Origin of the sequence: Listeria farberi (assembly GCF_014229245.1) — a bacterium.
GTDB classification, from domain to species: domain Bacteria; phylum Bacillota; class Bacilli; order Lactobacillales; family Listeriaceae; genus Listeria; species Listeria farberi.
Window position 1 is genome coordinate 57,672 of sequence record NZ_JAARZJ010000003.1, and the last position, 115,343, is coordinate 173,014.

104 protein-coding genes, 1 other RNA gene and 5 other annotated features (1 of these 110 only partly in view) are annotated in these 115,343 nt (G+C 37.0%); of the genes, 93 read left to right on the plus strand and 12 right to left on the minus strand.

What is annotated here, in order from left to right; all coding sequences use genetic code 11:
• The first annotated feature begins 159 nt into the window (after positions 1–159).
• The 5 genes from HCB45_RS03435 to tyrS all read left to right on the plus strand — a co-directional run bounded on the left by HCB45_RS03435 (position 160) and on the right by tyrS (position 5,287).
• On the plus strand, positions 160–615 hold the full coding sequence (locus HCB45_RS03435) for a DUF948 domain-containing protein (protein ID WP_185318907.1): 456 nt from the start codon (positions 160–162) through the stop codon (positions 613–615).
• A gap of 21 nt (positions 616–636) precedes the next feature.
• On the plus strand, positions 637–1,161 hold the full coding sequence (locus HCB45_RS03440) for a YtxH domain-containing protein (protein WP_185318906.1): 525 nt from the start codon (positions 637–639) through the stop codon (positions 1,159–1,161).
• 217 nt (positions 1,162–1,378) lie between these two features.
• A complete protein-coding gene (locus HCB45_RS03445) occupies positions 1,379–2,464 on the plus strand; it encodes a bifunctional 3-deoxy-7-phosphoheptulonate synthase/chorismate mutase (protein ID WP_003767131.1) in 1,086 nt (361 codons plus the stop codon).
• Positions 2,465–2,698: 234 nt separating this feature from the next.
• Entirely contained in the window at positions 2,699–3,706 is a 1,008-nt protein-coding gene (gene ccpA / locus HCB45_RS03450; RefSeq protein ID WP_185318905.1) for a catabolite control protein A, read from the plus strand.
• A 53-nt stretch (positions 3,707–3,759) separates the two neighbouring features.
• Positions 3,760–3,968, plus strand: a binding site (T-box leader).
• Between the two features lie 59 nt (positions 3,969–4,027).
• Positions 4,028–5,287, plus strand: a complete 1,260-nt coding sequence (gene tyrS, locus HCB45_RS03455; protein WP_185319018.1) for a tyrosine--tRNA ligase — start codon at positions 4,028–4,030, stop codon at positions 5,285–5,287.
• Positions 5,288–5,384: 97 nt separating this feature from the next.
• Here the strand turns inward: tyrS and rpsD are convergent, their stop codons facing one another.
• Complete coding sequence (gene rpsD, locus HCB45_RS03460; RefSeq protein WP_003762477.1) at positions 5,385–5,987, minus strand: 30S ribosomal protein S4; 603 nt, start codon at positions 5,985–5,987, stop codon at positions 5,385–5,387.
• Between the two features lie 211 nt (positions 5,988–6,198).
• Entirely contained in the window at positions 6,199–6,687 is a 489-nt protein-coding gene (gene msrC / locus HCB45_RS03465; RefSeq protein ID WP_185607778.1) for a free L-methionine (R)-S-oxide reductase MsrC, read from the minus strand.
• A gap of 292 nt (positions 6,688–6,979) precedes the next feature.
• On the opposite strand from msrC, the gene ezrA reads away from it, so the two are divergent.
• The 10 genes from ezrA (at position 6,980) to HCB45_RS03515 (ending at position 17,482) form a co-directional block, all read left to right on the plus strand.
• On the plus strand, positions 6,980–8,695 hold the full coding sequence (gene ezrA, locus HCB45_RS03470) for a septation ring formation regulator EzrA (protein WP_185318903.1): 1,716 nt from the start codon (positions 6,980–6,982) through the stop codon (positions 8,693–8,695).
• A gap of 126 nt (positions 8,696–8,821) precedes the next feature.
• A complete protein-coding gene (locus HCB45_RS03475; RefSeq protein WP_185318902.1) occupies positions 8,822–9,961 on the plus strand; it encodes a cysteine desulfurase family protein in 1,140 nt (379 codons plus the stop codon).
• 1 nt (position 9,962) lies between these two features.
• Positions 9,963–11,174: a tRNA uracil 4-sulfurtransferase ThiI gene (thiI, locus tag HCB45_RS03480; RefSeq protein ID WP_185618828.1), complete on the plus strand. Its 1,212-nt coding sequence runs from the start codon at positions 9,963–9,965 to the stop codon at positions 11,172–11,174.
• A 172-nt stretch (positions 11,175–11,346) separates the two neighbouring features.
• Positions 11,347–12,378 carry an N-acetyl-gamma-glutamyl-phosphate reductase gene (gene argC / locus HCB45_RS03485; protein ID WP_185618832.1) on the plus strand — a complete coding sequence of 344 codons (1,032 nt, stop codon included), beginning with the start codon at positions 11,347–11,349 and terminating at the stop codon, positions 12,376–12,378.
• 14 nt (positions 12,379–12,392) lie between these two features.
• On the plus strand, positions 12,393–13,589 hold the full coding sequence (argJ, locus tag HCB45_RS03490) for a bifunctional glutamate N-acetyltransferase/amino-acid acetyltransferase ArgJ (protein ID WP_185318899.1): 1,197 nt from the start codon (positions 12,393–12,395) through the stop codon (positions 13,587–13,589).
• A gap of 13 nt (positions 13,590–13,602) precedes the next feature.
• The gene (gene argB, locus HCB45_RS03495) at positions 13,603–14,355 is read left to right on the plus strand and encodes an acetylglutamate kinase (RefSeq protein WP_185318898.1); all 753 of its coding nucleotides are present in this window, start codon (positions 13,603–13,605) and stop codon (positions 14,353–14,355) included.
• Positions 14,352–15,506 (plus strand): acetylornithine transaminase, encoded by a 1,155-nt coding sequence (argD, locus tag HCB45_RS03500; RefSeq protein ID WP_185607774.1) that lies wholly within the window; start codon positions 14,352–14,354, stop codon positions 15,504–15,506. The genes argB and argD overlap by 4 nt, the downstream gene beginning before the upstream one ends.
• Position 15,507: 1 nt before the next feature.
• Positions 15,508–16,458, plus strand: coding sequence for an ornithine carbamoyltransferase (gene argF / locus HCB45_RS03505; protein WP_185607773.1), 951 nt, complete (start codon positions 15,508–15,510; stop codon positions 16,456–16,458).
• A gap of 186 nt (positions 16,459–16,644) precedes the next feature.
• The gene (locus HCB45_RS03510; RefSeq protein ID WP_185318895.1) at positions 16,645–17,097 is read left to right on the plus strand and encodes a hypothetical protein; all 453 of its coding nucleotides are present in this window, start codon (positions 16,645–16,647) and stop codon (positions 17,095–17,097) included.
• Between the two features lie 85 nt (positions 17,098–17,182).
• Positions 17,183–17,482, plus strand: coding sequence for a hypothetical protein (locus tag HCB45_RS03515; RefSeq protein WP_260508436.1), 300 nt, complete (start codon positions 17,183–17,185; stop codon positions 17,480–17,482).
• A gap of 96 nt (positions 17,483–17,578) precedes the next feature.
• On the opposite strand, the gene HCB45_RS03520 is transcribed toward HCB45_RS03515, so the two are convergent.
• Complete coding sequence (locus HCB45_RS03520; protein ID WP_003723315.1) at positions 17,579–18,382, minus strand: NAD kinase; 804 nt, start codon at positions 18,380–18,382, stop codon at positions 17,579–17,581.
• A 178-nt stretch (positions 18,383–18,560) separates the two neighbouring features.
• Here HCB45_RS03520 and sppA point away from each other — a divergent pair, with 178 nt between their 5' ends.
• From sppA to HCB45_RS03550, 6 genes are all read left to right on the plus strand, one after another.
• Positions 18,561–19,574, plus strand: a complete 1,014-nt coding sequence (sppA, locus tag HCB45_RS03525; RefSeq protein ID WP_185318894.1) for a signal peptide peptidase SppA — start codon at positions 18,561–18,563, stop codon at positions 19,572–19,574.
• A gap of 19 nt (positions 19,575–19,593) precedes the next feature.
• Positions 19,594–20,130, plus strand: coding sequence for an RDD family protein (locus HCB45_RS03530; RefSeq protein ID WP_185318893.1), 537 nt, complete (start codon positions 19,594–19,596; stop codon positions 20,128–20,130).
• 59 nt (positions 20,131–20,189) lie between these two features.
• Positions 20,190–20,687 (plus strand): thiol peroxidase, encoded by a 498-nt coding sequence (tpx, locus tag HCB45_RS03535; protein ID WP_185318892.1) that lies wholly within the window; start codon positions 20,190–20,192, stop codon positions 20,685–20,687.
• A gap of 111 nt (positions 20,688–20,798) precedes the next feature.
• Positions 20,799–21,332, plus strand: coding sequence for a hypothetical protein (locus tag HCB45_RS03540; protein WP_185318891.1), 534 nt, complete (start codon positions 20,799–20,801; stop codon positions 21,330–21,332).
• A gap of 212 nt (positions 21,333–21,544) precedes the next feature.
• Entirely contained in the window at positions 21,545–22,555 is a 1,011-nt protein-coding gene (locus tag HCB45_RS03545) for a class I SAM-dependent methyltransferase (protein WP_185318890.1), read from the plus strand.
• 10 nt (positions 22,556–22,565) lie between these two features.
• Positions 22,566–23,759 carry an acetate kinase gene (locus HCB45_RS03550; protein ID WP_010989750.1) on the plus strand — a complete coding sequence of 398 codons (1,194 nt, stop codon included), beginning with the start codon at positions 22,566–22,568 and terminating at the stop codon, positions 23,757–23,759.
• Positions 23,760–23,809: 50 nt separating this feature from the next.
• Here HCB45_RS03550 and HCB45_RS03555 read toward each other — a convergent pair whose 3' ends face one another.
• On the minus strand, positions 23,810–24,274 hold the full coding sequence (locus HCB45_RS03555; protein ID WP_185318889.1) for a universal stress protein: 465 nt from the start codon (positions 24,272–24,274) through the stop codon (positions 23,810–23,812).
• 240 nt (positions 24,275–24,514) lie between these two features.
• Here HCB45_RS03555 and ald point away from each other — a divergent pair, with 240 nt between their 5' ends.
• Positions 24,515–25,627, plus strand: coding sequence for an alanine dehydrogenase (ald, locus tag HCB45_RS03560; RefSeq protein ID WP_185618835.1), 1,113 nt, complete (start codon positions 24,515–24,517; stop codon positions 25,625–25,627).
• A gap of 35 nt (positions 25,628–25,662) precedes the next feature.
• On the opposite strand, the gene HCB45_RS03565 is transcribed toward ald, so the two are convergent.
• Complete coding sequence (locus HCB45_RS03565; protein WP_185618837.1) at positions 25,663–26,760, minus strand: M24 family metallopeptidase; 1,098 nt, start codon at positions 26,758–26,760, stop codon at positions 25,663–25,665.
• Between the two features lie 163 nt (positions 26,761–26,923).
• Here HCB45_RS03565 and HCB45_RS03570 point away from each other — a divergent pair, with 163 nt between their 5' ends.
• From HCB45_RS03570 to dtd, 56 genes are all read left to right on the plus strand, one after another.
• A complete protein-coding gene (locus tag HCB45_RS03570) occupies positions 26,924–27,610 on the plus strand; it encodes a metal-dependent hydrolase (RefSeq protein ID WP_185618840.1) in 687 nt (228 codons plus the stop codon).
• Between the two features lie 25 nt (positions 27,611–27,635).
• Positions 27,636–28,949, plus strand: coding sequence for a CBS-HotDog domain-containing transcription factor YtoI (gene ytoI / locus HCB45_RS03575; protein ID WP_008947944.1), 1,314 nt, complete (start codon positions 27,636–27,638; stop codon positions 28,947–28,949).
• Positions 28,950–28,969: 20 nt separating this feature from the next.
• Positions 28,970–29,905, plus strand: coding sequence for a DHH family phosphoesterase (locus HCB45_RS03580; RefSeq protein ID WP_185618842.1), 936 nt, complete (start codon positions 28,970–28,972; stop codon positions 29,903–29,905).
• A 121-nt stretch (positions 29,906–30,026) separates the two neighbouring features.
• Positions 30,027–33,353 carry a DNA polymerase III subunit alpha gene (gene dnaE, locus HCB45_RS03585; protein ID WP_185618845.1) on the plus strand — a complete coding sequence of 1,109 codons (3,327 nt, stop codon included), beginning with the start codon at positions 30,027–30,029 and terminating at the stop codon, positions 33,351–33,353.
• A gap of 217 nt (positions 33,354–33,570) precedes the next feature.
• Positions 33,571–34,455, plus strand: coding sequence for an acetyl-CoA carboxylase, carboxyltransferase subunit beta (gene accD, locus HCB45_RS03590; protein ID WP_185618848.1), 885 nt, complete (start codon positions 33,571–33,573; stop codon positions 34,453–34,455).
• Positions 34,445–35,401, plus strand: a complete 957-nt coding sequence (locus HCB45_RS03595) for an acetyl-CoA carboxylase carboxyltransferase subunit alpha (protein ID WP_185618850.1) — start codon at positions 34,445–34,447, stop codon at positions 35,399–35,401. Before accD ends, HCB45_RS03595 begins: the two co-directional genes overlap by 11 nt.
• 283 nt (positions 35,402–35,684) lie before the next feature.
• A complete protein-coding gene (gene pfkA, locus HCB45_RS03600; RefSeq protein WP_003723299.1) occupies positions 35,685–36,644 on the plus strand; it encodes a 6-phosphofructokinase in 960 nt (319 codons plus the stop codon).
• A 283-nt stretch (positions 36,645–36,927) separates the two neighbouring features.
• Entirely contained in the window at positions 36,928–38,685 is a 1,758-nt protein-coding gene (gene pyk, locus HCB45_RS03605; RefSeq protein ID WP_185618853.1) for a pyruvate kinase, read from the plus strand.
• A gap of 118 nt (positions 38,686–38,803) precedes the next feature.
• Positions 38,804–39,181 (plus strand): FxsA family protein, encoded by a 378-nt coding sequence (locus tag HCB45_RS03610; protein ID WP_185618857.1) that lies wholly within the window; start codon positions 38,804–38,806, stop codon positions 39,179–39,181.
• A gap of 156 nt (positions 39,182–39,337) precedes the next feature.
• Positions 39,338–39,799, plus strand: coding sequence for a DUF441 domain-containing protein (locus HCB45_RS03615; RefSeq protein WP_069009767.1), 462 nt, complete (start codon positions 39,338–39,340; stop codon positions 39,797–39,799).
• A 36-nt stretch (positions 39,800–39,835) separates the two neighbouring features.
• A complete protein-coding gene (gene citZ / locus HCB45_RS03620; protein WP_185318879.1) occupies positions 39,836–40,957 on the plus strand; it encodes a citrate synthase in 1,122 nt (373 codons plus the stop codon).
• Between the two features lie 19 nt (positions 40,958–40,976).
• Positions 40,977–42,239 (plus strand): NADP-dependent isocitrate dehydrogenase, encoded by a 1,263-nt coding sequence (icd, locus tag HCB45_RS03625; RefSeq protein ID WP_185618860.1) that lies wholly within the window; start codon positions 40,977–40,979, stop codon positions 42,237–42,239.
• A 165-nt stretch (positions 42,240–42,404) separates the two neighbouring features.
• A complete protein-coding gene (gene polA / locus HCB45_RS03630) occupies positions 42,405–45,032 on the plus strand; it encodes a DNA polymerase I (protein ID WP_185618863.1) in 2,628 nt (875 codons plus the stop codon).
• Positions 45,033–45,055: 23 nt separating this feature from the next.
• Complete coding sequence (gene mutM, locus HCB45_RS03635) at positions 45,056–45,877, plus strand: DNA-formamidopyrimidine glycosylase (protein WP_185618866.1); 822 nt, start codon at positions 45,056–45,058, stop codon at positions 45,875–45,877.
• Between the two features lie 16 nt (positions 45,878–45,893).
• Complete coding sequence (coaE, locus tag HCB45_RS03640; protein WP_185618868.1) at positions 45,894–46,496, plus strand: dephospho-CoA kinase; 603 nt, start codon at positions 45,894–45,896, stop codon at positions 46,494–46,496.
• A gap of 77 nt (positions 46,497–46,573) precedes the next feature.
• Positions 46,574–47,038, plus strand: a complete 465-nt coding sequence (gene nrdR / locus HCB45_RS03645; protein WP_003723246.1) for a transcriptional regulator NrdR — start codon at positions 46,574–46,576, stop codon at positions 47,036–47,038.
• A gap of 5 nt (positions 47,039–47,043) precedes the next feature.
• Positions 47,044–48,420 carry a replication initiation and membrane attachment family protein gene (locus HCB45_RS03650; protein WP_185618871.1) on the plus strand — a complete coding sequence of 459 codons (1,377 nt, stop codon included), beginning with the start codon at positions 47,044–47,046 and terminating at the stop codon, positions 48,418–48,420.
• 9 nt (positions 48,421–48,429) lie between these two features.
• The gene (dnaI, locus tag HCB45_RS03655; protein WP_185318873.1) at positions 48,430–49,353 is read left to right on the plus strand and encodes a primosomal protein DnaI; all 924 of its coding nucleotides are present in this window, start codon (positions 48,430–48,432) and stop codon (positions 49,351–49,353) included.
• A 50-nt stretch (positions 49,354–49,403) separates the two neighbouring features.
• Positions 49,404–49,634, plus strand: a binding site (T-box leader).
• 70 nt (positions 49,635–49,704) lie between these two features.
• A complete protein-coding gene (gene thrS / locus HCB45_RS03660) occupies positions 49,705–51,627 on the plus strand; it encodes a threonine--tRNA ligase (RefSeq protein WP_185618873.1) in 1,923 nt (640 codons plus the stop codon).
• Positions 51,628–51,732: 105 nt separating this feature from the next.
• Complete coding sequence (gene yihA / locus HCB45_RS03665; protein WP_185618875.1) at positions 51,733–52,317, plus strand: ribosome biogenesis GTP-binding protein YihA/YsxC; 585 nt, start codon at positions 51,733–51,735, stop codon at positions 52,315–52,317.
• 127 nt (positions 52,318–52,444) lie between these two features.
• Positions 52,445–53,752, plus strand: coding sequence for a glutamyl-tRNA reductase (gene hemA, locus HCB45_RS03670; RefSeq protein WP_185618877.1), 1,308 nt, complete (start codon positions 52,445–52,447; stop codon positions 53,750–53,752).
• 3 nt (positions 53,753–53,755) lie between these two features.
• Complete coding sequence (gene hemC, locus HCB45_RS03675) at positions 53,756–54,685, plus strand: hydroxymethylbilane synthase (RefSeq protein WP_185618879.1); 930 nt, start codon at positions 53,756–53,758, stop codon at positions 54,683–54,685.
• Positions 54,682–55,404 (plus strand): uroporphyrinogen-III synthase, encoded by a 723-nt coding sequence (locus HCB45_RS03680; protein ID WP_185318869.1) that lies wholly within the window; start codon positions 54,682–54,684, stop codon positions 55,402–55,404. Before hemC ends, HCB45_RS03680 begins: the two co-directional genes overlap by 4 nt.
• Positions 55,401–56,375 carry a porphobilinogen synthase gene (hemB, locus tag HCB45_RS03685; RefSeq protein ID WP_185618881.1) on the plus strand — a complete coding sequence of 325 codons (975 nt, stop codon included), beginning with the start codon at positions 55,401–55,403 and terminating at the stop codon, positions 56,373–56,375. Before HCB45_RS03680 ends, hemB begins: the two co-directional genes overlap by 4 nt.
• A gap of 12 nt (positions 56,376–56,387) precedes the next feature.
• The gene (gene hemL, locus HCB45_RS03690) at positions 56,388–57,677 is read left to right on the plus strand and encodes a glutamate-1-semialdehyde 2,1-aminomutase (RefSeq protein WP_185318867.1); all 1,290 of its coding nucleotides are present in this window, start codon (positions 56,388–56,390) and stop codon (positions 57,675–57,677) included.
• A gap of 47 nt (positions 57,678–57,724) precedes the next feature.
• Positions 57,725–57,951 (plus strand) — a binding site (T-box leader).
• Between the two features lie 47 nt (positions 57,952–57,998).
• Positions 57,999–60,647: a valine--tRNA ligase gene (locus HCB45_RS03695; protein WP_185618883.1), complete on the plus strand. Its 2,649-nt coding sequence runs from the start codon at positions 57,999–58,001 to the stop codon at positions 60,645–60,647.
• A gap of 62 nt (positions 60,648–60,709) precedes the next feature.
• Positions 60,710–61,999, plus strand: coding sequence for a bifunctional folylpolyglutamate synthase/dihydrofolate synthase (locus tag HCB45_RS03700; protein ID WP_185618885.1), 1,290 nt, complete (start codon positions 60,710–60,712; stop codon positions 61,997–61,999).
• A gap of 213 nt (positions 62,000–62,212) precedes the next feature.
• Complete coding sequence (locus HCB45_RS03705; protein ID WP_185318864.1) at positions 62,213–62,923, plus strand: prepilin peptidase; 711 nt, start codon at positions 62,213–62,215, stop codon at positions 62,921–62,923.
• 12 nt (positions 62,924–62,935) lie between these two features.
• The gene (gene radC, locus HCB45_RS03710; protein ID WP_185318863.1) at positions 62,936–63,610 is read left to right on the plus strand and encodes a RadC family protein; all 675 of its coding nucleotides are present in this window, start codon (positions 62,936–62,938) and stop codon (positions 63,608–63,610) included.
• 451 nt (positions 63,611–64,061) lie between these two features.
• On the plus strand, positions 64,062–65,075 hold the full coding sequence (locus HCB45_RS03715) for a rod shape-determining protein (protein WP_185318862.1): 1,014 nt from the start codon (positions 64,062–64,064) through the stop codon (positions 65,073–65,075).
• An 85-nt stretch (positions 65,076–65,160) separates the two neighbouring features.
• Positions 65,161–66,048 (plus strand): rod shape-determining protein MreC, encoded by an 888-nt coding sequence (gene mreC / locus HCB45_RS03720; protein WP_185318861.1) that lies wholly within the window; start codon positions 65,161–65,163, stop codon positions 66,046–66,048.
• A gap of 2 nt (positions 66,049–66,050) precedes the next feature.
• On the plus strand, positions 66,051–66,569 hold the full coding sequence (mreD, locus tag HCB45_RS03725) for a rod shape-determining protein MreD (RefSeq protein WP_185318860.1): 519 nt from the start codon (positions 66,051–66,053) through the stop codon (positions 66,567–66,569).
• A gap of 178 nt (positions 66,570–66,747) precedes the next feature.
• Positions 66,748–67,425 carry a septum site-determining protein MinC gene (minC, locus tag HCB45_RS03730; RefSeq protein WP_185318859.1) on the plus strand — a complete coding sequence of 226 codons (678 nt, stop codon included), beginning with the start codon at positions 66,748–66,750 and terminating at the stop codon, positions 67,423–67,425.
• Positions 67,426–67,427: 2 nt separating this feature from the next.
• Positions 67,428–68,228, plus strand: a complete 801-nt coding sequence (minD, locus tag HCB45_RS03735) for a septum site-determining protein MinD (protein ID WP_185318858.1) — start codon at positions 67,428–67,430, stop codon at positions 68,226–68,228.
• Positions 68,229–68,281: 53 nt separating this feature from the next.
• Complete coding sequence (locus tag HCB45_RS03740; RefSeq protein ID WP_185318857.1) at positions 68,282–69,643, plus strand: ribonuclease E/G; 1,362 nt, start codon at positions 68,282–68,284, stop codon at positions 69,641–69,643.
• A gap of 65 nt (positions 69,644–69,708) precedes the next feature.
• Positions 69,709–69,787, plus strand: a sequence feature (ribosomal protein L21 leader region).
• Positions 69,788–69,799: 12 nt separating this feature from the next.
• Complete coding sequence (gene rplU / locus HCB45_RS03745) at positions 69,800–70,108, plus strand: 50S ribosomal protein L21 (protein WP_003719835.1); 309 nt, start codon at positions 69,800–69,802, stop codon at positions 70,106–70,108.
• A gap of 18 nt (positions 70,109–70,126) precedes the next feature.
• On the plus strand, positions 70,127–70,444 hold the full coding sequence (locus HCB45_RS03750; protein ID WP_185318855.1) for a ribosomal-processing cysteine protease Prp: 318 nt from the start codon (positions 70,127–70,129) through the stop codon (positions 70,442–70,444).
• Positions 70,445–70,457: 13 nt separating this feature from the next.
• A complete protein-coding gene (gene rpmA / locus HCB45_RS03755; protein WP_003726866.1) occupies positions 70,458–70,748 on the plus strand; it encodes a 50S ribosomal protein L27 in 291 nt (96 codons plus the stop codon).
• 366 nt (positions 70,749–71,114) lie between these two features.
• On the plus strand, positions 71,115–71,933 hold the full coding sequence (locus HCB45_RS03760) for an MIP/aquaporin family protein (protein WP_185318854.1): 819 nt from the start codon (positions 71,115–71,117) through the stop codon (positions 71,931–71,933).
• Between the two features lie 74 nt (positions 71,934–72,007).
• Positions 72,008–73,501, plus strand: coding sequence for a glycerol kinase GlpK (glpK, locus tag HCB45_RS03765; protein WP_185318853.1), 1,494 nt, complete (start codon positions 72,008–72,010; stop codon positions 73,499–73,501).
• Between the two features lie 159 nt (positions 73,502–73,660).
• The gene (obgE, locus tag HCB45_RS03770) at positions 73,661–74,950 is read left to right on the plus strand and encodes a GTPase ObgE (RefSeq protein ID WP_185618888.1); all 1,290 of its coding nucleotides are present in this window, start codon (positions 73,661–73,663) and stop codon (positions 74,948–74,950) included.
• Between the two features lie 67 nt (positions 74,951–75,017).
• Positions 75,018–75,866 carry a prephenate dehydratase gene (pheA, locus tag HCB45_RS03775; protein ID WP_185318851.1) on the plus strand — a complete coding sequence of 283 codons (849 nt, stop codon included), beginning with the start codon at positions 75,018–75,020 and terminating at the stop codon, positions 75,864–75,866.
• Between the two features lie 110 nt (positions 75,867–75,976).
• A complete protein-coding gene (locus tag HCB45_RS03780) occupies positions 75,977–76,702 on the plus strand; it encodes a YebC/PmpR family DNA-binding transcriptional regulator (RefSeq protein ID WP_003762405.1) in 726 nt (241 codons plus the stop codon).
• Positions 76,703–76,768: 66 nt separating this feature from the next.
• Positions 76,769–77,704 carry an L-lactate dehydrogenase gene (locus HCB45_RS03785; RefSeq protein WP_185607764.1) on the plus strand — a complete coding sequence of 312 codons (936 nt, stop codon included), beginning with the start codon at positions 76,769–76,771 and terminating at the stop codon, positions 77,702–77,704.
• Positions 77,705–77,828: 124 nt separating this feature from the next.
• Positions 77,829–78,434, plus strand: coding sequence for a Holliday junction branch migration protein RuvA (gene ruvA / locus HCB45_RS03790; protein WP_185607763.1), 606 nt, complete (start codon positions 77,829–77,831; stop codon positions 78,432–78,434).
• A gap of 15 nt (positions 78,435–78,449) precedes the next feature.
• Complete coding sequence (gene ruvB / locus HCB45_RS03795; protein WP_003762401.1) at positions 78,450–79,457, plus strand: Holliday junction branch migration DNA helicase RuvB; 1,008 nt, start codon at positions 78,450–78,452, stop codon at positions 79,455–79,457.
• 3 nt (positions 79,458–79,460) lie between these two features.
• Positions 79,461–80,489 (plus strand): tRNA preQ1(34) S-adenosylmethionine ribosyltransferase-isomerase QueA, encoded by a 1,029-nt coding sequence (gene queA, locus HCB45_RS03800; protein ID WP_185618891.1) that lies wholly within the window; start codon positions 79,461–79,463, stop codon positions 80,487–80,489.
• A gap of 86 nt (positions 80,490–80,575) precedes the next feature.
• Complete coding sequence (gene tgt, locus HCB45_RS03805) at positions 80,576–81,715, plus strand: tRNA guanosine(34) transglycosylase Tgt (protein ID WP_185618894.1); 1,140 nt, start codon at positions 80,576–80,578, stop codon at positions 81,713–81,715.
• 33 nt (positions 81,716–81,748) lie between these two features.
• Entirely contained in the window at positions 81,749–82,081 is a 333-nt protein-coding gene (gene yajC / locus HCB45_RS03810; protein WP_185318847.1) for a preprotein translocase subunit YajC, read from the plus strand.
• A 141-nt stretch (positions 82,082–82,222) separates the two neighbouring features.
• Positions 82,223–82,516 carry a post-transcriptional regulator gene (locus HCB45_RS03815; protein WP_185318846.1) on the plus strand — a complete coding sequence of 98 codons (294 nt, stop codon included), beginning with the start codon at positions 82,223–82,225 and terminating at the stop codon, positions 82,514–82,516.
• Between the two features lie 100 nt (positions 82,517–82,616).
• The gene (secDF, locus tag HCB45_RS03820; protein ID WP_185318845.1) at positions 82,617–84,881 is read left to right on the plus strand and encodes a protein translocase subunit SecDF; all 2,265 of its coding nucleotides are present in this window, start codon (positions 82,617–82,619) and stop codon (positions 84,879–84,881) included.
• 95 nt (positions 84,882–84,976) lie between these two features.
• Entirely contained in the window at positions 84,977–85,321 is a 345-nt protein-coding gene (locus HCB45_RS03825) for a LapA family protein (RefSeq protein ID WP_185318844.1), read from the plus strand.
• Positions 85,322–85,425: 104 nt separating this feature from the next.
• Positions 85,426–87,777, plus strand: a complete 2,352-nt coding sequence (gene recJ, locus HCB45_RS03830) for a single-stranded-DNA-specific exonuclease RecJ (RefSeq protein ID WP_185618898.1) — start codon at positions 85,426–85,428, stop codon at positions 87,775–87,777.
• Positions 87,767–88,288, plus strand: coding sequence for an adenine phosphoribosyltransferase (locus tag HCB45_RS03835; protein ID WP_003723528.1), 522 nt, complete (start codon positions 87,767–87,769; stop codon positions 88,286–88,288). Before recJ ends, HCB45_RS03835 begins: the two co-directional genes overlap by 11 nt.
• A gap of 208 nt (positions 88,289–88,496) precedes the next feature.
• Positions 88,497–90,713 (plus strand): RelA/SpoT family protein, encoded by a 2,217-nt coding sequence (locus HCB45_RS03840; protein WP_003762388.1) that lies wholly within the window; start codon positions 88,497–88,499, stop codon positions 90,711–90,713.
• A 15-nt stretch (positions 90,714–90,728) separates the two neighbouring features.
• Positions 90,729–91,181, plus strand: a complete 453-nt coding sequence (dtd, locus tag HCB45_RS03845) for a D-aminoacyl-tRNA deacylase (protein ID WP_185318842.1) — start codon at positions 90,729–90,731, stop codon at positions 91,179–91,181.
• A gap of 48 nt (positions 91,182–91,229) precedes the next feature.
• Here the strand turns inward: dtd and HCB45_RS03850 are convergent, their stop codons facing one another.
• A complete protein-coding gene (locus tag HCB45_RS03850; RefSeq protein WP_185318841.1) occupies positions 91,230–92,513 on the minus strand; it encodes an N-acetylmuramoyl-L-alanine amidase family protein in 1,284 nt (427 codons plus the stop codon).
• Between the two features lie 159 nt (positions 92,514–92,672).
• Positions 92,673–92,900: a binding site (T-box leader), on the plus strand.
• A gap of 54 nt (positions 92,901–92,954) precedes the next feature.
• Here HCB45_RS03850 and hisS point away from each other — a divergent pair.
• The gene (hisS, locus tag HCB45_RS03855; RefSeq protein ID WP_185318840.1) at positions 92,955–94,232 is read left to right on the plus strand and encodes a histidine--tRNA ligase; all 1,278 of its coding nucleotides are present in this window, start codon (positions 92,955–92,957) and stop codon (positions 94,230–94,232) included.
• A 1-nt stretch (position 94,233) separates the two neighbouring features.
• A complete protein-coding gene (gene aspS / locus HCB45_RS03860; protein ID WP_185318839.1) occupies positions 94,234–96,009 on the plus strand; it encodes an aspartate--tRNA ligase in 1,776 nt (591 codons plus the stop codon).
• 35 nt (positions 96,010–96,044) lie between these two features.
• Here the strand turns inward: aspS and HCB45_RS03865 are convergent, their stop codons facing one another.
• The 4 genes from HCB45_RS03865 to cymR form a co-directional block, all read right to left on the minus strand.
• Positions 96,045–96,425: a hypothetical protein gene (locus HCB45_RS03865; RefSeq protein WP_185318838.1), complete on the minus strand. Its 381-nt coding sequence runs from the start codon at positions 96,423–96,425 to the stop codon at positions 96,045–96,047.
• Between the two features lie 149 nt (positions 96,426–96,574).
• Positions 96,575–96,940, minus strand: coding sequence for a P-II family nitrogen regulator (locus tag HCB45_RS03870; RefSeq protein ID WP_185318837.1), 366 nt, complete (start codon positions 96,938–96,940; stop codon positions 96,575–96,577).
• Between the two features lie 13 nt (positions 96,941–96,953).
• Positions 96,954–98,159 (minus strand): ammonium transporter, encoded by a 1,206-nt coding sequence (locus HCB45_RS03875; protein WP_185318836.1) that lies wholly within the window; start codon positions 98,157–98,159, stop codon positions 96,954–96,956.
• A 243-nt stretch (positions 98,160–98,402) separates the two neighbouring features.
• Entirely contained in the window at positions 98,403–98,825 is a 423-nt protein-coding gene (gene cymR / locus HCB45_RS03880) for a cysteine metabolism transcriptional regulator CymR (protein WP_185318835.1), read from the minus strand.
• 149 nt (positions 98,826–98,974) lie between these two features.
• Here cymR and HCB45_RS03885 point away from each other — a divergent pair, with 149 nt between their 5' ends.
• From HCB45_RS03885 to recD2, 7 genes are all read left to right on the plus strand, one after another.
• Positions 98,975–100,258: a replication-associated recombination protein A gene (locus tag HCB45_RS03885; protein ID WP_003766983.1), complete on the plus strand. Its 1,284-nt coding sequence runs from the start codon at positions 98,975–98,977 to the stop codon at positions 100,256–100,258.
• Positions 100,259–100,328: 70 nt separating this feature from the next.
• A non-coding RNA gene (gene ssrS / locus HCB45_RS03890) (6S RNA) lies at positions 100,329–100,524 on the plus strand.
• A 116-nt stretch (positions 100,525–100,640) separates the two neighbouring features.
• Positions 100,641–101,789: a cysteine desulfurase family protein gene (locus HCB45_RS03895; RefSeq protein WP_185618901.1), complete on the plus strand. Its 1,149-nt coding sequence runs from the start codon at positions 100,641–100,643 to the stop codon at positions 101,787–101,789.
• An 18-nt stretch (positions 101,790–101,807) separates the two neighbouring features.
• Positions 101,808–102,923: a tRNA 2-thiouridine(34) synthase MnmA gene (gene mnmA / locus HCB45_RS03900; protein WP_185618904.1), complete on the plus strand. Its 1,116-nt coding sequence runs from the start codon at positions 101,808–101,810 to the stop codon at positions 102,921–102,923.
• A 117-nt stretch (positions 102,924–103,040) separates the two neighbouring features.
• Complete coding sequence (locus tag HCB45_RS03905) at positions 103,041–103,781, plus strand: alpha/beta hydrolase (RefSeq protein ID WP_185618907.1); 741 nt, start codon at positions 103,041–103,043, stop codon at positions 103,779–103,781.
• Between the two features lie 43 nt (positions 103,782–103,824).
• Positions 103,825–104,463 carry a tetratricopeptide repeat protein gene (locus HCB45_RS03910; protein ID WP_185618985.1) on the plus strand — a complete coding sequence of 213 codons (639 nt, stop codon included), beginning with the start codon at positions 103,825–103,827 and terminating at the stop codon, positions 104,461–104,463.
• A gap of 24 nt (positions 104,464–104,487) precedes the next feature.
• Complete coding sequence (recD2, locus tag HCB45_RS03915; RefSeq protein WP_185618912.1) at positions 104,488–106,884, plus strand: SF1B family DNA helicase RecD2; 2,397 nt, start codon at positions 104,488–104,490, stop codon at positions 106,882–106,884.
• A gap of 29 nt (positions 106,885–106,913) precedes the next feature.
• Here recD2 and pieS read toward each other — a convergent pair whose 3' ends face one another.
• Positions 106,914–108,353, minus strand: coding sequence for a two component system sensor histidine kinase PieS (pieS, locus tag HCB45_RS03920; protein WP_185318830.1), 1,440 nt, complete (start codon positions 108,351–108,353; stop codon positions 106,914–106,916).
• Entirely contained in the window at positions 108,350–109,036 is a 687-nt protein-coding gene (pieR, locus tag HCB45_RS03925; RefSeq protein WP_185318829.1) for a two component system response regulator PieR, read from the minus strand. The genes pieS and pieR overlap by 4 nt, the downstream gene beginning before the upstream one ends.
• A 167-nt stretch (positions 109,037–109,203) precedes the next feature.
• Between pieR and HCB45_RS03930 the strand changes: the two genes are divergently transcribed.
• The 6 genes from HCB45_RS03930 to HCB45_RS03955 all read left to right on the plus strand — a co-directional run.
• Positions 109,204–110,706, plus strand: coding sequence for an ABC transporter permease (locus HCB45_RS03930; RefSeq protein ID WP_185618914.1), 1,503 nt, complete (start codon positions 109,204–109,206; stop codon positions 110,704–110,706).
• Positions 110,707–110,714: 8 nt separating this feature from the next.
• Positions 110,715–111,410, plus strand: a complete 696-nt coding sequence (locus HCB45_RS03935; RefSeq protein WP_185318827.1) for an ABC transporter ATP-binding protein — start codon at positions 110,715–110,717, stop codon at positions 111,408–111,410.
• Positions 111,411–111,717: 307 nt separating this feature from the next.
• The gene (alaS, locus tag HCB45_RS03940; RefSeq protein WP_185618916.1) at positions 111,718–114,357 is read left to right on the plus strand and encodes an alanine--tRNA ligase; all 2,640 of its coding nucleotides are present in this window, start codon (positions 111,718–111,720) and stop codon (positions 114,355–114,357) included.
• Positions 114,358–114,449: 92 nt separating this feature from the next.
• The gene (gene reoM, locus HCB45_RS03945; protein ID WP_003719797.1) at positions 114,450–114,722 is read left to right on the plus strand and encodes an IreB family regulatory phosphoprotein ReoM; all 273 of its coding nucleotides are present in this window, start codon (positions 114,450–114,452) and stop codon (positions 114,720–114,722) included.
• Positions 114,719–115,135 carry a Holliday junction resolvase RuvX gene (gene ruvX / locus HCB45_RS03950; protein ID WP_003762351.1) on the plus strand — a complete coding sequence of 139 codons (417 nt, stop codon included), beginning with the start codon at positions 114,719–114,721 and terminating at the stop codon, positions 115,133–115,135. The genes reoM and ruvX overlap by 4 nt, the downstream gene beginning before the upstream one ends.
• Before the next feature lie 15 nt (positions 115,136–115,150).
• Positions 115,151–115,343 carry the 5' portion of a DUF1292 domain-containing protein gene (locus tag HCB45_RS03955; protein WP_003722010.1) on the plus strand. It continues 110 nt past the right edge of the window, so only the first 193 of its 303 coding nucleotides appear in the window; the start codon lies at positions 115,151–115,153; its stop codon lies off the right edge, out of view.

Sequence of the window (115,343 nt, forward strand, 5' to 3'; positions counted from 1 at the left end):
AGCAGGTTTCTTTCATATTAGTTTATTTTTCAGCAGTTACTTGCTAAAATGAAGCTAATACCTTTTCTTTTTTACATTTTGTACATAGATTCATTAGAGAAGAAAGTTTTAGAGGGGAATACTCAGGGTATAGAAAAAAGAATATGGAGGTGTGGATAGATGATAGTAATTTTGTATATTGCAGCACTCATTGCCGCAATTGCGCTTTTAGTTATTGCCATCTATTTGGGAAAAACATTAAAATCAACTTCCCAAACAATGGATGAGGTAGCTAAATCGTTAGAAAAAATAACCATAGAAGTACAAGGGATTACAGGCGAGTCACAAAAATTGCTTGATAAGACCAATACACTTCTAGAAGATGTAAATGGCAAAGTTGCGAAAGTTGATCCAGTTTTTGATGCAGTTGGTGATATTGGAACTTCTTTACTAGGATTAAGTCAATCTGTTCGCGAATTAGCAACACTCGCAACTAACAAAGTAGAACAAAATGAAGCAAAAATTTCTCAAGCTGTCTCAATTAGCAATTCAATTCTTTCTTTTAGAGAAAAGATGAAAGCGAATAAAGCAGCGAAAGAAGCCGCAAAAGAAGCTCGAGAGCAATCTAATTTCTAATATAATTTGGAGGGATTTAACATGGCAGAAAAAGAAGGTATTAATACAAAAGATTTTCTAATCGGTGGTTTAATTGGTGCAATCGTTGGTTCAGCCGCAGCACTTCTATTTGCACCTAAATCAGGTAAAGAACTACGTGAAGATTTAAATACACAAGTAGATACAATTAAAGAAAAAGGCAACCAATGGAAAGATGTTGCTTATGAAAAAGGTATCGAAATTAGTGGTGTAGCAAAAGGAACAAAAGATAAATTAGTTGATTCCGCTGGCGGATTTGTGGATGTTGTGAAAGACAAATCAGGAAAATTAGCTGATACAGTTTCTAAACAAAGTAAAGCCGTGAAAGAAGTTGTTTCACAAAATAAAGAAGAAAACCAAGAAGCTGCTAAAAAAGCGGCAGATGCTGTAAAAAGTGAAGCGAAAGATGCTGCAAGCGATGTAGAAAAAGCTGCAGATAAAGCAACAAAAGAAGCAAAAAAATCACTAGATGACGGTAAAGATGAAGCGAAAAAAATTGCTTCTGATGTGAAAAAAGAAGTAAAATAAAACTGAGTTAAAAAACAGCCTTACGAGGCTGTTTTTTTATATAAAAAAAGCAATATCCGCTTGTAATTTCTTTTAAAACATGTTAACATTAATTTTACATTATTTACTTTAATGCTTAAAAGCGATTAAGTATAAAAGTGGATTCGTGACAAATTATCTGTTTTCCTCTATAATGAGAAATAATCTTGGAGCAGATTTTTAGAAGGGTGGAAGTAAAATGGTTAATACAAATTTAGAGGAACTTAGAACAGAGGTGGATCAATTAAATATTGATTTGCTTGAATTAATTAGTAAACGTGCCAATTTAGTACAAGAAATCGGTAAAATCAAAGGAACACAAGGTTCTCTTCGTTTTGATCCATTACGTGAAAGAGAAATGCTTAATACGATTCTTGCAGCAAATAAAGGACCTTTTGAAGATAGCACGGTTCAAAAATTATTTAAAGAAATTTTTAAAGCGGGATTAGAGCTTCAAGAAGAGGATCATTCTAAAGCGTTACTTGTTTCTAGAAAAAATAAAAAAGAAGATACGATTGTTACAGTTAAAGGATTACCAATCGGAAACGGTGAGCCCGTATTTGTTTTTGGGCCTTGTTCGGTAGAATCTTACGAACAAGTTGCTGCGGTTGCTGAATCTATTAAAGCAAAAGGCCTAAAACTTATTCGTGGTGGCGCATTTAAACCTCGTACTAGCCCATATGACTTCCAAGGATTAGGTTTAGAAGGACTGAAAATTTTAAAACGTGTATCAGATGAGTATGGTTTGGCTGTTATTAGTGAAATCGTCACTCCAGCTGATATCGAAGTGGCACTTGACTATGTTGATGTTATTCAAATTGGTGCAAGAAACATGCAAAACTTCGAATTACTAAAAGCAGCTGGTCGTGTGGACAAACCAATCTTACTAAAACGTGGTTTATCTGCTACTATTGAAGAATTTATCGGTGCTGCAGAATATATTATGTCACAAGGAAATGGCAAAATCATTTTATGTGAACGTGGTATTCGCACATATGAAAAAGCGACAAGAAACACACTTGATATTTCTGCTGTTCCAATTTTGAAAAAAGAAACACATTTACCAGTTATGGTTGATGTAACCCATTCTACTGGTAGAAAAGATCTTTTACTTCCATGTGCGAAAGCTGCTCTAGCTATCGAGGCTGATGGTGTAATGGCGGAAGTTCACCCAGATCCAGCTGTTGCATTATCGGATTCTGCGCAACAAATGGATATTCCTGAATTTGAGGAATTTTGGAATGCAATCTTAGCTAGTAATTTAGTTCCTCATAAAATAAAATAATATTGAAAAACCTTGGTAAGCCAGGGTTTTTTATTTTGGTTAAAATTAATAATGCATAATTGGTATTTAATACTAACATTCAATGCCATTTCGGTATGAAAATAAATGAAAATAAAGAGTAAAAACAATTGCATATCGAAAAAAGTTATCGTATTATTAAGGGAAGGCAAGTTTGTTTCCGTTTACAATGGTATATAGAGCCATTAAAATAATGAATATGGAGAGTGAATAGGGATGAATGTAACAATTTATGATGTTGCTCGTGAAGCGAATGTTTCTATGGCGACGGTATCTCGGGTAGTTAACGGCAATCCGAATGTTAAACCAGTAACAAGAAAGAAAGTATTGGATGTTATTAATCAATTAGGTTATCGTCCTAATGCAGTAGCTAGAGGTCTTGCAAGTAAACGTACAACGACTGTCGGTGTAATTATTCCTGATATTTCTAACGTTTTTTATGCAGAGCTTGCGCGCGGAATTGAAGATATTGCGACAATGTATAAATACAATATTATCCTTAGTAATTCGGACGAAAATGAGGATAAAGAACTTCAAGTACTAAATACACTGCTTGGTAAACAAGTAGATGGTATTATTTATATGGGGGAACGAATTTCTGAACAATTACAAGAAGAATTTGACCGTTCTCCTGCACCAGTAGTTTTAGCTGGAGCGGTAGATATGGAAAATAAATTAGCTTCTGTTAATATCGATTACAAAGAAGCGACAAAAGAAGCAGTGAAACGTTTTGTAGATAATGGACATAAGCAAATCGCTTTTGTTAGTGGTTCCTTAAATGAGCCTGTAAACCGTGAAATGAAATTGGCTGGTTATAAAGAAGCGCTAGAAGAAGCTGGTATTACTTACCAAGAAGACTACATTATTGAAGCAAAATATAATTACAATGCTGGTGTAAAAGTTTGGGAAGAATTAAGTGCATTATCTAAGAAACCAAATGCTGTTGTTGTTGCGGATGACGAGCTAGCAATCGGAATTTTAAATGCGGCTTTAGATGCGGGCGTTAAAGTTCCTGGAGAATTAGAAGTCATGACAAGTAACAATACAAAATTAACATTAATGTCACGTCCGCAACTTTCTACAATCGTACAACCTTTATACGATATTGGTGCAGTAGCGATGCGTTTATTAACAAAGCTAATGACGAATGAAGAAGTAGACGAAAAGACAGTTATCCTTCCACATAGTGAAAAACTTCGTGGAACTACAAAAGAAAAAAAATAAGTTGACAGCATTTTTAGCGGTATGTTATAAATGTATGTATACTTTTCATAATGAAAATGACTATGAACGGACGAAGTAGTTGCTTATTCTTATTCCTAGAGAGCTAGTGGTTGGTGAAAACTAGTAGAGGTAAGTAGACGAATTACATCCCGGAGTCACGCTGCGTAGGATAATGGCGCGGCCGGTGTTGAGCCGTTATTTTTTGAAGTAGGATTTTTTCCTAAAAGTAGGGTGGTACCACGTTAATTAATACGTCCCTTCGCTAAAGTTTTTGGCGGAGGGGCGTTTTTTATGTCCAAAAATAAAAGGAGAATGATGAAAATGAATATTATTGATGAATTAGAGTGGCGCGGAGCTATTTACCAACAAACAGATGAAGAAGGTTTACGTAAATGGGTTGACGAAAAGCAAATTTCTTTATACTGCGGGATTGATCCATCTGGAGATTCGATGCATATTGGTCATTTAATTCCATTTATGATTTTACGCCGTTTCCAAAACGCTGGGCACCGTCCGATTATCTTGGTTGGTGGAGCGACAGGAACAATTGGTGATCCAAGTGGGAAAAAAGAAGAGCGTCAGTTGCAATCAATGGATCAAATTAGTAAAAACGTCGAGAGCTTACGTGTCCAACTTGGAAAGATTTTTGACTTTGAGGGTGATTCGGCTGCGAGCATGGTGAACAACTATGACTGGACGAAAGATGTGAGTATCCTTGATTTCTTGCGTGACTATGGAAAAGAATTCAACGTGAATACGATGCTTTCAAAAGATATCGTTGCTAGTCGTTTGGAAGTAGGGATTTCATTCACGGAGTTCGCTTACCAAATTTTACAAGCGATGGACTTTAATCACTTATATGAATTTAATGATTGTCGTTTGCAAATCGGTGGTAGTGACCAGTGGGGGAATATTACCGCTGGACTAGACTTAATTCGCAAAAAACAAGGTGAAAATGCCAAAGCTTTCGGTCTAACAATTCCACTTTTAACAAAAGCTGATGGAACGAAATTTGGGAAATCAGAAGGTGGCGCGATTTGGTTAAATCCGGAAAAAACAACGCCATACGAATTTTACCAATTTTGGATTAATACGGATGATCGCGATGTAGTGAAATACTTGAAGTACTTTACATTCTTGACTGAAGTTGAAATTGATGAGTTAGCGAAACAAGTGGAAGAAGAACCACATTTACGAGCTGCACAAAAAACGCTAGCTGCTGAAATGACTAAATTTGTGCATAGTGAAGAAGCGTTAGAACAAGCGCTTAAAATTTCAAAAGCATTATTCAGTGGAGATGTAACAGCTCTAACTGCGGATGAAATTGAACAAGGTTTCAAAGACGTTCCAACATTTGTGGCGGAAGACACGGAAGCGAACTTAGTAGATTGGTTAGTATCACTTGGGATTGAGCCTTCCAAACGTCAAGCGCGTGAAGATGTGACTAACGGAGCAATCTACATTAACGGTGAACGTCAGCAAAACGTAGAAAAAGTAATTGATGCAAGTGACCGGATTGAAAATAAATTTACAATTGTAAGACGCGGCAAGAAAAAATACTTCTTAGTTTCTTATAAATAAGAAGAGAAGCACTCATTTTAGAATGAGTGCTTTTTTGTACATAAAAAAACCTTACAAACACAACCGAAGTCATGAAGTGTAAGGTTTTTAGTTCTAATTAACGGCTGTAGAATTCTACGATAAATGCTTCGTTGATTTCAGCAGCAAGTTCAGAACGTTCTGGTAAACGGTTAAGAGAACCAGTTAGAGTTTCTGCATCGAAAGTTACGTATTCAGGCACGAAGCTTGAAACTTCTAAGCTTTCAGCGATTGCAGAGTTTTTAGCAGATTTTTCACGAACAGAAATCACTTGACCAACAGATACTTGGTAAGAAGGGATATCTACGCGTTTGCCATCTACAGTGATGTGGCCATGATTTACGAGTTGGCGAGCTGCACGACGAGTGCGAGCAAGACCAAGACGGTAAACGATGTTATCAAGGCGTTGTTCTAGTAAGATCATGAAGTTCTCACCATGTTTACCTTGTAATTTACCAGCTTTGTTGAACGTGTTTTTGAATTGACGTTCAGTTAATCCATACATATGACGCAATTTTTGCTTTTCAGCTTGTTGCAAACCATATTCTGAGATTTTTTTACGTTGAGTTGGGCCGTGTTGACCTGGAGCATACGGACGACGCTCTAATTCTTTACCTGTTCCAGAAAGTGAAATTCCTAAACGACGGGAAACTTTCCAGCTTGGACCTGTATAACGAGCCATAAGAGACTCCTCCTTTTATTTGTTTTTGGTATAAAACAAACGTGACGTAAAACCAAATCAGGGCAGTTTACCTTCATATACCATCACCATAGCAGCCGCCGGTTACGCGATATACCACAGAATTACATCTGGGGGTAAACAACACACTCATTCATTTTACTCAAGCTGCATTTTACACATCTTCCAGTATAGTATAGTTACTAGTAGCTTGTCAATTGATTTCTTGAACGATTGTATCACGGATTTTTTCTAGCCACAACTGGTCCACTTCATCAAAACGATTAAAGAGGGGACTGTCAATATCAAGCACGCCAAGCAACCGATTATTTTTTACAATGGGTAAAACGATTTCTGAATTAGAGGCAGCGTCACACGCGATATGTCCAGGAAAATCATGCACATTTTCTACTATATACGTTTTTTGGTCAGAGGCGGCAGAACCGCACACACCTTTACCTAGTGGAATACGAATGCATGCAGGCAAACCTTGGAAGGGGCCAAGTACTAATTGATTTGTTTCTTTTTCAAGTAAATAAAACCCAACCCAGTTAATATCGGAAAGTGCTTGATTTAATATAGAAGAAACATTACTTAGATTTGCAATTAGATTTGTTTCGCCAGCAATCATTGCTTGTACTTGTTTTAAGGCAAGCTCGTAATTCTCTTCTTTTGTTCCGGTCATTTTTTTAATTTCAATCATATTTTAACCCCACATTTCTTTTCAAATAATGTCTTTAGTATAGCATGAACGACAAGGCATTTAGGAAAATTTGTTTTGAGGGAGGGTAGATTTTACTTGCTTCAAAAATTTTTTCGCTAAACGCAAGTAATTCTAGGCAAATCGTGGTAAAATAAAAGATGTGTATAATGAACTGAAAATGAGGAATAAAATATACTACATATGGAAAGATGTACATAATTGAAAAGATGTATGAGCAGCACGATGGTGGCTGTTTTTCTTTCACAAGTTAACGTTGATGGGAGGATTTTGGATGTACTACATGTTAATCGGCTTTATTATCGTAGTTATTGCAGTCATTGGTGCAGGCTACATATTAAAAAGAAAACATTACCAAAGAATAAACGAGTTAGAAGAGAAAAAGATTAAACTCAGAGAGCGGCCGGTTATTGATGAACTTTCAAAAGTGAAAAAATTAAAACTAACAGGTCAGACAGAAGCGCTTTTTGAATCATGGCGTTCGTCCTGGGATGAAATTGAAACAAGATTATTTCCTGATTTAGAAGAAGTTTTATTAGAAGCAGAAATGAACACAGACCGTTACAAATTCCGTTCTGCGACACATGCTGAAAATGATATTGAGCAAATGCTTGTTGTAATTGAAAAACAAATGGACCAAATTCTTGGCGGACTAAAAGAACTACTTATTAGTGAAGAAAAAAATGCCAAAGAAAGTCGTGCAACAAAAGAAAAATTTGCGGAGCTGCGACGTGAAGTTTTGACAAGAGGATTCAAACTTGGAGAAACGTTACCATATATCGAGGCAAAACTAAGTGAACTGTCAGAAAGCTTAAATAGCTATGATTCATTAACTGACCAAGGTGATCATTTAGAAGCGCGCGAAATTGTTATAGTAGTTCAAAAAGAAATGCAAGTAATTGAAGCCCAAATGGAACGAATTCCGTCTTTATTGCATGAAACAGATACCATTTTGCCAGAAGAAATGAATAAACTTCGCGCTGGCTATGAAGAAATGGTTCGAAAAGGTTATTATTTAGCTCAAATGGAGTTAGATAAAGAAATTTCTCGCATGAAAACGCAAATTGATAAAATGAAACAAAATGTAATCAATCTTGATTTAGATGAGGCTGAAGAAGGAATTGAAGAATTACATAATGAAATCGAATTGTTTTACGATACACTTGAACACGAAGCAGAAGCACGGCATTTTGTAAAAGAAAATCACAGTCCTACTTCTGATAAATTACAACGACAAAATACTGTTTCTGATGCACTTGCTGAACAAATCACGGAAGTAAAACAAACATATCATGTGGCGGAAGATGATTTAGCTATTTACCTTAAGACAAGCGCCAAATTAAGTGAAGCTAAAGAAAACTTCGAGCAATTGACAGCATTGATTGCTAGCGGAGAAATTGCTTATTCTGCAGCACAAGATACACTAAAAGAAATAGATGTGGCTCTACTTTCCATTAGTTCTGAACAAGATAAATTTGCTGAGGAATTACGTTCGCTCCGTAAAGATGAATTAGAAGCTCGCGATGACGCGGAACGAATGAGACGTGCAATTATTACACTTGATCGTAAAATGGAACGAGAACGTTTGCCAGGACTTCCAGAGGAGTATTTATCACTTCGAGCACACATGGGAGAATCCATTGATGCGCTTGAAAAACGTTTAGAAGAAAAGCCACTAAATATGAAAGCAGTTAGTCAAGATTGGCGAATTGCGGAAGAAGATTTAACACATTTAACGGAAAAAGCAGAAGAAATGATGGAAAATGTGCGCTTAGTTGAACATGTCATCCAATACGCGAATCGCTACCGTTTACGCAATAAAGAATTGGCAGATGAACTAGTTCAAGCAGAGAATCATTTTTATAACGATTACCAATATAAAAAAGCACTTGAAATTGCTGTAACTGCACTCGAAAAAGTAGAAACAGGTGCATTTAAAAAAGTAGAAAAAGCTTATGAATCAAAAGTAAGCGTGGATGATATTGAATAAAGTTTAAAAAACAAGGATTTCTATTGTAATAATAGAAATCCTTGTTTTTTCTAAATTAGTAGTTGGAATGTGTTGGAATTATGATAAAATGAAGAGTGGAATATTTGGGAGGAGAGTCTATTTTTTATGATTTATTTCGATAATAGCGCGACAACTAAACCAAATGATGCCGTGCTTGAAACATATACGAAAGTAGCAAGTAATTACTTCGCTAATCCATCTTCACTTCATCGTTTTGGTGCAAAGTCTAAAGAATTACTAGACGCATCCAGAAAGCAAATCGCAACAATGTTAGGGGTTTTTCCAGAAGAAATTATCTTTACATCTGGTGGGACAGAAGGAAATAACTTAGCAATTAAAGGTATTGCCTACAACTACAAAAACCGCGGAAATCATATTATTACTTCCAGTATTGAACATCCTTCTGTACGCTTAGTAATGGAAGAGCTTGAGGAAAATGGCTTTAAAGTGACGTATTTAAAAGTTGATAAAAATGGCGTTATCCAGTTAGATGAATTAAAAGCAGCACTTACGGATGAAACCATTTTAGTATCTATTATGGGTGTGAATAATGAAGTAGGGAGTATTCAACCACTCCAAGAAATTGGCAAATTGCTTACTACTCGTGCAAATACTTTCTTTCATGTCGATTTTGTACAAGGTGTTGGAAAAATTCCGCTCGTAATAAATAAACATGCGATTGATTTACTAACTTTTTCAGGCCATAAATTTCATGCTTTACGCGGTACAGGAGCACTTGTAAAACGGAAAAAAGTTCATTTACATCCGGAAATTATTGGTGGCGGTCAGGAAATGGGCTACCGTAGTGGAACAGAAAATTTAGCGGGTGTTGTGGCGCTTGCCAAGGCATTAAGATTAACACTAGAAAATGAATCAAAGAGAGTAGAACTAATCGAAATCCGTGATTATTTATTAACAGAGATTGCTCTAATGCCCGATATGACAGTGCATACTAAGAAAAACATAGCGGCACCACATATTGTTTGTTTCTCGGCAAAAGGTCACCGGGGAGAAATTCTAGTTCATGCATTAGAAAAAGAAGATATTTACATCTCAACAACAAGCGCTTGCTCATCTAAACAAAAATTAGCAAGTAGTACGTTAAAAGCCATGGGTGTGACAGACGAAGAAGCCACTGGCGCGGTAAGAGTAAGCTTATCTTATGAAAACCGTTTATCGGAAGCGAAAATTTTTATTCAAAAGTTGCAAGAAATTATTGAAAATCTAAATAAAGTGGTGAAATAAATTGGAATTTGATCGTATGTTAATTAGATACGGAGAATTATCTACTAAAGGAAAAAACAGAAAACAGTTTGTGACTAGATTGGCACAAAATGTGAAGCGCGCAATGAAAGATTTACCGGAAGTCCGTATTCACGGGGAACGCGACCGGATGTATATTATTTTAAATGGGGCAGATTATCAGCTGGCAGAAGAACGTTTAAAACCGATTTTCGGAATTCAATCGTTTAGTCCAGCGGTTCGCGTTAATTTAGATTTAGAAGAAGTAAAAACTGCCGCACTTGCATTAGTCCAAGATGTGCACGAAAAAAATGGTACTTTTAAAGTAGCGGCAAGACGTAGTCATCGTGAGTTTCCTCTGGACTCCAATGAAATCAATCAGGAAATTGGCGCACATGTATTACAAAATATCGAGGACCTGACTGTCAATGTAAAAAATCCGGATGTAAAACTAACGATTGATGTTCGTAAAGAAGGCGTGTTTTTATCATGTCGCACGATTCTTGGAGCAGCTGGTCTTCCAGTCGGATCTTCTGGTCGCGCGATGCTAATGCTTTCTGGAGGTATCGACAGTCCAGTTGCTGGTTATTTAGCACAAAAACGCGGTGTGGAGATTGAAGCAGTTCATTTTCACAGCCCGCCATATACGAGCGAACAAGCTAAACAAAAAGCAATCGATTTAGCAGGAAAACTGGCTAAGTATAGCGGACAAGTTCAAATGCATATCGTTCCATTTACAGAAATTCAAGAAGTAATCAAACAACAAATTCCTGAGAGCGTGATTATGACTGTTACACGCCGAATGATGCTTCGAATTACAGATGAAATTCGCCGTAAGAGAAATGGTTTAGCAATTGTTAATGGTGAAAGTTTAGGTCAAGTTGCCAGCCAAACACTCGAAAGTATGCTAGCAATTAACGCTGTAACAGCTACACCGATTATTCGCCCAGTTGTTTCCATGGATAAAAATGAAATTATTCAAATCGCACAAAAAATCGATACGTATAATTTATCTGTGCAACCATTTGAAGATTGCTGTACGATTTTCACGCCGCCTTCTCCAAAAACAAAACCAAAACTTGATAAAATCGAGCATTACGAAAGCTTCACAGATTTTGATTCGTTAATTGCGAAAGCATTAGACAACATCGAAACCATTTCTGTGAATGTAACTGAAACTGCGCAAGTGAAAGATGAGTTTGCTGACTTATTTTAAGATAAACCGTTTATCCTTTTTAGGATAAACGGTTTTTTGTATATTATATACATAAAAAAATAACTAAAAATGCATAAAATAGTTTTAAATATTAATAAAAAACCATTTGACATTATAAATATACATCATTATAATGAAAAGTATCATTTAACAATTAACGGGAGGGGTTAGGATGAAAGTTTCTATTATTGGGGCGACAGGATACGGAGGGCTTGAGCTAATCCGCTTGTTGCACCAACATTCTTCGGTCGACATAGCGACGTTACATAGTTTTTCCGCACAATCAGAAACATTGGCAAACTTTTATCCGCATTTAAAAGGTTTAGAAGCTAGCCCCTTAGAGAAGATAAATCCAGCAGAAATCATCGAAAAAAGCGAAACGGTTTTTATTGCTACGCCATCGGGAATTGCGAAAGATGTGGCCTTACCGTACATTGATGCCGGGCTTAATGTCATTGATTTATCCGGAGACTTTCGGCTAAAAGATAACCAAATTTACGAGAAATGGTACGGGAAAAAAGCGGCACCTGAGGATTACTTAGCTAAAGCGGAATATGGTTTAGCAGAATTTCGCGACAATAAACTTGCGACTTTTATTGCTAATCCAGGATGTTACGCAACGGCGACTTTGTTAGGGTTAGCTCCACTCGTGAAAAAACAGCTAATTGATCCCACCTCCATTATTGTAGATGCCAAATCAGGTCTTTCCGGTGCTGGAAAAGTGCCATCAACAAGCACTCATTTCACAGAAACGAATGAAAACATGACACTTTATAAAATGAATTCTCATCAACATATTCCAGAAATCATGCAACAACTAACAAAATGGGACGTGAGTATCCCAGCCATTCAATTTTCCACTTCATTAATTCCCATCACACGAGGCATCTTCACAACTATCTACGTTAAACCAAAAAAACCAATTACCGAGCAAGAATTACATCAATTATACGAATCTACCTACGAACATGCTCCATTTGTCCGAATTCAAGAGGCGAATTTTTATCCAACTATAAAACAAGTAACAGCTTCTAATTACTGTGATATTGGCTTAGCTTATAATGAAAAAACGAATGTAATCACCATTGTTTCCGTGATTGATAATTTAGTCAAAGGAGCCGCTGGTCAAGCCGTTCAAAATTTAAATATAATGGCGAATTTTGCTGAAAGTGATGGATTGGGATTTATTCCGGTGTATCCGTGAAGGGAGAAAATAATATGGAACTTATTAAAGGAAATATCGCTTCACCAAAAGGTTTTTATGCTGATGGAAAACATGCTGGGCTTAAAAGAAAACGAAATGATATTGGCTGGATTTATTCAGAAGTTCCGGCAAATTCTGCGGCAGTCTACACGATGAACCAAATGCAAGCTGCACCAATTTTTGTAACGAAAGATTCTTTTAAAAATAACGCGAAGTTACAAGCAATTATCGTAAATAGCGGAAATGCTAATGCGTGTACAGGGAATCAAGGGATGTTAGATGCACTTGCAATGCGAGCTAAAACGTCAGAAAAACTAGAAATCCCGCTAGATTCTGTAGCAGTTGCTTCGACGGGGGTTATTGGCGAGATGCTCCCAATGAATAAAATAATGGCTGGAATTGATATGTTAGACAAACAAACGGGAAATGCCGCTGACTTTGAAGAAGCAATTTTAACGACGGATACGTTTCAAAAACAAATCAGTTTTCAAACAAAAATAGGTGGTAAAATAGTGACGATGTCAGGGGTAGCAAAAGGTTCAGGAATGATTCACCCTAATATGGCTACCATGCTCGCTTTTATTACAACAGATGCAAACATTCCAGCTAAATTATTGCAAAAATTACTAAAAATAAAAGTAGACAAAACTTTCAATCAAATAACGGTTGATGGCGATACTTCTACTAATGATATGGTCGTTGTTATGGCAAATGGATGCGCAGAAAACCCGCTGATTCAAGAAGGAACAGCTGATTTTGACAAATTTGCAGCTATGTTTCAAGCCGTAACAGAGCACCTTGCTAAAAGTATTGCTCGAGACGGTGAGGGCGCGACTAAATTAATTGAGGTTCAAGTAAAAGGCGCGACTAAAACAGAAGATGCCAGAATGATAGCTAAAAAAATCGTTTCTTCTAGTCTCGTGAAAACAGCAGCATTTGGTGGGGATGGTAACTGGGGACGTATTATTTGTGCAATTGGTTATTCAGGTGGCCGTTTTGCACCAGATAACATTACTATTAAAATTGGTGGCATGGAAATACTAAATCATAGTAGCCAAACAATTTTTAATCAACAAGCATTAGATGCCTATTTAGAAGAAGAACATATCGTTATTGAAGTCGATCTTCATATCGGTCTTGAGTCAGGAACAGCGTGGGGATGCGACTTAAGTTATGAATACGTCAAAATCAATGCATGTTACCGGACCTAAGGAGTGAATAGAATTGAAAAATACAATAGTAGTAAAATTAGGCGGCGTTGCAAGTGATAATTTGACAGACCATTTCTTCCAGCAAATTATCAAATGGCAAGCAGAGAAAAAGAAAATCGTACTAGTTCACGGCGGCGGTCATTATATAACGAAAATGATGAAAGCACTTGATATTCCTGTTGAGACGAAAAAAGGCCTACGCGTTACTAATAAACAAGCGCTTGAAGTCACAAAAATGGTTTTAATTGGCCAAGTCCAACCAGCCATCACTACAGCTTTTCAAAAAAGAAATATTTCTGTTATTGGATTAAACGCTGGCGACACTGGTTTGTTAGAAGCAGATCAAATTAATGATTCAGACCTTGGTTTTGTTGGGAAAATTACTAAAGTGAAAACAGCTTTAATTGAACAATTACTTGCTGAAAATATTATCACTGTGATTGCACCGCTTGGTATCAATAGCGCGCATGACTGGCTAAATGTCAATGCTGATACAGCGGCTTGTGAAGTAGCAAGTGCGCTAAATGCTGAAGCGCTTTACTTACTAACAGATGTCCCAGGCGTGAAAAATGGAGCAAAAATTATCGACGAAATAGCTACGGATGAAATAAACAAATTACAAACTACCGACATAATAAAAGGCGGAATGATTCCAAAATTAGCAAGTGCTGCTTTTGCTGCTGAAAATGGTGTCGGTCAAGTAATTATTACAGATTCACTTGAAAATGCTGGAACAAAAATTAAAAATAAGGTGGCGATTAGATGAAACATGTTTTTCCAACCTATGAAAGATTCCCAGTTGATATAGTTAAAGGTAACGGTACAATTGTCAAAGACGCAACAGGTAAAACGTATCTTGATTTTACTAGCGGGATTGCAGTTTGCAACTTAGGTCATTGCCCGGAGAATGTTACGGAAGCGATTCAATCCCAATTAGCAAATATTTGGCATACTTCGAATTTATATGAATGTGCACTGCAAGATAGCGTAGCGGAATTAATTACTAACGGGACAGATAAACTAGTATTTTTTTGCAATAGCGGGACAGAAGCTAATGAAGCTGCTCTTAAATTAGCGAGAAAATATACAGGCAAAGAAAAAATAATAACGTTTGAAAAATCTTTTCATGGTCGTACTTTCGGTTCGATGTCAGCTACCGGACAAGCTAAAATCCATCAAGGTTTCGGAAGTCTTGTTCCTGGCTTTACATACGTTCCCTATAACGATATAGAGTCTTTCAAAACTGAGCTTGACGAGAATACAGCGGCTGTCATGTTAGAGGTAATCCAAGGTGAAGGCGGCGTCATTCCAGGAAATGCAGTCTGGCTAATGGAAGTTCAAAGACTTTGTAAAAAAGCAGGCGTATTACTTATTATTGATGAAGTCCAAACAGGACTTGGCCGAACTGGAACCCTTTTTGGTTTTCAGCAGACGTTCTTAGATCCAGATATTTTTACTTTAGCAAAAGGGCTTGGTAACGGTTTGCCAATTGGAGCAATGGTCGGAAAAGAATACTTAAGCAGTGCTTTTGGACCGGGAAGTCATGGTTCTACTTTTGGCGGAAATAAACTAGCCCTCGCAGCTGCGAAAGAAATTTTATTATCAATGAAGCAACCAGGATTTTTAGAAGAAGTGAACGCAAAAGCAGCTTATTTTAGAAATTTATTAGAAGAACATTTCGAGCAGTTAGAAAATGTTGTAGAAATTCGCGGTGAAGGTTTTCTCATTGGCATAGAACTGGATAGTATCGCGGAGCCAGTTGTTACAGAATTACGTAATAAAGGTTTATTAATACTAACAGCCGGGCCCAATATATTACGAATTTTACCACCTTTAACTGTAAGCTATGCAGAAATAGATCAAGTAATTAGTATATTAAAAAGCGTTTTGGAAAAACAATTGATTGGAAGTGAGTGAGATGACGATGTACGTTAAAAGCAGTACGACAGGAAAAGATATGTTAGATTTGCTTGAGTGGAATAAAGAAGAGTTGATCGATATTATTAAGCTGGCTGTTGCAATGAAAACAAATCCAGCTCATTATAGTCATATTTTAAGTGGAAAAATTTTAGGAATGATTTTTGATAAACCTTCTACTAGAACGCGGGTGTCTTTTGAAGCGGGTATTTTGCAATTAGGTGGTCAGGCGATTGTAATGAGTTCTAAGGAACTTCAAATCGGTCGGGGTGAGCCAATTAAGGACACAGCGCATGTAATGTCAGAGTATATCGATGCAATTATGATTCGGACTTTTAGCCATGAAAAAGTAGAAGAATTGGCGTACCATGCAGCGATTCCTATTATTAATGGTTTAACCGATTTACATCATCCATGCCAGGCGTTAGCAGATTTAATGACTATTTATGAATGGAAAGATCAATTTGAAGGTGTCAAATTAGCCTATATTGGTGATGGAAATAATGTATGTCACTCTCTTGTTTTAGCAAGCGCAATGGTTGGGCTAGATATACGACTAGCAATGCCAAAAGGATATGAGGTTGACGAAGCGATTCTCCATACTGCGAAAGAATTAGCAGAAAAAAGTGGCGCGAAGATTTTCATAACCGAAGATCCAAAGCTTGCTGCAGCAGATGCGGATTTTATTTATACAGATGTTTGGACAAGCATGGGGCAGGAAGAAGAAAATGCAAAACGTTTAGCTGATTTTGGGGGGAAATATCAAGTGAACAGAGAGTTAGTTAGTGTTGCTAAGCCAGATTATCATTTCTTACATTGTTTACCAGCACACCGAGAAGAAGAAGTGACAGCAGAGATTATTGATGGGGCTCACTCGGTTATTTATCAACAAGCAGGAAATCGGCTGCACGCACAAAAAGCATTACTAGCAGCGATTTTGGAAGTAAAATAATTAATGGAATAGACAAGGTGAGAGAAATGTTTGAAATCCCTAGTTTCTAATATAATTCTCCTAACTAATTTGTTTGTAATCATGTATAATAGGAAAAGTGAAAGTCCTATTGTTAACAATATCACTATGCTGTATTGTTTGTGTAAAACATTAAGTGAAGCGATTTTATATTAGGAAGGGGTCAGCATGGACAAAAAAGAATTTTTACAGGAACTTGAAGAAATTGTATCTGACCCAATTTTTATTGGAAAAAATAAATCAGAACGACAGAAAGAAATAGACAACAATATGTGGTGTATTTCTATAAACGTAAAAGTAGTAGAAGGGATAACTTTAGAGGATTTGCTTATATTCATTAAACGAGTTATCTCAAATCGAAATGAACAAGTTCAAAAGTTAAAACTGTCTAAAACCATCCTCTTTTATTTATGGTTTGATGCTCAAGCTAGTCAAATTAGGTTTAATGTTATATCTAATTATGATATAGCATTGCCATTCGGTTGTAAAACTACTTTTGTGGATAATTATGATTGTATCATTAAGGAATTTTTGCAAACAGCTTATCATAATGACTGCTCTTATATTGACGAATATACAAGCCAAGATTTTTCATTGAAGGTGTACCTTACGAAATTATAATGTTACACCTCATTTTAAGAATATTTGTAGACGAATAATCGTATAAAATCAACCTTTTTATTATTAGAAAGTAGGTGGAATATATTTGAAAAAGGAATTTTTTCACAATTCTATAATGGAGAGCGCAGAACTGGGAAGGGACAAAGTAATACTCGTTTTTTTAAGTAATGATAATTTATCCAAAAATTTAGCTTATAAGATTGTTGCAAATTTAAAATCTGAAAGAGAAGCGAAAATGACCTTTAACCTGACACAATTGAATTTTGAATTTGAAACAAAGCAAGTAATAATTTCCTATTATATTCTTGACGAAGAGTATCCGGATAAAAAAGTAACTTTTCAGGAGTTATTAGATTTGTTAAAATACAATTATAAAGTAACGTAAGATAAAACAATTACTACTAAATAAAAAAAGCAATATAAATTGGAAAAACTCCAAAACATATTGCTTTTTTTATTCATTTATTTGATGCCCAGTTTTTTATAGGAAATTACGTTTCACTTTATCCCAGAAGGAATTTTTAGGCAGTTTAATAATATTGATAAAGCGATCGCCTACTTCTAAGTTAACCTCATGAACATGTTGGATACTAAGTGCTTCGCTATCCATTCCAATCATTGGGAATTCATTATTTCCTTCTTCAGATGCAATCTCAATCCGTAATTTGCGTTTTGGACTAAGAATGAAAGAAGAACCGAGTGTGCGGAATTTATTATTGTTAATAGAAGCGAGTTCACTTACTTGCATAGATGGAAGAAGTGGGTCCACGATAGAACCGTTCACTGATTTATTATAAGCGGTACTTCCTGTTGGTGTGGAAATAACCATGCCATCTCCGCGGAAAGTTTCGAAGTGAGAATCATTAATATAAAGATCCATCGTAAGTGTTCTAATAATGGAAGAACGAATATTAAATTCATTTAAGACATAAAATGCTTTGGTATTATTTACTGTTCCATAAATAGTGGGGTAACGACGTACTAACCAACGATCTTCTATTGCTGCCTTGATGATTTCATCCAATTGATTAATATGGAAGTCACAGTATTGACCTAATTGCTCTGTTAGTGCAATCCCTGCATATAAACAATCTTGACGGAAGCCGGTTTCTCTTACAGATTTAAGAAAAGCACCATCGCCACCAATACTGATAATAACGTTTGCTTTTTGATAGTCATCTGTCAATTCATATCCATAATCCGTCGTAATTTTCTTCAATTCTTTTGCTTTTGCATGTAATTCTTCTGTTTTTCGATAGGAAAAATAAAAAATAGTTTTTGCCATGTTAGTTGTCCCTCCAGAATCCAATTTTAATCAACAAACTTATTATAACATGACTTAAGAGCAATTTCTTTCTTCATCTTTAAAAAAGTGAAAAGGGACACAATTTAAGAGAAAGATTGTACAAAATAAAAGAGACTGGTATTATTACATTATCTAAGTAGAAAAAGGGGAGAAATAAATGAACGCTAAAAGATGGATTGCACTAGGAATTGTTTTCGCACTTTTGATAGTTAGTGCGTTAGCAAAATTTACATCAAGTCAAATTGCTTCAATGGAAGAGAGTAACCCGACATTTATCGAAAGTTTATTCGCAGATATGGATGAACTCACAGAAACGGTAATTGAAGAAGGTGGAGCCGATACAATTGCTGTATTATCTGTAGATGGTACTATTCAAGATACGGGAGATTCTGGTTCTTTATTTAGTGGAGCAGGCTACGACCATTCATTTTTCATGCAACAATTAGAACAAGTGAGAAACGATGATTATATTCAAGGTGTACTTTTGTATGTAAATTCACCAGGTGGCGGCGTCATGGAATCCGCACAAATTCGTGACAAAATTTTACAAATTCAAAAAGAACGTAATATACCGTTTTATGTTTCCATGGGGAGTATGGCAGCATCAGGAGGATATTATATTTCCGCACCAGCTGACAAAATTTTTGCAAGCAAAGAAACATTGACTGGTTCGCTTGGCGTTATTATGCAAGGGTATGATTATAGCGAATTAATGAAAAAACTAGGTGTTTCGGATAATACCATTAAAAGTGGCGAATATAAAGATATTATGAGCGGCACCAGACCAATGACAGAAGATGAGAAGAAAATTATGCAGTCAATGATTGATGATTCTTACAATGAGTTCGTTAATGTCGTTGCAAAAGGTCGTGGAATGTCTGTAGAAGAAGTGCGCAAAATTGCAGACGGCCGCATATATGATGGTCGCCAAGCAAAAGAAAATGGCTTAATTGATGAGTTTGGCTATCAAGAAGATGCTTTAGAAGCTTTGAAAAAAGAAAAAGGACTATCGGATGCAACAGTCATCCAATATGATGCACCGGAAGACTTTAGTTCACTGTTCTCTGTAGCAGCACAAAAAATCTCCGGTCAAAATGCGGATATTTCTCAACTAATTAAATTAACTGGCACACTCAAAGCGCCAAGAATGATGTATTTATATGGAGAATAATGTGAGAGGAGAGGCGCAAATGGCTAATGAAAATGCTGCTTTTGAAAGTAAACGCCAAGTCTATCATTATGAACCACCTATTCCGAAAGAAGAAGCTATTCCTAAACAGTATTTTGCTGGATTTTGGATCCGATTTTTAGCTTATTTAGTTGATTTAGTTGTCATCGCGGCTTTGAAGGGAATTATCGTTAACCCGATTTTCCGTGTTTCTGGGATGGAAATGGATGACGGTTTTTTCACATTTTATTGGGGGATGACCACGATTATTTTCCTAGTTTACTTTATTTTACTAACTAAGTTTTTTGGACAAACAATAGGAAAAATGCTGTTCGGACTTCGTGTAGTCAAATTAGATGGGAAAAAATTAACTTGGTTAACCGTATTATTCCGAGAAGGTGCGATGCGTTTTGTATTAAAAACAATTTGGCCTTTATACGTTGTTTGTGCTTTTACGCCAAATAAACAAGGAATTGCAGATTTCTTTGAATCTACCTCTGTTGTCCACATAGGTTATTTAGAATTAGATGAAAAGTGGGCAAATGGAGCAAAAAAATAGCTTATAGTTCACTTCTTCTTTAAAATGGAATAGAAGCGTCCATTAAAGGAGGAAGAAAAATGACTCAAGTAACATTTAAACATAATCCAGTTACACTCGTAGGTACCGAAAGAAAAGCAGGCGATAAAGCGCCAAACTTCACAGTGGTTAATAGAGATTTAGAAGAAGTAACCTTGCACGATTATGACGGTAAAGTGAGACTTATCAGCGTTGTTCCTTCCATTGATACAAGTGTTTGTTCCACACAAACACGTAAATTTAATGAAGAAGCAAGCAATTTAGATAATACGGTTGTCTTAACTATCTCCGTCGATTTACCATTTGCTCAAAAGAAATGGTGTGCAGCAGAAGGTTTGCCAAATGCAATTACTTTATCTGACCACCGCGATCTTTCTTTTGGGGAAGCATACGGTGTCGTTATGAAAGAACTTCGCTTACTAGCGCGTTCTGTTTTCGTTGTAAATGCAGCAGGAGAAATTGTCTACACCGAAGTAGTTTCAGAAGGCAGCGACCATCCGAATTATGGAGCGGCAATTGAAGCTGCGAAAAAAGCATAAATTATCTGTAAAACGTAATGGGTCAAGAAATACTGACCTATTACGTTTTTTATTTTTATGCTAAGATAGCTTTATTGGTAGTCATAATAGATGGGAAGGCAAGGTATTTATATGGATAAAAAAGTTTTTATGGTTTTGGAAGATTTAAACATATTATTATCCACTTTCTTAAATAATGAGAATTTAGGAGTATTTTTTTCTAAAGATTATAAGCATCAGTATATAGGAATCGATGACATTAGTGAAATGCATCTTACTAAAATGCATTCAATATTAGTAGGTAATCAGGATGTACAGCTAAAAATATTAGGGAAATATCAAAGTGAAGTGAATCGAGATGATAAGAGAGGCTTTGTAAGTATAAGGCTTGGTGATGAGGATCAATATGCTTTAGGAGCAACTCTCTTTCTTTCTGATCCATCTGAAAATGAGAGAAGGGTAGTAAATTTAATAAATCAATTCTTACGAAAAAACTGCCATAAAGGTGTTTATAACTCCCAGCGTACCAAAGTTGAAAATTATTATTGGACAAATAGTGCGCTTCTACGTGAAAAAAATTGGCACTTATTCTTAAGGGAAAGAAAATTTTCTGAAAAAAATAAAATAAATGGATACACACCCTTTATAATAGAGGAAGACCAATAAATATATTTTATAGAAAATAGTGATTATTAAGTAGAAATTTTATGAGTAAGAAGTTTTTTCTGTATTACTACAAAAAATAAACTGTACTAATTATAATTAACTATTTCCAATTGGAATTTCATCTTTTACTACAGAAAATCCTTTCACATTCTTTAGAAATACTGTATAATATTTGGTGGTGTTAGTAATGATGGAAATTCGAGGTGTTACTTTTGGCAAATGAAGCAACGCAAGAATTGTTTCAAGTGCTTGATAATACAGCTATTATCTTGCAAAATGAACTTGAAATAAGCTATTTGGAAGCGGTTTATGAAACAGGAGAAAACCTGTTTCAAAAAGAAGTTTTACAAAAAGAAGAGTTGTCTTCTGAAAAACAATTGAAATTACAAGAGTCTTACGAAAGTATCGAACTTGAGAATTTTTCAAATGAAGAAATACGCAAAGGTCTTCAATTAGCACTACTAAAAGGCATGAAACATGGTATTCAAGTCAATCACCAAATGACACCAGATTCCATTGGTTTTATTATGGCTTATTTACTTGAAAAAGTGATTCAAAAAAAGAAAAATATTTCTATTTTGGATCCAGCCTGTGGAACAGCGAACCTTTTAACTACCGTGATAAACCAACTAGAACTAAAAGGCGATGTAGACGTTCATGCGAGTGGTGTGGATGTAGATGATTTGCTTATTTCACTTGCATTAGTAGGCGCGGATTTACAGCGACAAAAAATGACGTTACTTCATCAAGATGGTCTGGCTAATTTGTTAGTAGATCCTGTAGATGTTGTAATGAGTGATTTGCCTGTGGGGTATTATCCAGATGATGAAAATGCAAAAACATTTGAACTTTGCCGTGAAGAAGGGCATTCATTTGCACATTTCTTATTTATTGAACAAGGAATGCGCTACACAAAGCCAGGAGGATATTTGTTCTTCTTGGTACCTGACGCAATGTTTGGGACTAGTGACTTTGCTAAGGTGGACAAGTTTATCAAGAAAAACGGTCATATTGAGGGAATTATTAAATTGCCTGAAACACTGTTTAAGTCTGAACAAGCACGAAAAAGCATCTTGATTTTACGAAAAGCGGACGTAAATGTAAAGCCGCCAAAAGAAGTTTTACTGGCCAATCTCTCTTCACTAACAGATCCGAGCGTAACTGCACCGATTTTAGCTGAAATAGAGAACTGGTTCAAGGGAAACAATAATGGAAGGAATTGACAAAAACAAAATGGAAAAAACGATTGCAATTAACGCCGGAAGTTCTTCACTGAAATTCCAATTATATGATATGCCATCTGAACGTGTTATTACAGCAGGTATTGTAGAAAGAATTGGCTTGAAAGATTCTATTTTCACAATTACTGTAGACGGAGAAAAAATCAAAGAAATTATTGATATTCCTGATCATGAAATTGCTGTTCAAATGCTACTTGAAAAATTAATTAATCACAAAGTTATCGGTTCTTACGATGAAATTACTGGAATTGGTCACCGTGTCGTTCACGGTGGAGAAAGATTCCCTGAATCCGTTTATATTGATGACCAAGTAATTAAAGATATTGAAGCTCTATCTGAACTTGCGCCACTTCATAATCCAGCAAACGTTACTGGAATTAAAGCTTTCCGTAAAATTTTACCTGACGTTGTTTCAGTGGCTGTTTTCGATACAGCGTTCCACCAAACAATGCCTCCAGCAAGTTACCTTTACAGCTTGCCTTACAGCTACTATGAAGATTATGGCATCCGTAAATACGGTTTCCATGGTACAAGTCACAAATATGTATCCGAACGCGCTGCAGAACTTCTAGGTCGTCCTGTAGAAGAGTTACGTTTACTAACATGTCACCTTGGAAATGGTGCTAGTATTGCTGCAATTGAAGGCGGAAAATCAATGGATACTTCCATGGGATTCACTCCACTAGCAGGTGTTTCTATGGGAACTCGTTCTGGTAACATTGACCCAGCGCTTATTCCTTTTATTATGGAAAAAACTGGCAAAACTGCTGAACAAGTGCTTGATGTATTAAATAAAGAATCTGGTATGCTTGGTGTTTCTGGTATTTCAAGCGACCTTCGTGATTTAGAAGATGAAGCTGCAAAAGGAAACGACCGTGCAGAACTTGCACTTCAAGTTTTCGTTGACCGTATTCATAAATACATTGGTTCTTATGCAGCTCGAATGAACGGCGTAGACGCAATTATCTTCACAGCTGGTATCGGTGAAAATAGTTCATACATTCGTGAAAAAGTACTTCGTGGGCTTGAATTCATGGGCGTATACTGGGATCCAGCACTTAACCAAGTGCGCGGAGAAGAAAGATTCCTTAACTACCCACATTCTCCGGTAAAAGTAATCATCATTCCTACAAACGAAGAATTAATGATTGCTCGTGATGTAGAGACAATTAAAAACAATCGCTAAAAACGATAAAAAAGGCTAGCTCTTTTTAAAGAGCTAGCCTTTTTCTATTATTATTTCTCATCTTTATAATCAGGCACATCATTACGAACTACAAGGACATCACAAGGGGAGTGGCGAATAATATATTCTGATACACTACCAATTAACAAACGTTCTACAGCGTTTAGGCCAGTAGCACCACACATAATTAAATCTGCTTGGAATGCTTTTGCTGCTTCTTTTGTAATGGCTGTTTTTGGTGAACCGTATTCAATATAGCTTTCTACTTTTGTTACACCGCCTTTTAAAGCATCTTCTTTATAGCCACTAAGTAATTCGTCTGCATATTCAGTAGCTTTGTCCGCCATGCTTGTATCATAATTGGCTACGGACGAGAACGCACGTGTATCAATAACATGTACAAGACCAAGCGCCGCATCATTACGGTTAGCCACTTGAATTGCTTTTTGGAAAGCTCTTTCTGCTTCTTTAGATCCATCAACTGCTACTAAAACTCTTTCATATTGTTGTAACATAATAATTCCTCCAATCAAAATATATGTATCTACTATACTTATATTTTACCCCTTTTTTTCCAAAAGAACCATAAAATGAAAAATAAATTATTATGAGGTAAATATTTCGTCTAATTTTGCTAAATCTTTTGTTTGAATTTCCGTTAGTTAATTTTTTACAATTTAGGTATATTGTGTTAGCATGGGGGTGTAGAAAATCTTTTATAGTCTATTATACCTATATCGAGGAGAGTGATTTAGATGTTAGTCGGCGTACCAAGAGAAATAAAAAATAATGAGAATAGGGTGGCAATGACCCCGGCAAGTGTTTTTTCTTATGTAAATGCAGGACACACTGTTTATGTGGAAAAAGATGCGGGGATTGGCTCTAATTATCAAGACGCTGATTTTGTGCAAGCGGGAGCAAAAATTGTCGAAACAGCTAAAGAGGCTTGGGATGTAGACATGGTTGTAAAAGTAAAAGAACCAATTGCTTCAGAATACCAATATTTTAAAGAAGGTTTATTACTTTTCACATATTTACATTTAGCGAATGAACCAAAGCTTGCCGAAGCTTTATTACAAAGTAAAGTAAATAGTGTAGCTTATGAAACAGTAGAACTCGCTGATCATACACTTCCACTACTTTCTCCAATGAGTGAGGTTGCAGGAAGAATGGCAGCTCAGATTGGCGCACAATTTTTACAAAGAACAAATGGTGGTATGGGTGTATTGCTTGGTGGTGTACCTGGTGTTGAGAAAAGTGAAGTAGTTATTATCGGTGGCGGAATTGCTGGAACAAATGCAGCAAAAATTGCTGTAGGACTTGGCGCTAATGTTACAATACTGGATATGAATTTGAAACGACTTCGCGAATTAGATGATATTTTTGGGAATCAAGTACAAACTTTAATGTCAAATGATTTTAACATCGAAATGGCTGTTAAAAAGGCCGATTTAGTCATAGGAGCTGTATTAATCAAAGGAGCAAAAGCACCAAAATTAGTTAAGGAGCATGTTATTAAACAAATGATTCCTGGTTCAGTTCTTGTGGATATTGCAATTGATCAGGGCGGGATTTTTGAAACTACCGATCATGTTTCTACACATGATAATCCAACATATGAAAAATATGGAGTTCTTCATTATGCAGTTGCTAATATGCCAGGAGCTGTTCCGCGGACATCTACCTTAGCGTTAACAAATGCTACCTTACCATTTGGATTAAAACTTGCGAATGATGGATTAGAAGAAGCTATAAAAAAAGATCCATACTTGCTTCGTGGTTTAAATACGTATCAAGGGCATATTACGTATAAAGCTGTTTCTGATTCTTTGAATTTACCTTATACAAATAGTGCAGAATTAATTTAATAAAAAGCAAACTTCCGCACGGAAGTTTGCTTTTTTTATTTGATAACTTGTAACGTTTTTGGAAACTCGGTTAGCACTTGAACACCGTCTTTTGTAACTACTAAGTCATCTTCAATACGAACGCCAGCCACTCCAGGAACATAAATACCTGGTTCAATCGTAAATACCATATTTTCCTGCAATTCCATTTTATTTGTTTCTGTGATGGAAGGGAATTCGTGAACACTAGCACCTAATCCGTGACCGAGGCGATGGGGGAAATAATCGCCATATCCAGCTTCACAAATAATATTCCTAGCAGTTAAATCGATATCACTTGCTTTTATACCAGCTTTTACTTTTTCAACAGCAGCTAGTTGTGCTTCTAAAACAGTATCGTAAATTTTTTTCTGTTCATCGGAAATGTCACCGAAAGCCACTGTACGTGTAATGTCAGAGCAATAGCCTTTATGGACAACCCCTAAATCAAATAAAACTAAATCGCCTTTTTGGATTTTAGTTTCGCCAGGAGTACCGTGTGGCAGGGCACCGTTTTTACCAGTAAGCACCATTGTATCGAAAGACATTGCGGTTACGCCTTTTTTCTTCATTTCATATTCGATTTTTGCCACAATTTCTGCTTCGGTTTTGCCTTCTGCGATTTCGTCTACGCCAACTTGTACCGCATAATCTGCTAATAAAGCTGCTTCTTTTAATATTTTTAGTTCGGCTTCTGTTTTTATAAGACGAATTTGCTCGATTTTGTGTTCAATCGGAATGAAAGAGCTGTCGGCGAATAAACCACCTAATTGTTCGTAGCGATCTACGCTCATATGTTTTTTCTCAATAGCAAATTTACTTGGATTTGCTATACGTTTTTTGATTTCGTCTGCAATGATTGTGAAAGGGTTCTCGGTATCGTTATATCCATACGCAGGGTGTGTCCAGTCGCCGCCACGAACATCTTCTACTTCAAGAGCCGGCGTAAATAGAAAAGGTTCGTTATCTGGGAAGACAGCTAAGCCAAGTACACGCTCATGTGGCTCACTATGATAACCTGAGAAATAGGCGATGTTCTCTGGATCTGTTAAAAATGCCACCTCGGCACCTTGGTCTTTTAACCAGTTTTGTAAGACATCGATATTTTTTTCCATAATTGTACCTTCTTTCCAATTGATTTCTATTTCATGATAACATGTGGAGGAAATATTTTGCTAATAAACGCCTCCTAGTTTACGAGGTGTTATATATTAGTTTATAATAAATAGTGGTACAATAATACACGTAAAATAATTAATCAGGAAGGAAGTTTTTACTATGAAGATTTCATTTCATGGTCAATCTTGTATTAAAATAATTACTGGAAATACAACTATTTTAGTTGATCCATTTATTTCTGGGAATGAAAAGTGTGATTTAAAAGCAGAAGAGCAAATGCCAGATTTTATTGTTCTGTCGCATGGGCATGATGATCATGTCGGTGATACAGTTGAAATTGCTAAGAATTCTGGAGCAACAGTCATTTGTAATGCAGATTTAGCTGCATTTTTAGCTGTAGAAGATGGTCTTGAGAATATTGCGGCAATGCATATTGGTGGGAAAAGACAGTTTAGTTTTGGGCAAATAAAGTTAACGCAAGCTTTTCACGGATCACAGACAGTTCGAGATGGTCGCATTGTTAACCTTGGTTTCCCAACCGGAATTGTATTTACGATAGAAGATAAAAATATTTATTTTGCAGGGGACACTGGTTTATTTTCTGATATGAAATTAATTGGTGAATTAACCCCGTTAGATGTTGCTTTTTTGCCAATTGGGGATAATTTTACAATGGGACCGGAAGATGCGGCGATTGCAGCACGATTTTTACAAGCGAAATTAGTTGTTCCAATACATTACAATACATTTCCTTTGATTGCGCAAGATCCGCACAAATTTGTTGCATCGCTTGATAAGGGGATAACTGGCAAAGTACTTGAAATTGGGGAAGGTATCGAAATCTAACAAAATAGGAATGGGTGAACGAGTCGTGGCCACAAAACATGAACAGATTTTAAAATACATTGAAAATCTTGCAGTTGGAGAAAAAATTTCTGTGCGAAAAATCGCAAAAAACTTATCTGTAAGTGAGGGTACCGCTTATCGGGCTATTAAAGACGCAGAAATAATCGGGTTTGTTTCCACCATTAAACGAGTGGGGACACTTCGAATTGAACGAAAACAAAAGGATAGTATCGAAAAATTAACTTTTGCTGAGATTGTGAACATGATTGATGGGCAAGTGTTAGGCGGTCGTGCTGGGCTTTACAAATCGCTTAATAAGTTTGTTATTGGTGCGATGACGGTGGAAGCGATGGAACGCTATACCGACGCTGGGAACTTATTAATTGTCGGAAATCGGGTGAGCGCTCATGAACTTGCTTTGAAACGTGGCGCGGCGGTACTGATTACTGGTGGATTTGATACGGACGACGAAGTAAAACAGTTGGCGGATGAGAAAGAATTGCCTATTTTATCGACTTCGTATGATACGTTTACGGTTGCAACGATGATTAACCGCGCGATTTATGACCAATTAATTAAAAAAGAAGTAGTATTTGTTGAGGATATTTTGACACCACTAGAAACAACTGCATTTTTATCTACGTCTGATAAAGTGGAAGATTGGCATAAAATGGAAGAGGCAACAGGCCACAGCCGTTTCCCTGTTGTTAACCGGGCGATGAGACTAACTGGGATGGTTACGAGTAAGGATATTCTAGAAAAAAATCCAAGTATTTCGATTGAACGAGTAATGACAAAAAATCCGTTAACCGTTGGACCGAAAATGAGCGTAGCCTCGGTGGCACACATGATGATTTGGGAGAGTATCGAAGTAATTCCGGTCGTTAAAGATGACTTAACTTTAATTGGTATCGTTAGCAGACAGGATATTCTAAAATCTATGCAAATGATTCAAAAACAACCGCAAGTCGGCGAAACAATTGATGATACGATTGCGAATCAGCTTTCCGAAAAAGCAGATACTGGCGAAGAGGCAGATTACGAATTTAAAGTAAGCCCCCAAATGACTAATTCGCTTGGAACATTATCGTACGGTGTATTTACCCAAGTGGTCTGCGAAGTCGTACAGCAAAAACTATTTTCTATGAAGAAACGGAATGTAGCGATTGAAAATGTAACAATGTATTTTCTAAAACCTGTTCAAATGGACGCGACGATTGTCATTAAGCCGCGAATTTTGGAAATGGGGCGTAAAGCCGGGAAGTTAGATGTAGAGCTTTATTTAGAAGGGATTTTGACCGGAAAAGCTATTGTCGCTTGTCAAATGATGGAACGTTAAAAAGAAATAGAGGCGAAACAATGAAAAGTGAGATTTTACAACAAATAAAACAATATGAAACGATTATTTTGCATAGGCATGTACGTCCTGACCCAGATGCATACGGTTCGCAAATGGGACTTGCAGAAATTATCCGAGCTAGTTTTCCAGAGAAAAAAGTTTACTCGGTTGGGAATGATGAAGTGTCGCTCCAATTTTTAGGTGCAGTAGATGAAATAGCCGATGAAGTATATAAAGATGCGCTTGTAATTGTGTGTGACACCGCAAACCAAGAGCGGATTTCAGACGGGCGGTTTAACCTCGGTAAAGCACTAATCAAAATTGACCACCATCCAAATGACGATGCTTATGGTGATTTACTTTGGGTTGATACGACTGCTTCTTCTTGTAGCGAAATGATTGCTGCTTTTTGGGAATCATTTTCAGAAGAGTTAATTCTAAATGAAAAAGCTGCAAGACTCCTCTATGCTGGAATTGTTGGTGATACTGGACGGTTCTTGTATCCAAGTACAACAGAAGAAACTTTACTTCTATCCTCGTATTTAGTAACATTTCCATTTAATCGTCCGGCGCTTTACCGTGAATTATATGAGCTACCAAAAAATACAGTGAAGCTTTCAGGGTATATTTTGCAAAACTTTGTTATGGATGAAAATGGCGCTGCAACCGTTTATTTAAGTGATACGCTTTTAAACGAGTTTGAAGTAGATCCGCGCGACGCTTCCGCACTTGTATCTTGCATCGAAAATGTGGAAGGAATTAAGGCGTGGATTATGTTCATTCAAGAAGGCCCGGTTTTCAGAGCGCGGTTACGTTCAAAAGGACCAGTTATTAATGAGCTAGCGAAAGAATACGGTGGAGGCGGACACCCACTCGCTTCTGGCGCGACCCTTCATAATGAAGAAGAAATAAAAGAAATGACAGCAAAACTTGCACGCATCTGTGCGGCTAAATAAACAAGAAATAAAGCCAGTTTAACTAGCTGGCTTTATTTTTATATAAAAACACGAACACACTTTCTTTTTTTTAGCTTAACCGATATAATGGAAAAAGAGAGTTTTGAAAGGAGAGAGGATAGTGGGGTTTGTTCATTTACAAGTTGCGAGTGCTTATGATTTGCTTTCTAGTACAGCATCAATCGATAAGCTAATCGCTAAAGCAAAAGAATACCATTATCCAGCCTTAGCAATTACGGATAAAAATGTACTTTACGGAGTAGTTGAATTTTATCAAAAGTGTTTAGCGGCGGATATAAAACCAATTATCGGGATGACGGTGACAATACAAGGTTACTTAAATCCAATTAATTCATATGAGTTGATATTAATTGCGGAATCAACCGCTGGATATCATGAGTTATTAAAAATCGCAAGTGCCATTCAAACACGGGAAGAAGGTCCCGAATTGCCACAGAGTTGGTTGCGTGCGTATAGCAGTCATTTAATTGCTATTTCACCCGGCGCCAAGGGAGAAGTAGAGCGTCTTCTTATGGAAGAAAATCGCGACGGGGCACTAGAAGTTTACGAGAACTTAGTCAGGATTTTTGGCAAAGAATCCGTTTATTTATCAGCCCAAAAAGAAAACCCACGCCTTTTTGCCAAAATAGAAGCTTTTTCAGCAGAAGAAAAGGCTCCTGTTGTTGCAACGAAAGATGTCCAATATATGGAGCCAAAAGATGCTCAGGCTAAAGAAGTTTTGACTGCAATCCGTGATAATCGTACAGTAGATTGGGAGACGCTGCCACTCGCTGGTCCCAATTATTTTACTTCACAGGCTGAAATGGAGCGTGACTGGCAGACTGATTTCGAAAAACAGGCATGTCTCGAAACAGAGAAATTAGCCGAACGTTGTCACGTTGAAATCGCCTTAGATCAGCATTTGTTGCCAAGATTTCCGTTAAACCAAGAACAAAATGCCTCAGATGTTTTAAGGCAAACGGCTTATGCTGGCTTGAAAGAACGGGATTTATTAGCAAAAGAATATCGCGAACGTTTAGATTATGAGCTAAACGTTATTACAGAGATGGGGTTTGCAGATTATTTCTTAATTGTTTGGGATGTTATCCGTTATTCTCGAGAAGCAGGAATTTTAACTGGACCAGGTAGGGGGTCTGCGGCAGGGTCGCTTGTTTCCTATGCGCTTAGAATTACCGATGTCAATCCAATTCGTTATAACTTGCTATTTGAACGATTTTTAAACCCAGAAAGAATAACAATGCCTGATATTGACTTAGATTTTCCAGATAATCGCAGGGATGAAGTAATTTCTTATGTCGTATCTAAATACGGAGAGGCGCACGTTGCCCAAATTGGTACATTCGGGACCTTAGCTGCTAAAGCGGCGATTCGTGATACTGCGAGAAGCTTTGGTTTAAATTCGGTCCTATTATCAGAATGGTCGAAGTTAATTCCAAGTCAATTAGGCATCACCTTACAAAAAGCCTTCCAAGAAAGTCCACGACTGGAAAATCATATTAAAAGCTCCAAAGAAAACGAAATGATATGGGAAGTAGCTTGCCAACTCGAAGGTTTACCGCGCCATATTTCGACGCATGCTGCCGGGATTGTTATTAGCGATAAGCCCCTCGTTGAACAAGTTGCGCTTCAATTAGGTAGCGGAGATGCTAGATTGACCCAGTTTGCTATGGGGGAATTAGAAAAAATCGGCTTACTTAAAATGGACTTTCTTGGGCTCAGAAATCTGAGTTTACTTGATCGTGTTTTAAAATCAATTAATTATACTCGAGAAACGCCGCTAACTTTAGCAGATATTTCTTTAGAAGATAAAAAAACATTAAAACTGTTTCAAACAGGCGATACGACAGGCGTATTCCAATTTGAGTCAGACGGGATTCGCCGAGTGCTCCGAAAATTAAAGCCGACTTCTTTTGAAGATGTTGTGGCTGTGGATGCACTTTACCGCCCAGGACCAATGGAACAAATTGATACGTTTATTGCTAGAAAGCACGGAAAAGAAAAAATTCAATATCCACATCCAGATTTAGCGCCTATTTTAGAAGTGACTTATGGCGTTATCGTCTATCAAGAACAAATTATTCAAGTAGCTAATCAGATGGCTGGTTTTTCACTAGGAGAAGCAGATTTATTAAGACGAGCTGTCAGCAAGAAAAAAGCGGATGTTTTAAACGAGCAAAGACTTCATTTTGTTGAAGGAGCTAAAAATAAAGGGTATTTAGAGAGTAGTGCTAATCAAGTTTACGACATGATTGTCCAATTCGCGAATTATGGGTTTAACCGGAGTCATGCAGCTGCTTACTCAAAAATCGCTTTTCAATTAGCCTATTTAAAAGCACATTTTCCAGCGGCATTTATGTCGTCGCTTCTTAGTTCTGTTTTTGGAAACGATGATAAAATTTCCCAATATATTACAGAAGCAAAGAACTATGGTATCAACATGTTAGCACCAAGTATTAATCATAGTAATTATTACTTCCAAATGGAAAACGAGACCTCAATCCGTTATAGTTTCCGGGTTATTCGAAAAGTACCAACAAAATTTATTTTAGAAATCATCAATGAACGGAAGAAAGCACCATTTAAAGACTTCTTTGACTTTTGTGAAAGAATGCCTCACAAAATGCTCTCAGAAACGGTTTTAGAAGCGCTTGTTTTTTCTGGTTGTTTTGATGAATTTGGTGAAGACCGGGCAACTATATTAGCAACAATAGATGCAGTACTGCAATACATTTCATTACTCGGAGAAGATTCAAAAGGTATGAATCTTTTTGCAGAAGATGATGAGTTTTTGAAAAAAATGAAACCTCGTTACCGGAAAACCTCGCCAATTTCGATTGACGAAAAATTAGAAAAAGAAAAATTATATACGGGTCAATACGTTTCGGCACATCCAGTATCATATTATCAAAACAAATTACAAAACCTTGCTATTACAAAGTTAGCGAGTGTTGTTTCTGGAAAAATCTATCAAGTTGCAGCCTATGTTCATGAAGTGAAGTCTATTCGAACTAAAAAAGGGGAAACGATGTGCTTTTTGACGATTAGTGATGAATCGAAAGAACTAAGTGCTGTGATGTTTCCTGAAAGCTACCGAAAATACGCCAATTTTGCTCAAAAAGGAGAAATTCTTTTTCTTAAAGTGAAAGCAGATACGAGGAATGGAGAACTTCAATTAATTATCAATGAAGCTTCAGATTTAAAAGAAATGAAAGCTCCAGTAAGGCTATTTCTAAAGGTTACGGAACCACTGCAAATGGAGCAAATAAAACCGATTTTAGCGCGACATAAAGGAGATAGCAAAGTTATTATTCACCAAGCAATAACCAAGCAAACAACGGAACTTAAAAATATTCAAGTTACACCATCAAATGAGCTGCAAGAAGCACTGTTGAAGTTGCTTGGTAAAGAGAATGTAGTGTTTAAGTAATCTTAGACTTTCTATATTTATAGAAAGTATGTTATAGTTTAACGTGGAAAACAATATTGCGCAGTCTGTCCAGTTGTAATTCGGATAGACTGGCATTTTGTCTTCTTGTGGAAAAATGCGATGGATTTATGTTTCATGTCTTTATTCATTTTTTATTTTTACAACATTAAGAATCGTTAATAACCACAATAGAAAGCGTAAATGGGGAGGGTTATCCTTGCTAGGAGACTTGTTTACAAAACCAAAAAAGAGAAAATATGCCACAATTCCTTCTGATGGGACGAAAGCAGATGTTCCAGAAGGTATTATGACAAAATGTCCAGAATGCAAAAAAATAATGTATACCAAAGAATTGCAAAAGAATCTTATGGTATGTAATTATTGTGGTTTTCACCATCCAATTGGTGCTACAGCTAGAATTGATATGTTAGTTGATGCAGGCTCTTTTGAAGAGATTGATGCTAATTTAACGACTGCGAATCCACTTGGTTTTGAAAATTATATGGATCGAATTGAGAAAGATAAGCAGAAGAGTGGTTTGAATGAAGCGATTGTTACTGGTCATGCTACGATTGATGGTAATCCGCTTGTGATTGCTGTTATGGACTCACGCTTTAGAATGGCGAGTATGGGTTCCGTTGTCGGCGAAAAAATTCTTCGTGCAGTAGAGGAAGCTGATAAATCAAGTAAACCATTTGTAATTTTCACTGCTTCTGGTGGTGCTCGTATGCAAGAGGGAATGCTTTCACTTATGCAAATGGCGAAAACTTCCGCCGCATTTAAACGATTTAGTAATCACGGTGGACTTGTCATTACGGTAATGACGCATCCGACTACTGGTGGCGTTTCTGCTAGTTTTGCATCACTTGGAGATTATAATTTTGCGGAACCCGGCGCACTTATCGGTTTTGCTGGTCGCCGAGTGATTGAGCAAACTGTTCGTGAAGAATTACCAGAAGACTTCCAAACAGCGGAATTCTTATTAAAGCATGGACAATTAGATGACTGTATTTCACGACTTGATTTACAAAATAAATTAAGCTTTATTTTAAAAATCCATGTGAAAACACCTGAAGTTGGAGGTGAATCTGATGGCGAATGAAATGGAATTTGAGAAGCCAATTTTAGAATTAAAAAGTAAAATCGCTGACTTAAAGGAATATAATGAGACTTCTGATGTTGATTTGACTAATGAAATTGAAAAGCTAGAAAAACGCTTAACTAAGTTAGAATCCAGCATCTATAGCAATATGACTGCTTGGGATAAATTTCAAGTAGCTCGCCATCCGGACAGACCTACTACACTTGATTATATTTCGCTTTTATTTGAAGACTTTATGGAACTTCACGGGGATCGTGCATTTGGTGACGATGCTGCAATTGTTGGTGGTATCGCCACTTTCAAAGGTATTCCTGTGACAGTTATTGGACACCAACGTGGTAAAGATACAAAAGATAATCTGCACCGTAATTTTGGTATGCCTCATCCTGAAGGTTTCCGTAAGGCACTACGTTTGATGAAACAAGCAGATAAATTTGGTCGACCAATTATTTGTTTCATCGATACAAAAGGCGCTTATCCTGGTCGAGCTGCAGAAGAACGGGGCCAAAGTGAAGCAATTGCTAGAAATCTTTATGAAATGAGCGATATGAAAGTACCGATTATTTCTATTGTTATCGGTGAAGGTGGAAGTGGTGGTGCACTTGCTCTTGGTGTTGGAAATCAAATTTTCATGCTTGAAAATGCGGTTTTCTCTGTTATTTCACCAGAAGGAGCTGCAGCCATTTTATGGAAAGATGCTAGTCAAGCAAAAAAAGCAGCCGAATCTATGCGGATTACAGCTGGTGATTTATTTGAACTTGGCATTACAGATGGAATCATTCCAGAAGTAAAAGGCGGTGCACACCGAGATTTAACAGCACAAGCCGAAGAAATTAACAAAACTATCACGAAGTCTTTACATGCTCTAATGGCATTTTCTGAGGAACAATTAATGGAACAACGTTATGAAAAATTCAAGAAAATCGGCGTATATGAGACTTTATAAATAAAGAAAGAAGCGGATTTCCTAAAATATGGAAATTCGCTTCTTTGGTATATGCCAAATGGGGAAAGAAAGTTTATTCGTTCACAAGTATAGACCAATTATATTTATTTAAGCTATAAAGCCGTTTTTTGGTCAAATCGGAATAGACCGATATAAGAAAGCGCATATGCAAGCGGTTACGCTTTAAAAAAGTGCTTTGTTGGAGCTTTTCATTTGACCTTTTTTCATGTAGAATAAACACATGTGATGAAAAACAATATCATTGTCTGAGGTGGTAAGTAAAATGAAACGAATTGCAATTTTAACAAGTGGAGGAGACGCTCCAGGAATGAATGCAGCCACTCGTGCTGTTGTACGGAAAGCAATCTATGAAGGACTCGAAGTTTACGGTATTAACTATGGCTTTTTAGGGCTAGTCAATGGCGATATTCGTAAATTAGAATTAGGTTCTGTTGGTGATTTACTTCACCGCGGAGGTACATTCCTTTATTCCGCAAGATATCCTGAATTTGCTACAGAAGAAGGACAACTTAAAGGAATTGAACAATTGAAAAAACATCAAATCGATGGTTTAGTTGTAATCGGTGGAGATGGTTCTTACCACGGAGCGGAAGCACTTACAAAACGTGGTTTCCCAACTATTGGTATCCCAGGAACTATTGATAATGATATTTCTGGAACTGATTTTACTATTGGTTTTGATACAGCTTTAAACACTGTTCTTGATGCACTTGATAAAATCCGTGATACAGCTACTAGTCATGAACGTACTTTCATTATTGAAGTTATGGGTCGTGATGCTGGTGATATCGCTCTTTGGTCTGGTCTTGCTGGTGGCGCTGAAGCTATCATCGTTCCAGAAGAAAGCTTTAATATGGATGATGTCGTGGATCGTTTGAACAAAGGTCGCGAACGTGGTAAAAAACACAGTATTATCGTCGTTGCTGAAGGTGTAATGTCTGGTAACGAATTCGCTAAACAATTAGCTGAATATGGCGATTATCATGCACGTGTAACTGTTCTTGGACACGTTCAACGTGGTGGTAGCCCGACTGCATTTGACCGTGTACTTGCAAGTCGTCTCGGTGCACGTTCAGTAGAATTATTGTTAGAAAACCGCGGAGGATTAGCTGTTGGAATCCGTGAAAATAGAATTGTCGAAAATGACATTAGTGAGATTTTGAAAGAAAAACACACTCTTGATCAAAAATTATTTGATCTTGCATCTATTTTGTCGATTTAAAACGGCTGAAGAGCTGGCTGCCATGACAAAGCATGGTAGCCTTTCTTTGTGAAAAATTTTAGTAACGTATAAAAAATAGACTTTGAGAAAAAAGAGAAGTCAATTGTTAATTAAGCGTGCTGTAGCAATCCGGAAAACGTTTTCTTGTTATCGTTACCATGCTTCACAATTTGCGCTCTTATTCACAAACTTACTTGTTTTGCAAGGTTGTGACTGGTAAAATAGGTAATATATGTTTATAATAAATACGAATGAATAGCTAAGTTCTAGGAGGAGTAATAACATGAAAAAAACGAAAATTGTTTGTACAATTGGTCCTGCAAGTGAATCAGTTGACACTTTAGTTCAGTTGATCGAAGCAGGAATGAACGTAGCACGTCTTAATTTCTCTCACGGAGACTTTGAAGAGCACGGTGCGCGTATTGTAAATATCCGTGAAGCATCGAAAAAAACTGGTAAACAAGTGGCTATCTTACTTGATACAAAAGGTCCAGAAATCCGTACAAACGACATGGTCGGCGGAAAATTAGAATTCCAAACAGGTGATGTTGTACGTGTTTCTATGACTCCTGTTGAAGGAACAAAAGAAAAATTCTCCGTAACTTACGGCGAACTTTATGATGACGTAGAAATTGGTTCTTCCATTTTACTTGATGACGGCTTAATCGGCCTTGAAGTAATCGAAAAAGACGAAGCTAATCGCGAACTAGTTACTAAAGTACTTAACCCAGGTGTACTTAAAAATAAAAAAGGTGTTAACGTACCTAACGTTTCTATCAACCTACCAGGAATCACAGAAAAAGATGCTGCTGATATCCGCTTTGGTTTAGAACAAGGTATTGACTTTATCGCTGCATCTTTTGTACGTCGTGCTACAGATGTTCTTGAAATTACTAAAATTTTAGAAGAGCACAATGCAACTCACGTACAAATCATTCCTAAAATCGAAAACCAAGAAGGCGTTGACAATATTGACGAAATCTTACAAGTATCTCAAGGTCTAATGGTTGCTCGTGGTGACCTTGGTGTTGAAATTCCAGCTGAAGAAGTTCCGATTGTACAAAAAGAACTTATCAGAAAATGTAATAAACTTGGTAAACCTGTTATTACTGCAACACAAATGCTTGATTCCATGCAACGCAACCCACGTCCAACTCGCGCTGAAGCAAGTGACGTAGCCAATGCGATTTTTGATGGAACTGATGCAATTATGTTATCTGGTGAAACAGCTGCTGGGGATTATCCAGTAGAAGCAGTTAAAATGATGGCGAAAATCGCTATTCGTACAGAAGAAGTACTAGTTGCTCAAGATAAATTCGCGCTTAAACTTCACGAAAATACGGATATGACAGAAGCTATCGGTCAAGCAGTTGGCCATACTGCGAAAAACCTAAACGTTCAAACAATCGTTGCTGCGACTCAAAGTGGTCACACAGCTCGTATGATTTCTAAATACCGTCCAAAATCTCATATCGTTGCTGTAACATTCAACGAGCATGTATACCGCGGTTTAGCACTTTCATGGGGTGTTTATCCTCGTCTAGCTACTCCAGTTAGCAACACTGACGAAATGTTCGACCTTGCAGTGAAAGAATCTCTTGCTTCAGGCGTAGCGAAACAAGGCGATTTAATCATCATTACTGCTGGTGTTCCAGTTACAGAAAGCGGAACAACAAACGTTATGAAAATCCAGTTAATTGGTGAAAAAGTTGTTAAAGGCCAAGGTATTGGCAGCAAATCTGTTATCGGTAAAGCAATCGTTGCTAAATCCAATGCAGAAGCACTTGAAAAAGCAGAAGAAGGCGGAATCTTAATCGTTAAAACAACGGATAAAGAAATGCTACCTGCATTCGAGAAAAGTGCAGCAGTTGTTGTGGAAGAGGGCGGCTTGACTAGCCACGCAGCAGTTGTAGGAATCAACCTTGGCATTCCTGTCATCGTTGGCGCTAAAGATGCAACATCTCTTGTAAAAGACGGTGAAATCATTACTGTTGATTCTCGTCAAGGCGTTGTGTATAACGGCAAAACAGCCACACATTAATAGTTAACTTTTTAAAAGCGTCCCGCATGCGGGACGCTTTTTTTATGCGCACGCCTGTATTGTTTTTCGATTACGCCAAAATAGGTTATAATAGAGAGTAAGTATTGGAGTTGATTTTATGAGAAAATTTATTCTTTATTGGGCTTTATATGGCTTAATTGAGTTAATTATGTACGTTTGGTTATTCCAAGTAATTGGCTTTTGGCCACTTCTTTTTATTCAAATAGCTTCAAGTGCTTTTGGTATTTTTATTTTCAAACGTCTTGGAGGCAATCTTTTCCGAAATTTACGAGATGGACGGACCGTAGCCCCGTATTTATTGGATAGTCTGTGTTTTTTTATCGCTGGTTTTTTATTAATTATTCCAGGTGTTATAACAACCATACTTGGGCTACTCATTTTTATTCCGTTTTCCCGCAAATTATTAAAACCTAAATTAACAAAATGGCTTGGAAATCAAAAGAAACACACGCAATATTATTATTTTGATATGTAATGAAAACCTCTATGGGAAAAACTTTCTATAGAGGTTTCATTGAAAAAAGGGTAATTCATTTTCCTTATGGCATTTTAGTATTACTATAAGGTATGTTTATGATATAATAATTGTTATCTCGCTTCCTAGATGCGTGATATTGAAAGGTGACTTAATATGTTTACGGAAAGTATGTTATTTTTACTTCTTTTTTTACTTCTCGGACTTATAGCAAAAAATAATTCGCTTATTATTGCCGTAGCTGTCGTTATTCTATTGAAGTTATTTCATGTTGATGGCAAAGTAATGGAAATGATTCAAGCCAAAGGAATTAATTGGGGCGTCACGATTATTACTGTTGCCATCTTAATTCCAATTGCGACAGGTCAAATCGGCTTTAAAGATTTAATTGACTCTTTTAAATCGGCAGCTGGCTGGATTGGTCTCGGGGCAGGGATTGCTGTTTCTATTTTAGCGAAAAAGGGTGTAGGCTATATGGCCGTTGATCCACAAGTAACTGTTTCACTTGTATTTGGCACCATTTTGGCAGTAGTGCTTTTCAGAGGGATTGCTGCTGGACCGGTAATTGCAGCTGGTATTGCGTATATGGCAATGCAGTTAGTTGCATTCATAAAATAAATACATACGTAAAAAAGGATAAAAGGAGGAAACGAAATGACGTTATCTAAAGGGTTGGAAAATGTATATGTGGCTGAGACTTCCATTAGTTCTATCATTGATGATATGTTAACTTATGTTGGTTACGGTATAGATGATTTGATGGAAAATAATGCTTCTTTTGAAGAAGTGATTTACTTATTATGGCATTTACGCTTACCTAATAAAGAAGAATTTAAAAAATTTAAATTAGAAATTCAAGAAAATATGGCAGTATCTGAAACCATTATTACAAGTTTAAGAATGCAGAATCATCAAAAATTGCATCCAATGAGCGTTTTAAGAACAACAGTTTCCATGCTCGGTGTATTTGATACAGAAGCTGAATTAGATGATGGGGAAGCAGTTTACCGCAAAGGCTTGCGTCTTCAAGCAAAAATGCCAACCATAGTTGCTGCTTTTTCAAGAATTCGTCGCGGGCTTGATCCGATTCCGCCAAGAGAAGATTTAAATATGGCAGCAAATTTTCTTTATATGATTACAGGAGAAGAAGCAGATGAATTATCGGTAGAAGCGATGAATAAAGCACTTGTACTGCATGCTGACCATGAGTTTAATGCGTCTACTTTTACAGCGAGGGTTTGTGTGGCAACGCTTTCGGATGTTTATTCCGGCGTAACTGCTGCGATTGGTGCGCTAAAAGGTCCACTTCACGGCGGCGCTAATGAACGTGTATTTGATATGCTAGAAGAGATTGATCAAGCTGGCGATGTACGTAATTATATCCAAGAAAAAATCGATACTAAACAAAAAATCATGGGTTTTGGCCATCGTGTTTACCGAGGCGGGGATCCGCGTGCGCAACATTTGCGTGAAATGTCCAGAAAGTTAACTGCCGAAAAAGGCGAAGAGAAGTGGTTTGATATTTCGCTACAAGTAGAAGAATCAGTTTGGGAATTAAAACATTTAAAACCGAATGTCGATTTTTATTCTGCCTCCGTTTATCATGCGCTTGGTATTGACCGGGATTTATTTACATTAGTATTTTCCGTGAGTCGTGTTTCCGGTTGGTTAGCGCACATTTTTGAACAATATCGTGATAATCGTCTTATTCGTCCCCGTGCTATCTACGTTGGACCTGAAAATAGAAGTTATTTACCTGTAGAAGAACGAATTTAATGGAGGAGGAACAAACTTTATGAGTCAAAAAATTCAAGTAGAAAATGGTGTGCTAAAAACACCAAACAATCCAGTCATTCCTTTTATTGAAGGGGACGGAACTGGCCCAGATATCTGGGCAGCTGCGAAACGCGTTTTAGATGCCGCAGTAAAAAAAGCTTACAATGGTGAAAAAGAAATCGCTTGGAAAGAAGTATTAGCTGGTGAAAAAGCATTTAAGCAAACGGGTGAATGGTTACCACAAGAGACTTTAGATACAATTGACGAATATTTGATTGCTATTAAAGGACCACTTACAACTCCGATTGGTGGAGGTATTCGGTCATTAAATGTTGCTTTACGTCAAGAACTAGATTTATATGTATGTTTACGTCCAGTTCGTTATTTCAAAGGCGTACCATCACCTGTAAAACGTCCTGAAGATACAGATATGGTCATTTTCCGTGAGAATACAGAAGATATTTATGCAGGCATTGAATTTAAAGAAGGTAGCGAAGAATCAAAAAAACTAATAGCCTTCTTAAAATCTGAATTTGGCGTTGATAAAATCCGTTTCCCGGAAACTTCTGGTATTGGCATTAAGCCAATTTCCAAAGAAGGAACAGAGCGCTTAGTTCGTTCCGCGATTGAATATGCAATTAAAGAAGGTCGTAAATCATTAACGCTCGTACACAAAGGGAATATCATGAAATTCACAGAAGGAGCTTTCAAAAACTGGGGTTATGAGTTATGTGAACGCGAATACGGCGATAAAGTATTTACTTGGAATGAGTATGATCGTATTAAAGAAGCAGAAGGAACAGAAGCTGCTGATGCGAAACAAAGTGAAGCGCTTGCTGCTGGGAAAATTTTAGTGAAAGATTCTATTGCAGATATATTCTTACAACAAATCTTAACTCGTCCAGCTGAATTCGATGTTGTGGCTACGATGAATTTAAATGGAGATTATATTTCTGATGCACTTGCTGCTCAAGTAGGTGGAATTGGTATTGCTCCAGGAGCGAACATTAATTACTTAACAGGCCATGCGATTTTTGAAGCAACACATGGTACTGCTCCGAAATATGCTGGTCTTGATAAAGTAAATCCTTCATCGGTGATCTTATCTGGGACACTTCTTCTTGAACATATTGGTTGGGGTGAAGCAGCAGCCTTAATTAATCAGTCAATGGAAAAAACCATTGCTGCGAAAACGGTAACCTATGATTTTGCTCGATTAATGGACGGGGCGACAGAAGTTAAATGTTCGGAATTTGCGGATGAATTAATAAAAAACTTCTAAAATACTTCATCTTTAAACTCTAAAACTAGTCTGTAATTGTACATTTAATCATAAAAGTACGTTTTTAAAACAAACCATTTAATCCCATTCGGATAAGTGGTTTGTTTTTATGTTCCTATGGTAAAATAGACACAAGTGAATGATTATATCGAGGAGGATATCCCTGTGAATAAATTAGTATTAATTGATGGAAATAGTATCGCGAATCGCGCTTTTTATGCGTTACCGCTTTTAAATAACGATAAAGGTGTTTACACAAATGCGGTGTATGGATTTGCGATGATGTTGATGAATGTACTCGAAAAAGAAAAACCCAGCCATGTGCTCGTTGCATTTGATGCTGGTAAAACAACTTTTAGACACACAACATTTAAAGGTTATAAAGGTGGACGTCAAAAAACCCCGAGTGAGTTATCTGAACAATTTCCATTCATCCGAGAACTTTTAACGGCGTATGATATTCCGCAATATGAACTTGCTAATTATGAGGCAGATGATATTATCGGAACGTTGACAAAAAAAGCGGAAGCAGATGGAATGGAAGTTGCTATCATTACCGGAGACCGCGATTTAACGCAATTAGCTTCTGAAAAAACAACGGTTTATATTACTAAAAAAGGTATAGCCGATATGGAAACCAACACACCAGAAACACTAAAAGAAAAATACAATCTAACTCCTGAACAAATTATTGATATGAAAGGCTTAATGGGTGATTCATCCGATAATATCCCTGGAATTCCAGGTGTCGGTGAAAAAACAGCCTTAAAACTGTTACATGAATTTGGTGGATCCGTGGAAAGCGTGTTAGAACATGCCGAAGAAATTTCTGGAAAAAAACTAAAAGAAAAAGTGCTGGAAAATAAAGAATTAGCTATTTTAAGTAAAGAGTTAGCTACAATCAATGTGGATTCACCGATTGAATGCACGGTGGAAAGCACGAAATATGAAGGCTTTCAAACGGAAAAAGTTATCCCTTTATTAAAAGAAATGAATTTTACAACACTTTTGAAAAATATCGAAGGTGATACGCCTGAGGAATCGAAAGAACTAAAAGAATTGTCTTTTGAAATCGTAACGGAATTAAAAGAACAACACTTTGGTGGGAAAACCGCGCTTTATGTGGAGCTAGAAAATGATAATTACCATACAGCAAACTTCATCGGGCTGACAGTTCATTCCAGTCAAGGAACATATTTCTTTACAAAAGAAACAGCTGAAAGTAGTGAGGCATTTCGCAAATGGGTAGAAAGTGAACAAACAAAAGTAGTGTATGATGCGAAGAAAACTATGGTGGCGATGAATCGTATTGGTTTTGCTATTTCGGGCATCACATTTGATATTATGTTAGCCTCTTATTTATTAAACCCATCTGATTCCATTGATGATTTTACAAGTGTAGCAGTGAGGCATGACTACACTGAAGTAGAGACAGATGAGACGATTTATGGAAAAGGTGCTAAACGAAGCACACCAGAAGAGAGTATTGTTGCAGCTCATCTTGCTAGAAAAGCAGTAGCGATTGCTGGTTTAGAAAAGAGATTGGTAGATGATTTAGAGAAAAATGAACAATTAGCTTTAATGGACGACCTCGAGTTACCATTAACTTTTGTTTTAGCAGAGATGGAAATGCAAGGTGTTAACGTAGATACAGCTCGCCTTGAAAATATGAAAGTTGAACTAGCTGGCAGATTGAAAACCTTAGAAGAGTCTATTCATTCACTAGCTGGTGAAAAATTCAACATCAATTCACCAAAACAACTAGGTGTGATTTTATTTGAAAAGTTGGAACTTCCTCCAGTCAAGAAAACAAAAACAGGATATTCGACAGCCGCGGATGTACTGGAAAGCTTATCAGGTAAACATGCAATTATTGATGAAATTTTATTATATCGTCAACTTGGTAAAATTCAGTCCACCTACATCGAAGGACTACTTAAGGTGACAGACAAAGAAACACATAAAGTCCATACACGTTTCAACCAAACTTTAACGCAAACAGGACGTTTAAGTTCAGTCGATCCGAACTTACAAAATATCCCAATTCGTTTAGAAGAAGGTCGTAAAATCAGACAAGTTTTCGTACCAAGTAAACCTGGTTGGAAAATGTTTTCGGCCGATTATTCTCAAGTTGAGTTGCGAGTTTTAGCACATATTTCTGAAGATGAGAATTTAATTTATGCATTTAAACACGACTATGATATTCATACAAAAACAGCAATGGATGTGTTTCATGTCGAGCAAGATGAAGTAGATTCGTTAATGCGTCGTCAAGCCAAAGCAGTAAACTTTGGAATTGTATACGGTATTAGTGATTATGGGCTTTCTCAAAACCTTGGTATTACGAGAAAAGAAGCAAAAGACTTTATTGATCGTTATTTTGTGAGTTACCCAGCTGTGAAAGAATATATGCAAGATATCGTTCGTTTTGCAAAAGAAAAAGGCTATGTAGAGACCATTTTACATCGTCGTCGTTATATTCCAGAAATCGTTAGCCGTAATTTCAATGTGCGGGGATTTGCTGAAAGAACAGCAATGAATACACCTATTCAAGGTAGCGCCGCGGATATTATTAAAAAAGCAATGATACTCATGAATGAACGCTTAAAATCTGAGAATTTAGAAGCAAAATTGTTACTTCAAGTGCACGATGAGCTTATCTTTGAAGCGCCTGAAGTCGAAATTGCAAAATTAGAAGAGATTGTACCTGATGTAATGGAAAATGCGGTAGAACTTTCTGTGCCACTTAAAGTTGATAGCGCATTTGGCGACACTTGGTATGACGCGAAATAAATAGAGAAACGGGGAGTTTATATATGCCAGAAATGCCGGAAGTAGAAAATGTCCGCGCAACATTACAAGAATTAGTCCCAGGTAAAAAAATAGATCAAGTGATTGTCCGTGTTCCCAAAATGATTGTAGCAACCCCACCCGATGAGTTTGTGCATATGCTTGTCGGGCAAGAAATAGAAGCAGTGCGCCGTCGCGGTAAATTCTTATTATTCGATTTAACAAACTGTACGATTTTATCTCATTTACGAATGGAAGGTAAATTTCGTTTAATGAACGAAAACGAGGAAGTCAGCAAGCATACTCATATTATTTTTCATTTTGAAGATCACACAGAATTGCGTTTTTTAGATGTACGGAAATTTGGCACGATGGAAGTCACCAATAAATACGGCGAAGGAGAGACACGCTCAATAAAAAAACTCGGTCCAGAACCACTAACTCCATCATTTACATTAACGGATTTTGCGACTGGCGTGAAAAAAACAAGCCGCGCTATCAAAACGGCTTTACTCGATCAAAAGTTAGTAGCTGGAGTCGGAAATATTTATGCGGATGAAATTTGTTTTGAAGCAAAGGTGCGACCGGAGAGAGCTGCCAACTTACTTTCTGACAAAGAAATCAAGCGTATTTTTGAAGCGACAAAAAGCATTATGAAAGAAGCTGTCGCTCTTGGGGGATCAACTGTCAGAACTTATGTGAATTCACAAGGCAAACTTGGACAATATCAAGATAAATTAAAAGTATATGGTAAAACGGGTGAGCCGTGTGTTATTTGTGGAACACCGATTGAAAAAATCAAATTAAATGGACGAGGGACCCATTTTTGCCCGAATTGCCAAAAATAGAAAGCGAGCTGAAATCATGGGGAAAACAATTGGATTAACGGGAAGTGTAGCTACAGGAAAATCTACGGTGAGTAACCTGATTCAGCAAGCTGGAATACCGTTAGTTGATGCAGACATTGCTGCTAGAAAAGTAGTTGAACCAGGCACAGAAGGACTGAAAGAAATCATTGCCTATTTTGGGAAAGAAATTTTACTTGCAGACGGCACTTTGAACAGAGCCAAATTAGGAGAAATTATTTTTAAAGATAAAGAAAAGCGTGAAAAGTTAAATGAAATTACGCATCCTCGTGTGAAAGACTACATGTTAGAAGCGCGAGAACATTTTTTCAAAGCAGGCGAGGAGATTGTCTTTTTCGATATTCCGTTATTATTTGAAAGTCATTTAGAATCGTTGGTAGATCAAATTATCGTTGTTTGGACCACGCCAGAAACAGAGTTGAAACGTCTGATGGAGCGAAATAATTTAACAAAAGAAGAAGCTTTAGCAAGGATTGATAGCCAAATGGGAATTGATGAAAAGGCCAAAAAAGCCGATTTTGTCATTGATAATAATGAATCGCTTGAAAAGACACAAAAACAAGTTCATACAATTATCGAACGTTTTGTAAAGAACAAATAGCCACCCTTACTTTCACATGGTATAATGAGGCATACAAATAAACAGATAGAGAAAGCTAGAGATAGGAGTGATTTTTTGTGAGATGTCCTACTTGTCAATATAATGGTACACGTGTTGTAGACTCAAGACCGGCAGATGATGGCAATTCCATTCGGAGACGGCGTGAATGTGAAAAATGTGGATTTCGTTTTACTACTTTTGAGAAGGTAGAAGAGAGTCCTTTAATAGTTGTGAAAAAAGACGGGGCAAGAGAAGAATTTGCTCGTGAAAAAGTGAGACGCGGCTTAATAAGAGCCTGCGAAAAACGACCAGTAAGTGCGGAACAGATTGAAGAAATTGTGAATGAAGTAGAGCGTGAACTAAGAAACATTGGTGACAGCGAAATCGCTTCTGATTTAATTGGTGAGAAAGTAATGAATAAATTAGCGAATCTCGATGAAGTAGCATATGTGCGCTTTGCTTCGGTTTATCGCCAATTTAAAGATATTAGCGTTTTTGTAGAAGAACTAAAAGATTTAATGGAAAAAAATAAAGATAGGTGAGTAAATTGACGGAATTTTGGATGGAGCTTCAAGCGGTAGACAGCTATCAAGTGAAAGCAAGTGGAATCTTGACCGGTGCCGACAGAAAAATTATTACGATGTTATATCAACCGCTAATGGGGGCGGAATGTTTAGCTTTGTACCAAACACTGTTTACAGAAGTCGAAGAAAACAGACTGTGGTCAGAAGCGCATTCGCACGTCCAACTTTTAAATATGCTTGATATTAGTATGAAAGCTTTATTCGAGGCACGGCTAAAATTAGAAGGCTTGGGTCTTTTAAAGAGTTATGTGAAGACCGAAAACGATCAACGCTTTTATATTTACGAAATTCTGCCACCGTTATCACCAGAAAAGTTTTTTTCAGATGGTCTATTAAATATTTACTTATATAGCAAAATTGGCAATGCACAGTTTCAACGTTTGCGTCGTTTTTTTGCGGACGAGGCATTTGACACAGATACATACAGCGAAATCACTCGTTCATTTCAAGATGTTTTTGAACCATTTAAAGGCGGTAGTAGTGCTGTTACGACGGAAACTAGCCAAAAGCTAGCAGACAAGGTCGCGCCAAAAGAAATTGAATTTGATGATGCGAGTTTTGACTTTAATTTATTTTTATCCTTGCTTTCACCCGGGATGATTTCTAGAGAAAAAATAACCAAAGAAGTGCGCCAAACCATTTTAAAATTAAATGGGATTTATCAAGTTTCTGAAAAAGACATGCCGAGTTATTTGTACCGAGCACTTGATGCAAATGGAGAGGTTGACATCGTTTATTTACGTAAAATCGTTCGCGAAGGCTATACTATTGAAAATGGTGCTCCACCAAAATTAAAAATGAAGCAGGAAACTATCGTAAATAAAGAACCAGAAGAAACGTTAAATGATCAAGAAGCGCTGCAAGTATATTTAGAGAGCATTACCCCCTTTCAACTATTGGTAGATATTTCAGATGGTGCGGTTCCTGCTGAAACCGATTTGCGCGTCGTGGAAGAAGTTATGAATCAGCAAAATTTACCGGTGCCTGTAATGAATGTGCTAATCGAGTATGTTTTACTACGGCTTGACCGGAAACTTTCCAAGAATTACATGATGACAATTGCGGCTCACTGGAAACGAAAAAATGTAAAAACAGCAAAAGAAGCAATGGATCTCGCGTGGCAAGAGCACGAGAAATATAAACGACTTCAAGAAGAACCAGCCACACCAAAAACGAATAATTACAACCGAAATTATCAAAAAACAACTCGGAAAGAAATTTTGCCGGATTGGTTTGATAAGGAACAAGTTGCTCCAGCGGAAAATAAAATGACAGACAAAGAAAAACAAACACTCGAAGATCAAGTTCGCGAAATTAAAGAACGACTAAATAAAAGGTAGGTGAAGAAGATGGATAACATCGAAAGAACATTAGGACAGCTTTTTGAAGGACGCGACTTTGAAAAAGAATACCAAAGTTTAAAACAACAAGTTCTCCATTATCAACCAATTCAAGATTTTTTCAAAGAGCACAAAGAAGAGGTTACCGAGCAATTAGTTAATCAAAACTTGTCCAATTTATATGAATTCATGACACAACACAAAAAATTCACTGAACAGGAAGAAACTTTAATGCCCGGCTATGCGCCAAAACTGGTCCTTAATGGGGAATTCATCACTGTCACCTACTATCCGACGAAAGAGAAAATAGAAGAAGATAAACGCCGTGCAGTTGAGCGGAGAATTCGTTCTCTTTATATGCCAAAACAAGTAGTGGATGCGAATTTAGCGGACTTTTATACGGATGAAGAATCACGTCAATTAGCACTTGTTGAAGCTTATCAATTTTTAAATAATTATCCTCCGAAAAGTGGGAAGCGTGTGAAGGGATTATTTATTCATGGTAGCTTTGGGACTGGAAAATCATATTTGTTAGGCGCTCTTGCGAAAGAACTTGCTTTAAAAGGTATTTCAACGACACTTGTTTATTTACCCGAGTTCATGCGCGAAGTGAAACAGTCTATTTCGGATAATACTGTTGGCGAAAAAATCCAATTTGCGAAAGAAACCGAAGTATTAATGCTTGATGATATTGGAGCAGAATCAATGACAGCGTGGACACGTGATGAAGTGTTGGGTGCGATTTTACAATTTCGGATGCAAGAAGAATTACCTACGTTTTTCTCGTCTAATTACAATATGGATCAACTTGAGAATCATTTAATGTTTGCTCAAAACGGTACCGAAGAAAAACTAAAAGCTCGCCGAATCATGGAACGGGTGCGCTATTTATCGAAAGAGGTTAACTTAGAAGGTAAAAATCGCCGCTTCTAAAAAGTACTTGCAAATATATCTTATCGGGCTTATAATGTGAAGTAATATAAAACAAAGTGATGAAAAGGACAACCAATTTAACGGAAAATTATAGAGAGGAAGGGCTAGCTGGGAACCTTCTATTGGAACTTAAATTTGGACCACCTTGGAACTTCTATTAGGAACGTTTTTTACTAGTAATAATAGACGGATCGCTCCGTTACAGGCGACAAGAGTGAAGTAGTTAGTTTTAGCTATTTCTGAATCTTGGGTGGAACCACGAGCATAAACTCGTCCCTTGAAAGTAGGAGGGATGGGTTTTTTATTTTGCCCTCCTAACCATAATTTAAAAAAAGAAAAGGAGAGATTAGTATGAAAATCACATTTCCAGACGGTGCTGTAAAAGAATTTGAGCCAGGCGTGTCAACAGCTGACATCGCGGCTTCCATCAGCCCAGGTCTAAAAAAGAAAGCACTCGCAGGTAAATTAAACGGGGAATTACTTGATTTAGTAACGCCAATCCATGAAGATGGCGTAATTGAAATCGTTACTCCAGACCATGAAGATGCACTTGGTATTTTACGCCACAGTACAGCTCATCTAATGGCTCAAGCGCTAAAACGACTTTATCCAGATGTGAAATTTGGAGTTGGTCCAGCAATTGAATCTGGTTTCTACTATGATATTGATACAGAAGCTGTTATTAGTGATGAATCTTTAGTTGAAATCGAAAAAGAAATGCAAAAAATCGTTCGTGAAAATGTACCAATCGAACGAGAAGTTGTTTCTCGAGAGGAAGCAATTAAACGTTTTAAAGCAATTGGTGATCAATATAAATTAGAACTTATTGAGGCAATCCCAGAAGATGAAACAGTGACAATTTATACTCAAGGTGAGTTTTTCGACCTTTGTCGCGGTGTTCATGTTCCTTCTACTGGTAAAATTCAAGTATTTAAACTATTAAGTGTAGCTGGTGCTTACTGGCGCGGAGACAGCAACAACAAGATGCTGCAACGTATTTACGGTACAGCTTTCTTCGATAAAAATGGCTTAAAAGAATTTATCCAAATGCAAAAAGAAGCAAAAGAGCGAGATCATCGTAAATTAGGGAAAGAATTAGATTTATTTACAAATAGTATCGAAGTTGGACAAGGATTACCGCTTTGGTTACCAAAAGGTGCGACTATTCGCCGTGTTATCGAACGTTATATCGTGGATAAAGAAGAACGTCTAGGTTACAATCACGTTTATACTCCAATTATGGCAAACGTGGAACTTTACAAAACAAGTGGGCACTGGGATCACTACCATGAAGATATGTTTCCAACTATGAAAATGGATAATGAAGAACTTGTTTTACGTCCAATGAACTGTCCACACCACATGATGATTTATAAAAATGATATCCACAGTTATCGTGAACTGCCAATCCGTATAGCAGAGCTTGGTATGATGCACCGTTATGAAATGAGCGGGGCACTTTCAGGATTACAACGTGTTCGTGGCATGACTCTAAACGATGCACATGTTTTTGTTCGCCCAGATCAAATTAAAGACGAATTCAAGCGCGTTGTGGAACTGATTTTAGAAGTGTATAAAGACTTTGATATTACAGATTATTCCTTCCGTTTAAGCTACCGTGATCCGAAAAATACAGAAAAATATTTTGACGATGATGCAATGTGGGAAAAAGCCCAAGCCATGCTTAAATCCGCCATGGACGAAATGGAGATGGATTACTTTGAAGCAGAAGGAGAAGCTGCATTTTACGGTCCAAAACTAGATGTTCAAGTAAAAACTGCCATTGGCAAAGAAGAAACACTTTCCACTGTACAACTTGACTTCTTACTTCCAGAACGCTTTGATTTAACTTACATCGGCGAAGATGGTGAAAAACATCGCCCAGTAGTTATTCACCGCGGAGTTGTATCTACAATGGAACGCTTTGTTGCTTACCTAATTGAAGAATATAAAGGCGCTTTCCCAACTTGGTTAGCTCCAGTACAAATGGAACTTATCCCAGTTAATGCCGACGCTCATTTGGATTATGCAAAAGGAGTCCAAGATAAATTACAACGTGCTGGACTTCGCGCGGAAGTAGATGACCGTAACGAAAAACTAGGATATAAAATTCGCGAAGCACAAACTAAAAAAATCCCGTATGCATTAGTGCTCGGGGATCAAGAAGTAGAAGCTGGTTCTGTAAACGTTCGTCGCTACGGCTCTAAGGATTCTGAAACAATGGACTTAGACGCCTTCATTGCACAAGTAGTAGCAGAAGTAAGCAAATACTAATCTGAAAAATACTGTCTCAAATGGGGCAGTATTTTTTCATGGTGCTTTTTTCCTCTTTTTCCGTTATACTAGTAAAAGATAATGAATAGAACAGGATGGACAATTATGGATGTAAATAATGTAGAACTAGTAATAAGCGCTGTTCGACCAGAACAATACCCTGAAACAGATCTTCCAGAATATGCACTTGCAGGTCGATCCAACGTCGGAAAGTCATCGTTTATTAATACGATGATTCGCCGTAAAAGTATGGCAAGAATTTCACAAAAACCAGGAAAAACACAAACGCTAAATTTTTATAAAATTGAAGAAGCACTTTTCTTTGTTGATGTACCAGGCTACGGTTTTGCTAAAGTGTCGAAAACCGAACGAGAAAAATGGGGTGTTATGATAGAAACGTATATCACTTCTCGCGAGCAACTTCGTGGTGTTATTCAAATTGTTGATTTACGCCATAAACCTACAGAAGATGACCGAATGATGTATGAATTTCTAAAGTATTATGATATTCCGGTTATCATCGTAGCAACAAAAGCCGACAAAATCCCACGTAGCAAATGGCAAAAAAATGCTAAAATTGTGCGCGAAACACTAGATTTTGATTCGGATGACAAATTTGTCTTATTTTCTTCTGAAACAAAGATGGGAAAAGACGAAGCATGGCAGTTTATCAAAGAAGGAATGGAATAATAGAAGGAGTTGGAATGAAAAATCCAGCTCTTTTTTCCGTCTAAATACATAAACGGACTATTTGGTGTCCACATCGAAAAGTGGTAGAATGTATTAGAGTTCAATTTAATTTTAGGAGGATTATCGAATGTTTATTCTCACCATGGGGCTGAATCATCATACAGCACCAATCGACATCCGCGAAAAATTAGTTTTTAAAGAAACGGAAGAAGAAATGGCCTTAGTAACATTACTGCAGGAAAAAAGCATCCTCGAAAATGTTATTATATCGACATGCAATCGAACGGAAATTGTGGCAGTTGTCGATCAATTACATACAGGCAGATATTACTTAAAACGCTTTATGGCCAATTGGTTTCAAATGGATATGGATAAAATCGAGCCTTATTTGTTTTTTCATGAAGAAGTATTGGCTGTTAATCACTTATATAAAGTAACTGCGGGGCTCGATTCACTTGTACTCGGCGAAACGCAAATTCTCGGACAAGTAAAACATGCATTCGAAATCGCCAAGCAAACGGGCACAACAGGAACACTTTTAAACAGACTTTTCCGGGAAGTAGTTACTTTTGCAAAAAAAGTACATCATCATACGAAAATTAACGAAAATGCCGTTTCGGTTAGTTATGCAGCTGTAGAAGTTGCAAAAAAACTATATGGCTCATTAGATAACAAAAAAATCGTCCTAATTGGAGCAGGGGAAATGAGTGAACTTGCTTTACAAAACCTTGCTGGAAGTGGCATTGCAGATATTACCATCATCAATCGTACAAAATCTAATGCAGAAATATTAGCGAATCAATTTCAAGCAAAAGTTGGTGCATATGAAAATATGTTGGACCATTTGTTAGGAGCAGATATTGTACTCGTCTCAACAAGTGCCGAAGAGCCGATTATTAAACAACTAGCTATGCAAGAATTGATGGAACAAAAAGCGAGCTCTATGCTTGTAATTGACATCGGCTTACCAAGAAACGTTGAACATGATTGTTCATATATTCCCAATTTCCATTTGTATGATATTGACGATTTAGCTGGAGTGGTAAGTGCTAACTCTTTAGAACGTCAAAGAATCGTTCAAGGACTTGAAGATTCGATTGATACAGAAGTTCGAGGCTTTTTTGAATGGGAAAAACAACTTGGTGTCGTTCCTGTCATTCGAGCTTTGCGTGAAAAAGCGCTAGATATGCAAGAAGTTACTATGACTAGCTTAGAAAATAAACTTCCAGGGTTAACAGAACGGGAATATATTCAAATCGGAAAACATATGAAAAGCATCATTAACCAAATGCTAAAACGACCTATCTCAGAATTAAAAGAAATGTCTGTGGAAGAAGATGCAGATACAAGTATTGAACATTTTAAACGTATATTTGGTTTAACAGAAACAGATGTCAATGTAATAGAAAAAGAACAAGCCGAAACGAGGAGTTAACGGATGAAACGGAAAATAATTGTTGGTTCGCGACGTAGTAAATTAGCTTTAACACAGTCTAACTGGGTAATTAACAAACTCAAAAAAAACTATCCTGAAATCGATTTTGAAATAAAAGAAATTGTTACAAAAGGCGACCGTATTTTAGATGTTACTTTGAGTAAAGTAGGTGGAAAAGGTCTATTTGTTTCTGAAGTTGAGCAAGCTTTGAGCGATGAAGTAATAGATTTCGCGGTACATAGTATGAAAGATGTGCCTTCAAGTTTGAAAGACGGACTAGTCATTGGAGCAATTCCAAAACGTGAATCCCCATTAGATTGTTTTGTTTTTAATGAGGTAAGCACACTAGATGAATTACCAAAAGGCTCAGTAATAGGCACAAGTAGTCTACGTCGCGCGGCACAACTCTTAAAATATCGTCCTGATTTTGTCATTAAGCCAATTCGCGGCAATATTGATACTCGGCTTCAAAAATTACATGCTGAAAACTTTGATGCAATCATTTTAGCAAAAGCTGGACTTGCACGAATGGGCTGGCTTGAAAATACGAGTTTAAAACTAGAAGATATATCTCCTGAATTATGTTTACCTGCTGTAGGGCAAGGGGCTCTTGCTATCGAATGTAGAGAAACTGATCTTCAAATTTGCGATATGTTAGCTTCTATTCACCATGAAGAAACGGGAATCTGTGTAGAAGCAGAGCGCGTTTTCTTGAAAAAACTAAATGGTGGCTGCGAAATCCCAATTGCTGGATTTGCGACAAAAACGGACGATTCAGTTCACTTTAAAGGTTTGGTTGGTAACGCAGACGGTTCAATTATTCTTGAATCTGAACGAACTGGTGTGAGCCCAGCTGAAATTGGCAATCAAGTAGCTGAAGAATTGCTAAGTGAAGGTGCAGACACCATTATCAAAGAACTGAGAAACATATGATTAAAAAAATTGTTTTAACAAGAGAAGCGAGCAAAAATAAACTATGGCAAGATTATTTTTCGCAAAATGGTTTCGACGTTGAATCAATTCCACTAATTGAAACGCATCCTAAAAAAATCAGTCTGAGCCTAGAGCAACAAACGGCAAATTGGCTTTTTTTAACGAGTGCAAATGCAGTAGAATATTTTTTCAATGAACAATTTAGTAAATTGAATTACAAAATAGCAGTTATTGGCGAGAAAACAAAAGAAAAGTTAGCAGAATATGGATATAAGCCTAATTTTGTTCCGTCCGTTTACCAATCAGAAGTATTTTTGTCCGAGTGGTTAGGTGAAAATACTAGCCAAACAAGTATTTTACTTCCACAAAGCAACTTAAGTAGAACGATAATAGAAGATACACTTATACAAAATGGACACCTAGTTTTTCCGATTGAACTATATGAAACAAGCTTCCCAGAAAATTCTCAAACAATATTAATCGAACAATTGAAACTAGATGAAAAACGAATAATTATTTTCGCTAGCCCTTCTGCTTGGAAAAACTTTTATACGATCGCGAAACAATTTTCTATTAAAAATGAAAACTGGCGCATCGCATCAATCGGTAATATAACTACCGAGGCAATTTTAGCAGATGGTTGGGAAGTTACATACCAACCAAAAACCTTCACCATGAAGCACTTAGCTGATTTGATAATACAGGAGGAATTTAAATGAACAATCAATTTGATAGACATCGTCGTTTAAGAAAAACAAAAACAATGCGTGATTTAGTGAGGGAAACAGTTTTACATACAAATGATTTAATCTATCCGATTTTTGTCAAAGATGGTACAAAACCAAAAACAGAAGTAGTTTCCATGCCAGGCGTTTTTCAATTTCCTTTACATGAATTAGAAGCGGAAATGAACACTGTTGCGAGCCTTGGAATTAAAGCTGTTATTTTATTTGGTATACCTGCTGAAAAAGATGCTGTTGGTACACAAGCTTATCATGACCATGGCATTATCCAAAAAGCAACAAGGCTAATAAAAAATAAATTTCCTGAAATAATAGTGGTAGCAGATACATGTTTATGCGAATTTACAGATCATGGACATTGTGGTGTAATTGAAAATGGTCAAATTCTAAACGATGAATCACTAGAATTACTGAAACAAACAGCTGTCAGTCAAGCCTCTGCGGGTGCGGACATCATTGCACCTTCAAACATGATGGATGGGTTTGTTCAAGTAATCAGAGAAGGTCTTGATGACGCTGGATTCTACGATATACCAATTATGTCTTACGCAGTAAAATACGCTTCTGCATTTTATGGGCCTTTCCGCGATGCTGCTGGGAGTGCACCGCAATTTGGAGATAGAAAATCCTATCAAATGGATCCAGCGAATCGCGAAGAAGCACTACGGGAGGCGCAATCGGATGAGCAAGAAGGAGCAGACTTTCTAATAGTCAAGCCATCTCTTTCGTACCTTGATATAATGCGAGATGTAAAGAATCAAACAAATTTACCTATTGTAGCCTATAATGTTAGTGGTGAATATGCAATGGTAAAAGCAGCAGCTCAAAATGGTTGGATTGATGAAGAGCGAATTGTTTTAGAAATGCTGACAAGTATGAAACGAGCTGGAGCGACATTAATTATTACTTACTTTGCAAAAGATGTAGCAACATACTTAAACAAATAGGAGGCGGGAATTTTGCAAAACTATATAAAATCTGAAAAAGCATTTAAAGAAGCAAAAAAAGTTTTACCTGGTGGCGTAAACAGTCCAGTACGCGCCTTTAATTCAGTCGATGCTTCACCAGTTTTTATGGACCATGGGGATGGCGCCTATATCACTGACGTCGATGGAAACAAATATATTGATTACGTTTTATCATGGGGGCCACTTATTTTAGGACATGCGAATCCTTCTGTTGTTAATGCGATTACAGATGCAGCTATGAAAGGAACTAGCTTTGGTACACCAACTGAAATTGAGACAGAACTAGCAAAACTCGTAATTGAGCGTGTTCCATCAATAGAAATAGTGCGTATGGTTTCGTCGGGAACAGAAGCAACAATGAGCGCTATTCGTTTGGCTCGTGGATATACCAAAAGAGAAAAAATCTTGAAATTTGAAGGCAGCTACCATGGTCATGGAGATTCTTTATTAATCAAAGCCGGCTCTGGTGTAGCGACGTTGGGGTTACCTGACTCACCTGGAGTTACAAAAGGTCTTGCTGCTGATACAATTACTGTTCCATACAATGATGTAGAAGGCGCCAAACTAGCTTTTGAAAAATTTGGTGAAGAAATAGCAGCTGTTATCGTAGAGCCAGTCGCTGGAAACATGGGTGTTGTCCCTCCAATTGATGGTTTCTTAGAGGGGTTACGAGAACTGACAACCCAGTACGGCGCGCTACTGATTTTTGATGAGGTTATGACAGGATTCCGCGTGGACTATTATTCTGCCCAAGGGTACTATGTTGTAACCCCTGATATTACTTGCTTAGGAAAAGTAATTGGCGGTGGACTACCTGTTGGTGCTTATGGTGGTAAAAAAGAAATCATGGAACAAATTGCGCCTGCTGGTTCTATTTATCAAGCTGGGACTTTATCCGGTAATCCGTTAGCAATGAATGCTGGATTTGAGACGGTTCGACAATTAACACCACAACATTATGATGTGTTCCGTTCCCTTATTAAGCGAATGGAAGAAGGCTTGACCGAAATTTCGGTTAGACATGAAGTACCACTATCCATAAACAAAGCAGGCTCAATGTTCGGCTTTTTCTTCACTGATCAAAAAGTCACTAACTTTGATACGGCTAAAACAAGTGATTTAGAATTTTTCAGAAACTACTACCGCGAAATGTTAGCGCAAGGTATTTTTCTACCACCATCTCAGTTTGAAGGCGTTTTTATTTCTACAATGCATACTGAAAAAGAAATTGATGCGACTTTAGAAGCTTTTGACGTTACCTGTAAAATGCTTCGCGGCTAATTGACGAATCTACAAACATTTGTTAAAATTATTTTTAGTATATAGAACTAAATGCAATGAAGAGGAAAAGTAGGTCATTTATTTTTCTAAGAGAGAAAGCGGTTGGTGCAAGCTTTTAAAAATAATGTCTGAAGGTAGCCTTGGAGCAGTTTTCCTGAAATAATAGTAGGGAATAACCGGTAGATTTCGTCTATCGTTAACACAATGAAGTGCCTACATTTCTTGTTGTAGGTAAAAAGGTGGTACCGCGAATAATACTCTTTTCGTCCTTTTATTAGGATGAGAAGAGTTTTTTATTTTGCTTAAAAAGGAGGAATCGTTATGACAGAACAAAACGAAATAAATATGCCTACCAAATACGAGCCTAGTAATGTAGAGGCCGGGAAATATAAATGGTGGTTAGAAAAAGAGTTTTTTAAAGCAGAAGGTAATACTGATAAAAAGCCTTATAGCATTGTAATCCCACCACCAAATGTGACTGGAAAACTTCATCTGGGGCATGCTTGGGATACAACATTACAAGATATAATTACTCGTATGAAAAGAATGCAAGGCTTTGATACACTTTATTTACCAGGAATGGACCATGCTGGTATAGCTACACAAGCAAAAGTAGAAGCTAAATTAAAAGAAGAAAATATTTCTCGTTATGATTTAGGGCGAGAAAAATTTGTTGATAAAACATGGGAATGGAAAGAAGAATATGCTGATTTTATCCGAGAACAGTGGGAAAAATTAGGTCTAGGTTTAGATTATTCCAGAGAACGTTTTACTTTAGATGCCGGCTTATCTGATGCAGTAAAAAAAGTATTTGTTACGCTATACAATAAAGGGCTTATTTACCGTGGACAGTATATTATAAACTGGGATCCAGAAGCAAAAACAGCTTTATCAGATATTGAAGTTATTCATAAAGATATAGAAGGAAGTTTTTATCATCTAAAATATCCACTTACGGATGGATCAGGATACTTAGAAGTTGCAACAACCAGACCAGAAACAATTCCTGGAGATACTGCAGTTGCTGTACATCCAAAAGATGAAAGATACCAACACTTAATCGGTAAAACAATTATGTTGCCTATTTTAAACAGAGAAATTCCTATTGTTGCAGATGAATACGTAGAAAGAGAATTTGGTTCAGGAGCTGTGAAAATCACACCTGCGCATGATCCAAACGACTTTGAAGTGGGTAATCGTCATGATTTACCAAGGATAATTGTAATGCATGAAGATGGAACAATGAATGAAAATGCTGGTAAATATAATGGTTTAGATCGTTTTGTTGCAAGAAAAGCTATTATTCAAGACTTTAAAGATTTAGGCTTATTTATAAAACAAGAACCTCATCTTCATTCAGTAGGACATTCTGAAAGAACAGGTGCTGTAGTAGAACCTTACCTTTCATTGCAATGGTTCGTTAAAATGGAACCACTTGCAGCTGAAGCATTAGCACTTCAAAAAACAGAAGACAAAGTAAATTTTGTACCTGCTAGATTTGAAAAAACATATGAAACTTGGATGGATAATATCCACGATTGGTGTATTTCTCGCCAATTATGGTGGGGGCATAGAATCCCTGCTTGGTATCACAAAGAAACTGGTGAAATCTACGTTGGTGAGAAAGAGCCTGAAAACCTAGATCAATGGGAGCAAGATGAAGATGTTCTCGATACTTGGTTTAGTTCTGCTTTATGGCCATTTTCTACTATGGGCTGGCCTGACACTGAAAACCCTGATTACAAACATTTCTTCCCAACTAATACTTTAGTAACTGGTTACGACATCATCTTTTTTTGGGTATCAAGAATGATTTTCCAATCTGTTGAATTTACAGGAGAAAGACCTTTTAAAGATACTTTAATTCATGGTTTGGTACGTGATTCAGAAGGGCGCAAGATGTCTAAATCACTTGGCAATGGGGTAGATCCAATTGAAGTTATTGATAAGTATGGAGCCGATTCATTACGCTACACACTTGCCACTGGTTCCTCACCTGGTCAAGATTTGAAATTTAGTTTTGAAAAAGTAGAGTCTACTTGGAATTTCATTAATAAAATTTGGAATGCATCACGATTTGTATTAATGAATCTTGATGGTATGAAATATGATGAAATCGACTTATCTAATGTGACTGAAGTTAGTGATAAGTGGATTTTAACAAGACTAAATGAAACCATTCAAGCAGTTACTTCTCTAGGTGAAAAATATGAATTTGGTGAAGTTGGCCGAACTTTGTATAACTTTATTTGGGATGATTTCTGTGATTGGTATATTGAAATTGCTAAAATTCCATTATACGGGGAAGATGAAGTTGCTAAACAAACTACAAGATCAGTGCTTGCATATACTTTAAATACTACGATGCGCTTGCTACATCCTTTCATGCCATTTGTAACAGAAGAAATTTGGCAAAACTTGCCTCATGAAGGTGAATCTATCACGATTTCCAAGTGGCCTGAAGTTGATGAGAAACAAATGGACTCAAAAGCATCTACTGCAATGCGGACATTGGTTGAAGTAATTCGCGCTGTACGAAATATCCGTGCAGAAGTGAATACGCCTCTTAGTAAACCAATCGTGCTTGAAATAAAGCCGAAAGATGAAACTTATAAAGAGATTTTAGAACAAAACATTTCTTATATAGAACGTTTTTGTAATCCAGAAAATGTTACTATTGCATTTGATATCGAGCCTTCTAAGACAGCAATGACAGCTGTTGTATCTGGTGCTGAGATATTTATTCCATTAGAGGCATTAATTGATTTAGACATAGAAATCGCTCGCCTTGAAAAAGAACTGGAAAAATGGAATAAAGAAGTAGCTAGAGTTCAAGGCAAATTAAATAACGAACGTTTCATTAGTAAAGCTCCTGAAAATGTTGTAGCAGAGGAACGTTTAAAAGAAAAAGATTATCTAGAGAAAAAAGCTTCAGTTCTTGAAAGGATTGAAAAGTTGAAAGAAGTTTAATAAAATGATTTGACCTTATCATAAAATCGTGTGGTAAGGTCATTTTTTAAGGTGGTAAAATAATGGCATTCAAAAAGTATCAGGAAGCTTTGGATTGGATTCATGGAACACTTCGTTTAGGAATAAAACCCGGATTAGCTCGAATGGAATATATAATGGAAAAGCTTAACCATCCGGAAAAGGCTAATAAGTGGGTACATATAGCTGGTACTAATGGGAAAGGTTCTACTCTTACATTTATTAGAAGTAGCTTAGAAGAAGCGGGATATAAAACAGGAACGTTTACTTCTCCTTATATTGAAACTTTTAATGAACGAATTAGTGTAAACGGTATTCCTGTTAGTGATCAAATGATTTTAGATTTAGCAAATAGAATAAAACCTATAGCTGAAGAACTTGAAAAAACTGTATACGGTCCGCCATCTGAATTTGAAATTATTACAGCAATGATGTTCTTATGTTTTGCAGAGTATGAGCCAATCGACATTGGTATCATTGAAGTTGGGCTTGGTGGAAGACTAGACTCCACAAATGTTTTAACGCCTTTAATCTCTGTAATTACAACCATTGGGATGGATCATATGGAGTTTTTAGGAAATAGCATAGAACAAATAGCTGGCGAAAAAGCAGGGATTATAAAACCAGGCATACCTGTTATTTCTGGAGTAGTTCAAAAAGAAGCACAAGAAGTAATAATAAATAATGCTGTTAAAAACAATTCCAATGTCGCATGGTTAAACAAAGATTTCTTCATGCAAAATAGAGACGATGAAATCATATTCAGAACATCACATGGAGACGAAATAACGAACATAACTATTGGCTTATTAGGAATACATCAGTTAAATAATGCAGCAGTTGCAATAAAAGTACTACTATATCTCAACACATTTTCATCCTATGAAATTAATCAATCAGCAATTAAACAGGGATTAAAAGAAGCTTTTTGGCCCGGAAGAATGGAATTGATTGATGTGAAGCCATTTATTATGCTGGACGGAGCACATAATCCTGAAGGTGTAAAAACTTTTGCCGATTCAATCAAAACATACCCTGGGCATAAAAAAATAATAATCAGCATACTCGGAGATAAAAAATATCAAGAAATGATAGCTCTTTTAAAGACAATTCCTGATACTGAAATTTTATTGACAACTTTTGATTATCCACGAGCAATGAGTGCTAACGAAGTCATACAAATGGGACTTATAGAAGGTATTTCTACTAATCCAAACTGGAAGCAAGCGCTAGATGATATAAAAGAAATCAAAAATGATACTAAGTTTTTCGTCACAGGCTCTCTTTATTTCATTTCTGAAGTCCGTAAATATTTACTTACATCGCACAACTAATTTTTGGAATAAAGTGAGTATACTTAGAAAAATAAAAAAGCGCAAACTACTAAAATAGTATTTTCGTATGCTAAAAGTAATTAAAAACACCTATTTTCTATTAAGGGAAAATAGGTGTTTTTTAGTTAGTCGATTCAGTGAAAATACTATTTTACCTATGTGCAAAAATAAATCTTCTTTGCTATTCTATTTGTAACAACTAGGAGGTGGCGGATGATTTACTTTTTACTAGTAATCTATAGTTCTATTTTTGTTTCTTTTATCCAAGTTGCAGGGGAATGCTTTCCAATAAAAAAATCATTTCTATTTCGTTTTTCAAAATGTAATCATTGCCAAACGGAGTTGTCTTTCTCTCAAATCATACCAATTTATTCATTTATCCTTCTAAAAGGAAAATCTAAATGTTGCAAAACTTCTATTCCGATAAACTACTTTTTATTAGAATTAATAACACCGATTTATTTCGTTCTTCTACATTACCAATTTTCTTTTTCTTATCACTTTTTTATAGGAAGTATTATGTATTATTTTCTCGTTTTTTTCTTCGTGACAGATATTTTATATATGCATGTACCTAATTCGGTAATGATTTTCTTTTTTTCAGTGTTGTTAGTATGTTATTTTTTCTTTCAGCAATCAATTATATCTTTAGTTTACTCTAGCGTTATAAGTAGCTGTTTTTATTTGGTGTTTTTTATTTTATTTCGAAAAGGAATTGGATTAGGAGATATTAAAATACTTATTATATTAAGTTCTTTTTTAGGTTTTGAAATAGGATATAGTATCTTTTTTCTCTCCATTATACTGGGCGCCACTATCCTTTTAATTGCGTTAGTTTTAAAAAAAGTGGAGAAAAATAAACAAGTACCTTTTGTGCCTTACATTTTTGCATCTTATATTTTAGTTAGTATTTTAATGAAATGAGGGTTTAGCTTTATGCTAGTGAATGAAATCTCAGAAAATGAAAAACCACGAGAAAAGCTACAAAATTATGGAATAGAAGCGCTATCAACTTCAGAATTAGTGGCATTGATTATTGAAACAGGAACGAAAAATGAGTCGGTTTTAACGATTGCAAACCGAATTATGATGAAATTTAAACATATAGCTGAAATGCAGTACGCTTCTATTGAAGAATTCCAATTAGTTAATGGAATCGGAATTGCTAAAGCATCAAAAATTATGGCAGCGGTAGAACTAGGGAAACGCATTAGCTTAGTTACGGAACAAAAAGAAATTGTCATTAGATGTCCAGAAGATGCAGTGAAATTAGTAATGCCTGAGTTAGCTTTCCTTTTTCAAGAACATTTTCACTGTGTTTTTTTAAACACTAAAAATCAAGTAATTTTCAGACAGACCATCTTTGTTGGTAGTCTGAATGCTTCTATTGTTCATCCCAGAGAAGTTTTCAGACTAGCACTGAGAAAATCAGCAGCTTCTATAATGTGTTTTCATAACCATCCATCTGGTGACCCTGCTCCTTCAAGCGAAGATTTACTCGTTACTAAACGTTTAGCAGAAGCAGGAAATATTGTTGGAATAACACTTTTAGACCATATTATTATTGGAAAAAATAAATACATTAGTTTAAAAGAAAAGGGATATTTTTAAATCTTAAAAGTGTTCACAACTTATCTACAGACAACATATATTTTCATGTGTTAAGGTGAGTATCAATTAAAAAGCAAAAGGTGATTGATCATGTTAAATCGATGGAAAGTATATAAAGATAATATTATTGTATTTTCAATAGTTATAGGGATGTTTATTATCCCAGTTTTTCTTTGTATTATGGAATTTTTAAAATAATAATAGTGCTTTTAAAAGTTTAATTTCATTAAAATTAAAAAAGCAAAAATATATTTCTAAAGAAAAGTTAAAATTTTTTCCTTCTCATGAAAAATTAATGTCTGATACTCTTACTTATGTTATAATAAGATGGTTGTTTATGTGTCTATACAGAAACATTGACATAAAAGGGATAAGGTAACATTAATTTAATGGACGAATTAGGAAACTTAATGTATCCTGTAGAATATTACGAAGGAAAAGGAGAATACAGATGTTTGGATTTGGTAATAAAGATATTGGAATTGACTTAGGAACAGCGAACACGCTTGTCTACATGAAGGGAAAAGGTATTGTCCTTCGTGAACCTTCCGTTGTGGCAATGAAAAAAGACACACAAGAAATAGTTGCAGTTGGAAGTGATGCAAAAAATATGATTGGTAGAACGCCAGGAAATATTGTTGCTATTCGACCAATGAAAGACGGCGTTATTGCTGACTATGACACAACAGCAGCAATGATGAAATATTACATACAAAAAGCTGGGAAAAGTGTTAATGCAAGCAAACCACGTGTAATGATATGTGTACCATCAGGTATTACAGGTGTAGAAAAACGTGCTGTAATTGATGCGACTCGTCAAGCAGGGGCTAAAGACGCCTTTACTATTGAAGAACCTTTTGCTGCAGCTATCGGTGCTGGTCTTCCTGTAGGAGAGCCAACTGGTAGTATGGTAGTTGATATCGGTGGAGGTACGACAGAAGTTGCTGTAATTTCTCTAGGCGGTATCGTAACAAGCCGCTCTGTAAGAACTGCTGGTGACGATTTGGACGAAGTTATTATTAATTATATTCGCAAAAAATATAATTTATTAATCGGTGATCGTACTGCAGAAGCAATCAAAATGGAAATCGGTTCAGCTGATCCAAAAGGATTAGACCTGTCTCCATTTAGTATTCGTGGTCGTGATTTAGTAACTGGACTTCCAAAAACAATTGAAGTTACTCCGGAAGAGATTAGTGAAGCACTTTCTGATACAGTTGCAGCAATAATTGATGCTGTAAAAGGAACTCTTGAAAATACGCCGCCAGAATTATCTGCTGATATTATGGATAAAGGAATTGTATTAACAGGTGGTGGTGCGCTTCTTCGTAATCTAGATACAGTAATTTCTGAAGAAACCAAAATGCCCGTTATCATTGCTGAAGAACCACTTGATTGTGTTGCAATTGGCACTGGTAAAGCTTTAGAAAATATGGACATGTATAAACGCAAAAAAATGAGCTAAATGGACACACTCATTTAAGTCATATAACAAGATGAATTCGCTGCAAAAAAATGAAAAAAGAGTACTAACGAGATGAGGTGTCGTTATGCCACAATTTTTTCTTAATAAACGTTTGATTATCTTGTTAATATCCATTATTGTTCTTGTCGCGCTAGTTGGTTTTTCTTTGCGTGATCGTGAAAATGCTTCGTGGCCAGAACAATTTGTGAAAGATGTTGTTGGATTTGGCGAGAATATTGTAGCTAAGCCTACTTCATTTGTCTCAGGTGTATTTGGTGGAGTTGCAGACTTAAAAAACACATACACTGAAAACCAACATCTGAAAGAACGTTTAGAAGAATTGGCACAACTTGAAAGTGAAGTTGCAGACTTAAAAAAAGAAAATAAAGATTTGAAAGAAAGTCTAGATATTACTGATAGTATTCGAGACTTTGATCCACTTAATGCTTCTGTTATTTCTAGAAATCCTACTAATTGGAACGATCAAGTAGAGATTGACAAGGGTTCAAGTGATGGAGTAAAACCTGACATGGCTGTAACTACACCAAGTGGTCTTATTGGAAGGGTGACAACAACTGGAGCAAAATCTGCTACTGTGGAATTGTTAACTTCATCAGATGTTAAAAATCGTGTTTCTGCTAAAGTGCAGGGGGATGAAAATGCATTTGGAATTATTAATGGATATGACAGTGATACGAAGTTGCTTGAATTAAAACAATTACCTTATGATATGAAGTTTAAAAAAGGTCAAAAAGTTGTTACTTCTGGACTTGGCGGAAAATTCCCTGCAGGTATTTTTATTGGTACTATTGAAAAAGTAGAAACGGATAAAATGGGATTATCTCAAACCGCGTTTATTAAGCCGGGAGCTGATATGTATGATCTTAATCATGTTACCGTTCTAAAACGTTCAGCTGAAGCAGGAACAACAGCAGATGATACATCCAGTTCGGATACGACTGGAGGCAATTAACCATGAATGTAAAGAAAAATATTGCGCTTCCTGCAATTATGGTCGGAACATTTATTTTAGAAGGCGTCTTTAGCCTCCAGTTTGGTAATGGTCTTTTCAATGATAAGCATCTATTTATTCCCCACTTTTTACTCGTAATGTTAACAATAATGACTTGCTTTTATAAACGTAATACTACTTTAGTGTATGCTTTTATATTAGGGTTATTGTTTGATATTTATTATACAGGTGTCATGGGGATTTATTTTGCAATCTTTCCATTTACAGTTTATATTACTGATAAATTTATGAAAGTTTTACAGAATAATATCTTCTTGGTAGGTTTAATCACTGTATTTAATGTTATCCTTACTGAGAGTCTGGTATATGCGTTTTATTATTTAATTGGTTCAACCACAATGACTATTCCAGTATTTATTGATCAACGTCTTTGGACAACGATTTTGTTTAATCTGGCATTCTTTTTAGTTATCTTTTTCCCGTTCCGATTGTTCCTTGATCGTTTGGTTAAATCAGAATAACTATAGTAATTTTATCAGTTTGAATTCGCTATTACTTGTAAAAGTATGACTGTGGAGTACACCCACAGTTTGCGATTTCAAGCTGTTTTTTTCAGAAAAAGTATTTTTTTATTATCATTTAATTTGAGTTAGTGTATACTAAAGGCTAGAGTATAAATGTTGCGGGGTGAAATGGTATATGAAGAAGAATGTTCAAATTAAAGGCACAAAAAATGGCATCAGTATTTTTCTTAGTGATAAGGCAAGTATATCGGAGTTACAACAAGAATTATCGCAATTACTAGCAGATCAAAAACAAAACCCGTACTCTGGTGAAAAATTAGAGGTACAAGTTCAAATCGGGAATCGACTATTTTCAGAGGAAGAAGAACGTGAAATTTCAACTATTATCCATAACAATAGTCAAATGAAGATTAGCGCATTTTATAGTAATGTTATGTCTAAGGATGAAGCTAAGAAATGGAAAGAAAATGATCAGATTTTTTCTATGGCAACGATTATTCGTTCTGGACAAGTAGTTCAAGTTCCAGGAGACTTTTTGTTAATTGGTGATGTGAACCCTGGTGGACAAATTCGTTCGAATGGAAATGTATTTGTTCTTGGAAATATTAAGGGGATAATTCATGCTGGTTTTGAAGGTAACGAAAATGCTATTGTAGCCGGGAAATTTCTTTATCCATCCCAAGTTAGAATAGCTGGAAAAACGTACGGTTTTGATAGTGAAGATTATAAAGAAGTTGCAGCTACAGATTTGTTTTCTGCATATGTAAATGACGCGGGTGAAATAGTGATTGATGAAATACATAAGATAAGAAAAATTAGACCGGAAATTTCTAATTTTCAAGGAGGGCGTTAAACATGGGAGAAGCTATAGTCATTACTTCTGGGAAAGGCGGAGTAGGAAAAACTACTTCAACTGCTAACTTAGGAACGGCACTTGCTCTTCAAGGTAAGAAAGTGTGCTTGATTGATATGGATATCGGTCTTCGTAATTTAGATGTTGTTTTAGGCCTTGAAAATCGGATTATTTATGATTTAGTAGATGTTGTAGAAGGACGTTGCAAAATCCATCAAGCTATGATTAAAGATAAGCGTTTTGATGATTTACTTTTCTTACTTCCAGCAGCACAGACTACGGATAAAAATGCTGTTTCGGGAGAACAAATGATAGATTTAATTAATCAACTTCGTCCAGATTATGATTATATTTTAATTGATTGTCCAGCAGGAATTGAAACAGGATATAAAAATGCGGTTGCTGGAGCTGATAAAGCGATTGTTGTGACTACGCCAGAGATTTCAGCTGTTCGTGATGCAGATAGAATTATTGGACTGCTTGAAAAAGAAGATATTGAGCCACCGAAACTTATTATTAATCGTATTCGTACACAAATGATGGTAAATGGGGATGTGATGGATATTGATGAAATCACTACACATTTATCTATTGAATTGCTTGGTATTATTATTGATGATGATGAAGTTATCCGTTCATCTAATAGCGGGGATCCGGTTGCAATGTTACCGAACAATCGTGCTTCTCAAGGATACCGAAATATCGCACGACGCATTCTTGGTGAATCTATCCCATTAATGTCAATTGAAGCAAAAAAACCAGGATTTTTCACACGGCTAAAACAACTTTTTGGCGGAAAATAAAAATTTGACCCTTTATCTTTTGGATGAAGGGTCTTTATAAAAAAGGTGATTGGATGAAAAAACTAGTAGTAAATGCAGCTCAGGTAGAAAAACGAGTAGCAGTACTAGAAGACGACGTGTTAATTGATGTAGAAATTATTCGCCCATCTAATAAAATCCAAGTAGGTGATATTTTTTATGGATTTATTCAGAAAATAGACCAAAAAATGGACACAGCTTTCGTTGATTTAGGTAATCAAAATAAAGGTTTTATACATTTAAAAGATATTCCAGCAAATTATGAAAAAACGCAAGGGGCAAAAATACCCGTACAAATTGTTCGAGAAGGTAGTGCCACAAAACTCCCTCTTTTATCAGCAGTACTTGAATTTTCAGGAGATTTGTTGATTTATTTGCACGGGAAAGAATACATTTCCATTTCAAAAAGAATTGCGAATAAAGAACCTCTGAAAAAAATAATGGATTTGCTTTTAGTAGAAAATGAAGCAACTATTATACGCTCCAATGCAGAAAATGCAACAAAAGAGCAATTAGAAGTAGCGTTAAATCAAGCCAGAGAAAAATATCAAACATTACTTAAAGAAGCTGCGACAAGAAAGAAACCTGGCTTACTTTTATCTGCTGCTTCAGGCATTTTCTTGAGCACGAAACAATTTATCGAGCGCTATTTGCCAACTGAAATTGTTACTGATGATTTTGAATTTGCGAAGATTCTAGAATCTAGCTTTACTGATCAAGAGGTTATTTTAAAGAAAAGCGGGGATTTGTTTGCTGACTTTGGCATTAAGCAACAAATGGATCGCCTTAGTAGACCAGTTGTTCACCTTTCAAATGGTTCTTCTCTTTTTATCGAAAAAACAGAAGCTATGTGGGTAGTAGATGTGAATTCTAGTCGTTTTAAAGGTACAACCGATAAAGAAAAAACAGTAGAAGCAGTTAATATAAAAGCGGTTCCTGAAATCTTTAGACAAATTCGTCTACGTAACATGAGTGGCATGATTCTTGTTGATTTTATTGGCGGTATGTCAGAAGCAGGTCAAGAGAAGCTTCAGGAAGCGATAGAAAGACAAAGCCGGAAAGAGTACATTACGACACAAATTGCGGCATTGTCGCAGTCAGGGCTCCTACAATTAACGAGACGAAAGAAACAACAATCCTTTTTAGAGGTTACGACAATTCCTTGTCCAGTTTGTTACGGTACAGGGCATGTTGCTTCAAAAGATACACTTGCTTTTCAACTTGAACGAGAATTAAGTGGGATTATCGAAGGGGATCCAAGTAGCATCCAAGTCATCACCACAGAGGATGTGTTAGATGCGTTCTTAGATTTGAATACCTTTAATAATGCTCCAATTGATTGGGAAGTGGCAGACGAACGAGTTCCTTTTTATCAAATTGCTCGCGTTGAAAATTAAAATTAACAAGTGATTGACATAGACAGCTTCTCTATGCTATCATTTTACTGTTATGTTTGTAGCGCACCAAGCTACAACCGCACAGAGCTGGGTTAAGTATTTACCTTGTGTAAATCCCCTGTAATGGCGAGTCTTAGTATATGAGGAGGTGCAAGTATGTACGCAATTATTGAAACAGGTGGGAAACAAATCAAAGTAGAAGCAGGCCAAGAAATCTATGTTGAGAAATTAGCAGGTGAAGTTGGTGATGTTGTTACTTTTGACAAAGTTCTATTCGTAGGCGGAGATTCCGCTAAAGTTGGCGTTCCATTCGTGGACGGAGCAACTGTAACAGCTAAAGTTGAAAAACAAGGCCGTGCGAAGAAATTGACAGTTTATAAATATAAACCGAAAAAGAACTACCACAAAAAACAAGGTCATCGTCAACCTTACACAAAATTAACTATTGATGCAATCAATGCTTAATTTGAAAGGACGAAAACAATGATTCAAGTCGATGTTATGCGAGAAAATAACCAAATAATTTCTTTTACAATGAGTGGACACGCCGATTTTGCCGAACATGGTAGTGATTTGGTATGTGCAGGAGCTTCGTCTATTGCTTTTGGGATGGTGAATGCTATTTCAGAAGTACGTGATTTTGAGCCTGTAATAGAAGAGTCGGAGGGTTACCTTTACTATTCTGTACCTACTGATTATGTCGAGGATGACGTGGTGCAAATCTTGCTTACAGGGATGGAAAATCAACTAAGATCATTAGCGTACAGCTATCCTGATCATATAAAAATTAACTCCAAATAGGAGGTGGAATTTCATGTTAAAATTTGATATTCAACATTTTGCGCACAAAAAGGGTGGCGGTTCGACTTCTAACGGACGTGACTCTGAATCAAAACGTTTAGGTGCAAAACGTGCGGACGGACAATTTGTTACTGGTGGATCTATCCTTTACCGTCAACGTGGTACTAAAATCTATCCAGGAACTAACGTTGGTCGTGGTGGCGATGATACATTATTCGCTAAAACTGATGGCGTTGTACGTTTCGAACGTATGGGACGCGACAAGAAAAAAGTTAGCGTTTATCCTGAAGTACAAGAAGCTTAAATACAATTTTAAAAACCGTCACTTGTGGCGGTTTTTTTGTGTTTTCTTCTTTGTGAATTAATTTCTTTTAAAATGGGTTATAACTCTCTTGAATTGGGGTAAAAGTAAAGAGGCAGATAAAGAGACATTGTGAAAAACAGGACAAGTCGTTTGATTGACAGCGTTTTCTTGATATGATTAAATAGACTCAAGTTAATTAACATGTCAGGAGAAAAGATGACAATCGAAACGATGCAAGGGTACTAGTGTGCCTGCGTTTTGATTGTCATTCTTTTTTTGAAGTTAATTGATAATCGGAATGTAAGGGGACTAGTAAGTGTTAAAATTCCGGTGCTACAAAAAAGCAAGAAGAAGGAGTTGGAAAAGATGATTGACACAAGTTTAGCAACACAATTTCTAGGTGAAGTTATTGGTACTGCCATCCTAATTATTTTAGGTGCTGGTGTAGTAGCTGGCGTTTCACTGAAAAGATCCAAAGCAGAGAATGGCGGCTGGGTCGTTATTACTTTAGCTTGGGGGCTAGGGGTTACAATGGGTGTATATGTCTCAGGTTATATGAGCATGGCCCATCTTAATCCTGCTGTAACTATTGGTATGGCGCTTGCAGGTGCTTTCCCATGGAATTACGTATTGCCATATATTCTTGCTCAGTTTATCGGAGCGTTTATCGGGGCAACGCTAATATGGTTACATTACTATCCACACTGGAAACAAACAGAAGACAAACCAACAAAACTAGGTGTTTTTGCAACGGCACCAGCTATTCGTCATTTTACATCTAACTTTTTTGGTGAAGCATTAGGTACATTTATGCTAGTGTTTGGATTACTATCATTAGGTGCAAATTCATTTTCAGATGGATTAAATCCACTTGTTGTTGGTGCGTTAATCGTAGCTATCGGGATGTCTCTTGGTGGTACTACTGGTTATGCAATCAACCCAGCACGTGACCTTGGACCAAGAATTGCGCATTTTGTTTGGCCGATTTCTGGTAAAGGTAGTTCAGATTGGGGATACTCATGGGTTCCGGTTATTGGACCAATTATGGGTGGTGCATTAGGTGCTTTAGGGTATAATGCCATTATTAACGGCGAACTAGGAATGTGGTTCTGGGTGTTCGCAGTATTATTTGTTTTAATTCTTATTTTAACGATGCAACTCGACAAGAAAAAAGACTTAGCATAAGCTAGAATGATAACTAGCTCCAAGCGAAGGTCTTCGGGCTTTCGTTGTACTTAAAACTAGAGGAGGAATTTTACATGGAAAAGAAATATATTTTAGCACTGGATCAAGGAACAACAAGTTCAAGAGCGATGATTATTGACGAAGAAGGAGAAGTAATTGGCGTTGCGCAAGAAGAGTTTGATCAAATTTTTCCTAAGCCAGGTTGGGTTGAACATAGTGCCAATGAAATCTGGGCTTCGATTTTAGCTGTCATTGCAGGCGTTTTACTTAAAACAAATATTTCTTCTAAAGAAATAGCTGGGATTGGTATTACAAACCAACGTGAAACTACTGTTATTTGGGATAAAGAAAGCGGAAATCCAATTTATAATGCAATTGTTTGGCAATCTCGTCAAACTGAAGATATTTGTAAGCAACTTCGTAAAGATGGTTATGAAGATACGATCAGATCAAAAACTGGCCTTTTGATTGATCCGTATTTTGCAGGTACGAAAGCACGCTGGATTCTTGACCATGTAGATGGTGCACAAGAACGTGCTGAAAAAGGAGAACTTCTTTTCGGAACAATTGATACTTGGTTAGTTTGGAAATTAACTGGTGGTCGTGCGCATATTACTGACTATTCCAATGCTTCTCGTACACTTCTTTATAATATTTATGATTTAGAGTGGGATGATGAGCTTCTAAAAATGCTTAATATCCCGAAAGCAATGTTACCAGAAGTTCGTCCATCTTCTGAAGTATATGCGGACACAGTGCCTTATCACTTCTTTGGTGAAGAAGTTCCTGTTGCTGGTATTGCTGGTGACCAACAAGCAGCGTTATTCGGTCAAGGCTGTTTTGAAAAAGGAATGGCTAAAAATACGTACGGAACTGGTTGTTTCTTACTCATGAATACTGGGGAAAAAGCAGTTCGTTCTGAAAATGGCTTATTAACTACTCTTGCTTGGGGTATTGATGGCAAAGTGGAATACGCATTAGAAGGTAGTATTTTCGTTGCTGGTTCTGCTATTCAGTGGTTACGAGATGGCTTACGTATGGTTCGTCAATCAAGTGATTCTGAAAACTATGCGAGCCGGATTGAATCTAGTGATGGTGTATATGTTGTACCAGCATTCGTTGGTTTAGGCGCACCTTACTGGGATTCCGACGTTCGTGGTGCTGTCTTTGGATTAACTCGTGGTACCGAAAAAGAACAATTTATCCGTGCGACATTGGAATCTCTTGCTTATCAAACTCGCGATGTACTATATGCAATGGAACAAGATTCCGGTATTAGCTTAAAAACGTTACGTGTGGATGGCGGGGCTTCTGCTAATAACTTCTTAATGCAATTCCAATCCGATATTCTAGGTGTTCCTGTAGAACGTCCAGAAAACAAAGAAACGACTGTTCTTGGAGCAGCTTTCTTAGCAGGACTTGCAGTAGGCGTTTGGAAAGATAAAAATGAAATTAAAAAACATTGGAAACTAGACAAACGTTTTGAAGTAGAAATGAAAGAAGACCAAAGAGAAGACTTATATGAGGGTTGGCATAAAGCAGTCAAAGCAGCACAAGCTTTCAAATAATGGTTAAAAGATGCGTCAAATGTATAAAAACATTTGGCGCATTTTTATTATGAGGGAGAAATAAATATCTGGAAATAGAAATAAATATAGTGACAGATGTATAGTTTGTTCGTTATAATGAAAGATAAGACTTTTAAGGAACGGGAGAATATAAAAATTATGTTTGTAGATCAGGTTAAAATATATGTAAAAGCAGGTAACGGTGGGGACGGCATGGTGGCATTCCGTCGCGAAAAATTTGTGCCAAACGGTGGTCCTGCTGGCGGTGACGGCGGTAAAGGAGCAGACGTTGTATTCGTAGTAGATGAAGGTTTGCGTACACTAGTAGATTTTCGCTTTAAACGAATCTTTAAAGCAGAGCATGGCGAACACGGCATGAGTAAAAGTATGCATGGACGCGGTGCAGAAGATTTAGTTGTCAAAGTCCCACAAGGCACAATTGTGAAAGATATTGATACTGGAGAGATTATCGCTGATTTAGTGGCACATGGTCAACGTGCGGTTATTGCAAAAGCTGGACGTGGTGGACGTGGTAACAAACGTTTTGCGACACCAGCAAATCCAGCTCCAGAACTTTCTGAAAACGGAGAGCCAGGGCAAGAACGAAATGTACAATTAGAACTTAAAGTATTAGCAGATGTTGGTTTAGTTGGTTTCCCAAGTGTTGGTAAATCTACCTTATTATCTGTTGTATCTGCAGCAAGACCAAAAATCGCTGCTTATCATTTCACGACAATTGTGCCTAATTTAGGCATGGTTGATGCAGGAGATGGACGTAGTTTTGTTATGGCGGATTTACCAGGATTAATTGAGGGGGCTAGCCAAGGTGTCGGTTTAGGTCATCAATTCTTACGTCATATCGAAAGAACACGTGTTATTGTGCATGTCATTGATATGTCTGGTTCAGAAGGGCGCGTACCTTTTGAAGATTACGTGGCTATTAATAATGAACTAGAACAGTACAACTTGCGCTTAATGGAGCGTCCACAGATTATCGTAGCGAACAAAATGGATATGCCAGACGCGGAAGAAAATTTAAAAGAGTTTAAAACTAAAATCGCTGAAGATATTCCGGTATTCCCGATTTCCGCAGTAACAAAAACGGGTCTACGTGAATTACTTCTTGCAATTGCAGATAAATTAGAAACAACTCCAGAATTTCCACTTAATGAAATTTTGGAACAGGAAGACGAAGATACAGTTCTTTACAAATATGTTGCTGAGGAGCCTGACTTCGAGATTTCTAGAGAACCAGATGGTACATTCGTACTTAGCGGTGCAAAAATTGAACGCTTATTCACGATGACTAACTTCGAACGTGATGCTTCTATTAGCCGTTTTGCGCGTCAACTTCGTGCAATGGGTGTTGATGAGGCACTTAGAAAACGTGGTGCCAAAGATGGCGATATCGTTCGCTTACTTGATTATGAATTTGAATTTATGGATTAAACAAAGTGCTGTGCCAATCTTTTGGCGCACGCTTTTTTCCTAGCTACAATAAAAAGGAGAGTTGAAAATGAAAATTGCTTATTTAGGCCCAGCAGCATCTTTTACTCATGCAGCAGCAACGAAAGCTTTTCCAAAAGAAGAGATGGTTGCTAAAAGCACGATTCCTGATTGTATCATGGCAATCGAAAAAGAAGATGTGGACGTGGCGGTTGTTCCAATTGAAAATACGATTGAAGGAAGCGTCAATATTACGCTAGACTATTTGTTTCATTTTTCAAGTGTCCCTGTAGTGGCGGAGATTGTTTTACCTATTGCACAACATTTAATGGTTCATCCAGCACATAAAACATCGTGGAAATCTGTGCAAAAAGTAATGTCTCATCCGCAAGCCCTTGCCCAGTGCCATACTTTTCTTCAAGCTGAACTTTACGGGGTAGAGCGTGAAGTAACACCTTCGACTGCGTATGCGGCAAAATGGGTCAGTAATAACCCAACTGAACTTGTAGCAGCAATTGCTCCTCGTATGGCAGCTAGTGAGTACGGACTTGAAATCGTTCAAGAAAATGCACAAGACTTGGAATTAAATCAAACAAGATTCTTTGTTTTAAGTCGCAAGCCAGTTTCCATATTATTACCTAAAGAAGAAGAAAAGACTTCTATTTCGGTCATTTTACCTAATAATATGCCAGGTGCGTTACATAAAGTATTATCTACATTTGCTTGGCGTGACATTGACTTAAGTAAAATTGAGTCAAGACCGCTTAAAACCTCATTAGGAGAATATTTCTTTTTGATAGATGTACTTTCAGAAGGTAAAGAAACACTTGTTACAAATGCACTTGATGAAATTACACTTTTAGGTGGAACGGCAAATAAACTTGGCACTTATCACGTTCACCGCTTACAAACGACCTAGATAAAGAGTTATCGCAATTTTTTGCGGTAACTTTTTTATTGCGAATCCTCATTTTTTACGTTAAAATTTGTAGGAGAAAAGCTTTACTAAAACTAAAAGGAGTGAAACAGATGGCAGGACATTCAAAATGGAACAATATTCAAGGTCGAAAAAATGCACAAGATTCCAAGCGTTCTAAAGTATTTCAAAAGTTAGCAAGAGAAATTTTCGTTGCAGCAAAAAAAGGCCCTGATCCAAATCTGAACCCGTCACTTCGATTAGTAATGGATAAAGCAAAAGCAGTCAATATGCCGAATGATAATATCAAACGTGCTATAGATAAAGCTGCTGGAAATACTAGCGGCGAAAATTATGATGAAGTAACGTATGAAGGGTATGCACCAGGTGGAATTGCAGTGCTTGTCCATGCACTTACAGATAATAAAAATCGCACAAGTACAAATGTCCGTGTAGCTTTCAATAAAAACGGTGGTAGCCTCGGAGAAACGGGAAGTGTCAGCTATATGTTTGATCGTAAAGGCTACTTAGTTATTCTAAGGGAAGGCTTAACCGTTGATGAAGAGGAGTTTATGCTAGAAGCGATTGAAGCTGGAGCAGATGATGTAGAAGTGAGTGATGATGTCTTTGAAGTGTTCACTGAACCTGGAGCGTTTTCTGATGTCAAAGATGCTTTACAACAAGCTGGTTATACTTTTGCTACAGCAGAACTTTCGATGTTTCCAACTGTATACAACGAAATTGCGGAAAATAACCAAACTCAATTTGATAAAATGATGGAAGCATTAGAAGATGACGATGATGTACAAGAAGTTTACACAAACGCTGAGATAAATTAAGTCAAAACACCCCTTTTGTGCAATCTGAATGGGGTGTTTTATATGAATCAAGAGGAGGAAATAAAAATGAAACCACGTAAAGTTATGATAATTGGGGCAGGTAATGTAGGGTCCGCTGCGGCTCACGCATTTGTTAATCAAAAATTTGTAGAGGAGTTAATCCTTGTCGATTTAAATAAAGAACGTGTGGAAGGAAATCGGAAGGACTTGGCAGATGCAGCAGCATTTATGTCCGGCCAAATGGATATTTCAGTTCGTGAAGCAAGTGATTGCAGAGATGTCGATATAGCTGTAATTACGGTGACAGCGGGACCATTAAAAGAAGGGCAAACACGTTTAGACGAGCTAAGAAGCACATCAAGAATAGTGGCAAGTATTGTCCCTGAAATGATGAAAGGCGGGTTTAATGGTATTTTCTTAATTGCCACGAATCCTTGTGACATTATTACGTATCAAGTTTGGAAATTATCTGGACTACCAAGGGAACAGGTGCTTGGAACTGGAGTTTGGCTTGATACAACAAGATTACGCCGTTTATTAGCGGAGAAATTAGATATTGCTGCTCAAAGTATCGATGCATTTATTTTAGGCGAACATGGAGATTCACAGTTTCCTGTCTGGTCACATTCCTCTATATACGGTAAACCAGTAAATGAGTATAGTATGGAAAAACTCGGAGAATCCCTTGATTTAAAATTAATTGGTGAAACTGCCCGTGATACTGGCTTTGAGATATATCATCAAAAAGGCTGCACTGAATATGGGATTGCTGGAACTATTGTAGAGATTTGCCGCCATATTTTCAGTGGCAGTCAACGTGCTCTAACTGTTTCTTGTGTTCTTGACGGCGAATATGGTCAAACTGGTTTAGCAATCGGTGTTCCGGCAGTTTTAAGCCAAAATGGCGTAAAAGAAATTATTTCCTTAAAATTAAACGAACAAGAACAACAAGCATTTGACCATTCCGCTTCAGTAATCAAGGAAAATATAAATTCTATTTAAGAAGGCGATAATATTATTATGTAAACTAAAAAACGATTTCCTTTTATGAACTAAAACTAGTACAGATGTTCCTTTTTATGCTATCATATAATGTATGACGTGAAACGAAGAGAGGACGAATAAATTGTACGATTACATAAAAGGAACAGTTACTACGATTACACCAGAATATATTGTTGTCGAAACAGGACAAATTGGCTATCAAATAATTACAGGAAACCCGTTTTCCTTTCAACGATTAGAAGGTACAGAAACCCAAGTCTTTTTGTATCAACATGTGAGGGAAGATAACATTTCTTTGTTTGGTTTTCAGTCAACAGAAGAACGTTTTCTGTTCAAAAAATTATTGAGTGTTTCTGGTATTGGACCAAAAAGCGCGTTAGCTATTATCGCTTCAGGCGATGTCGTTCCATTAATTTCTGCTATTGAATCTGAGGACGATGTTTATTTAACCAAATTTCCGAGTGTCGGTAAAAAAACAGCTCGACAAATTATTCTCGATTTAAAAGGAAAGCTGGCTGATGTTGTCGCGAGTGAAATAGTTTATGTTGCTCCAGAAAACGATATGGTTGCTGGGCTTTCCCCGCAATTGGAAGAGGCCGTATTAGCTTTAGAAGCCCTTGGTTACAGTACGCGTGAACTTAAAAAAGTAATACCAAAATTGGCTAAAGAAGCTGATTTAACAAGTGATGCATATATCAAACTAGCACTGCAATTAATGACAAAATAGAGAGGAGCTTGTGGCATGGATGAACGAATTATTTCAAGTGAAACGGTAGACGCAGAAGAAGTATCTTTTGAAACTAGTTTGCGGCCACAAACCCTTTCACAATATATTGGGCAAGATAAAGTAAAGAATAACTTAACTGTCTTTATTGAAGCTGCCACGCTCCGAAATGAAGCGCTAGATCATGTGCTTTTATACGGACCTCCTGGACTCGGTAAAACAACGCTTGCGATGGTTATTGCTTCTGAAATGGGGAGCGAAATTAAGACAACGAGCGGACCTGCGATTGAACGCCCAGGTGACTTGGCGACTATTTTGACAAGTTTAGAACCAGGTGACGTTTTATTTATTGATGAAATCCACCGTTTATCTAGAGCGATTGAAGAAATTTTATATCCAGCAATGGAAGATTATTGTTTGGATATTGTTATTGGAACAGGACCTACTGCGCGTTCTGTTCGCTTAGATTTGCCACCATTTACACTGATTGGAGCAACGACTCGGGCGGGACTTTTATCGGCACCACTTAGAGACCGCTTTGGTGTGATTGACCATTTGGAATTTTACACGGAAGAGCAATTAACCGAAATTGTCCTTAGAACGTCTGGGATATTGGATACGAAAATCGATGACCTCGGTGCACGTGAAATTGCAAGACGATCTAGGGGAACCCCGAGGATTGCTAATCGTCTATTGAAGCGTGTTCGTGACTTTGCGCAAGTTAGAGGAAACGGTACAGTTACTGAAAAATTAGCTAAAGAAGCGCTGACACTACTTCAAGTGGACCCAAGAGGACTTGATACGATTGACCAAAAGCTACTTCATACGATTATTCAATCATTTAGAGGTGGCCCTGTTGGTTTAGATACAATCGCAGCAAGCATTGGCGAAGAGCGAGAAACCATTGAAGATATGCAAGAACCCTATTTACTACAAATCGGTTTTCTACAAAGAACCCCGCGAGGACGAATTGCGACGGAAACAGCATACAACCATTTAGGAATAAGTTATGAAAAAGAGGTATAAAGAATGAAAGTAGAAGATTTCGATTTTGATTTACCAGAAGAATTAATTGCGCAAACCCCATTACTTGACCGGACTTCAAGCCGACTAATGGTACTTGATAAAGAGTCAGGTGAGATAAAAGATCAACATTTTACTGATATAATTAGCTATTTAAATAAAGGAGATGCACTAGTATTAAACGATACGCGTGTTCTCCCAGCTAGGCTTCATGGGATTAAAGATGAAACTGGCGCTCATATTGAAGTATTACTTTTAAAACAAAAAGAAGGCAATGCTTGGGAAACTTTAGTAAAACCTGCAAAAAGAATTCGTAAAGGCGCTACTATTACATTTGGGGATGGGGCTTTAAAAGCTACTTGTTTAGAAGAACTTGAGCACGGTGGCCGAATTCTTGAATTTTCTTATGAAGGTATTTTTTATGAAGTATTGGAGCAACTTGGTGAAATGCCCCTGCCTCCATACATTAAAGAGCAACTTGCAGATCAAGATCGTTATCAAACAGTTTACGCGAAAGAAAATGGTTCTGCAGCAGCGCCAACTGCCGGCCTGCATTTTACCGAAGAGTTATTAGCGCAAATTAGTGCCAAAGGTGTAGAAATAATATTTGTAACTCTGCACGTTGGTCTTGGTACATTCCGTCCAGTAGATGTGGAAGATACTCAAAACCATAAAATGCATTCTGAATTTTATCGTTTAACAGAAGAATCTGCTGATTGGATTAATAAAATCAAATCAGCTGGCGGAAAAGTAGTAGCAGTCGGAACAACCTCTATTCGTACTTTAGAAACGATTGCGAGTCGTCATGGTGGTAAACTAATTGCAGAATCAGGTTGGACAGATATTTTCATTTCTCCAGGATATAAATTCCAGGCAGTAGATGCGTTAATTACTAATTTCCATTTACCAAAATCGACATTAATTATGCTCGTGTCTGCTTTATCAGACCGCACAAAAATTTTAGCAGCCTATAATCATGCTGTAGAAGAGCAATATCGCTTCTTTAGTTTTGGCGATGCAATGTTTATTCATTAAATTACGAAAAAATTAACAGAAAAGCTTGTTTTCATTAGTAATTTTCGTTATGCTAGTGAATAGAGTAAATTAGAAAGAGGTAACACATGTCTGCCATTCGTTATGAACTAATTAAAACAGATAAACAAACAGGTGCTCGTCTCGGTAAAATTCATACACCACACGGCACATTTGATACACCAATGTTTATGCCAGTTGGTACACTTGCAACGGTAAAAACAATGTCGCCCGAAGAATTAAAAGCGATGGGCGCAGGTATTATTTTAAGTAACACCTATCATTTATGGTTACGTCCCGGAGAAGAACTTATTCGAGAAGCGGGCGGGCTACATAAGTTTATGAACTGGGATCAACCAATCTTAACGGATTCAGGCGGTTTTCAGGTGTTTAGTTTGAGTAAAATGCGTGATATTAAAGAAGAGGGCGTTCATTTCCGTAACCATTTAAACGGAGACAAACTTTTCTTATCACCAGAAAAAGCAATCCAAATTCAAAATGCGCTTGGATCGGATATTATGATGAGTTTTGATGAATGTCCCCCGTACCCAGCGTCTCATGAATATATGAAAAAATCAGTAGAAAGAACATCACGCTGGGCTGAACGTGGCTTAAAAGCGCACCTTAGACCAGAAGACCAAGGTTTGTTTGGTATCGTTCAAGGTGGAGCTTACGAAGACTTACGAGCTCAAAGTGCTAAAGATTTAGTATCTCTAGACTTCCCTGGATACTCCATTGGTGGATTGTCTGTTGGTGAACCAAAAGATGTCATGAACCGAGTTTTGGAACACACTACACCACTATTACCAGCTAATAAACCACGTTATCTAATGGGCGTAGGTTCGCCTGACTCATTAATTGATGGCGTAATTCGAGGAGTGGACATGTTTGACTGTGTTCTTCCCACACGTATTGCACGAAACGGTACTTGTATGACATCTAGTGGTCGATTAGTTATTAAAAATGCTAAGTTTACCCATGATTTCCATCCAATTGATGAAAATTGTGATTGTTATACATGTAAAAATTACTCGCGTGCATACATTAGACACTTGATTCGTTGTGAAGAAACATTTGGAATTAGACTTACAACTTATCATAATCTTCATTTTCTGTTAAACTTAATGAAGCAGGTTCGTTCCGCTATTATGGAAGATCGACTTGCTGATTTTAGGGAAGAATTTTTTGAGCAATATGGATTCAATCGTCCTGATGCAAAAAATTTCTAAATATATATAAAGTATCGAAAGGAGTTGGAAAATATGGGTGGCGGTATTGTAACATTTATACCAATTATCTTGATGATTGTTTTGTTCTATTTCTTACTAATCAGACCTCAGCAAAAACGTCAAAAAGAAGTACAAAATATGCAAAGCAGTTTAGCTAAAGGTGATAAAATTATTACTATTGGTGGACTTCACGGTGTTGTAGAAGCAATTGAAGATGGCACAGTCATTTTAAAATGCGGAAACAGCAAATTAACTTTTGACCGTAATGCAGTAAGAACTGTACTTGAAAAAGGTAATACAGTTTCTAATCCAGTTGTAGCAGAAACAACTTCTGATGACACTGAAGTAGTAGAAGACAACAAATAATACTTGAAATAAAAATGCCATTTCCCTTTAAACGGTGGAGTGGCATTTTTTAAACACAAAAAATAGAGCTTATACTTTCCATTTAAGCTTTTTTTAGATAAAATGGGAATATGCTTATTGTTTAAGAAAGGGGATGACTTGATGACGGATACATTTTCGGCTTGGTATGAGGATTTAGAACCGGCAATTTTAATTAAAGTGGAAGATTTTCATATTCTAGGCTACCGAGAAATCAAGGCTAGTCACATTTGGGCTTTTTTAACAGAGGAAAAGTGGAAGAATAACCCAGCCCCAGCATTGCATGAACGAATAAATGATGTCATGCAAATGAAAATTGGACAATTAATGCAGTTTATTATGACAACAGCTGAACAAGAATCTAATAACCATGTTTCTCAAGCAGATAGCATGCTTCAACCAAATGTGGAAGATTAACAGCCTGTTAGCAAATGCTTGCTTTTCGTACATAAGATAGAAGTATTTGTTGTTAGACTGGGATTTGTTATGGTTTAGATGAGGGAGGAACGAAACAGAAATGGTAAAAAAGAGTAAGATAGTTATTTTCTTTCTAGTAGTTGCAATTATTTTTGGTGCTGTATTTGGTACCGCAAAAATGGTTATGCAAAATATTAATCTTGGCTTAGATCTTCAAGGGGGATTTGAAGTTCTATATGAAGTGTCTCCAGCTAATGGTAAAGGAACTGTTTCTAAGCAAACATTAACAGATACAGTGACTTCACTTGATAAACGGGTCAATTCATTAGGTGTTGCAGAACCAAGTATTCAAATCGAAGGAAATAACCGCATTCGTGTTCAACTTGCTGGGGTAACTGACCAAGCAGAAGCACGAAAAATGTTATCAACTACTGCCCAATTATCATTTAGAGATGCTAATGACAAAATGATGATGAATGGTAGTGACTTAGTTGCAGGCGGTGCTAAACAAGCTTTTGATTCGAGCAATAATCCAATTGTTACTTTAAAACTAAAAAGCGCAGATAAATTTGCTAGCGTAACAAAAACTATTCTAGCAGAAGCACCTGACAATCAATTAGTTATTTGGTTAGACTGGAAAGAAGGACAAAAATACAAAACAGAACGTGAAAAGAAAAATCCAGCTTACTTATCTGCACCAAATGTAAGTAGCGTATTAGATACAGATAAAGTAGAAATTTCTGGGAGTTTCACAACAGAAGAAGCAAAAGATTTAGCTGAATTGCTTAACTCTGGTGCACTTCCTGTGAAAATGACTGAAGTTTACTCTACCTCTGTTGGTGCGCAGTTTGGTCAAGATGCATTACAAGAAACAATTTTAGCTGGAATTATTGGTGTTATCGCTATCTTTATTTTCATGATGGCTGTTTACCGTTTACCAGGTGTTATTGCTTCTATCACACTAGTTGCATACACTTATTTAGTACTATTAATATTAAGTCTGCTTAACGCAACACTTACTTTACCAGGGATTGCAGGTTTGATTCTGGGGATAGGTATGGCTGTTGACGCGAACGTAATAACCTACGAGCGAATAAAAGAAGAGATTAAGGTTGGTAGATCGACGAAAGCTGCTTTTGAGGTCGGTGGTAAAGAAGCATTTCGTGCGATTTTAGACGGTAACTTGACGACACTTATCGTTGCCGCCGTGCTCTTCTACTTTGGAACAAGTTCCATTAAAGGTTTTGCTACAGTATTGATTATTAGTATTTTAGTCAGCTTCTTGACAGCTGTATGGGGATCAAGATTCTTATTAGGATTACTCGTGAAAAGTAATTGGCTTAATAACAAACCAGGTTTCTTTGCGGTTAAACGAAAAGATATCCATAACTTACATGAAGGCATTAATAGCTTTAGCTTAAAAACACACTTTGACCGTTTTGACTTTGTAAAACATCATCGTCTGTTCTTATCCATTTTTGCAGCAATTGTCATTGTCGGTATCGTTATTCTCTCCATATTTAGATTGAACTTAGGTATTGACTTTGCCAGTGGGACACGAGCGGAAGTAACTGCTAATCAAACACTGACAGAAACGCAAATTAAGAAAGATTTAGATGCGATTGATATGCCATCGGATGATATTGTTTTCCAAGGTTCAGGGTCTAAAACAGCCGTTGTTTCTTATAAAGGAACATTATCCCAAAATGACGTAGCCAAATTTAAAAATTACTTTGATGACAAATATAAGCACGAACCAAGCATTAGTACCGTTTCACCAACTGTTGGGAAAGAACTTGCCAAAAACGGCTTCTGGGCACTCGGTGTGGCTTCTGTGCTGATTGTACTGTATATTGCAGTCCGGTTTGAATTTTATATGGGTATTGCGGCGATTCTGTCCTTACTATTCGACGCATTTATCATCTTTATCTTCTTTAGTGTAACAAGGCTGGAGGTTGATTTAACCTTTATCGCCGCGGTTCTGACGGTTATCGGTTATTCCATAAATGATACGATAGTCACCGCCGACCGGATACGGGATATTAGCATGAAGATGCAACGATTTAAGACGAAAGAAGAAATTGCAGATGCAGTTAACAAAGCGTTGCGACAAACCTTCACTCGTTCTATTAATACAATCCTAACCGTTATCTTTACTGTACTTGCACTCGTATTATTTGGTAGTGAATCTATTCTTAACTTCTCCATCGCTTTACTAGTTGGACTTGTTTCCAGTGTATTCTCCTCCATCTTTATGGCAATGCAATTATGGTACGTATTTAAAGCAAGACAATTACGTAAAAAAGGACCGATTAGCACAGTCAAAAAGAAAAAACCACGTAATAATGGACAACCTGTAGTTTAAAAAGAATAGCCGGATTTCATAAATTGAAATTCGGCTGTTTTTAATAGACGTGAAACGGGTAAATAATAAGATAATTGTTACAAGGAGGAGAGAGAATGAAAGAAAACAAAGTTCAATGGCAAGTAATTGTGGGGATTATTTTAGCACTTATTATTGCGATATTTGCAGTTATTAATGTAGACCCAGTAGAGGTTAACTTTTTATTTGCTCAAGCTGAGTGGCCGTTAATTTTAATTATTATAGGTTCTGTACTAGTTGGTTGTTTAATTATCTTTTTCTTAAACATTGCCAAATCACGTGGCATGAAGAAAAAAGTAAAACAATTAACTGCTGAAAAAACAGAGCTAGAACGTCAATTAGCAGCTGCAAAATCGATGAAAACACATTCATCTAATGTAGAAAAACGCGATACTGAAAATACAGTAGAGCCAATTAAATAATAAAGAAGACGCTAACTTACTTAGTTAGCGTTTTTGTTTGGAAGATTCCTCTTGGTTTTTCTAGCAATTTTAGATATAATAGGAAGGTTGAGAGGTGGGGTAAAGTGATTCATTCAAAATACGTATGGAATATCGAGGAAGCAAGCGACGAGAGAGCTAGCCAACTAGCCGAACAATTAAAAATCTCGCTTCCACTTGCAAAATTACTTTGGAAAAGAAAAATTACAACGCAAGGACAATTCGATAAATTTTTCCACCCAGAGAAATATGAAAGTTACGACCCATTTTTATTTGCTGAAATGGATCTAGCTGTTGCTCGGATTAAACAAGCAATTGACTCAAATGAACAGATTTTAGTCTACGGAGATTATGATGCTGATGGAGTGACAAGTATTGCTGTTTTAATGAAGACACTACGACATTTGGGAGCAAATGCCGAATTTTATATTCCAAATCGTTTTACAGAAGGATATGGGCCGAATATTGATGCATTTAATATGGCGAAAAGTCAAGGCGTCGATTTAATTATCACGGTGGATAATGGGATTGCTGCACTAGAAGTTATGACGCATGCGAAGGAAATCGGGCTAGATGTCATTGTAACGGATCACCATGAACCACGTGAAGTTATGCCAGAAGCTATTGCCGTTATTCATCCAAAACATCCTAAATCTGCGTATCCATTTGAGGAGCTCGCTGGAGTCGGCGTTGCTTATAAATTATCTCATGCTCTTCTTGGCGAGGAACCAAAAGAACTACTTGATTTGGTCGCAGTTGGAACAGTGGCGGATTTAGTTTCGTTAACTGATGAAAATCGCCTTTTAGTTCAATTAGGCTTACGTCAATTACGTGAGAATGCTAACTTAGGTCTTGCGGTACTAGCAAAAAAAGCAAGTTTGAAATTAGAAGAAGCTACAGAAGAAACGATCGGTTTTGGACTTGCGCCGCGACTTAATGCTGTCGGTCGTCTTGGCCCAGCTGATCCTGCCGCTGATTTACTTTTAACAGAAGACGAAGAAGAGGCATTATTTCTAGCTGAAGAAATAGATGATGCAAATAAAGAACGTAAACAAGTTGTTGTAGATGTGACGAAATTAGCGATAGCTGCAATTGAGGCAAAAGAATCTCTTGGAAATGTTATAGTCGTCTCCGGAGAAGGTTGGAATACTGGTATATTAGGAATTGTAGCTTCCAAATTAGTTAGTATTTATTCTCGACCTGCTATTGTACTTGGAATTGATCCTGTAACAGGTATAGCAAAAGGTTCTGGGCGCAGTGTAGAGGCTTTTCACTTGTACAAAGCGCTAGATAAACATAGAGTATTAATGACTGCTTTTGGTGGGCATCCAATGGCAGCAGGACTTACTTTACCAGCAGAAAACTTAGCTGAACTTGAAAACAAGCTACAAGAGGATGCTAATCACCTATCTGATGAAGATTTTCGACCTGCTTTAAAAATAGAAGAAAAAATAAATCTTGCTGATATCTCTGTTTCTTTTATAGCACAAGTAGAGAAATTAGCACCTTTTGGAATGGATAATCCAAAACCAATTTTCCTATTAGAAAAGATGAATTTAAAAGGAACCAAAAGAATTGGGGCGGATAAAACCCATCTAAAAACGATGCTTGCAAATGAAGATAGTGATGCAAGTTTAGATGCTATTGGCTTTGGTGTTGGCGATTTAGTAGAGAAAATATCTCCTCATGCAGCAGTAGATGTTGTCGGGGAGCTTTCCATCAATGAATGGAATAATATTAAAAAGCCACAACTTCGCATGATAGATATTCACATACCGCACTGGCAGCTTTTTGATGTGCGAAATAAAGCCGAATGGTCTAGAATTTTACAAGAACAAAATGAGCAGCGACTTTTTGTTTGTTTTGAAGAAAGAACGGTTACAACTCTCGCAGAACAAAAATATATATTGGTCGATGAAACGAAAGGTTTTACAGCAGATTTTCAAACTGAGGAATTAGTTTTTGCTGATATGCCGGCGAAAGTAGAGTTAATAGAAGAAATTGTGCGCGAAACAAAACCAGAGCGAATCTTTGTTCATTTTGATGCTTCTGAAGGTAATCAAATCCCAGCAATACCCGACCGGGGAGCATTTGCTGAGCTATATAGTTTAATAAAAAAATTCCAACCATTTCCAATCGAAAAATATACCCCAAGGCTTATACAAAAGTTTGGCTGGAACAAAGAACAAATAGATTTCATGTCAAAGGTGTTTTTTGATTTAGAATTTGCTAAAATGGATAGTGGTCAGATTATTATTAACCAAGTTGTTGAAAAACGTAATTTGGACGAATCCTTAGTTTATCAACAAAAAGTAGAAGAAATAACTACTAGAAAAAAACTGTTATACTCCAATTATACTGAGCTTCATAGTTGGATAAAATCAATGATGGAAACATCAATTTACCCGAATGCGGAGGAACTAGAAAATGGAAATTAAAGATTTACAAGATTACGTAGCGATTGTGAACGATTGGCCGAAAAAAGGGATTGTTTTTAAAGACATTACGCCACTTATGAATGACGGAGAAGCATATCGTTTTGCTACGGATAAAATTGTGGAGTACGCAAAAGAATTAAAAATCGATATAATTGTTGGTCCAGAAGCACGTGGCTTTATTATTGGCTGTCCTGTTGCTTATGCGCTAGGAATTGGATTTGCTCCAGTCCGTAAACCAGGTAAACTTCCACGTGAAACGATTGAAATGGAGTATGATTTAGAATATGGTACTAATAAATTATCCATGCATAGCGATGCCATTAAACCTGGTCAACGCGTTTTAATTACAGATGATTTATTAGCAACTGGTGGAACTATTGAAGCTACCATCAAACTAGTAGAAGAATTAGGTGGTATTGTTGCTGGTTGTGCTTTCCTAATCGAACTAAAAGAACTTGAAGGACATAAAAAATTAAATGGTTACGATCGTTTAATTTTGATGAAATTATAAAAAACAAACTACTCCTGATATTTTAGGAGTAGTTTTTTCATAAAAAATCTTTAAACCACTAGAAAATGTGGAAAAACAAGGAAAAGTACTTTATAAACAAACAAGTGACATGCTATAATGTAATACAAGAATCTTTTTTAAGAACACTCAGTTATTGGGTGTTTTTAAGTTGGATATAGATGACATAGAAATAAGAGGGTGAATGTAAATGGCGAAAGAACAAAATCTGACAGCTGAGCAAGTCATTGATATGGCTTCTCATTATATGAATCAGGAACATCTTGCGCTTGTGAAAAAAGCGTATGAATTTGCGCGCGATTCTCATAAAGAACAATTTCGTAAATCAGGTGAGCCGTATATTATTCATCCAATTCAAGTTGCTGGCATTTTAGTAGAGCTGAAAATGGATCCATCGACTGTTGCTTCAGGATTTTTACATGATGTCGTAGAAGATACTCCCGTTACACTAGCTGACTTAGAAGAAGTTTTTGGGGAAGAAGTTGCCATGCTAGTGGATGGCGTTACAAAATTAGGTAAAATTAAATATAAATCGCATGAAGAGCAACAAGCTGAAAATCACCGAAAAATGTTTATTGCAATGGCGCAAGATATTCGAGTCATTTTAATAAAGCTTGCCGATCGATTACACAATATGCGTACTTTAAAACATCTACCAGTTGAGAAGCAACGAAGAATTGCGAATGAAACCTTAGAAATATTTGCTCCACTGGCGCATCGTTTAGGGATTTCACGAGTTAAATGGGAATTAGAAGATACTGCGTTACGTTACTTAAATCCACAACAATATTACCGCATTGTTCATTTAATGAAACAAAAAAGAGATGCCAGAGAGCGCTATTTACATGATGTTATAGACGGGGTAAATGAAAATTTAGACGAATTAAACATTCAAGCTGATATCTCTGGAAGACCAAAGCATATCTATTCTATTTACCGAAAAATGTCGGAGCAAAATAAGCAATTTAATGAAATTTATGATTTGCTTGCGGTCCGTATTGTTGTTAGTAGTATTAAAGATTGTTATGCTGTGCTTGGGATTATTCATACGCGCTGGAAACCAATGCCAGGCCGTTTTAAAGACTATATTGCAATGCCTAAATCTAATATGTATCAATCCATTCATACGACAGTAATTGGACCTCAAGGCGAACCGCTTGAAGTGCAAATCAGGACCCATGAAATGCATCAAATCGCTGAATACGGTGTCGCTGCTCACTGGGCATATAAAGAAGGAAAAGTTGTTAATTCAAAAACTTCTTTTGATAACAAGCTTACTTGGTTCCGCGAAATTTTAGAATATCAAAACGAATCGGATAACGCTGAAGAGTTCATGGAAAGCTTAAAACTCGATTTATTTTCTGATGTTGTTTATGTTTTCACACCAAAAGGGGATGTATATGAGTTACCAAATGGCTCTGTTCCACTTGATTTTGCTTACCGCGTCCATACCGAAATCGGAAACAAAACGATTGGTGCAAAAATAAACGGAAAAATTGTTACATTAGATTATAAATTAAAAACAGGCGATATTATTGATATTTTAACGTCTAAACATTCCTACGGACCAAGCCGCGACTGGTTAAAATTAGTTCAAACATCGCAAGCTCGCAATAAAATCAAGCAATTTTTCAAACGACAAGCAAAAGAAGAAAACGTTGAAAAAGGCCGAGATTTAGTTGAAAAAGAAATTAGACAACTTGGGTTTGAACCGAAAAAAATTATGGTCACTGAAAATCTTCGCAAGTTAGCTGATAAGTTGAACTTTTCTCATGAAGATGATCTTTTTGCAGCGGTTGGTTATAATGGCATAACTGCTTTGCAAGTTGCTAATCGTTTAACAGAAAAACTGCGGAAAGAGCGAGAACTTGAAGCTGAAACGGAAAAACTATTAACACAAGCAGAGAATAAACCGTCTAATTCAGATGCTAATAATGAGAAGCTGAAGATTAAACATAATGCTGGTGTTGTAGTTCAAGGGGTAGGAAACTTATTAATTCGTCTTTCTAGATGCTGTAATCCAGTACCTGGTGATGATATTGTAGGTTATATTACAAAAGGTCGTGGTATTTCCATCCACCGTCAAGACTGCCCGAACGTTCAAGCGATTGAACCAGAACGTTTAATTGAAGTAGACTGGGAAGATACAGATTCGCAAGCAAAAAATGATTATAATGTTGATATTGAAATTTACGGTTATAATCGTAACGGCTTGCTAAATGATATTCTTCAAGTTATTAACAGCTTGACGTCCAATATTAATGGAGTCAATGCCAAAGTAGACAATAATAAAATGGCAACCCTTGTTGTCACACTACAAATTCATAATATTAATCATTTACAGCGAGTTGTGGATAAGATAAAACAAATTCCAGATGTTTATACAGTTAGAAGATTAATGAATTAAAGGAGTGGAAAAGAAGTGCGTGTGCTACTACAAAGATGTTATGAAGCTTCCGTCAGTGTGGAAGGGGAAATTATTAGTGAAATTGCTGGAGGTCTATGTCTATTAGTTGGGTTTACTCATACTGATAATGAAGAAACAGTAGAATACATGGCGAAAAAAATTATTGGGTTACGAGTTTTTGAAGATGAATCAGAGAAAATGAATATTTCTTTAGCCGAACGTGGTGGCGCAATTCTCAGCGTTTCACAATTCACCTTATATGCGGATGTTAGTAGAGGCAAACGCCCAAGCTTTACAAAATCTGCTCCTGGAGAAAAGGCGGAAGGGTTGTACAACTTATTTAATAACAAACTTTCCGATGCAGGATTTATAGTTGAAACTGGTGTGTTTGGTGCATTTATGGACGTGAAAATTGTCAATAATGGCCCAGTTACTATTATGCTAGACTCTGAAGAAATGCGAAAATAAAAAAAGCGATCATTCTAGTGATATTTCATCACTGGAATGATTGCTTTTTTAGTTAGAAAAGTAATTAGATAATCCATCAGTTACTGAATCAGCAATTTGGCTTCTATAAGATGCTGAATTAATGTTTCTTTCGTCTTTTGCAGAACTTAAGTAACCAAGTTCTAGAAGGACAGCTGGTTGAGAATTTTCTCTTACTACATAATAATCGCCAACTCTTGAGCCGCGGTTAGTAGTAGGAAGATTATTTCCAAGCGTAGTATTAATACTTTCAGCGAGCGATTTATCACTATTATCATAATAATAAGTAGTTTGACCGCTAACACCTTTGCTACTATCTTCTAAACTATCAAAATGAAGACTAATAAAAACGTCTGCGTTATTTTTTGCTGCTATATTAGTCCGAGATTTTAAGGAAACATATTTATCACTGTTTCTAGTTAAAATTACTTTAGCGCCTCTTGATTCTAATTTTTCTTTTAGTTTTTTGGCTGTTTTTAAAGTCATTTCTTTTTCTACTGTACCATTTGCGCCTTTTGCTCCTGGATCATTGCCACCATGACCGGGGTCAATAACAATAGTTGCTTCGGATAATTTAGTTGTTTTACTTCGTGGGCTGGAAGTTTGACCTTTGTCGGACACATCTACTACCCAGTTAGCCACATAACCTTCTTCGCCACTTGTGGTGCGGATTTTATACCAATCACCTTGAACCCCTTGAATAGCAAAACCTTGGCCAGAATTGGCTTTTTCAATAACGGCTCCATCTCGTCCTGGTTTATTTCTTATGTTTGTGGAGTCATCTCGAATCGTTACGGTTTGAAGTTCACTTTCATCTACTTTAGTTACAGATTCGCGTATAGTTAAGTACTGAGAACTAACCCATGCACTTTTACCGTTATACTGAATTTGCGCCCAGCCATTTTGTTGGCTTGTTACAGTTACTTGATCACCATTATTTAGTAATCCAAGTGATGTACTTGAAGTACTAGGCTTTTCACGTACATTTAGTCCACCATCAGAGGAGACAATAGCGACACTATTACTTGCAGCGCTGACATCTGTATTTTCTACTAGCCAGCTCGCAACCCAACCACTATTTCCGTTATCTAATTGAACTTTGTACCATTGATTTTCTTCACCAACTACCCGGAGTACTTCATTTTTTCTGGCTTGGCTTGTTACATCATAAGCTAAACCAGGACCGCTGCGGACATTTAAGACTTCTGCTTTTACGATGACGGAATTTGCATTCGCCATTGCAATGGTTGTAAAAATACCTGCTGCAATCAATAAAATGGAGACAACGGTGATAAAAATGAATTTATTCTTCATTTAAAGCTAACACCACCCATATACTCATAAACTTTTATCTGACAGTAAAATGTTACCATAAAATGCGCTTTCATGGAACTAGAAAGTGAGTATTTATAAAAAAACTGACAAAATGTTGACTTTTGAGTGTGTTTTTAGTAATCTTAGAATAATTCATATTTAAAACTAGCGACAGAGAAAAGTAAGAAAATCCATGCTATACAGAGAATTTATCCCATTTGGCTGAAAGGATAAAGATAGTCACATTTTCCGAAAAGACACTCTCGAGGTTTCTTGTTGAAAACAGTAAACAAGAACGTATTCAGGCGTTAACTGACTTAAGTGAGGACTTATTAATAGTTCTAATTAGGGTGGTACCACGGGTGTAAATAAACTCTCGTCCCTTGTTTTTATAACAAGTGACGGGGGTTTTTCTTTATATTTTTAAGGAGGGGTATGGTGATGGATTTGCAATTACCAAGAGGGACACGAGATATTTTGCCAGAAGAAGTTAGTAAATGGCATTTTTTAGAATCGGTATTTAAAAAAGTTTGTGAAAATTATCAATACGAAGAAATTAGGACGCCTGTTTTTGAACATACGGAGTTATTTGAACGAGGCGTGGGCGATTCAACAGATATCGTATCTAAAGAAATGTATACTTTTGAAGATAAAGGTGGTAGAAGCCTTACTTTAAGACCAGAGGGGACTGCTTCCGTCGTTCGTGCTTTTGTTGAACATAAATTATACGGCGAAGTTAGCCAACCGATTAAAATGTACTACAATGAGCCAATGTTCCGTTATGAACGCCCACAAGGCGGAAGACAACGCCAATTTACTCAAATGGGAATCGAAGCACTTGGTAGTGACGATCCTTCCATTGATGTAGAAGTTATCTCGCTTGCAATGGAGTTCTTCAGGAAAATTGGTTTAACTAATATTAAACTAGTCATTAATAGCCTTGGTGACAAAGAAAGTCGTTTAAAACACCGAGAAGCACTAGTTGCGCATTTTGAACCACATATTGATGAATTTTGTGCAGAATGTCAGGTACGATTACACAAAAATCCACTTCGCATCTTAGATTGTAAAAAAGATCATGATAATCCGCTTATTCAAACAGCACCATCTATTTTGGATTTTTTAAACGAAGAATCAGTTGCATATTTTGAAAATGTTAAAAAATACCTAACTGCATTAGAAATTCCGTTTGAAATTGATCCAACAATGGTTCGTGGTTTAGATTATTATAATCATACAACGTTTGAAATTATGAGTGTGGAAGAAGGATTTGGAGCGAAAACAACACTTTGCGGTGGTGGTAGGTATCATGGTTTAGTCAAAGAATTCGGTGGACCTGATACACCAGGGATTGGTTTTGGAATTGGCGTAGAACGAATTTTACTTGCCTTAGAAAAAGCCGAAATCAATATTCCAGAAACAAAACCGTTAGAAGTATATGTAATTACTGCACAGCCAGAAGCTGAATTAAAAGCAGTGACACTTGTAAATAAATTAAGACAAAATGGAATTAGTGCAGAAAAAGATTATTTAAAACGAAAATTAAAAGCACAATTAAAAGATGCCAATAGAAAGAAAGCAATATATACCGTAATTCTAGGTGAAGAAGAGTTACAAACAGGTAATTATCAATTAAAAAATATGGAAACAGGCGAACAAGAAGCCGTTTCGGAAACAACTATTATCGAAAAACTAACAAACACCAAGGAGGAGAAATAAAATGGAAAAACGTACAAGTTACTGCGGTGAATTAAATGAAACACATATTGGTCAAAGTGTTATCCTTCATGGTTGGGTGCAAAAACGTCGCGACTTAGGTGGACTTATTTTCATTGATTTGCGCGACCGAGAAGGAATTGTCCAAGTGGTTTTCAATCCTGAATTTTCAAAAGAAGCATTGGAAATTGCAGATAGCGTTAGAAATGAATTTGTTGTTACTATCAAAGGGAAAGTTCATGCTCGCGGGGAAAAAGCGATTAATGATAAGTTAGCAACAGGTAAAGTAGAAGTTTTAGCAGAAGAAATTACTATTTTAAATACCTCTAAAACACCACCATTTTACATTGAAGACGGCGTGAATGTTTCTGATGAACTTCGCCTAAAATATCGCTACTTAGACTTGCGTCGCCCAGAAATGAATAATATTTTCAAAATGCGCCATACAGTAACAAGAACTTTCCGAAACAAACTAGATGCACTTGGTTTCTTTGATATTGAAACACCTTATTTAACGAAAAGCACGCCAGAAGGAGCGCGTGATTATCTAGTACCAAGTCGTGTATACCCAGGTAATTTCTATGCACTACCACAATCTCCGCAAATTTTGAAACAGTTATTAATGACTGCCGGTTTTGATAAATATTATCAAATTGTACGTTGTTTCCGAGATGAAGACTTGCGCGGTGACCGTCAACCAGAATTCACACAAATCGATTTAGAAACAAGCTTTTTAACAAAAGAAGAGATTCAAGCGATTACAGAAGATATGCTAGTGGATGTTGTTAAAGAAGCGAAAAACATTACGATTGAAAAACCATTCCCACGCATGACTTATAAAGAAGCAATGGATCGTTTTGGTAGCGATAAACCAGATATTCGTTTCGGCTTAGAATTACAAAACGTTTCAGAAGTCGTAAAAGATGTCGATTTTAAAGTATTCCAATCAGCTATTGAAAACGGTGGCGAAGTAAAAGCGATTAATGCAAAAGCTGCTGCAACTAATTTCTCTCGTAAAGATTTAGATGCATTAGGCGTTTTTGTTGCTAATTACGGTGCAAAAGGGCTAGCCTGGCTAAAAGTTGAAGCTGGTGAATTAAAAGGACCAATTGCTAAATTCTTCCCGGAAGATAAAGCAGCAGAACTACAAGCAGCACTTCAAGCTGAAGATGGTGATTTATTGCTATTTGCAGCAGATAAAGCGGATATAGTTGCAGCATCGCTTGGAGCGCTTCGTAATAAGTTAGGGAAAGACTTAGATTTAATTAATGAAGATGAACTTGCTTTCCTTTGGGTAACAGATTGGCCGCTCTTTGAGTATGACGAAGAAGCAGGGCGTTATGTATCGGCGCATCATCCATTCACTTTACCAAAAGAAGAAGATATTCCACTTCTTGAAACAGATTCTTCCAAAGTAATGGCAGAAGCATATGATATCGTATTAAATGGATATGAAATTGGCGGTGGTTCGCTTCGTATTTATAAAAAAGAAGTACAAGAATCGATGTTCCGCGCGCTTGGTTTCACGGATGAATCAGCAAAAGAACAATTTGGTTTCCTGATGGATGCATTAGAGTATGGTACGCCACCTCATGGAGGTATCGCACTTGGCTTAGATCGTATTGTTATGATCTTGGCAGGTCGTAACAACTTGCGTGATACTATCGCGTTCCCTAAAACAGGAAGTGCAGTAGATCCACTAACAAATGCACCAGGTGAAGTTAGTGTAGCACAGTTAGCAGAACTAAAACTAGAAACAGTAAAAAAAGAAACTAACTAAAAAAGAAGCTGAGTGTCCGCGCTCAGCTTCTTTTTTTAAAAATCATCACTTAATTCTTGAATACTTTCGACGTGCACTTTATTAACTAATATTCCTTGATTGGAATCATTGGACCAAAATGGGCCATCAAGTTCCTTCGCTTCACTGGAGCTGATTTTCTTTTTATTATAAAAAGTGGCTTCCACATTGTAGCGATTCCCTTTTTCTACTGTATCCCAGCTTTCCTTAGAAAGCGGTAAAGTAATTGATTTGTTTCCAGCACCATCAATTTTGCCGGTGACGGTATTATTTTTATCTTTTTGGTCCACCACAAAGTTAAATGTAACATCTACTTTTGACGAAGCATGTTGATAGAGGTAATAACCGCCAAAAAGTAGTATGGCTGCTAGAAGGGTGAAAATGGGGATTTTACGCATAGGGAATTTCGCGCCTCCTTATCTGTTCTAAACGTTCTTCCTTTTTCATTATAAGTGTAAAAGCTAAGAAGCGGAAGGGGTAAACGCCATTTCTCATTGATTTTTTAGAATAGAGGCCCCATTTTTAATTAATTCACCATTTTAACTATTCATTTTGATGGTTTATCTTGTAATGCGTCGATTCCAGTTTCGCCAGTGCTGATTTTAATGACCTCCGCAAGTGGGTAAATAAATACTTTTCCATCACCTGGCTCCCCAGTTCGCAGTGTTTCTTTAACGACTCGAAGTACATCATCAACAGGCACCGTGGAAACAACGATTTCAATTTTCATTCGTTCATGAATATTGCTTTCTTTTTTTGTACCACGATAAAGTTCGATAAATCCTTTTTCTAAGCCTGTACCAAGTGCTTTTGTGACAGTTAGTCCGCTTACTCCGATTTTTGCAAGTTCTTTTTGAAATAAATTAAAGCGGTTTGGGCGAGTAATGATTTCGATTTTTGTTAATCCAGACATATTGTTGCCTCCTTTATTCTTGATATGCTTTTTCACCATGCAGCGTCAAATCAAGTCCTTTGTATTCTTGTTCTTCATTTACACGAATTGGTAAAAATAGTTTGATAATTACGACGATTATAGCTGTTACTACAGCTACATATGCCACCGTTGAGCCGATTGCAATTAATTGTTTCACTACTAGAGAAGCATTTCCGTAAAATAACCCATCTGCTCCAGCTTCATTTACTTTTGTTGTGGCAAAAAGTCCGGTTGCAATACCACCCCAAATACCTCCGATTCCGTGAAGACCGAACGCATCAAGTGCATCGTCATATTTTACTTTGCCTTTCAACCAGAACACAGCCCAGAAGCAGAGAGCCCCGCCGAGGAAACCGATGATAAGTGAACTTGGAACGGTAACGAATCCAGCAGCAGGAGTAATAGATACTAACCCAGCAATTGCTCCGGAAATGGTCCCTAGCATAGTTGGCTTTTTATTAGTCAACCATTCTACCATTCCCCAGCCGATAATACCTGCAGCAGCTGCCGTATTCGTATTTACAAAAGCTATCATAGCTACATTATCAATTGTAAGGGCGCTACCAACATTAAATCCATACCAACCAAACCAAACTAGAATACCGCCAATAAGTGCAAGTGGTAAATTATGAGGGGAAGCAGAGTCGGCTTCTTTCCTTCGTCCAATCATAATTGCAAGTATTAATCCTGTTACACCGGAACTAATATGGACCACATTCCCGCCGGCGAAATCAAGTGCGCCAAGGTTACGTAACCAACCACCATCACCCCAAACCCAGTGAGCGACAGGGGAATAAACAAGTAAAGACCATAGGATAATGAAAATCAAGTAGGCGGAGAAATTCATTCGTTCTGCAAATGCCCCAGAAATGATGGCAACAGTCAAAATAGCAAAAGTCATTTGGAACATCATAAACAAAATGTGCGGAATTGCATCTGAGTAAGTGTCATTTGCCGCAAAGCCAACATCATGAAGGAAAGTCCAGTCGAAACTGCCGATAAAGCCATTTCCGGGTGCAAAAGCTAACGAGTAGCCAACAATCACCCAAAGAATAGAAATAATTGCCATCGAACTAAAACTATACATTGCTGTACTTAACACGTTTTTGCGGCGAACCATACCGCCATAAAATAATGCAATCCCTGGTGTCATCAACCAAACCAATAAGGTACAAAAGAACATAAATACTGATTCCATACTCGACTCTCCTTTTTGTTAGATAAACTAACATATAATATTTTATTTATGCGTTTATAATACACTATATTCAAATAAAGGCAAGAATATTTTATCAATTCAATAAATTTGGTTAGATTATCTAACATATAGCGTTTTCAATTGGGTCTTTTTTAGATTTATTTCAGAATAATCAGATAAATAAATGGGTTAGTTTCCGCAAAATGGTAGATAAAAAGCCTATTAAAAAATAGGCTTTTTCCATTAAATATAAAACATATAACCATCAGTTAGTTCAGAATCAGTAGAATGTTTTAGTAAGTCAGCAAGAGTAGTTTGATCTAGCACATCGCGGACAGCATTACGCATTCGAGTCCAAAGTTCTCTCTGGGCAGCTTCTTCATCATCCATACTTTCAACGAGTACAATAGGCCCTTCCAGTGTGCGGATAATGTCACCGGCAGTAATTTTTTCAGGATCGCCATTTAATACATATCCACCGTGTGCACCGCGGATGCTTTTGACGATTCCTGCATTACGAAGCGGTCCGATTAATTGTTCTAAATAATGCTCGGATAAATTTTTATCTTGCGCAATACTGCGAAGAGAGATTGGCCCATCACCAATCCTTTTCGCAAGTTCAAGTGTTATTGTTAAGCCATAACGGCCCTTTGTTGTAATTTTCATTTTTATATAACCTCCAGTAATTTCAAAAAACACTTATATCGCATCTATTATATCGGAATTACTGTCAGAAGGCAAAGAAAACAAGTGAGTGAACGTACAGGTGTTCTTATGGTATAATAGAAAGCAAGCAAATAAGAAGGAGCGGTTATATGGCAATTCAACCTTTAGCTTACCGGATGCGCCCGAAAGCGCTAGATGAAATCGTGGGACAAACGCACTTAGTCGGTAAAGATAAAATTATTTATCGGATGGTCAAAGCAAAACAATTATCTTCTATGATATTATATGGACCGCCTGGAATTGGAAAAACCTCGATTGCAAGTGCGATTGCTGGTAGCACCAAATATGCGTTTCGTACGTTAAATGCTGTAACAAATAATAAAAAAGATATGGAAGTAGTAGCAGCCGAGGCGAAAATGAGTGGTACTGTTATTCTTCTATTGGATGAAGTACATCGTTTAGATAAAGCGAAACAGGATTTTTTACTTCCTTTGCTTGAAAGTGGTGCGATTATTTTAATTGGTGCAACGACAAGTAATCCTTATATCGCAATCAATCCTGCAATTCGAAGTAGGACACAAATTTTTGAGTTAAAACCTTTAACGGTAGAAGATATTATGATAACAATGGACCGGGCTCTTCGTGATAAAGAACGTGGACTCGGAAACTATGAAGTGGAAATAGATGAATTTGCGAAAAAACATTTTGCTACAGCGAGTAATGGTGATGTACGTAGTGCTCTTAATGCGCTGGAGCTTGCTGTTATTTCTTCTGAACCAAATGAGGACGGGATTATTCATATTACGCTTGATGTGGCGGAAGAGTGTTTGCAAAAGAAAAGTCTTGCACATGATAAAGACGGCGATGCTCATTACGATGTTTTAAGTGCTTTTCAAAAATCAGTTCGTGGTAGTGATGTTAATGCAGCGCTTCATTATATGGGACGTTTGATTGAAGCGGGGGATTTAGTGAGTATTAGCAGGAGAATGCTTGTTATGGCTTATGAGGACATTGGTCTTGCAAATCCACAAGCTGGAGCGCATACACTTGCTGCAATTCAAACAGCAGAAAAAGTAGGATTTCCTGAGGCACGAATTCCGCTTGCAAATGCTGTTATTGAACTCTGTCTTTCACCGAAGTCAAATTCTGCTATTATGGCAATTGACGCAGCATTAGCTGATATTCGCCAGGGAAATAGCGGCGAAGTACCTGATCATTTACGTGATGGTCATTATTCGGGGGCTAAAAAACTTGGTCGAGCAATTGATTACAAGTATCCGCATAATTACGATAATGCATGGGTGGATCAACAATATTTACCCGATCGGCTCAAAAATAAATTATATTATGACCCGAAATTCACTTCTAAATTCGAGCAAACAATTGCTGGTGTGTACCAAAAAATTAATGAAAATAAAGCAAAAAAAGAATAAAAAAATACCAAACTGAAAAGTCGCTAACATTGAAATTTCGTCTTTCATATGGTATTCTAAGTTAAGAAAAGAAACCCTAATGTATTCGATATAGTTCCTGATATTTTTGAACCGAACAATTTTTTATACCTAGGGAGCTTGGAGTTCCGGCGCGGCGCACATGCCTTCACACGAGGAAGTGCAAACCGTTAGACAGAGCACCCACCTGCTTTAATTGAGAGCGGGTTCAAAGGAAGGGAATCCTAAACGGTACGATTGGGGTTTCTTTTTTTGTATGTAAATAGGAGTTATTCCTCTTTACTTTACAAGAGTATTGCTGTTACAATAAGAAACGATTAACGGCGAAAAGGAATTCGTCACTAAAAAAAGGACGCGATAAAAAATGGAAAACAGAATTTACTTAGACCATGCAGCGACAAGTCCGATTCATCCAGAAGTTATCCAAACGATGCTTGGCGCAATTACTAATACGTACGGCAATCCATCTAGTATTCATTATGCTGGTCGAGAGGCAAGAAAAGCACTTGATGAAGCACGTCATACTATTGCCCAAAGTATTCAAGCTGAAGAAAAAGAGATTATTTTTACTAGTGGCGGTACAGAAGGCGATAACTTGGCTCTTATTGGAACTGCTTTAGCACATAAAGAAAATAGAAAACATATTATCACCTCACAGATTGAACATCATGCTGTTTTAAAAACATGTGAATATCTTGAAACACAAGGTTTTGAAGTCACTTATTTACCAGTAGATGAGCATGGGATAGTGTCTAGTGAGAGCGTGCAAAAAGCTTTACGCCCTGATACAATTCTTGTTTCTATTATGTATGGTAATAATGAAATTGGTACTATTCAGCCGATTGCAGAGATTGGTGCTGTACTTCTTGACCACCAAGCCGTTTTTCATACAGATGCAGTACAAGCTTACGGGCTATTAAATATAAATGTAACAGAACTCGGAGTAGATTTATTAACTACTTCTTCTCATAAAATAAATGGACCACGCGGTGTAGGCTTTTTATACGTCAAAAATGGTACACGTCTTGCATATCAAATGCACGGAGGGGAACAAGAACGAAAACGTCGTGCTGGGACTGAAAACTTAGCAGGTATCTGTGGTCTTAGTGCAGCTTCTACTATTATGACAAATGAACGTGAACTTAAAAATGAGGAATATGTTTCCTTTAAAAAGCGCATGGCGGAAATTTGGCGTGCAGCAGGCTTAGATTTTGAAGTGAACGGTTTAGAAGCGAACACATTACCACATGTTTTTAGCGTGCGTTTCCCAGGAGTTTCTATTGAGCAATTACTGATGAATTTAGACATGGAAGGCATTGCTGTTTCTAGTGGTTCAGCATGTACAGCGGGAACTGTTGATCCTTCTCATGTTTTAGTAGCTCTTTTTGGAGAAAATCATCCGGCAATTCAAGAAACAGTTCGAATTAGCTTCGGGCTAGGAAATCATTTGGAAGAAATAGAGATAGCGGCTACGAAAGTTAGTGAAGTCGTGACGCGTTTAATGAAAATTTAAGAAGGTGAGGAGCGAACTTTGAGTACAAATAATAGTGACATTCGTGTAGTTGTCGGCATGTCAGGCGGAGTAGATTCATCAGTCACTGCTTATATATTAAAAGAACAAGGTTATGATGTTATTGGTATTTTCATGAAAAATTGGGACAATACAGATGAATTTGGTGTTTGTACAGCGACGGAAGACTATGATGATGTCATTCGAGTGGCTAACCAAATCGGCATCCCATATTATGCAGTAAACTTTGAAAAAGAATATTGGGATAAAGTATTTACCTATTTCTTAGACGAATATAAACTTGGGCGTACACCTAACCCAGACGTCATGTGTAACAAAGAAATTAAATTCAAAGCATTTTTGGAACATGCAGAAAGTCTTGGGGCAGATTATGTAGCAACGGGACACTACGCACAAGTGAAAAAAGTAGGCGACGAAATCGAATTGCTTCGTGGAGTCGATAATAATAAAGATCAAACTTATTTTTTAAATCAACTTTCGCAAGATCAACTGAAAAAAGTCATGTTTCCTCTTGGTGGCATGGAAAAAACAGAAGTACGTGAGATTGCAACAAAAGCCGGACTTGCTACTGCTAACAAAAAAGATAGTACAGGGATTTGTTTTATCGGTGAAAGAAACTTTAAGCAATTTTTAAGTGAATATCTTCCGGCACAACCTGGTGACATGAGAACATTGGATGGAGAAGTACTGGGCAAACATGATGGCTTAATGTATTATACTATTGGGCAACGTCATGGTTTAGGTATTGGTGGAGACGGTGAACCTTGGTTTGTTGTTGGTAAAGATTTAAAAGATAATGTTTTATTTGTAGAACAAGGTTTCCATCATGATTCCTTGTACTCAGATTCCTTAATTGCAACAGATATTTCCTTTACTACCAATTCAGAAAAACCAAAAACATTTGAATGCACAGCAAAATTCCGTTACCGCCAAACAGATACAAAAGTAACTGTACACATGCGTGAAAATGGTACAGCAGAAATAGTTTTTGCAGATCCAGTGCGTGCAATTACTCCTGGTCAAGCAGTTGTTTTCTATGATGGTGAGATTTGCTTAGGCGGAGGAACTATTGATACTGTTTGGAAAAATGGTGCAAAGCTAGACTATGTTGGTTAAAATTAGAACCGGAGAATCTTGTTTTCTACGAGACTCCGGTTTTTTCCTGTGCAAATGAGTTATTTTAAAGCATTTTTATGGTAAAATATTAAGCGAAACAAGGAAAAGAGGTCCTTTATGAAAAAGTTAGCGATTTTTGGGAGTGCAATAGCTATATTTTGTCTTCTTATTTGGGGGTATTTTTATTTTAATTCTGAACCATCAAATGTAGCAGAAGAAGCTGCAAACTCAACAAAAACGGTGGATGTGCTTGAGGAAAATGATATACTTGTTTTTACTCCGCGAAAGTCGGATGCAGGAATTAGCGTTATTTTGTATCCAGGAGCCTTTGTGGATGCACTGAGCTATGCGCCACTTGCGAATAAACTAGCTTCGAGCGGTTATAAAACATACATTGCTGAGATGCCTCTTAATTTAGCTGTATTTGGCAAAAATCGTGCGGCTGATATTATTGATGAAGCACCTGATGAAAAGTTTGTCATTGGCGGTCATTCGCTTGGAGGCGTTATGTCTTCCCGATTTGCCCATGAAAACGAGAATGAAATCGAAGGCGTGTTTTTCTTAGCGAGTTATCCTGATAAAAAAGGTTCGCTGAAAAATGCCTCTTTCCCAGCGCTTTCCATAACTGGGACAAAAGATGATGTTTTAAATAAAGATGCTTATGATAAAAATAAAAAATACTTGCCTAAAGATACTACATTTGTGTCTATTGAAGGTGGAAATCATGCGCAATTCGGGTCATACGGAGCTCAGCATGGTGACGGGAAGGCTACTATTAGTGAGGCGGAACAAACTGATCAAGTTTCAAATGCGCTAGTAGCATGGTTAAATACGTCTGTAAAAAACCAAGAAAAATAGAGGAGAATTTAAAATGGATAAAAATCAATTAGGAATCAAACAAATGCAAGAGGGAAATTTAGAAGAAGCAGTTAAACTATTTACGGAAGTAATTGAAGAACATCCTAGTGATCCAGTTGGTTATATTAATTTTGGTAATGTTTTACTATCAATGGATGATTTTGAACGCGCAGAATTATTTTTCAAAAGAGCTCTTGAACTAGATGATACAGTTCCGGCGGCTTATTATAGCCTAGGAAATTTATATTACGAGTTAGAATGTTTTCAAGAAGCAGCGGATAGCTTCCAAAATGCAACAAAACAAGGAATGGAAAACGGCGATTTATTCTTTATGTTAGGAATGAGTTTTGTTCAAATGGAAGAGTTAACGCTAGCTATGCCTTATTTACTTAGAAGTGTCGAATTAAATCCAGAAGATAGTGAAGCGTTATTTCAATATGGTATCGTTCTTGCTCGTAGCGGGTTTTACGAAGATGCGATTAATATGCTTGAAAGAGTACTTCTTATTAAACAAGAAGATCCAGATGCACTTTATAATATCGGAGCTGCTTATCTGGCATGGCAAGGCGACATCGTACTTGCAAAAAATTACTTTGAACGAGCGCTAGCAACTGGAACATCGCATGAACTTGCTGAGAATGCTTTAAATGCTATTCAAGATTTAGAAAACGAAGCGGAATAAACTATAGAAAGGAGGCGGTTTAAGATGGCTGAACAAGAATCTCTCGCGTTATTTAATGATACCCCAGATGAACTTTTCATGAAGGGGACGATGTTGTCTACCATTTTTTATAATGCCGAAAACCTCTTTTCTGTGGTAAGAATTCTAGTAAAAGAGACGAATGCGAATTGGGATGAAAAGGATATTATTGTAACTGGTTTTTTTCCAGCACTTCATGAACAAGAAGTATATACGTTTTACGGGAAAATGCAGGAACATGCTAAATTTGGTCAGCAATTTAAAGCGGACCGATTTCGAAAAGAAATGCCTCAATCTCGCGCTGGATTGATTAACTATCTTTCAGGGGAACTTTTTAAGGGGATTGGTAAAGTAACGGCGGAAAACATTGTCGATACAATTGGCGATGACGCGATTACGAAAATACTATCTGATCCAAGTTTGTTAAATACTGTTCCTAAACTACCTTCTGGAACAGCGGAAAGCTTGCTTGCTTCCCTTAGAGAAAATCAAGGTCTAGAGCATGTGATGGTTGGTTTAAATGAATATGGCTTTGGTCCACAATTGTCTATGAAAATTTTTCAGGTATATAAACAAAATGCAATCGAAGTGCTAGAAAATAATCCTTATAAATTAATTGAAGATGTTAAAGGAATTGGTTTCCAGCGTGCCGATGAGCTTGGGCGTAAGCTTGGACTTGGCGGAAACCATCCAGAACGACTTAGAGCAGGAATTTTATTTATGTTAGATTCCGTTTGTATGCAGCAAGGTCATGTCTATATGGAACAAGAGGTTTTGCTCGGGGAAGTGACTTACCTACTAGAAGAAAGTGAAGGCATTAGGATTGATCAGGCTATTTTACTGCAACAAATAGAAAAGCTTGCAGAAGAACAAAAAATAATTACAGAAAATACGCGTGTCTATATGCCGTCACTTTATTATTCAGAAAGCGGTTTTGCTTACCATGTAAAGCGAATGTTAAAACAAACAGAGTATCAAGAACAATTTCCACAATCCGAGTTTTTATTAGCACTTGGGGAACTAGAAGAACGTATTGGCGTACATTACGGGGATTCTCAACGCGCGGCATTAGAACAAGCATTAATGTCACCAATGCTCGTCCTTACAGGAGGGCCGGGAACAGGGAAAACAACTGTTATTAAAGGAATTGTAGAATTGTATGCCGAGTTAAATGGAGTTAGTCTTGATCCGCATGCCTATAAAGATGGTGCGACTTTTCCAGTATTACTCGCAGCTCCAACAGGGCGTGCAGCTAAACGGATGTCTGAATCCACTGGGCTTCCAGCAATGACAATTCACCGCTTACTTGGAATGAATGGACAAGAACAGATGGATGACGATGCAGAGCGATTAATCGATGGGCGATTGTTAATTGTGGATGAAATGTCAATGGTGGATATTTGGCTTGCGAACCAATTGTTCCGCGCTTTACCTGCTCATATGCAAGTAGTACTCGTTGGCGACCAAGACCAGCTCCCTTCTGTTGGACCAGGTCAAGTATTAAAAGATATTCTAAAGTCAGAACAAATTCCAACTGTCGCGCTTTCAGATATTTATCGGCAAAAAGATGGTTCCTCAATCATTGAAATGGCTCATTATATCAAAGAAGGAATGCTTCCAGCTGATTTTGCGAAAAATAGTGCCGATCGGTCATTTTTCCACTGTACAGTAAATCAAATTGGCGATGTTGTGGAACAAGTAGTGAAAAATGCTAAAAATAAAGGTTTTCGCGCAAAAGATATTCAAGTATTGGCTCCAATGTATCGCGGTCCAGCAGGGATTGATATATTAAATAAAAAACTACAAGAAATCTTTAATCCAAATGACACTGGTCGTCGAAAAGAAGTGCAATTTGGTGAAATTAAGTATCGAGTTCACGACAAAGTATTGCAATTAATTAATCAACCTGAAAAGAATGTATTTAATGGTGATATTGGCGAAATCGTATCGATAATTTACGCCAAAGAAAATACAGAGAAACAAGATTTAATTGTCGTTCAATTTGATCAAACAGAGGTTTCTTATTATCGGCAAGAATTTAATCAATTGACCCATGCTTATTGTTGTTCGATTCATAAAGCACAGGGAAGTGAGTTTCCGATAGTTATTATGCCAATTGTGCGTAGTTACTACCGGATGTTACGTAGAGATTTATTGTATACTGGCGTTACCAGAAGCAAACAATTCCTTATCCTTTGCGGAGAAGAAGAAGCTTTCCGTATGGGAGTAGAGCGTGTAGATGAAAATAAGCGGAATACGACGCTATCGGAACGCTTAATGAGTGAAGATGTAATGCTCGAACAAATGACGAATAAACGAATATTAACTACCGAAAATATTACGGAGATTGATCCGATGATTGGGATGGAAGGGATTACTCCAGAACAATTTATGGCAGGATGAAAAACACCCACTCGCAAGTGGGTGTTTTTTTATTGCTCATTATCTTGGAAAAATGGTAAACGAATCGTAAATGTCGTGCCTTTATTTGGCTCACTCGAAGCGCTAATTGTTCCATCGTGGTATTCAATTAACTGCTTCACAATTGAAAGTCCAATTCCTGATTCACCGAAAGCTGTATTCGTCCGAGACATATCTGCTTTATAAAATCGTTCCCAAATTTGTTCTAATTCTTCTGTATTCATGCCGATACCAGTATCCGTAATAGTTAATACAGATTCCTTATAATCTTGGGTACCCGTTAATGTAATCTTACCATTTTTAGTAAACTGGACACTATTTTTAACAATATTAATAAATACTTGAGTTAAACGATCATAATCAGCGTAAATAAACATATCTTTATCAATATTTACTGTAATCGCGTTACCTTTTTCATTAGCAACATAATCTAGTTGTTCTTTAATTAACTCTAAAAATTCATAACCATTAAAACGCGTTTTTTGTAGTTTGATTTTATTACTACGTATTTTTTCGTAATCCAGGTTTTCATTAACTAATTTTGTTAACCGTTTTGCTTCTGTATCTATTAAAGCAATACAGCGATCTGTTTCGCTTTTTGGAATGATATCATTTACTAGTCCCTCTGTTAAGCCGCTGATTGTTGTGAGTGGAGTACGCATTTCATGGGAAACATCTGCGATAAACTGACGACGGCGTTTTTCTTGTCGTTCAATTTCTTCTTGAGAGGTCTCAAGTGTTTGTGTCATTTTGTTGAAATCAATGGCAAGTGCGCCAATCTCATCAAAATTATTCTCTTTTAGTCGTGCCTTATAATTGCCTTGGATCACATCTTTTGTCGCTGAACGCAATTTATTAATCCGATTGACTTGTAGTTTGGACAGAATAGCACTCAAAATAAGTGCAATCGTAATCGATAATAAAATAGTATAGAACATATAACGATTTATTGTTCCAATCACTTGTTCAGTTCCGCTAATTGGAGAATTCAAGACGATGGATCCAACAAATTTATCGCCGTCCATAATTGGCACATAAACAATGGTCATTTCACGATTAAAACGATTGTCGATTTTTTTACTAACTGTTTCACCACTTTTTAGTTTTTTCTTATCATCTTTTGAAATCGAAAAATCTTTTGGTAATGGCTGATTGAGCTGAGCAGGGTAAATTGTTTCGTCATCTGCATTCTTGATGGTGTAATGGATCTTTTTAACATCTAAAATGCGCTGATACGTATTAAGAACCTGAATTGTCGCATCTTGCGGTGAGTGGCGAATGTCCATCGAAATTGTTTCACCATAACTAGTCAAATCATCGACTTGGCTTTGATAAAAATAGTCTTTCAGTGAGTGAGAAACAAGCACACCAATCATAATACAAGCAATCAGTAAAATGATAAATTGTGTGAAAAAAAGTTGGTAGGCATATTTAAATTTCATTCGCTTCATTCCGTTTCATCAAATTTGTAGCCTACACCCCAAACAGTGTGTAAAAACGGCTTCGTGTCTGTTGCGATTTTTTGGCGTAAACGTTTGATATGAACGTCCACTGTACGCTCATCCCCGTAAAATTGATAACCCCAGACTTGCTCAAGTAACTGTTCCCTTGAAAAAACTTGACGAGGATGTTGCATTAGAAAGTAAAGTAAATCAAATTCTTTCGGAGTCAAAGCATCAAGCAGCTCGCCTTGATAAAAAATTTCCCGGGTGCGTTTACTAATTTTAAAATAAGTTGTCTCCAAAATATCTTCATCGTTTTCAGTGGTCGAATGATTATTTTTTCGACGAGTAACTGCTTTGATACGAGCCATTAATGTAAGTGGGCTGAATGGTTTAGTTACGTAATCATCTGCACCCATTTCGAGACCAAGCACTTGGTCTGACTCTGATTCTTTTGCCGTTAAAATAATAATTGGAACATCACTAACTTCACGAATTTTACGGCAAATTGTCATTCCGTCCATATTTGGTAACATTAAATCAATAATTGCAATATCAAAATCATCCTTAAAAAATGTTTCATAACCAAGTTTTCCATCATGAACAAAGGTGGCATCAATTTCTTCTTTCATAAAAAACATTTCTATCATTTCACAAACACTAACGTTATCTTCTATCATAAGTAGTTTCATATTTTGTATTCACTCCTCTTACATTAAAACTAGACTAATTAGACCCAATAATCAAGCCAAATTATTTTTTTCGCGAAAGTTTAAAATATGCATCATAGTTTGTTCATAGTTTCTTCATAACTGCCCAGTAATCTTAGTGGAGTAGAAACGGAAATGGAGGAAAATACATGAATTTTTTTAAGAGAGCATGGCTCAGCATGAAAGCAAGAAAAGGCAGATCTGTTTTACAATTAATTATTTTTACAGTTGTTTGTGTACTTATTTTATCAGGCTTTACTATTCAATCTGCTGCAGATAAAGCAAGCGAATTGGCAAGAGAACAGCTAGGCGGCACAGTGACATTAACCGTCGACCGAGAAAAACAAATGCAGACAATGCGTGATGAGGCTTCAAGTAGCGATAGTAGCTCTACTGAATCTAAACCACAATTTCAAAGCAGTCCGATAGATGTCAGTGATGCTAATGATTTGGCGGGATTAAATCATGTAGCAAGTTACAATTACTATTCCAGTACACAAGCTCTAGCATCCGGATTTGATCCGATTGAGTCTTCCGGTGATACATCTTCTTCAAGTGATGAATCATCCACTACAACTGAAACACAAGGACCAGGAGGCGGCCAAGGTGGACCGCAAATGGTAGATGCGGATTTAAGCATTAGTGGATTACTTGACTCTGCAACTAGTACTGATTTTGAAGCTGGAACTAGTGAATTAACAAGTGGTGTAGCAATTACTTCTGCTGACAAAGATAAAAATGTAGCTATGGTAGAAGAAAATTTAGCAGAAGAAAATAATTGGAAAGTTGGCGATTCTTTCACTGTTACATCAAGTGATGGTAATACAAAAGTAACATTAAAAATTGTTGGTATTTATAAAACAACGGATTCTGGAAGTGATATGGCACAAAATTTCTCTTTCCTAAATCCTTATAACAAGGTATATGTTCCTTATACAGTAGCAAATACAATTAAAGGTTCTGATTATAAAAACACGGTTGATTCCGCCGTTTATACAATGGATGATGCAGCTAATATTGCTGCTTTTGAAAAAGAAGCAAAAAAAGTTGATAGTATTGATTGGGATACATTTAAACTTGATGCCAATGATACACTTTATCAACAGATGATTGGACCAATCAACAGCGTGGCATCTTTCTCTAAAAATGTGGTTTATATTGTCAGCATTGCAGGTGCTTTAATCTTAGGTTTACTCGTAATGATGCAAGTGCGTGATCGTAAATATGAAATGGGTGTACTTCTAGCAATAGGCGAGAAGCGTGGTAAATTAATTGCGCAATTCTTTGTTGAAATTTTGATTGTAGCACTTGTTTCCTTTGGATTAGCCGCTGCAAGTAGTCATTATGTAGCACAATTAGCAGGTAATCAATTACTGGCACAACAGAATTCATCTACTACAGAAACCACAAGTTCAACAGAAAACCGTGGTCCTGGTGGCGGTGGCCAAGGCGGTCCAGGTGGATTTGGAGAGAGTGTGAGTAACTTGACGAAAAATACGGAACAAATCAAAGAGTTAGACATTCAAGTTACGTTAGAAGATATGCTGAAAATGGGAGGGATTGGCATAGGAATTGCCTTTATCTCTGTTCTTTTACCAGCTGCACTCGTTCTTCGTATGAATCCAAAAACAATTCTAACTAAACAGGAGTAGGTGACGATATGACCAAAGTATTGACGTTTGAAAATATCTCTTATTGGTATAAAACAAAAGATGAATCGATTTTAAGTGATATAAATTATGATTTTGAAGCTGGTGTTTTTTACACAGTAGTCGGAAGTTCAGGCTCAGGAAAAACAACCTTCTTATCTCTTGCGGGAGGACTGGATACGCAAAAAGAAGGCGATATCTACTATAAAGGTAGTTCGCTCAAAAGCATAGGCTTACAACAATTTAGAAATAGATATGTATCCATTGTATTCCAAAGTTATAATCTATTGACGTATATGACCGCTCTTCAAAACGTTACAACGGCAATGGAGATTACCCATGTCAATCAGCCAGATAAAAAAGCTTTTGCACTTAGCATGCTAGAAAAAGTGGGCATTACGGAGAAAATGGCGCGCCAAAAAGTGCTGACTTTAAGTGGTGGACAGCAGCAAAGGGTTTCAATCGCACGGGCATTATGTTGTGAAACGGAATTAATCGTTGCAGATGAACCTACAGGAAACTTAGATGAACGAACAAGTAAAGAGGTAGTTACCTTATTCCAAGATTTAGCGCATAAAGAAGGTAAATGCGTTATCATGGTGACGCATGACCCCGAGATTGCCAAAGTGTCAGATATAAAACTAACACTTAAAAACGGAAGCTTTGTTGAAAAGAAACAATCAACGAACAGTCTAATAAACAGTTGACATTTAGCCATCCGTTCTTTATAATTTAGTTTATTGTTGAATAAATATTGATACATGATAGGAATATGATTTTGGTTTCCACGTGATTAGAGAGTTTTCCCTTGGCTGAAAGGAAAACCACGCTTGTCCCGAAGTTGCTCTCCTATTAGATGATCCGTCTTATCCACGTTAACAGATAACTGAAGAGGTAATGATACAAAGTCTATATCATTGCAAACAGGGTGGTACCGCGATTTCACTAAAATCGTCCCTGTGAGCAATCATATAGGCTTTTTTTGTTGTAAAAACCAAAAGGAGGAAATAAAAGATGAAACAATTATCAAGCGCAGAAGTAAGACAGTTATTTTTGGATTTCTTTAAAGAAAAAGGGCATACTATCGAACCTAGTGCTCCACTTGTACCAAATAACGATCCGACGATTCTTTGGATTAATAGTGGTGTGGCAACCATGAAAAAATACTTTGATGGTTCGGTTATTCCGGATAATCCAAGAATGGCTAATGCACAAAAATCAATTCGTACAAATGATATTGAAAACGTAGGTAAAACAGCTCGTCATCATACATTTTTTGAAATGCTAGGAAACTTTTCGATTGGTGATTACTTTAAAGAAGGCGCAATTCTTTTTGCTTGGGAATTTCTAACAAGTCCTAAATGGATTGGCTTTGATCCTGATAAATTATATGTAACTGTTTATCCTGAAGACGAAGAAGCAAAGACTTTATGGCGCGAAAAAATCGGTTTAAGTGATGATCATATCGTGGAAATTGAAGATAATTTCTGGGATATCGGTATTGGACCAAGTGGCCCAGATAGTGAAATCTTTTACGACCGCGGACCTGCTTTCGGAGATGACAAAAGTGACCCAGAACTATATCCTGGTGGCGAAAATGAACGTTACTTAGAAATTTGGAACCTTGTATTTTCTCAGTTTAACCATAATCCGGATGGAACCTATACACCACTTCCTAAACAAAACATCGATACCGGGATGGGGCTTGAACGTATGGTTTCCATCATTCAAGACGCGCCAACCAACTTTGAAACGGATTTATTTATGCCGATTATTCGTGAAGTAGAACAAATTGCTGGCGTGAAATACGGCCATTCACAAGAAAATGATGTGGCATTTAAAGTAATCGCTGACCATATTCGTACCGTAGCATTTGCAATTGGCGATGGTGCATTACCGTCCAATGAAGGACGTGGATATATTTTACGTCGTTTACTTCGTCGTGCTGTTCGATATGCAAAAGTCCTAACAATCAATGAACCATTCATGTACAAATTAGTACCCGTAGTTGGGAAAATCATGAATAGTTTCTATCCAGAAGTAGAAAACCAAACAGACTTTATCCAAAAAGTGATTCGCACAGAAGAAGAACGCTTCCACGAAACATTAAACGAAGGTCTAGCAATTTTGGAAACAATACTAAAATCGGCGAAAGAAACGAACGAACAAGTGATTAAAGGCGCAGATATTTTTAAATTATACGATACATTCGGTTTCCCAGTTGAATTAACAGAAGAATACGCAGAAGATCACGGCTTAAAAGTTGACCATGCGGGATTTGAAGCAGAAATGAAAGAACAACGTGACCGTGCTCGCTCTGCTCGTGCTGATGTAAAATCTATGCAAGTGCAAGGTGAACTGCTTGCTAATTTAACCGAAAAAAGTGCATTTGTTGGCTACAACTCAACAGAGCACGTTTCGGAAATCTTGTATTTAATTCAAAATGACACTCTTGTTGACGAAATAACTGCTGGAAATGAAGCGCAAGTTATTTTCAAAGAAACGCCATTTTATGCAGAAAGCGGCGGACAAGTTGCGGACAAGGGAACTATTGAAAGCGAAACTGGGCTTGCTTATGTAGAAGATGTTCAAAAAGCACCAAACAAACAAAATTTACACCGTATTTCTGTAAAAGAAGGTATTTTAAAAACAGGTGACACAGTGAAACTGACTGTTGACACAGTGAAACGCCGTGAAACAATCAAAAACCATACAGCAACACATCTTTTACATCGTGCACTTAAAGATACATTGGGCGAACATGTTAACCAAGCAGGTTCACTCGTTTCACCAGATCGTTTACGATTTGACTTCTCTCATTTTGGTCAAATTACAGAAGAAGAATTAACAAAAATGGAAGAAATTGTCAATGAAAAAATCTGGGAACAAATCAATGTCGTAATTGAAGAAATGCCAATAGCGGAAGCAAAAGAACTTGGCGCTATGGCACTATTCGGCGAAAAATACGGTGATATTGTACGAGTTGTACAAGTAGGCAAATATAGCATTGAACTATGTGGCGGTGTCCATGTCCGAAATACAGCCGATATTGGTCTATTTAAAATCGTATCCGAAACAGGTATCGGAGCAGGAACTAGACGTATCGAAGCTGTTACTGGCAAAGAAGCATATCGCTTTGTAACGGAACAAGAAAATACATTAAAACAGGCAGCGAGTCTACTAAAAACAACAACTAAAGAAACACCACAAAAAGTAGAACAATTACAGGCTGACTTGCGCGAAGTGAGACGCGAGAACGAATCATTATTAAGCAAATTAGCAAGTGCTGCAAGCGCTGATATTTTTGAATCACCAGAAGAAATCGGTGGTGTTAAAGTGATTGCAAAACAAGTAAATGCGAAAGATATGAACCAATTACGTCAGTTTGTTGATAACTGGAAAGATAAAAAAATTGGTGGTGTTCTTGTTTTAGGCGCTGTTCAAGGTGATAAAGTAAACTTGATTTCTGCAGTTTCAGAAGATGCAATCAAAGCTGGCTATCACGCTGGTAAACTTTTAAAAGAAGTTGCGACACGATGCGGCGGAAATGGTGGCGGACGTCCTGATATGGCGCAAGCTGGCGGTAAAAATCCAGCTGAACTAGGAACAGCTCTTGATTATGTTTCTACATGGGTGAGAGAACAACAAGCATAAATTTTCAATAAAGCACTTCATTTTTCTTTGTTATTTCCGTTCACATGGTGTAAAATGAATAGAGATACATGAAGGAATGAGGTGCTTCGATTATGGATTCAAAAGATCAAACAATGTTTTACAACTTCGGCGATGACTCAATTGAAGAAGATGTAAAAAAATTAATGAAACAAGTCTACGTTGCTCTTGAAGAAAAAGGCTATAATCCCGTAAATCAAATCGTTGGCTATCTACTCTCAGGTGACCCTGCCTATATACCTCGTCACAAGGATGCCCGGAGCATGATACGCCGTTTAGAACGAGATGAAATTATCGAGGAACTTGTTAAAGCGTATCTGAAAAATAACGAAATTGGTGAGAAATGAGAATAATGGGTTTAGATGTCGGCTCGAAGACAGTCGGCGTAGCGATAAGTGATCCACTTGGTTGGACCGCACAAGGTGTTGAAACCATTCAGATTGACGAGAGCAGAAAACAATTTGGCTATGACAGAGTAAAAGAGCTCGTGCTCGAATACGAAGTTGAAAAAGTCGTTGTTGGGCTACCGAAGAATATGAATAATACCATCGGACCTCGTGCTGAAAGTTCCAAAATATATGCTGAAGTACTTGAGTCAAGAATCGGACTCCCTGTTGTACTTTGGGATGAACGTTTGACCACTTCTGCCGCGGAAAGAACTTTGATTGAAGCAGACGTTTCGCGTAAAAAACGAAAAGAAGTAATTGATAAGTTAGCTGCAGTAATGATTTTACAGTCCTATTTGGACACTACTAATTAATTTGAGGTGAATTTAATGGCAGAAGAACATAACCATAATCATGAAGAAGAAAATATTATTTGGATTACAAATGAAGAAGGAAAAGAAGAAGCTTACGAAATTCTTTTTGACTTTGATTCCGAAGACTTTGACAAATCTTACGTATTATATTTCCCAGCTGGTAAAGGGGAAGACGAAGAGATTGAAATTCTTGCGTCTAGTTATATCC

Coding starts and splice junctions, on each gene's coding strand:
- argF (WP_185607773.1), top strand. CDS start 15,508: ATGACGATGTACGTTAAAAGCAGTACGACAGGAAAAGATATGTTAGAT.
- alaS (WP_185618916.1), top strand. CDS start 111,718: ATGAAACAATTATCAAGCGCAGAAGTAAGACAGTTATTTTTGGATTTC.
- icd (WP_185618860.1), top strand. CDS start 40,977: ATGAGTCAAAAAATTCAAGTAGAAAATGGTGTGCTAAAAACACCAAAC.
- HCB45_RS03870 (WP_185318837.1), bottom strand. CDS start 96,940: ATGTCTGGATTAACAAAAATCGAAATCATTACTCGCCCAAACCGCTTT.
- ccpA (WP_185318905.1), top strand. CDS start 2,699: ATGAATGTAACAATTTATGATGTTGCTCGTGAAGCGAATGTTTCTATG.
- HCB45_RS03935 (WP_185318827.1), top strand. CDS start 110,715: ATGACCAAAGTATTGACGTTTGAAAATATCTCTTATTGGTATAAAACA.
- thrS (WP_185618873.1), top strand. CDS start 49,705: ATGAAAATCACATTTCCAGACGGTGCTGTAAAAGAATTTGAGCCAGGC.
- HCB45_RS03910 (WP_185618985.1), top strand. CDS start 103,825: ATGCAAGAGGGAAATTTAGAAGAAGCAGTTAAACTATTTACGGAAGTA.
- rpsD (WP_003762477.1), bottom strand. CDS start 5,987: ATGGCTCGTTATACAGGTCCAAGCTGGAAAGTTTCCCGTCGTTTAGGA.
- HCB45_RS03905 (WP_185618907.1), top strand. CDS start 103,041: ATGAAAAAGTTAGCGATTTTTGGGAGTGCAATAGCTATATTTTGTCTT.
- pyk (WP_185618853.1), top strand. CDS start 36,928: ATGAAAAAAACGAAAATTGTTTGTACAATTGGTCCTGCAAGTGAATCA.
- pheA (WP_185318851.1), top strand. CDS start 75,018: ATGAAAATTGCTTATTTAGGCCCAGCAGCATCTTTTACTCATGCAGCA.
- minD (WP_185318858.1), top strand. CDS start 67,428: ATGGGAGAAGCTATAGTCATTACTTCTGGGAAAGGCGGAGTAGGAAAA.
- HCB45_RS03875 (WP_185318836.1), bottom strand. CDS start 98,159: ATGGAATCAGTATTTATGTTCTTTTGTACCTTATTGGTTTGGTTGATG.
- HCB45_RS03510 (WP_185318895.1), top strand. CDS start 16,645: ATGGACAAAAAAGAATTTTTACAGGAACTTGAAGAAATTGTATCTGAC.
- HCB45_RS03930 (WP_185618914.1), top strand. CDS start 109,204: ATGAATTTTTTTAAGAGAGCATGGCTCAGCATGAAAGCAAGAAAAGGC.
- mreC (WP_185318861.1), top strand. CDS start 65,161: ATGCCACAATTTTTTCTTAATAAACGTTTGATTATCTTGTTAATATCC.
- dnaI (WP_185318873.1), top strand. CDS start 48,430: ATGGATAACATCGAAAGAACATTAGGACAGCTTTTTGAAGGACGCGAC.
- HCB45_RS03835 (WP_003723528.1), top strand. CDS start 87,767: ATGGAAATTAAAGATTTACAAGATTACGTAGCGATTGTGAACGATTGG.
- HCB45_RS03440 (WP_185318906.1), top strand. CDS start 637: ATGGCAGAAAAAGAAGGTATTAATACAAAAGATTTTCTAATCGGTGGT.
- argD (WP_185607774.1), top strand. CDS start 14,352: ATGAAACATGTTTTTCCAACCTATGAAAGATTCCCAGTTGATATAGTT.
- pieS (WP_185318830.1), bottom strand. CDS start 108,353: ATGAAGCGAATGAAATTTAAATATGCCTACCAACTTTTTTTCACACAA.
- HCB45_RS03570 (WP_185618840.1), top strand. CDS start 26,924: ATGAAGATTTCATTTCATGGTCAATCTTGTATTAAAATAATTACTGGA.
- HCB45_RS03715 (WP_185318862.1), top strand. CDS start 64,062: ATGTTTGGATTTGGTAATAAAGATATTGGAATTGACTTAGGAACAGCG.
- HCB45_RS03520 (WP_003723315.1), bottom strand. CDS start 18,382: ATGGCAAAAACTATTTTTTATTTTTCCTATCGAAAAACAGAAGAATTA.
- HCB45_RS03530 (WP_185318893.1), top strand. CDS start 19,594: ATGGCTAATGAAAATGCTGCTTTTGAAAGTAAACGCCAAGTCTATCAT.
- ruvX (WP_003762351.1), top strand. CDS start 114,719: ATGAGAATAATGGGTTTAGATGTCGGCTCGAAGACAGTCGGCGTAGCG.
- HCB45_RS03475 (WP_185318902.1), top strand. CDS start 8,822: ATGATTTATTTCGATAATAGCGCGACAACTAAACCAAATGATGCCGTG.
- recD2 (WP_185618912.1), top strand. CDS start 104,488: ATGGCTGAACAAGAATCTCTCGCGTTATTTAATGATACCCCAGATGAA.
- ald (WP_185618835.1), top strand. CDS start 24,515: ATGTTAGTCGGCGTACCAAGAGAAATAAAAAATAATGAGAATAGGGTG.
- argC (WP_185618832.1), top strand. CDS start 11,347: ATGAAAGTTTCTATTATTGGGGCGACAGGATACGGAGGGCTTGAGCTA.
- reoM (WP_003719797.1), top strand. CDS start 114,450: ATGGATTCAAAAGATCAAACAATGTTTTACAACTTCGGCGATGACTCA.
- HCB45_RS03750 (WP_185318855.1), top strand. CDS start 70,127: ATGATTCAAGTCGATGTTATGCGAGAAAATAACCAAATAATTTCTTTT.
- HCB45_RS03580 (WP_185618842.1), top strand. CDS start 28,970: ATGAAAAGTGAGATTTTACAACAAATAAAACAATATGAAACGATTATT.
- HCB45_RS03540 (WP_185318891.1), top strand. CDS start 20,799: ATGGATAAAAAAGTTTTTATGGTTTTGGAAGATTTAAACATATTATTA.
- tgt (WP_185618894.1), top strand. CDS start 80,576: ATGTCTGCCATTCGTTATGAACTAATTAAAACAGATAAACAAACAGGT.
- HCB45_RS03705 (WP_185318864.1), top strand. CDS start 62,213: ATGATTTACTTTTTACTAGTAATCTATAGTTCTATTTTTGTTTCTTTT.
- mutM (WP_185618866.1), top strand. CDS start 45,056: ATGCCAGAAATGCCGGAAGTAGAAAATGTCCGCGCAACATTACAAGAA.
- ruvB (WP_003762401.1), top strand. CDS start 78,450: ATGGATGAACGAATTATTTCAAGTGAAACGGTAGACGCAGAAGAAGTA.
- sppA (WP_185318894.1), top strand. CDS start 18,561: ATGAACGCTAAAAGATGGATTGCACTAGGAATTGTTTTCGCACTTTTG.
- HCB45_RS03825 (WP_185318844.1), top strand. CDS start 84,977: ATGAAAGAAAACAAAGTTCAATGGCAAGTAATTGTGGGGATTATTTTA.
- glpK (WP_185318853.1), top strand. CDS start 72,008: ATGGAAAAGAAATATATTTTAGCACTGGATCAAGGAACAACAAGTTCA.
- HCB45_RS03850 (WP_185318841.1), bottom strand. CDS start 92,513: ATGAAGAATAAATTCATTTTTATCACCGTTGTCTCCATTTTATTGATT.
- rplU (WP_003719835.1), top strand. CDS start 69,800: ATGTACGCAATTATTGAAACAGGTGGGAAACAAATCAAAGTAGAAGCA.
- HCB45_RS03445 (WP_003767131.1), top strand. CDS start 1,379: ATGGTTAATACAAATTTAGAGGAACTTAGAACAGAGGTGGATCAATTA.
- HCB45_RS03695 (WP_185618883.1), top strand. CDS start 57,999: ATGACAGAACAAAACGAAATAAATATGCCTACCAAATACGAGCCTAGT.
- HCB45_RS03815 (WP_185318846.1), top strand. CDS start 82,223: ATGACGGATACATTTTCGGCTTGGTATGAGGATTTAGAACCGGCAATT.
- coaE (WP_185618868.1), top strand. CDS start 45,894: ATGGGGAAAACAATTGGATTAACGGGAAGTGTAGCTACAGGAAAATCT.
- aspS (WP_185318839.1), top strand. CDS start 94,234: ATGGAAAAACGTACAAGTTACTGCGGTGAATTAAATGAAACACATATT.
- yajC (WP_185318847.1), top strand. CDS start 81,749: ATGGGTGGCGGTATTGTAACATTTATACCAATTATCTTGATGATTGTT.
- HCB45_RS03785 (WP_185607764.1), top strand. CDS start 76,769: ATGAAACCACGTAAAGTTATGATAATTGGGGCAGGTAATGTAGGGTCC.
- obgE (WP_185618888.1), top strand. CDS start 73,661: ATGTTTGTAGATCAGGTTAAAATATATGTAAAAGCAGGTAACGGTGGG.
- HCB45_RS03435 (WP_185318907.1), top strand. CDS start 160: ATGATAGTAATTTTGTATATTGCAGCACTCATTGCCGCAATTGCGCTT.
- msrC (WP_185607778.1), bottom strand. CDS start 6,687: ATGATTGAAATTAAAAAAATGACCGGAACAAAAGAAGAGAATTACGAG.
- minC (WP_185318859.1), top strand. CDS start 66,748: ATGAAGAAGAATGTTCAAATTAAAGGCACAAAAAATGGCATCAGTATT.
- HCB45_RS03865 (WP_185318838.1), bottom strand. CDS start 96,425: ATGCGTAAAATCCCCATTTTCACCCTTCTAGCAGCCATACTACTTTTT.
- HCB45_RS03610 (WP_185618857.1), top strand. CDS start 38,804: ATGAGAAAATTTATTCTTTATTGGGCTTTATATGGCTTAATTGAGTTA.
- HCB45_RS03840 (WP_003762388.1), top strand. CDS start 88,497: ATGGCGAAAGAACAAAATCTGACAGCTGAGCAAGTCATTGATATGGCT.
- HCB45_RS03565 (WP_185618837.1), bottom strand. CDS start 26,760: ATGGAAAAAAATATCGATGTCTTACAAAACTGGTTAAAAGACCAAGGT.
- HCB45_RS03595 (WP_185618850.1), top strand. CDS start 34,445: ATGGCGAATGAAATGGAATTTGAGAAGCCAATTTTAGAATTAAAAAGT.
- secDF (WP_185318845.1), top strand. CDS start 82,617: ATGGTAAAAAAGAGTAAGATAGTTATTTTCTTTCTAGTAGTTGCAATT.
- HCB45_RS03885 (WP_003766983.1), top strand. CDS start 98,975: ATGGCAATTCAACCTTTAGCTTACCGGATGCGCCCGAAAGCGCTAGAT.
- yihA (WP_185618875.1), top strand. CDS start 51,733: ATGGATGTAAATAATGTAGAACTAGTAATAAGCGCTGTTCGACCAGAA.
- HCB45_RS03615 (WP_069009767.1), top strand. CDS start 39,338: ATGTTTACGGAAAGTATGTTATTTTTACTTCTTTTTTTACTTCTCGGA.
- ezrA (WP_185318903.1), top strand. CDS start 6,980: ATGTACTACATGTTAATCGGCTTTATTATCGTAGTTATTGCAGTCATT.
- HCB45_RS03740 (WP_185318857.1), top strand. CDS start 68,282: ATGAAAAAACTAGTAGTAAATGCAGCTCAGGTAGAAAAACGAGTAGCA.
- tpx (WP_185318892.1), top strand. CDS start 20,190: ATGACTCAAGTAACATTTAAACATAATCCAGTTACACTCGTAGGTACC.
- HCB45_RS03700 (WP_185618885.1), top strand. CDS start 60,710: ATGGCATTCAAAAAGTATCAGGAAGCTTTGGATTGGATTCATGGAACA.
- hemC (WP_185618879.1), top strand. CDS start 53,756: ATGAAACGGAAAATAATTGTTGGTTCGCGACGTAGTAAATTAGCTTTA.
- queA (WP_185618891.1), top strand. CDS start 79,461: ATGAAAGTAGAAGATTTCGATTTTGATTTACCAGAAGAATTAATTGCG.
- hemA (WP_185618877.1), top strand. CDS start 52,445: ATGTTTATTCTCACCATGGGGCTGAATCATCATACAGCACCAATCGAC.
- HCB45_RS03550 (WP_010989750.1), top strand. CDS start 22,566: ATGGAAAAAACGATTGCAATTAACGCCGGAAGTTCTTCACTGAAATTC.
- pieR (WP_185318829.1), bottom strand. CDS start 109,036: ATGAAACTACTTATGATAGAAGATAACGTTAGTGTTTGTGAAATGATA.
- hemB (WP_185618881.1), top strand. CDS start 55,401: ATGAACAATCAATTTGATAGACATCGTCGTTTAAGAAAAACAAAAACA.
- cymR (WP_185318835.1), bottom strand. CDS start 98,825: ATGAAAATTACAACAAAGGGCCGTTATGGCTTAACAATAACACTTGAA.
- tyrS (WP_185319018.1), top strand. CDS start 4,028: ATGAATATTATTGATGAATTAGAGTGGCGCGGAGCTATTTACCAACAA.
- argJ (WP_185318899.1), top strand. CDS start 12,393: ATGGAACTTATTAAAGGAAATATCGCTTCACCAAAAGGTTTTTATGCT.
- radC (WP_185318863.1), top strand. CDS start 62,936: ATGCTAGTGAATGAAATCTCAGAAAATGAAAAACCACGAGAAAAGCTA.
- rpmA (WP_003726866.1), top strand. CDS start 70,458: ATGTTAAAATTTGATATTCAACATTTTGCGCACAAAAAGGGTGGCGGT.
- HCB45_RS03555 (WP_185318889.1), bottom strand. CDS start 24,274: ATGTTACAACAATATGAAAGAGTTTTAGTAGCAGTTGATGGATCTAAA.
- HCB45_RS03760 (WP_185318854.1), top strand. CDS start 71,115: ATGATTGACACAAGTTTAGCAACACAATTTCTAGGTGAAGTTATTGGT.
- mreD (WP_185318860.1), top strand. CDS start 66,051: ATGAATGTAAAGAAAAATATTGCGCTTCCTGCAATTATGGTCGGAACA.
- HCB45_RS03895 (WP_185618901.1), top strand. CDS start 100,641: ATGGAAAACAGAATTTACTTAGACCATGCAGCGACAAGTCCGATTCAT.
- citZ (WP_185318879.1), top strand. CDS start 39,836: ATGACGTTATCTAAAGGGTTGGAAAATGTATATGTGGCTGAGACTTCC.
- HCB45_RS03780 (WP_003762405.1), top strand. CDS start 75,977: ATGGCAGGACATTCAAAATGGAACAATATTCAAGGTCGAAAAAATGCA.
- hisS (WP_185318840.1), top strand. CDS start 92,955: ATGGATTTGCAATTACCAAGAGGGACACGAGATATTTTGCCAGAAGAA.
- HCB45_RS03680 (WP_185318869.1), top strand. CDS start 54,682: ATGATTAAAAAAATTGTTTTAACAAGAGAAGCGAGCAAAAATAAACTA.
- pfkA (WP_003723299.1), top strand. CDS start 35,685: ATGAAACGAATTGCAATTTTAACAAGTGGAGGAGACGCTCCAGGAATG.